Here is a 115,343-nt window from a genome sequence, read left to right as displayed (position 1 = left end):
GTCTCGGCATTGTGCAAATGGCTGGTGGCCAATTGGGTGGAGCGTTGCGAAAAACCGCTGGCCTCGGCCAGGGGTTTCTTGGTCATGGCTTCATTCAGGCACGCCAGGGCGATCAGCAACACCGCGCCCACCGTGGCGAACACCCCGAGCCAGACGTTGAAGGCATAGATCACCAGCAGGTAGATGGGAAACCAGGGGGCATCGAAGAAGGCGAACAACGCCGGCCCGGTGAGGAACTGGCGGATATGGGTCAAATCGCCCAGTGACTGGCCGGCATGGCCTTCGCCACGGGCCAGGTTGCGTTCGAATGCCGCCTGATACACCCGCAGGTTGAAGCGGCGCTCCAACTGGCTGCCGATGCGGATGACGATAAAGCTGCGCACCACTTCCAGCAGCCCGATAAACAGGAAAAAGCCCACCACCATCAGCGACAGCATCACCAGGGTGGTCTCATTCTGCGAAGACAGCACCCGGTCGTAGACTTGCAACATATAGATGGAGGGCACCAGCATCAGCACATTAATCAACGCGGTGAAACAGCCGACACTGATCAGGATGCCCTTGTATTCGCCCAATGCCTTGAACAGTGGTGCAGGATGACTATTATTCAGCATCTTCAACATTTCCCTGAGCCGACCCTGCGCGCCGAACGCGAGCACCTCATATACGGCGCAACTAAAGATGTGTGCCCCTTAGTCTCAAAGTCTGCAGACACACCCAAACCAGACAACTGTAGTTAACAGTCATCCGGTTAAAAACCTGTCGATTAAAAGAGTGGTAAAACTAAAACCATAACCACCCAAAATTAAACGAACAACCTGCTGCCTTAATTAGCCAGCACGCTGTAACACGATCAAACCGTCGCCTTTGAGGCGCGCTTCGTACAGGCCTTCTCTCTGTCGACTGAAAAAGATAATCCTTGAACCTTCCCGCCCGGTGATGGCAATACCGTCGGGCTCCGGAAACCAGCCCACCGCCGCCTCACCGATCCACTTCGACAGGCACTCGGCGCCGTCTCCCAGGGCTGCGTTTTGCAGCAGGTCCAGGGCGCAGGCGCCGCCAGGCTCGCTCTGTTGCTGCAACTGCCAGTGTCCAACCAGTTCCGAGGGGTCCGCCAAACGCAGGCTGCTTGCCATGGTGAGTGCTCCATAAAAGATCGTCAGCGTCGCCAGCAGCCAGGTGGCCGCCTTGCAACTCAAGGTGTGTGGGGTCATAGGGTGCTCCGTCCGCCCGGTAGACTCGCTCAGCCCCGGGGCCAATGCAAGAACGGAAGGCAGCGCATCGGCGCCGCCTTCCGCCTACTTCACTCAGGCCACGATGTCACTGACGGCTGCCTGGCCAACGGTGCTGACCAGGAAGTCCGCCACGCCGTGCCCGGAGAAGTCCACGGACAGGGTGCTGATGCCCCCGGAGGTAGTGAGGATGGCGTCACCCACCGCGCCGGTGAAGGCGTTGACGAAATGCAAGCCTGCACCCTTGGTGATACCGGTCAGATCGATCTTGTCCAGGCCGCTGACAAAATCCATGATCTGGTCGGCCGCGCCCGGCTTGGAGTCGGAACTGGCGCCGAACACGAAGGTGTCCGAACCCGAACCGCCCCAGAGCTTATCGGCGCCACCGCCACCGTAGATGATGTCGTTGCCGGCACCTCCCTTGAGCACGTTGGCCGCATTGTTGCCGATCAACAGATCGTTGCCCGAACCGCCGATGGCGTTCTCCACGGTCACGCCCTGAGCAATGGAAACGTTACCCACCATGCCGCCAACGTCGGAGAACGAAGCCTCATTGAGGTTGATCTTCTGGTTTTGAGTGAACCCGGAGAAGTCCAGGGTATCGTTGCCACCACCGTCCCACACCGAGAACACCAGCTTGTCGGCAGACGAACTGGCGCTGTAGAAGTCGCGCCCGGTGTTGGAGTTGAAGCCATAGGTGGTATCGCCGGCACGGGTGCCGTAGTTGGCCCCGTAGAGTTTCTGGATGGCCGCGATATCGTCCATCAGCGGACCGGACGAATAGGCCACGACCCCGCCCTTGCTGAAGTTCTGGCTGGTGTTGCTTTCACTCCAGTAGCTCATGATGCTGTAGCCACGCGTGTCCTGGCCGTAGCTGGCGTCCTTGTAGCTTGGGTTGCCTTCGCCTGCGTTGTAGTCGCCAGGGTGAGCCAGGCCCAGGGTGTGACCGATCTCATGGGTCAGGGTCTGACGGCCATAGTTGTTCAGGTCGGGATTCTTGTTCTGGGTGTAGCTGCTGTTGATCAGGTACCAGGAGGTACCGTCGTAACCGGCACCGGTGCCCGGCAGGTAGGCGAAGGCCGCCGCGCCGTCCTGGCCACCACTGTAGTTGCCGAAGGTCATGCGAGCGTCGCCACCCGAGGCTTTCTCGGTAAACACGACATTGGCCACATCGGCCCAGGATTGCATGGCCAGCACTGCTTGGGCCTTCTGCTGGGCACTGAACTGGCTGAACCCGGAGATACCGTGCTTGTACATGGTGCTCGAGGAGGCCGAGGTCAGGAAGGTATAGGACAGATCGATTTTGCCGTTACCGTTCAGGTCCTTGAACGCAGCGCCGTCACGCAGCAATTGCGTGGCGGCTTGATCGACTGAGAACGAAGGCTTGCCGTTAACCGTGAGATTGCCGCCACGATCGTATTGGTGGCTAAAGCTATTGATCTGGTTATAAGCCGAACTTGCTGCGGCCAATGGCTCGAGTTGCTGTTCGGCAGATGCAATAGCGCTCTTTTTTATTGTCGACATAAACACACTTCCTTGTAATCAATGGAACAGTTTTTGTCAGATAGCGACAATCCCTGGCGAGATCGTCCTATCACTCGCCCTAAGCAGGCGAAAGAAAGCTGACACAATTTGAAATCAGGCGTCCACTACTTTTTTGACGCCAAATTCCACTGTTCCGACAAACTCCCGCAAACAATGACCGTGCACTTAAAAGATTCTTTTCCAGCCGATTAGCGCCAGGCATTGTCCGACAATCTACAATTTAATTATTAAATATCCATGTAGAAAATTATGTCGATTGCGTCGCACTTCTTAGTCGGTTATTTCATGTTCCAACCAGTTAGTTCCAATGCTTGCCTCAATGCTTGCGGGGTCAGCGCCGGTACTTGCACCCCGTCGGCACTGGTCATCGGCTCGGCTGCCAGCATGGCATTGATGATGGCCTCCTCCACCGCCTCGGCCGCTGCGCTGAACAGCGGCGAGATGTGATCGTTGTTGAGCATCGCCAGAGGTGCAGTGAACGCCAGGTCCTTGCGTCCATAATCCGCAGCGGGCAAGTCCCGGTTTCCCGTGGCAAAGGCCAGGAAGATATCGCCACTGGAATCTTCGGTGCCGCCACCGGTGCGGGCAATGCCGATGGAAGCACGCTGGGCCAGCCGCTGGCACTGATGGGGCAGTAGCGGTGCATCAGTGGCCAGGATCACCACGATCGAGCCCATGCCCGGGGTGCCGCGCTCGGCAAAAGGTGAGGCAATCCCTCCCAGATGACGCCCCACCGGGTAACCGTCCACCCGCAATTCTTCACGCTTGCCGTGGTTGGCCTGGACCAGAGCGCCGACGGTGTAGCCGCCCTGCGCTGCCGCCAGCCGCCGGGACGCGGTACCGATCCCGCCCTTGAACTCATGACAGATCATCCCGGTGCCGCCGCCTACCGCGCCTTCGGCCACCGGCCCGGATTCGGCACTGGCCATGGCCTCGCGCACCTGTTGCGGCCCCACATGCTGACCCCAGATATCGTTCAGCAGGCCGTCGTAGGTTTCCATCACCACCGGCATGCACCAGTACACGGCGGGGTCCGCCAGGGCCTCGCGCTCCAGGGCGATCAGGGTGTCGCGCACCACGCCGACGCTGTGGGTATTGGTAATGGCCAGCGGCGTGGTCAGGGTGCCCGCCTCGCGAATCCACTCCAGCCCCGTGGCATCGCCATTGCCGTTGAGTACATGGCAACCGGCGAAACAGGGCTGTTGCCGCGCATGCCCGGCCCGGGGCTGGACCAGAGTGACCCCGGTGCGCACCTGCTTGCCGCCCACGCTGGCTTTCAGGGTGCTGTGCCCCACCCGTACCCCGGGTACGTCGGTGATCGCATTGAACGGGCCTGGTGTCCCCAGACCCAGGCTGATGCCCAATTGACGTGCTCGCATAACCACTCCTTACAATTTCTGAAACGCCGGGCTGTACCGGCCATTGGTGCCATAGAGAATCACCGACAGTGCCAGCAGCCCGATAATCACCATGATGTCCCGCAGGGACGCCTCGAGGAACAGATTGATCAGCAGATACCCCGCGCCCATCACCGCCAGCAGTGCCGGTACCGGCCACAGGGGCATGCGATAGGGATGCTCGCGGTCGCGCAGCAGCACCCGGCTCATCAGCGCACTGAGGGCAACGATCAGGTACACCAGCATGATCAGCAACACGCTGAAGGACGTGAGGTCCGCCAGATTCGAGCTGAAACTGAGTACTGCCGAAGGAATCGCCAGGAACAACGTAGCCAGCCATGGCGAGTCCCAGCGTGGATGAATCCGCGTGAACAGGCGGTTGATGGTGGGCGTCCACAGGGCGTCGCGGCCGCTGCTGAACACCACCCGGCCGATCTGGATGACGATCGCGACAATGGCGTTGAACACCGACAGGAAGATCCCGCCACTGACCACCCTGGCGAGGGTTTCATTGCCATGGCTGGTGAGTAGGTAGCCGATGGGATCTGGGCTGGCCAGCATCGCGCTCAAGGACGGCGCGCCGATCAGCAGCGCGGTGAGCGGCACCAGTTCGATGATCACCACCAGCACCAGGGACCAGAGCACCGCCTTGTGCACGCCGCGCCCCTTGCACTTCATGTCTTCGGCCAGCAGCACCGCCGGCCCGTAGCCGTTGTAGGAAAACAGACCGATACCCACCGCACCGATCACCAGGGCCCAGGGCGCCATCTGCAATGCACCGTGATCGACGATCTGCGGTTGCAAAAGAATGCTCACCGGTTGCGTGGCGTTACCAAAGCCCAGCCAGACAATCACCAGCAACGCCGCCACCTCCAGCAACAGGCAAGTGCCGGTGATCCAGGCATTGAGCTTGATGTTGAGGATGCCCAGCAGGTAGCTGCAAACCACTATCACCAGGGCTACGGTCTGGGAGTCGAAGTCGGTACCCAGGGCATTGTTCAAATAGGTGGCGGCTCCGGTGGCCAGTACCGGAGGGATGAACAGCAGCATCACCAGCACCGTGAGGAAGGTGGCATAGCCGGCCATGCCGCCAAACACGCGCTTGGCATACACGTACTCACCGCCGGCACTGTTATGGGCCCGGCCCAGCTCGGCGTAACAGAAGGCAAACATCAGTGCCAGCAACCCGGCCATGACGAACGCCAGGAACACCCCGCTGCCGGCCTGGTGGATGGCAAAGGGCGCGATCACGAACACGGAACTGGCGGGGGTCACACCGGAAACAGTGATAGCCACCACATCGAACACACTCAAGGTTGGTTTCAGCGCGCCGTCGGGCACGGAGGGAGAGCTCATATCGTTATCCTCGTGTTTATTGTTGGTCTGAGGCAGAAACGAAATCCATCGGGCGTGTGCGCTCTGGGACGCACTGGCTGGGAGCTACTCTAGGCAGTCACATGACGGCGACCAATTCCCCTATTGGAGTACTCCCCTTGACGGCAACAGGCAAATCGACGAAACCCTTCTACGGCACTTTCGACGCATCAATGGAGCAAGGTCTTTGAGTAATCTGTTCAGGGAGGTCGGCATGCACGCCGGCCTGGGTCGCACCCTTACGCTGATCGGCAACCCGCGATTCTGGAAACAGCTGATCCTGCTGTTGCACCAGGCCACGCCGTTCGACAATGCCCTGGCGATCTTCTACCCGGTGGATGGCCCGCCCCGGGCCCTTGAGGAATATGACGCGGAGCCCAGCAGCAAACCGGCGTCGATGCTCACCTACCTCAATGGCCTGTACCTGCTGGACCCGTTCTTCCAGGCCTGTCGCGAGGGCTACCCCAGCGGCCTGTACCGCCTGGAAGAAGTAGCCCCGGACCACTTCCGCCAGAGCGAGTACTTTCTCAGCTACTTCCACGACAACGTCCTGGAAGATGAAGTGCAATTCATCCTGCAACTGCCCGATACCGGCACCCTGTCCCTGTCACTGGGCAACCAACGGGTCTTCAATCGCGAGGAAATCGGCCAGCTCACGACCTTTGCGGCCTGGGTGCTGCCACTGATGCAACAGCATTGGCAACACAGCCAGATACGTCCCCAGGCCCCGGTTGCAGAGGAAATGGCCAGCCAGATTCGCGATGCCCTGAGCCATTTCGGCAGCGCGGTGCTGTCAGATCGGGAGCTGGAGATCGCCCGACTGATCCTCCGGGGTTTTTCTTCCAAAGCCATGGCCGAGCGTTTGAAAATCTCGCCGGACACCATCAAGGTGCACCGCCGCCACCTTTACGCCAAGCTGGACATCTCCAGCCAGCCCGAGTTGTTTTCGTTGTTCATCCAATCCCTGGGGCATGATCTGGAAAATCCCTGACGCCCCTGTTCAGGCTGCTGTTGACGGTCTTTTCGCGGTCTTGCGGTCTTGCCAGCCTACTTGCCTGCTTGCCTGCTTGCCTACTTGCCTGCTTGCCTGCTTGCCTGCTTGCCGTAGGAGCTGGCTTGCCAGCGAAGGCGTCCTCAAGGACAACGCAAAACTCAAGGGCCTCTTCGCCGGCAAGCCGGCTCCTACACAGCCAGCTAAGGCGTCCTCAAGGGCAACGCAAAACCAAAGGGCCCCTTCGCCGGCAAGCCGGCTCCTACGTAGCCAGCATTGCCGTTTTTGAGGGCGATGCGAAACTCCGGCGCCTAGGCGTTCAGGGAGCGGGCGCGGAAGTCACGGGGCGACTGTTCGAAGTGCTTCTTGAATGTCCGGCTGAAATGCGCCGAATCGGTAAAGCCCCACTTGAAGGCGATATCGGTGATGGATTCGTTGCGCAGCTGCGGGTTGCTCAGGTCCGCCGCGCTGCGCTTGAGCCGGGAGCGCTGGATGAAGCGACACACGCTGTCGCCCTGCTCCTCAAACAGTCGGTACAGCTGGCGCACCGAAATATTCAACTGCCCGGCCAGGGATACCGGGGTCAGGCCCGGCTCATTGAGGGATTGATTGATCAGTTGCCGAGCCTGATCACGCAGGCATTGACCATGCAGGTTCTCGTCAAAGCCATCCAGGGTGCTGGCCGTCTGACGCAGGGTCGGCCCAAGCAAGGCGATCAGGGCCTCTTGCAGGGCCTGCCCCTCCTGCTGCGCCGCACACCCCTGCAGATCGCCGGCGCAGATCTGCTCCACCAGCAAACGCATCAGGCGACCACTGGCGCAGTTTTGCGACAACTTGCCGAACTTGCGCTGCGGGGTCTGCAGATGCCGGTAAACCTCTTCCCGGCTCAGGTGGAACGAGGCGTGCTCGATCAGGCCGTGGGGCACGATTTCACAGGCACCGGCCGAATCCAGCAACGCCATGTCGCCGGGAGCCAGCTCAATGCTCTCACCATCCTGGCTCAGGCGAGCGTGGCCACTGCGCTGGATGATCAGGAAACAATGGCGATCGTCCTCATGGTCGACCTTGGTGCTCTGACGGGAGATCAGCCCGGCATTGGTGCGGATCTGCGCCACCTCCAGCCCGGCATAATCCTGTAGACCCACTTCACCGATAAACAAGGCGGGATTGCGCGCCGGGCGCGCGTCGAATCGACCGCAGACACCCTGCAGGGCACCTACCCAGGAACTGAAACTATGCGAAGCAAGCACTGTGCACCTCCATAAGCCGGTTCAGACCGCCTTTGTTGTTATGGCGATATCATTAACATGTTATCTATTTGCCAGGCAAGGAGCCTGACAGCATGGATAGTCTGTTATGGCTTAAGCAGGGTGTATGCCAGTGCTTGCGGTTATGTCGGTCAGAATTCTCGTAGAAGCTTGTACAACTCAGTGAAGCTGCCCAACAGCGCCGCCCGCTGTTGGACACTCAAGCGGATGTAGCGCCTGAACCCCGGTAAACGATTGACCACCTCGCTGGCGCCAAAGTGTTCAAGGCGCACTTGCCAGCCCTGCTCATCCCGCCACAGCTCAAGGTGCTTGAAGTCCAGCGGCAGCAGCCGCTCCAGCAACGACTGATCGCTGCACAGCTTCTGCAGCAAGGGCGCCCATTGCTCTGCCTCCCCCGCAAGCAATCGCGCGGCGACGCCCTGTCGACGAATCGCCCCGGTGTGGCGCAGGCCGATCCGCGCTTGCCCGGGACGCTCGCAGGGCACCCGCAGACGCCACTCACAAACCACGATATGCATCAGGAACTGCGCCTGGGGACGCTCCCGCACTTCGAACTCCAGAGCGCTTTGCGGGCAGTGGAAAACACCCAGCCCAGCAGAGCGAGGGGTGAAATCCAGGCCCGCCAGATCCCGCCGCACCTGACCCAGGGTGACCCCCGGGCGATAGCCCGAAGGTGCCCGGTGCCAGAATTCAAAGAGGTTTTGTCGCCAGCTTGAAAGATTCATCAGACAGGTTCTCCCGAGGGCTTGGTACTTCATCCGGCGACAGGCTCAGCGCCTGTTCCAGCACCTCCTCCACCGGCACCGGACGAAACGGATTGACCTTCTGTACCAGCAGGGTCCAGACCAGCGCGTAGATTGCGGTCAGGCCCAACATGCTGCCGAAGGGCACATAGATATCCCGTGGATTCATCCCGGGGGGAGTGATGAACCACATGCCCAGGACAATCCCCACCGAAGACAGGATCTGCGGCAACGGAAACCATGGCGATTTATAAGCCCGCGGCAAATCCGGCCGGCGAATGCGCAACATCACCACCGACAAGGTGACCAGCAGGTAGGCGGTGCTCCAGGCACAGACCGCCGCCAGCACCAGGTGCATGATGCTGTCGGTGCTGCCGCCCAGCCACCAGGCATGCAGGCAGGGAATCAGGACCGCCACGGCGATGCACAGCAGCGGTGTCTTGAAGCGCGGGTGCAGGTAGGTGAAAACCTTGGGTAATGCCCCGTCCAGGGCCATGCCATAGAGAATTCGCGGCAGGCCGGCCATCAACGTGTTGATAGTCGCGGCACCGGCAAACAGCAGGCCGATCCCCAGCCAGATACGGCCGAACGGCCCCATGATCTGCTCGGCGAAATGCGGGATGGCCATGGGCGTATCCAGCAAATGCACGCTGCCATCCTCACTCAGGGCAATGTTTTCCACCTGGCGCTTCATGGCCGCGCCGTAGATGAACATGCACACCGCGACGCCTACCAGCCCCAGGGCCATGGCCCGGGGAATGGTCCTCGCGGCCTTGCGTACATCCGGGGTCAGGGGGGTGACGAACTCGCAGCCGACGAACATGAACATGGCCATGCCCACCAGGGACAGGATGGTCGTCAGGTCGGTCCCCACCATTGACGCGCCGAACCAGCCATCGAGCTCCACAGCCGGGGCCTTGATGATCCCAAGCACGCCAAAGATGATCAGGGTGGTCCACATGCCGAAGGTCAGGATCACCTCGGCACGACTGAAGGCGGTGATGCCCACCGCGTTGAGCAGGCCGAAGAACACTACCAACCCGACCCCCACCAACCAGGCGCTGCCGCTCTGTTCCAGCAGGGTATTGAGGGATTCGAAATTCACCAGGGCCATGACGCCGCTGAGAATGGTTTCCGCCGTCCCGGCAAACACATGCACGATCAGGTAGGCGGACAAGGTCCCGGTGATGGCGAAGAAACGACCCAGGCCACAGGCCAGGTAGTCATAGACCGAGCCATTGGTGGGCAACAGGCAGGCCGCTTCGGCGAAGGTGGTGGATTGCGCCAGCATCATCAGCAGGGCGATCACCATCGCCGCGGCGAACGCTTCACCACCGATACCGAATCCGGTGGTGGCCGTCAGGATCACCGGGCTGGCCATGATCAGGCCCACGGCACTGGCCAGCGCGGTGGGAAAGCCGACCACGCCCTGATCCAGGTGGTGCTTGAGTCTGTCGTTGAGCGACATGATGGTAAACCTCGAAAGCATGGGTTGATGATTGTTGTTCTAGGCATTTCAAGGGCACGCCCGGCAAGGGCGCAGAGCTTGGCTGTCTGACGCAGCTGAAATCATGTTCACGCCCTGCAGGCGCTGGCTTGCCAGCGAAGACGTCCATGAGAATGACGCCTGTTCTGGGGGCCTCTTCGCCGGCCAGCCGGCTCTACAGTCAACCGGCTGGCCGGCAAAGGCGTCTGCGTGGGGCGTGCTCAATAAGCGATGCACACCGATTTGTTCTCGGTATAGGCCTCGATGGCCGCATGGCCCATCTCGCGGCCCATGCCCGATTGCTTGTAACCGCCGAAGGGCATCGACGGATCCAGCATGTTGTGGGTGTTGACCCAAACGGTGCCGGCCTTGATCTGGGGAATCAGTTGCATGACCTGACTCAGATCGTTGGACCAGATACTTGCACCCAGCCCGTACTGGTTGTCATTGGCCAGGGCCACCACTTCCTCCAGAGAATCGAAAGGCGTCGCGACCACCACCGGGCCGAAAATCTCCTCGCGCACCAGCTGCAGGTTGGCGTTGACGTTGGCCACCACCGTGGGACGGACATAAAAGCCCTGCTCACCATGGGCAACTCCGCCGCAGAGCACCTTGGCGCCCTCCTCGACCCCACGCTGGACCATCTGCAGCACGCGCTTTTGCTGTTTGGCAGAAATCAGCGGATTGATCTGTGCCTGCTCGTCCAACCCCGGGCCAATGCGCAAGGACTCGGCAATGGCCACCAGGCGCTCCAGCACCTGGGTGTAGATCCCGCGCTGGACATACAGCCGCGAGCCCGCCGTGCAGACCTGTCCCTGATTGAAGAAGATGGCCCCGGCCGCCCCAGCGGCAGCAGTCTGCGGGTCGCAGTCGTCGAGGACGATCACCGGCGACTTGCCACCCAGTTCCAGGGAAAAGCGCGTCATGTTGTCCACCGCCGCGTGGCCGATCAGCTTGCCGACCTGGGTCGAACCGGTGAACGCCAGCTTGTCGATTCCCGGATGGGCGGCCAGCGCGGCACCGGCCTGGGCTCCACTGCCGGTCACCACGTTGACCACGCCGGGGGCGATCCCCGCTTCCAGGCAAAGCTGGCCGAGGCGCAGCGCGGTGAGCGGAGTCTCGTCGGCGGGCTTGAGTACCACGGTACAGCCGCAAGCCAGGGCCGGGACGATTTTCCAGATGGCCATCAGCAATGGGAAATTCCACGGCACAATGGCTCCCACCACGCCCACCGGTTCCGGCACCGTATAAGCCCGGTACTGTGCCCCCGGTACCGCCGCGATGGACACATCCAGGCTCTTGCCTTCGATCTTGGTGGCCCAGCCGGCCATGTAGCGGGTGAACTCCGCCGCCGCCCCCACCTCCAGGGCCCGGGCCAGATGGATCGACTGACCGTTGTTGAGAGTCTCCAACTGCGCCAGTTCCTCGCCATTGGCTTCCAGCAGATCCGCCAGCTTCAACAGCAGGCGCTCGCGATCGGCGGGACGCAACGCCTTCCAGCTGCCTTCGAAGGCCCGGCGCGCGGCCCCCACCGCCAGATCCACATCGGCCTGGGCGGCGGCGGCAACCTGGGTCAACTGCTCGCCACTGGCGGGGTTGTACACCGGCATCCGTGCTCCGCAGAGCGCGGGCTGGCTGAGACCGTCAATCAGCAGGCCGTGCTGACTGTCTATGAATGCAGCGACACGTGGGTCGATGGCAACGCTCATCTTGATTCCTCGCAGGTAGACCTTGTTCGAGGTGGACTTTGAGCCCAAAGTCGGATGCCGTCTTGATCCTGGCTGCCGCAAAACTTGGCCCTGGCTGCCAGCGCCAGCGGCGCCTGGGCTGGCCGTAGGAGCCGGCTTGCCGGCGCACAGGCCCGCAAGCCTTGCGCCGCCTGCACGGACGCCCTCGCTGGCAAGCCAGCCCCTGCCAATGGCCGCCAGCGATACCCGCCAAGTCGCCACTGGCAGCCTGGGTCAAATGTCCTGGCACACAGAGGCAAGCCAGGAGCCCGCAAATGACGCACTAATAGCTCCACGCTGTCCGTGCGTTTTCAGGAGACTCAACGTGAGCCAAGCAAGCCGTTTCTGGCACCCCATGCTGCACCCCAACGAAATGAAGCAACGCGAACCGATCCGCATCGTCCGCGGCGATGGTTGCTATGTCTATGACGACAAGGGCCACCAGCTGGTGGATGGCGTCGCCGGGCTGTGGAACGTCAACGTCGGCCACAACCGCAAGGAAGTGAAAGCGGCCATCACCGCCCAGCTCGATGAGCTGGAGTATTTCCAGCTGTTCGATGGGGTCAGCCACCCTCGTGCCGAAGAGCTGTCCCGGGTGCTGATGAACCTGCTGGAGCCCGAGGACATGTGCCGGGTGTCCTTCAGTTCCGGCGGTTCGGATGCCATCGAAAGTGCCCTGAAGCTGGCCCGCCAGTACTGGAAGCTCGAAGGCCAGGCCGACCGCACCAAGTTCATTTCCCTGCGCCAGGGCTACCACGGCACCCACTTCGGTGGCGCCTCGGTCAACGGCAACACGGTGTTCCGGCGCAACTACGAGCCCCTGCTGCCCGGCTGCTACCACATCGATACGCCCTGGCTGTACCGCAACCCCTACAGCCAGGACCCGCAAGAGCTGGGCAAGATCTGCGCCGACCTGCTGGAACGGGAGATCCAGTTCCAGAGCCCGGACACCGTGGCCGCCTTCATTGCCGAGCCGATCCAGGGCGCCGGCGGCGTGATAGTGCCACCGGCCAACTACTGGCCGCTGATCCGCGAAGTCTGCGACAAGTACGGCGTCCTGCTGATCGCCGACGAGGTGGTCACCGGCTTCGGCCGCAGCGGCTCGATGTTCGGCAGCCGCCTGTGGGGAGTCAAACCCGACATCATGTGCCTGGCCAAGGGCATCACCTCAGGCTACATCCCCCTGGGCGCGACAGTGGTCAACCGGCGGATCGAGGCCGCCTTCGAGAAAAACGCCAACTTCACCGGCGCCATCATGCACGGCTACACCTACTCCGGGCACCCGGTGGCCTGCGCTGCTGCCCTGGCCTGCCTGGACATCGTGGTCAAGGAAGACCTGCCGGCCAACGCGGCGAAGATGGGCGACTACATGCTGGACAAGCTGAGGCCCTTCGTCGAGCGCTTCGACACCGTCGGTGAAGTGCGGGGCCAGGGCTTGATGCTGGCCCTGGATCTGGTGGCGGACAAGAGCACCCGCGAACCCATCGACCCCATGAGCGGCTATGCCAATCAGGTGGCACAGATTGCCCGGGACAATGGCGTCATGGTGCGCCCGGTGGGCACCAAGATCATTCTCTCGCCGCCCTTGGTGATCCAGCAGCCCCAGGTGGATGCCATAGTCGATGCCCTCGCCGAGGGGTTGAGCAAGGCCCAGCGCTGATCGTTGCAACCGGCTGCGGTCAATCAAACAGCGACCGCAGCCTGTGCTGCATCCCTGCTTGCCAGGCGCCTCGCTCCTGGTTTTCACTCGCCCTGACACGGACAGCGCCACCCGTCGCAGCCCCCAACCACCCGAGCCACTGCCCAGCCGGCAGCCAGGAGCTATCCGATGATTGCGCCCACTTCCTTGCCCGGGGCCCATGAACTGGGGCAACGCTGCATCGCCGCCTTTACCCGGGTGGTACCCGCCACCCTCTGCGCTTTCTACCGCATCGATCCGAACCTGCAGGCCCGGGACTTCTCGCTGTACCGCATGCCCGAGCAGATGCACCAGGCCTATTTGCAACGCTACCGCCACTACGACCCGTTGCAGCCACGCAACTGCGCCGCCGCCGGGCGCCCGGTGCTGTCGCTGCACATGGGCATGGCCCAGCAGGGCCGTCATGCAACCGAGGTCTACCAGGGGTTCCTGCAACGTCACGGGGTACTGGATGTAGTGGAAATTCTTGCCTGTGACGGTGAACGCCCCATCGCCGGCCTGTCGTTGCTGCGGGACAATGCCCTGGGGCATTTCAGCGTCGACGAACTGGGCACCCTGCATGCCTTGCAGGGCCTGTTGGAAATCGCTGCCCTGGCGCCCTACTCCCAGGTCGACGAACGTCTGGCCAACCTCACTCCCAGGGAACGGGAGATTGCCTGGCTGCTGCGCGATGGCGCCGACAACAAGAGCATCGCCAGACGCCTGGACCTGGGGCTGCCCACGGTCAAGACCCACCTGATCAACCTGTTTCGCAAGGTCGGGGTCGGCAATCGCACGGAGCTGGTAAGCGCGCTGTTCTTATAAAGGGCCACCGGCTCAACCATTTGGTTGATGGGCGGCATCGGCGCCCAGGCAGAACATGGGGTTCTCCTCTCCTGGACAAGAGCCTTGCCATGAATCAGCAACCTGAGTGGATCACCGTCGGCGCCCTGGCGGACGGTTTTGCAGACGACAATCACATCCTTGCGGGGGTGGATGATCTGTCCGGTCGCACCTTGACCCTGCACTTCGACAACGGCTGGCAGATCGAACACCACTTCGCTGTCGACACCCTGCGCTGGAACAGCCTCGGCCAGCCCGCCAGTGACGACCTGCCCTATCGCGCCACTTCGATACGCCCCGGTATCTACCTGGTGGACTTTCTCAAGCGGGAGCAAGGCCAGTCCCATTCGGTAAGCCTGATCCTCGATCTTGAGCGCCAGTGCTTCACCGCCGTGATCGGCCAGATGCCGAGCCAGGCCGAATGCGGCGTCGACCTGTTCAGCCGGGCGCTGGCCGGCGACGAGCTGACCTCGGTCAAGGCGCAGTTCCTCCACGGCGCAATCGATGCCTTGCCCACGGCCGAGACTGCGCGACATGCACCCACCGCCGAACTGATCGGCCTGCGCAACCAGTATGTCTACAGCGCCAGCGAGGCCTACGAGCACATCTACCTGAATGCCAACTTCTATAGCTGGCAGTGCCTCAGGGGTGTCGAGCAAGGCCTGGCGGACACCGACCGCTGTCACTACTACAAGATCGCCGAGCAGCTGTACCTGTTTGTCTGGCGCGAGAAGATCGTCCCGACCCTGGGCCTGGTGCTGATCGACCTCAAGGCCGGGCGTAGCGAAGGCAAGATATTCGGCTACCAGGGTGCAGACTTCAGCCATGCCGCCAACTTCCCGGTGGGCGCCCTGGCCCAGGTCCTCAACCGAACCCAACACCCCTGATTCCGCACCGCTGCCGGCTTGTCCTAGCGCCAGCCGGCAGCGCTTTTCACAGGATACTTCCATGACTCTGGGCCTTGATCTGCAACGCGTCGCCAGCTGCTATCAGTCCGAACTGCAGCTGTTTGTCGAGCAACACCCGCGCTCCGGCGCCTTCTATCAGGAAAACCTCAAGCACTGGCTGTACGGCGCGCCGTTGCACTGGATGCAGCAATGGCCCGGCGCCTACCCGATCATGGTGGCGGATGCCCGTGGTGCGACCCTCACCGATTGCGACGGCCGCGAGTACGTGGACTTTGCCCTGGGCGACACCGGCGCCATGTTCGGCCATGCCCAGCCGGCGGTAGCCGCAGCCATTGCCGAACAGGCACTGCATGGCTCGACGCTGATGCTGCCCACCGCCGACAGCCTGTGGGTCGGTAAGGAACTGAGCCGGCGCTTTGGTCTGCCCTATTGGCAGGTCACCACTTCAGCCACCGATGCCAACCGCTTTGTCCTGCGCCTGTGCCGGATGATCACCGGACGGCAGAAGGTCCTGGTGTTCAACTGCAACTACCACGGCAGCGTCGACGAATCCCAGGTGGAATTCGACGCCCAGGGGCAGATGATTCCCCGAGACGGCGTGCACGCCAACGGCTTGCAGCACGCCTCCACCACCCGACTGGTGGAGTTCAACGACCTGCCGGCCCTGGAGGCGGCGCTGGCCCATGGCGACGTGGCCGCGGTGCTGACCGAACCCTTCATGACCAACGTCGGCATGGTGCCTCCGGCCCCGGGTTTCCATGACGGCTTGCGGCAGTTGACCCAGCGCTATGACGTACCGCTGATCATTGACGAAACCCATACCCTGTCCTGTGGACCGGGGGGCTATTGCGGCGAACAGGGCTTGCAGCCGGACTTCTTCGTCCTGGGAAAATCCATCGCCGGGGGCATTCCCACGGCTGTCTGGGGCTGCAGCCAGGCCATGGCCGAACGGATCTGGCGGGTACTGCCGCATTTCCAGCCGGGCCAGGCGATCAACCACTTCGGCTTCGGTGGAACCCTGGCCGGCAACGCCCTGCAAATGGCCGCCATGCGCGCCACCTTCAGCGAAGTGATGAACGATGAAAACTACGCACGCATGTTCCTGCTCGCGGAGCGCCTGCGAGCCGGCGTCGACAGCATCATTGGCAAGCACGGCTTGCCCTGGCATGTGACCCGCATCGGTGCCCGGGTCGAATACCTGTTCATGCAGCAGGCCCCGCGTAACGGTGGCGAAGCCCACCATGCCCGCCATGCTCTGATCGAGGCGTACCTGCACCTGTACCTGCTCAATCGCGGGGTGCTGTTGACACCATTCCACAACATGGCCCTGATGTGTCCGGCCACCAGCGAGGCGCAGGTCGACCTGCACAATCGGCTGCTGGACCAGTGCCTGGCCCAGGTCCTGCCAGGAGCCCAGCCATGAGCCAGGATGACCGCGGGCGCATCGCCCTGGTCACCGGCTCGGGCCAGGGCATTGGCCGGGCGATCGCTCAGGTGTTCGCCGCCGGGGGCGCCAAGGTCATGCTGGCCACCCGCAGCGCTGCGTCAGGTGCCGAAACCCAACGCCTGATTCGTCAGGCTGGCGGAACAGCGGAGCTGCTGACCCTGGACCTCGGCACCCGGGCAGCCGCCGAACAGGCGGTAGCGGCGACCTTGGACGCCTTTGGCGGCCTGGACCTGCTGCTGCACAACGCCGGGATCTTTCCGCTGCAGAAGCTGGCCGAGCTTGAGGAGCAGACCCTCGACAGCACCTTGGCGGTGAATCTGAAAAGCTGCTTCTGGCTGACCCAGGCAGCCTTGCCGGCGCTACGCCGGGCCCGAGCACCGCGGATCGTCGTCACCTCATCGGTGACCGGCCCACGCACGGCAATTCCCGGACTGGCCCACTACGCGGCGTCCAAGGCGGGGGTCAATGGCTTCATTCGCGCAGCGGCACTGGAACTGGCGGAGTATGGAATCACCGTCAACGGCGTCGAGCCGGGGCTTATCGCCACCCAAGCCATGGACAACCTCGGCGACGCCGCGACCCTGGCCAGGGGCATTCCCCTTGGGCGCCTGGGAACGCCTGAGGACATTGCTTACGCCATGCTGTTCCTGGCCTCGCCACAGGCCGGCTACATCACCGGCCAGACCCTGATAGTGGACGGCGGTGCCCTGCTCCCGGAAAACAGCCAGTTGTAGGCGCTGGCTTGCCAGCGAAGGCGTCCTCAAGGGCAGTGCTCGCCTCTGAGGCCTATACGCCGGCAAGCCGGCTCCTACAAAAATCGGCGGGGCTGATTCGTTGATACATCCCGTTCTCGTAGGAGCTAGCTTGCCAGCGAAGGCGTCCTCAAGGGCGGTGCTTGTCTCTGAGGCCTCTTCGCCGGCAAGCCGGCTCCTACGCAGCTTGTGGGGATGGGGATCAGTTGCCGCTGCGGATCTTGTTCCACAAGCGGGTGCGGACCCGGTCGATGTCCAGCGGCATGGCTTCCAGGGCAAACAACTTGTCCATCATGGCCGGGCTCGGGTAAACCTTGGTGTCGCTCTTGATCGCCGGGTCGACAAGACCATCGGCTTGCTGGTTGCCATTGGCGTAATGCACGTAGTTGCTGATGTTGGCCATTACGTCCGGGCGCAGCAGGTAGTTCATGAAGGCATACCCGGCCTTCTCATCCGGTGCGTCCACAGGCATGGCCACCATGTCGAACCAGATCGGCGAGCCTTCCTTGGGAATCGAATAGCCGATCTCCACCCCGTTCTTCGCTTCCCTGGCCCGGCTCTCCGCTTGCAGGATGTCCCCGGAAAACCCCACCGCCACGCAGATATTGCCGTTGGCCAGGTCGCTGGTGTACTTCGACGAATGGAAGTAGCTGACATAAGGCCGGACCGTCATCAGCAGCGCCTCGGCTTTCTTGTAGTCCGCCGGGTTCTTGCTGTGGTGTGGCAGCCCCAGGTAATTCAAGGCTGTGGGAATCAGTTCGGGGCCGTTGTCGAGAATCGCTACGCCGCACTTCTGCAGCTTCTGCATGTACTCGGGCTTGAAGATCAGGTCCCAGGAGTCCAGCGGTGCGTCATCCCCCAGCACTTCCTTGATCTTGGCCACGTTGTAGCCAATCCCGGTGCTGCCCCACAGGTACGGAAAACCGTGCTGGTTGCCCGGGTCATTGACCTCCAGCGCTTTGAGCAACGCCGGGTTGAGGTTTTTCCAGTTGGGCAACTGGCTCTTGTCGAGCTTCTTCAACGCCCCGCCCTGGATCTGCCGCGCCATGAAATGGTTGGAGGGGAACACCACGTCGTAACCGGATTTACCGGTCATCAGCTTGCCGTCCAGGGTCTCGTTGCTGTCGTAGACGTCATAGGTGAAACCTGTCCCGGTTTCCTTCTGGAACTGCTTGGTGGTGTCCGGGGCAATGTAGTCCGACCAGTTGTAGATCTTGACCGTGTCGGCGGCCTGGGCCAGAGAAGCGCCCAGGAACAAGGGGCTGAGTAACAGCAAAGTGCAAGTCTTGCGGATCATGAGTCGATACCTGTGGCTGGTTTTGTTATTGGCAGGCAATCAAGGGATCAGAAAATCAAGACGTAGGTCTTGCGCACCGTTTCCTGGATATCCCAGATGCCGGTGCTGTTGGCCGGCAACATCAGTGCATCGCCGGCTTCTATGTGCAGGGGCTCGCCATGGTCGGGCGTGAAGGTGCAGCGGCCCTGGATGAAATGACAGAACTCCTGGGCGACGATCTGCCGCCGCCAGCGCCCCGGAGTACATTCCCAGATCCCGGTTTCGACCCCGTCGTTGCGTTCGACGGCAGTCACCGATGTCACGGCCACGGGCGTCCCCAGGGGTACGGCGACCGGCGCCGACTCGTCCAGGGTGACCGTGGCGGTGTGCTTGAATTGCGTGATGCTCATGGCTCTACCTTTGGTTGAAAAAACGAACGGACATCGTTCGGTGCAAGAAACCCGACTCAGTGCATGAAACCTTCCATGAACCCGGCGACCCGGCTGGCCAGACGCCGCCGCCACGCAGGCGAAGCCGGGTTGGCCAGGGTCTGGTCTTCATGGACAAAGCTGCGAATGATCGCGTTGTAGCCCAGCCAGCGGCAGGGTTCAGGTTCCCAGACCCGCAGGGCGTCGAGGCCGCTTTGCGCCAACACCCAGGGTTGGCGGACCAGCGGGCTGTCCTGCTGCAGAATCAGGTCGGCCAGGGTCCGGCCACCCAGATTGCTGGCGCCGACGCCCTCGCCGCCGTAGCCACCGGACAAGGCGATGCCCTTGCGCCGGTCACACAGCATGTGCGGCATGAAGTGCCGGGACATGCCCAGGTTGCCGCCCCAGGAATGGGTGATGCGCACATTCTTCAATTGCGGGAACAGCTCGCCGAACAGGTAGCGACGCAGCTCCACCTCGTCCCGACTCAGGTCGAAATCGTGGCGCAGCTTGCTGGCGAACTGATATCCACCCCGGGCACCAAACACCAGGCGGTTATCCATGGAGCGCTGACCGTAAGTGACCTGGCGACTGCTTTCGCTGAAGGCCTGGCCCTGGTTCAGACCGATTTCGTCCCAGGTCGATTCCGGCAGGGGCTCGGTGGCTACCAGCAGGCTTTGCACCGGCAACTGATAACGACCCAGGGGCGGCAAGGTCACTGAGTACCCCTCCACCGCCGGCACTATCCAGCGGCTGCGCACCGCAGCGTGGCGGGTCTGCAGGCTGCCGGCCTGCCAATGGGTCACCGGGCTGTTCTCGTAAATGTTCACCCCCAGGCGCTCCACCGCACGCGCCAGCCCGCGCACCAGCTTGGCCGGTTGGATGGTGGCGCAATGGGGGGCATAGATAGCGCCATAGGCGTTGGCCACCCGCAACTGCTGAGCCAGTTGCTCGGGGTTCAGCCAGCGGTAATCGTCCTGGTTCAGGCCCTGGGCGTAGAGCTTGTCCAGGTACTGGCGCAGGCTGGTTTCCTGCTCGGGATAGCGGGCCGCGCAATACAGCACCCCGCCTTTGCGGTAATCGCAGTCGATGCCTTCCCGTTCGATGACGTTGGCCACTTCATCGGGAATGCCATGCAGCAGGTCGAAAGAGGCTCGACGCTGCTCCGGCGACAGCCCTGCCAGCAGGCGGTCTTCTCCCAGCAGATTACCCATCAGCCAGCCGCCATTGCGCCCCGAGGCACCGAAACCTGCGGTCTGGGCCTCGATCACCGCCACCTTGAGCTGCGGCGCTTGGCGCTTGAGGTAATAGGCCGTCCACAGCCCGGTGTAACCGGCGCCAATGATCGCCACGTCCAGATCAAGGTCTTGCTCAAGGGACGGGCGCGGCAACAGCGGCTCGTCCAACTGGTCCATCCACAAACTGATACTGCGCCAAGCTGGCATGCAAGCACTCCGCAATCCGAACTTCGAATGCGGCGATCCTAGTCCCTGTCTTCAGGGGCTGTCTTGCGCGCGTGCACGCAAAGAAATTTGCTTGGCATAAGCCTTGGGCGACTGCCCGGTGTGCTGGCGAAAACAGCTGTAGAACGCCGACAGGGAATTGAACCCGGCCGCAAAGGCCAGTTCGTCGACCCGTAGCGGCGGCGCGGCCTGGTCCAGGGCCGCCAGCACATGCTGCAGGCGCGCCTGGTTCACATAGCGGTAGAAGCTTTGGCCCAGCACCTGATTGAGCAGGTAGGAAATCTGATTGCGGCTGTAGCCGCACTCCCGGGCGACCCGCTGCAGGTCCAGTTGCGGATCGAGGTAAGGCTGCTGGCGCTGGAAGTACTGCTGCAAGTCCTCGGCCATGAAACTCAACTGGCGCGGCGACAGTCCCAGGCGGCTGACCGCCGGGCGCAGGCTGGCCGAGGAGCTGTCCGGCGCCGGTTCACGCACCAGGGACGCATATTCATTGACCCGCCAAATCAGGCCGTCGCGCACGGTAATCGCTTCACTGGAGCGGAACGACACCAGGCCCTGGCCACCCCGCAGGGTCACCTGATACTGGATAAAGGCCGTGTTGCCATCCAGGCGAATGCGATCACAGTGCTCCAGGGCCTCATCGGGCGCGCGGGGCATGCTCACACGCACGTATTCCCGCAGCTCAGCGAGGCCCAGGGTGCGATTCTGGAAAAAGTCGTTGTACTGGATTTGCGGATGGTAAAGCGCCATCACGCCATCGAGGTCGCGGTGCTTCCAGCACAGGTGATAACGCATCACGGTTTCACCAGTGGCCTGGGTTTGCAGAGGCCCGTCGTCAGGGGCAGTCATAAGGATCTCGAACAGCCAAAAAAGCGCAGCTTGCCGAACTTCGGCAGAGGCATCAATGACCGTCCTTCAGCCAAGGACCCGGGTTATCTAGCCCCATTTGGGCGAATACATGACGTGCATCAAAAATCTGCGAGTGAACCGCCGGACGGTGGGCAAAAAAACTGCGAGCGGTCACAAGCCGGTGCTATTTTTAAACCCTTGACTGATCGGGTCATTGACGAGCCGATCGTTCCTACCGCGAGCACAAGGAAGCGCTCAATGAATCAAGGTGGGCCACCGATGAACAGAGTCTGGGCCAGCAAAGTCACCTTTCCCAACGCCTGCCAGCTGATGCGCTGGCATTTTCATCCCCTGGGCTTCGAGGCCAGCATGGATGCGCCAGGCAGCATGATCGCCCGGCTCTTCGACCGTGCCAGCGGCGAAACCATGATCGCCATCGCCGGCATTCCCTGTGCCACGGTGATGAGCGCCGCGGATGTCGAACGAATAATCGAGGCGGTGGAAGATGAACTGGAGGCCTTTGCTCCGTCCCTGACACTCAAGGCCTGACGCCAGGCCCCATCGACCGAAGCCCGCCTGACCGGCGGGCTTTTTTCGTCCTCACTGCCGCAGGTCGCGGAAATATGGCTTGTCTCGGGGCACCCGGTCCGAAGCCTTGGGCGCATTGCCCGCCGCCGCCTCCTGGCGATCGACGTACCAGTAGCAGTGCTTGGCCGCCCGAGTGATCCCCACATAAGCCAGGCGCAGGATCTCGTCCTTCTGCGCGCTGTCGTAGGGTTCGGCGTCGCCATCTTTGCCCAGGCCGGCCATGCGATACACCTGATTCTTGTAGGGCGAGCTGCTCAGGTGCTGGCAATCTCCCAGCAGGAACACCGCGTCCGCCTGCAAGCCCTTGGCACTGTGATAGGTGAGTTGCTTGAGCCGACGAGCCGCTGGAGGCAAGCTAGAATCAACATTAACTATTTGTGAAATATGCTCTTCTATCAATAACTTATCGCTAGTTTTTCGAAACAGCATCAAGATTGAATCACCCTGCCGATAGTGCTCTGCCAGGCGCTGGGCCAGGCCCTGATCGTCACGATCCAGTACCTGCACCGGCCATAGGTCCTTGGCCTCGCCACTGGCCTTGGCCTTCTTCCCGGCAATCGCCGGGGCTGCGCGAACAATATGCTCCGCCGCATCGATCACATGCTGGTGACTGCGGTAGTTCTCGCTGAGCATGACTCGATTGGTGCCCGGGGACGGGAACTCCTTGTTGAACTCGATAAAGTACTTCGGCGAACTGCCGCGCCAGCCGTAGATCGATTGCCAGTCATCGCCCACACAGAGCAAGGAAGAATGCTGGGCTCCACGCCCCACGTGCAGGGCCGCGCCACGGCTGCGAATCTCCCTGAGACTGGCCTTGATCCAAGACACGATCTGCGGCGAAACGTCTTGAAACTCGTCGATCATCAGATGCGACATCGGCCTCAGGCAACTGTCGCTAAGCAGCTTGAAGTTTTCCGGGGAGCGCTCGCTGAACAGGGCGAACATCCGGTTGTAGCTCATGATCGGCGGCGACTGATCCAGCAAGTGGTCTTCAAGGGCTCGCCAGAACAGGCTCAAGGCCTCGAAGAAGAATCGGTCCGGATCATCCTGGGCAAAGCTCATGTTGCCGACCGCGTCGCCCACATCCAGCCCCAGGTTCTCGATAAAACCGGCGGCGGCAACAAAACAATCCAGCAACGGCGCCGAAGCCAGCTCGCCCTTGACCTTGTAGTCGAAGCCCGGGCCGGCACTGACCTCGGCAGAAAAGGCCCCCAAAGCTCGCTTGGATGATTCGTAACTATCCAACCAAATCAATGGCTTACGACAGAAAGCTTGAAATAGGGTGCGCTTTACCGCCCACTCCGCCCGCACCGTCAGCTTGGCTCCGGGCCGACTGATCTGCGGGTTCTCCCGCGGGTCGAAGCCCAGTACCACCCAGGCATCCAGCTCAGCGGCATAGCCATGGCAATGGAAGGTCGATCCGTTGATTTCAAAGCTCTGGCGCTGAGGCTCGATGCCCTTGATCGGCCAGGCCCCGGCACGAAACCACAGGTCTTCCACGGTGTCGCAGAGCTCCTCATCACGCTTGGCCGCCAGCTCGGTGACCGCCACGCGCTTCTGTACATCGGGGTGATCGCGCTCCAGTTCCTTGAGCTGCAAGGCGTGGCGCAGCAAGGGCTTGAGCGCCAGGCGGAAGCGTTCGTCGCTGCGGTACAGCGCCTGGTAGCAGGCATTGAGGTGCTTGCGCTGGGCATCGTTGATTCGCAGGTCGAAGGGGTTGCTGTCCACCTCGTCTTCGGCACCCTGCACCCGCTCACTGAGGTTCTCGAAGGCCTGAAGGCGTTCGAACCCCGGCAGACTGCGCACCATGGGCAAGATCCGCGAATGGAAGGTGCGCACCAGATCCCGGGCTTCCCGGGGGCTGAGCGCCCGGCCCCACAGGGCAAAGACCTGCACCAGCTTATTGATGAAATCCTTGCGTGACTCCCGGGTGAAAGTCACTACGGTCATGGAATCCAGCTCGAATCCCAGGTAGTGATTGAGCAAAAGCAGGCGCAATACTAAAGAAGTCGACTTGCCCGCCCCGGCCCCGGCAATCACTGCAGTGGCAGGCGTGTCGCTGAAAATCATCTTCCATTGGGCGGCGCTTGGCTGGGACTGCGGCGCCAGCAACCGGGAGACATCGGCCTTGAAGCGTTTTTTCAACTCGGCGCTCAGCGGCAGGCGCCAGTCGTCGAACAGCCGGTCATCCACCCCCGGCGGCCGGTGCTCGGTGTTGCGACTGTCGCGAATCAGCAGCACCTGACGCCCTTCCTCCAGCCCTTCGAGCCGTCCCTCCTGGTAGCCGTATTCCACGCCTGCCGTGTGCCCGCTGCGAAAGCCGTCGGCCTGACCGTGCAACCAGGAGGCGCGATGCTGAGCCCGCAGACGATTCAGGCCATGGCCGAAAAACCGCGCCGCCAAGCGCTTCAACAGGGGCATCTGAGCCAGGGGCAAAAGATCGGGGGGCAGATCGGGGCTGTGTTGCGACACGCGGACTCCAGGGGATGAGACTGAGCGGTAATGGTCGCCGGATTTTTTCACGGTATCCAGCGAATTGCTTGCGGGTCATTAACTTAAGCGATGAACCGAAGGTTTAACACCAGCTCTGCGACAAAAAAACCATCTAATTTTACGATTGGATTACGGCATTTTTTGCGCTTTTTATCGATCAATAGCTGATGGAAGATGCACGCCATCAACCAACGGTTATCGTTTTTTGGCCCGGGTCCAACGAGCCATTACGAGCCCTTTTGAGGAGACGATCATGCTTGAACTCAGACCTTTCAGCTCCCTGGGTGGCGCTCACCACGGCTGGCTGGATGCCCATCACCACTTTTCCTTCGCCGAGTACCATGACCCCAAGCGCATGCACTGGGGCAACCTGCGGGTGTGGAACGATGACGTAATCGCTCCCGGCACCGGCTTCCCCCAGCATCCGCACCGGGACATGGAAATCATCACCTACGTTCGCGAAGGCGCCATCAGCCACCAGGACAACCTGGGCAACAAGGGACGCACCGAAGCCGGTGACGTGCAGGTGATGAGCGCGGGGACCGGGATCGCCCACAGCGAATACAACCTGGAAGCCACGCCGACCAAGATCTTCCAGATCTGGATCATTCCCAACCAGGCCGGCTCCGCGCCGTCTTGGGGCGCCAAGCCTTTTCCCAAGGGGTTGCGCGAAGGGTTCGTGACCCTGGCCAGCGGCAAGGATGGCGATGAGGAAAGCTTGCGTATTCGCGCCGATGCACGGCTGGTGGCGGCCAACCTGAAGGCCGGGGAAACCGCCGAGTATCACCTGGACGCAGGGCGTCGAGCCTATCTGGTGCCGGCGACCGGGGTGATCGAGATCAACGGCTTGCGTGCCGAAGCTCGAGACGGTGTTGCAATCGAAGATGAGCGGGTGCTGCGGGTGAGCGCCGTGCAAGACAGCGAAATCGTGCTGGTAGACCTGGCTTGAACCGCAGCGGCAAATAAAAAAGGGGCGACCGTGATGGTCGCCCCTTTTTATTTGCCCGCTAGCCGGCTACACAGATCGTGCAATGAACAACCACCGTAGGAGCTGGCTTGCCAGCGAACGCATCCGCAAGACCTGTGTCCGTCTCAAGGACCTTTTCGCCGGCGAGCCGGCTCCTACGTGAATCAGTTGCCGCTGATGGCGGTGTCCACCAGGGTCTGGGCTTCCTGCACCAGCTGCTTGAGGTGGTCGTCGCCGATGAAGCTTTCAGCGTAGATCTTGTAGATGTCTTCGGTGCCAGACGGGCGTGCGGCGAACCAGCCGTTCTCAGTCATGACTTTCAGGCCGCCAATGGCCTGATCGTTACCCGGTGCCTGGCTGAGGATCTGCTGGATCGGCTCGCCAGCCAACTGAGTCGAGGTCACTTGTTGCGGGGAGAGCTTGCTGAGCAAGGCTTTCTGCTGCGGATTGGCCTTGGCATCGACCCGCACCGAGAAAGGTTCGCCCAGCTCGTCGCACAGCGCGCGGTAAGCCTGGCTTGGATCGCGACCGGTGCGCGCGGTCATTTCAGCGGCCAGCAGCGACGGGATCAGGCCGTCCTTGTCGGTGCACCAGACGCCGCCGTCCTTGCGCAGGAAAGAGGCACCAGCACTTTCTTCGCCACCAAAGCCCAGAGAGCCATCGAACAGGCCATCGGCAAACCACTTGAAGCCCACTGGCACTTCGTACAGGCGACGACCCAGGCGTGCCGTCACCCGATCGATCAAGCCACTGCTGACCACGGTCTTGCCCACGGCGGCATCGGCACGCCATTGCGGACGGTTCTGGAACAGATAGTCGATGGACACCGCCAGGTAGTTGTTGGGCGCCAGCAGGCCGCCGCTTGGGGTCACGATGCCGTGACGGTCATGATCGGGGTCGCAAGCAAAGGCCACATCAAAGCGTTCTTTCAGGCCGATCAGCCCTTGCATGGCATAGCTGGAGGATGGGTCCATGCGGATCTGCCCGTCCCAGTCCACCGACATGAAACGGAAGGTGGCGTCCACTTGCTTGTTCACCACCTCCAGGTCAAGGCGGTAGTGCTCGGCGATTGCCGACCAGTAACGCACCCCTGCTCCACCCAGCGGGTCCACGCCCAGGCGCAGCTTGGCGTTGCGGATCGCGTCCAGGTCGATGACGTTGATCAGGTCGGCGACATAGGTGTTGAGGTAGTCGTGGCGATGGGTGGTGTCGGCCTTCAGCGCCTGCTCGTAGCTGATGCGCTTGACCCCGGCCAGCTTGGCCGCCAGCAGTTCGTTGGCCTTGGCTTCGATCCACTTGGTGATGTGGGTGTCGGCCGGGCCGCCATTGGTGGGGTTGTACTTGTAGCCGCCGCTTTGTGGCGGGTTGTGGGACGGGGTGATAACGATCCCGTCCGCCAGGCCCGAAGTGCGACCGCGGTTGTAGCAGAGAATGGCATGGGACACCGCCGGCGTCGGGGTGTACTCGTCAGCGGCAGCAATCATCACCGTCACACCGTTGGCCGCCAGGACTTCCAGGGCACTGGCCCCGGCCGGGGTCGACAGTGCGTGGGTATCGATGCCGACAAACAGCGGCCCGGTGATGCCCTGGGCTTCGCGGTACAGACAGATGGCCTGGCTGATGGCCAGGACATGCCATTCATTGAAACTCAGATCGAACGAGCTGCCGCGGTGCCCGGAGGTGCCGAAAGCCACGCGCTGGGTGGGCACCGATGCATCGGGCTGACCGGTGTAATACGCCGTAACCAGTCGCGGGATATCGACCAGCAACTCAACGGGTGCCGGCTTGCCCGCAAAAGGACTGAGAGTCATGCAAAACCTCTGAAAAAGGATGGTTCGGGAATGGAGCGCAGTTTACTGGCAGTTTGACCACCGCGCGACGAAATCTATCCCAGAACAACCCCGCCTTTCTCAGCTGACTGAAGCAGGCCTGGCTTAAGGAGCTGGCTTGCCGGGGAAGACAGCCTCAAGGCTTGCACGAGGTTCAGGCCCCATTGGCCGACAAGCCGGGGCCGACAAAGATACAGATACAAAAACGCCAGGCTTGGCCTGGCGTTGGGGGAATCAGGCCGGTTCGACCTGCAGCGCGACCCGTTCGCGACATGGACATTCGTCCATGTAACGGTGCGCCTCGACAAACTCGCTGAAGGGGAAGACTCGGGTCTTCAAAGGCACCAGCACTCGATCCGCAGTCAGCTGGTTGATGTCGCGCAGCGCACGCTGCAACGCCACCTGATCCTGAATGATCCCCAGTTCCGGCTTGCCGGTGAAGTTGCCGATGCAGTGGACAAAGAACTGGATGTTCTTCTGGAACGCCGCGCAGGCCGGGAATGGAGTCTGGTTGCCGCCTTGCAGGCCGTACAACACCAGGCTGCCGCGAGGCGCCAGGACATCACCGAGCATCGACATCTGCGGACCGCCCAGACCGTCGAACACCACATCGACCCCGCGATTGTTGGTGAGCTTGTTGATCTGCATCAGCAGGTCCTGCTCTTCGGTGACAATCACCTTCTCGGCGCCGAGGGACAGCAGGTACTCACGCTCTTCAGCGGTCTTGGTCGCGGCAATCACCCGCACACCCAGGGCCTTGCCCAACTGCACAAAAGACGGGCCGGCACAGTGGCTGGCATCGGTGACCAGGGCGAACTGCCCGGGCTTGACCCGCGCAAGGTCAGCGTAGGCGAAATAGGCAATCAACAGCGGCGTGTAATGCACCGCGGCTTCGATAGGGCTAAGCACATCCGGATAACGGGTCAGGGCCGAGCGTGGCAGGACGATCTGCTCGCCATACACCGGGTAGTCATTGGGGCTTTGCGCGGGAAAGCTGGCGACCTTGTCACCGACCGCGAGGTCGTCGACGCCCTCGCCTACCGCCGTGACCACGCCGGCCATTTCATGCCCGAGGCCGGACGGCAGACGCGCATGGGACGACGCCAGGTTCTGCCGCCAGAGCACGTCGTACCAACTGATACCGATGGCTTCGACTCGTACCTGCACTTCGCCTGGCGCAGGCAACGAGGCCGCATGCTCTTCGCATTTGAGCACCTCGGCCGGTCCAAACTTGTGAAAACGAATCGTGCGGGACATCGCAAACCTCGTCAAATTAACCTCTAATGCCGCGAACTTTATCCGGGCTTTGAAAGCAAGACTATCAGTGCCTATTAATAGTCGACATGTCTGTCATTGATTCCGTGCCCTTGAAAATCGGGGCGAACAGCGTGCCGGGCCGCAGCCTGAGCACAAACAAACAACATTTAGCCGATGCAGAGTACCAGCCTTTACCCGTAAGATTCACGCCGGCCATTGTTCCGATATGGCCGCTCCCGTCAAGTTCGCTGACTCTGCCAGGACTCCAGATGAATCGTAATGACCTGCGTCGTGTCGACCTGAATCTATTGATTGTGTTCGAGACACTGATGCACGAACGCAGTGTGACTCGCGCCGCCGAGAAGCTGTTTCTCGGTCAGCCAGCCATCAGTGCCGCGCTGTCGCGGCTGCGCAACTTGTTCGACGACCCGCTATTTGTACGCACCGGCCGCAGCATGGAGCCGTCGGCCCGGGCCGTGGAAATCTTCGCCCTGCTCTCACCGGCCCTGGACTCGATCTCCACCGCCGTCAGCCGCGCCGCCGAGTTCGACCCGGCCACCAGCACCACAGTGTTCCGCATTGGCCTGTCCGACGACGCGGAGTTTGCCCTCCTGCCGATGCTGCTCAAGCGCCTGCGCGCCGAAGCCCCGGGCATCGTACTGGTGGTGCGCCGGGCCAACTACCTGTTGATGCCGTCGCTGCTGGCCTCCGGTGAAATCTCCATCGGCGTCAGCTACACCGCCGACCTGCCGGCCAACGCCAAGCGCAAAGTCCTGCGCCGCAGCCTGCCCAAACTGCTGCGTGCCGACACCGTTCCGGGCGCCCTGAGCCTGGACGACTTCTGCGCCCGCCCTCACGCCCTGGTGTCGTTCGCCGGGGACCTGAGCGGCTTTATCGATGAAGAACTGGAGAAGCTCGGACGCAAGCGCCATGTGGTACTCGCCGTGCCGCAATTCAACGGTCTGAGCACCCTGCTGGCCGGCACCGACATCCTTGCCACCGTGCCCGACTACACCGCCGAAGCGCTCACCGCCGCCGGCGGCGTACGCGCCGAAGACCCGCCCCTGCCGGTGCGCAGCTTCGAGCTGCACATGGCCTGGCGCGGCTCCCAGGACAACGACCCGGGAGAGCGCTGGTTGCGTTCGCGGATTCAGATGTTTTTTGGGGATCCGGATAGCCTTTGAGATCGACCAGTGTCGCCTTCAACATCCACCGATTATTGGATGAGTGTTGCAATCCAAGGTAGTGGCGCCAGGGTTGTAGGCGCTGATGAAGAATTGACCCATCTGCCGAAAAACCGCTGACCCAAGCAGCCTTCAAGGCTAAGGCCGTCTGTGCGCGGTATCTACCTATCCATGTTGGGGCAGTCTTGCCCTCAGCAGGCGGGGCAATTGCGCATCAATGCCAACACTCGGCCCTCATGCAGAGAAGGCGGCGAGCACATCGCTGGCAATCAGCTCTTTTCTGGCGTTGCACTGATCGTCGCCAGTCATGCGCCAGACATTCCAGCCGTTTCGCAACTGACGCTCACCGAACCGATTCATCACCGACTCCAGTGCGCTTTGCTTTTGCGCTGGCAAGGCATTCAGTTTTTCCTCACTGAACCCATTGAAGTCAAAAACATCCCTGATGTAGTGAGCATCGACTGCATTTCGAGTGGACGCTGCCCATTTGCCGACCTGGTTACGCCCCTCCCACATCAAAGGGTGCAACTCGTCCGGGGTGTAAAAGCCCAAGCCGAACCCGGTTCCGTAACCCTGGCTTTCCTGATAGGCATACAGATATTCAAAGAGCTCGGCAAAGTCCTCCAGACGCCAGAACGATTCGATCAGTTGCTCGAGACTCATGACCTCGTCTGCGACGCTCAAGAGCAAGCCATTGTCGTGCAGGAAAACGGCACTGACATGACAGTTCATCGATTCGTCGCATTCATCCTTTGACCAGATTCGCTCGGAATAAAGCGTTACTCCTGCGGAATCGGGAGCCAGCAAGTTCTTTTGATGATTTTTCTCAGAGAACTTGACGACTTTCCCGGCATTGTTACCGAAGCGTTCAATAGCCACTCCCAACTGCCCAAACCATTCCCTTAAAGAGACGCTGACGGCAGGCAGTTGTGCCAAACCCTCCTTTTTCAGATGGGCGACAAGGAAATTGTACGGTCGACTCATTTCGAGGCTCTCTTGGTTTTGGACTTGCTGTGTATCACCGGCACAAGGTCCCATTGCAAACAGGCACGATTACCATCGTGTCAGCGGAACAAGCTCGACCCGTGCCAGCAAAACACACCCACTACAAGGTGTAGGCGATGCCGACCTGCAGCGTTCGCGGAGCCCCCGGATAAGCATAAACGTTGCCGAACGCGCCCTCTTCATAATCACGGTCAAACAGGTTTTTCAGATCCAGATTCAGCCGCACCTTGTCATTGACCTTGTAGAAACCGAGCAAATCGACAACGGTGTAGCTGCCCATCGAAAACCCGGTATTGGCGGTTTGCCCGGCGCGCTCGTCGACGTACTTGAGTCCGCTCCCCAGGCCCAGGCCCTTGAGCATGCCGTCCTGGAACTCGTACATATTCAGCAGGCTGAAGCTGTTTTTCGGGATGTTCAGCAGCCGCGTGCCAGAGCGCAATACGTTGTCCTTGGTGACTTCGGCATCGACATAGGCGTAGCCGCCGATCACGCGCCATTCGGGTGTCAGGTTGCCGGCAACGTTGACATCGAAACCACGGCTTCGCACTTCACCGGCGGCCACGCTGAAGGTCGAGTCAACAGGGTCGGTGGTCAAGACGTTGCGCTTTTCGATCTGATAGATCGCCGCGTCGACACTCAACTGCTGATCCAGTGCTTCCCACTTGAGACCCATTTCATAAGACTTGCCCTTCTCCGGCGCAAACCCGCCGCCGAGCCGGCTGGCGCCGGTGTTGGGCTTGAACGAGCGAGCGGTATCGGCGTAGAGCGCCAAGGTCTCGGTCAAGTCGTAGCTCACGCCAATGCGCGGTGTGACCGCGTTGTCACTGGCCTGCCAACTCTTGCCGCCGGGTACATAGGTTTCATAGTCATGTTCGAAGCGTTCGAAACGCGCCCCTGCCAGCACTTTCAGTTTGTCGGTCAGGGCCACTTGATCCTGCACGAACGCGGCATAAGTCTTGAGGTTTTCCTTGTCATGAGTCGGCGTGCGGGTCAGGGCCGGACGCGGCTGGCCGTACAGCGGATCGAAGAGGTCGATGGGGTACGCACCGACAGCACCACTGGAGCGTTGAATGATCGACTGGTAGTCGTAGTCTTCGTATTCGATACCGGTGAGCAAAGTGTGCTGCAAACCGGCGGTATCGAAATGGCCGGTCAGGTTGAGCTGGGCATCCCGGTCGGTCCATTCCAGCTTGCGATAGTTGAAGTTGCGCCCCAAGGTGCGGCCGTCAGCGGCAATACCGTTGGCCTCGACCGCGTTGCCCTTGAGCGAACCATCGAGCCACTGCACACCACCCCCCAGGGTCCAGTCGTCATTGAGCAGGTGTTCGAAGCGCAGTTGCGCCATGTTGTTGTCGTTGTGCAGTTTGCCAACGTCTTTTTCACCGAAAAAACTGTCGCGAGAAGCGCTGCCAATCTGCTTCGCGTAACGGGTAACGCCTCGATCCAGAGGCGCGTTGTTACGCATGAAATCGCCTTCGAAAATCAGCCTGGTCGCGTCGCTTACCTGCCAGCTGAGCACCGGCGTGACACCGTAGCGCTCGGTGTCGACATGATCGCGGAAGGTGTCGCCCCCCTCGCCCACGACGTTCAGTCGATAGGCCAGGCGCCCGTCTTCGTCGAGCGGCCCGGAAGCGTCCAACGTGCCGCGCCTCATGCCCTGGTCGTTCAGTTGACTGCCCAGGGTGACCGTGCGCTCGGGCAACGGCTGTTTGGAAACCACGTTGAAAGTACCGCCAGGATCACCCCGGCCATAAAGCATGGTTGCCGGGCCGCGCAGCACTTCAAGGCGTTCAATGGTGTTGGCATCCGGCATGTTCGGATAGCCGCGATTGATGGGAAAACCGTTGCGGTAAAACTCGCCGGTGGTGAAGCCACGGACGGTAAACGTGGTCAGCCCCTGCCCACCAAAATTGTTCGCCCGCCCCACGCCCCCGGCGTAGTCCAGCGCGTCCTGCAAACGCGTGGCTCCAAGATCCTCCACCGCATCCTTGGCGACCACACTGATCGACTGCGGGGTTTCATGGATCGAGGTATCGGTCCGCGTGGCGCTGGCCGAGCGCGTTGCGCGATAACCCTGCACCGGACCATCTGCCCTTTCGTAAGTCTCGGTGCCGATGACATCGGCCGTGCCCAACTCAAGGGTTGAGGGCTTTACCTGCGCTTGTTCAGCCCATGAGGTAGACGACAACGCTTGCAGCACACAAATGGAAAGCAGGGTTCGGCGCATGGAGAGAAAAAACCTTTACGAATAGGCCAATACAAGGGGTGAAACCGCCAAAAAACTCCGGCGCATGCTATACAAAACCATTCGCAATTAATACAAATTCCCATTAGCACCCAAGACCGCTATTCCCCCCCTAGCCATCACCGAAGCGCGTCGCGCGAAATCCCCACCTGCATCCATTGACAAGGCCAGGGCAAAAATTCAACATGCCATCACTTGTTGGACAACCTACAACCAACAACCAACAAGTACCGCTCTGCAACCGCCAAGGCGTGCGAAGAGCTGTCGAGGAGATGAAATCCATGCCTCACCCCAAATCCGCCACAGCGTGGCCGCCCTCCTGTGCCGCCCCGAGAGAAACGATCCAAGCCCCGAGCTTCGTGCTGCCGACAGGTGCATGCGACACCCATGCGCATGTGATCTGTGCTGATTTTGAGCGCTATCCCCTGGTACCCGAGCGCAGTTACACCCCGCCTCCCGCACCTGAGGCGCTGTATCTGGACATGTTGCGGGCCACGGGGATGCAGCGCGGGGTTCTGGTGCAGCCGAGCGTCTACGGCACCGATAACCGCTACATGCTCGAGGTGTTGCAACGTCATCACGATCGACTGAGGGGCGTCGCGGTAGTCGACGAACGAATCGGCGATGACGAACTGGCGCACATGCATGCCTTGGGTGTGCGTGGAGTTCGCATCAACGTGCTGTTTCGCGGCGGCGTGAATCTGGACTTGATGGAGCGTCTTGCCCATCGAGTTGCCGACCTTGGCTGGCATCTGCAGTTTTTGATTGATGTCCGGCTGTTAAGCGAGCTGCAGGCACGGATAGCCAGGCTGCCCTGCCCCGTGGTGATCGATCACTTCGGACACTTCCCGGCCCGCCTGGGCGTCAAGGAGCCGGGGTTCGAGTTGCTGCTGAGAAACGTGGCGGAACACGGTTGGTGGGTCAAGTTGTCGGGCGCTTATCGCCTGAGTGAGCGGCATCCGGACTATGCCGATACGGATGCGCTGGCCCATGCCTTGCTGGGCGTCGCCCCCGAACGAATGGTTTGGGGCAGCGACTGGCCCCACGTAGCGCTCGAAAGCACGCCCGACACCGGTTCATTACTGGATCGCTTGCGCTCATGGGCGCCCGATGAACGCCAACGACAGAGCATCCTGGTCGATAACCCCGCCGTTCTGTACGACTTCAAATAACAAAAACAATAACCCAGCGGCACTAAGGTGCTGCACGGAGAACAATAATGAGCTGGTTTAGCGAACTTAATACCGTTGAAAAACGCACCTTCTATTCCGCATTGGGTGGCTGGGCGCTGGACGCCCTGGACTTCATGGTGTTCACCTTCGTCATCGCCTCCTTGATGACCCTCTGGCACATCGACAAGGGATCAGTGGGACTGCTGAGCACCGTGACCTTGCTGTTTTCGTCCATTGGCGGATGGGGAGCGGGGATCCTGGCTGACCGCTACGGTCGGGTGCGGCTGCTGCAGATCAGCATTCTGTGGTTCTCGATCTGCACCGTACTGATCGGCTTCGCGCAAAACTTCGAACAGCTGTTTGTCCTTCGTGCGCTGCAAGGCCTCGGGTTCGGCGGCGAGTGGGCAGTGGGCTCGGTGCTGATCGGCGAAATGGTCCGAGCGGAACATCGCGGCAAGGCCGTGGGTATCGTGCAGAGCGGATGGGCCATTGGCTGGGGCGCGGCCGCGCTGCTCTACACAGTGGCCTTCAGCTACCTTCCCGAAGACCTTGCCTGGCGCTCGCTGTTCTGGATCGGCATCGCACCTGCACTCCTGGTGCTCTACATTCGTAAATACGTGCCAGAACCCGAGGTGTTCCTGCAGAGCAAAAAGCACCAGAGCGAAACAGGCAACAGGGTGGCCTTCTGGCACATCTTCTCCCCCTCGCTGCTGCGCACCACCCTGTTGTCCGCGCTGCTGTGCATGGGGGTACAAGGTGGCTACTACGCGATCACCACCTGGTTGCCGGCCTATCTGAAGCTGGAGAAGGGCCTGTCAGTCTTCGGCACCGGCAGCTACCTGCTGGTGGTCATCCTGGGTTCATTCTTCGGCTATGTGTGCGGTGCCTACCTGTCTGACCGGCTGGGGCGCCGCGCCAACTTCATCCTCTTCGCCGTCCTGTCGGCCATCAGCGTGATCTGCTACATGCAACTGAACCTGACCAATACCCAGATGCTGATTCTCGGTTTTCCCTTGGGGTTCGCCGCATCCGGTATCTACAGCGGCATGGGGGCCTTTCTGACAGAACTTTATCCTTCGGCAGTGAGGGCCAACGGCCAGGCGTTCTCCTATAACTTCGGGCGCGCGGTGGGCGCACTGTTCCCGGGACTCGTCGGTTTCATCAGTGCCCAATACAGCCTGGGCACCGCGATTGCGATGTTCGCCGGAGGTGCCTACTGCCTGGTCCTGGTGGTGACCTGCTTCCTCCCGGAAACCAGGGGCAAGCAATTGCACTGAACCAGACATCATTTGTTAGAGTAACGCCCGCGTATCGTTCGTTACGCGGGCGTTCTACGTTTCAAGCTTTTGAAACCGACATTCGATGACTGAGAAAAATGACTATAAAAGCAATTGGCCGACGTGATCACTTCTCGGTTGAGATCTTTCGTTATCTGGAAAGTGAAATACGTGAAGGTCGACTCCGTCCCGGTGATCGCATCCCCACCGAAAGCCGCTTAGCCGAAGCCTTCGCCGTTAGCCGAAATGTCGTGCGTGAAGCCGTGGCGCGGCTCAGTTCGGCTGGCCTCGTCATCAGTCGCCAAGGGCTTGGGGTGTTTGTTGCCACCGAAGCCAACCAGAGCAGCTTCCGCATCACTCAAGAGGAACTGACCGACAGCACCAAGCTGCGCCAGCTCTACGAACTGCGCCTGGACCTCGAAGTCGCCGCAGCCGCCATGGCCGCCCGACGTCGCTCACTCAATCAGTTGAACAAGATCGCGGCGGCGCTGGACACCCTGCGCGACGGCCTGCAAAACCCTCAGGACATGCTGGAGCACAGCCTGCAGTTCAAGCGCGCCATTGCCGACGCCACAGGCAATGACTACTTTCGCAACTTCATCATCTTTCTCTGCAGCCACGTCTACGAAGCGGCCTTGCTGGAAAACCGCCTGGTGCGTTCGAGTGACCTCGGCGAAACCCTGCTGGCCGAACATCAGGCGATCTTTGACGCGATCAAGCTCGGCGACCCCGACCTCGCCAGGCGCGCCACCTGGCAACAGATCATCAACTCCGCCGAGCGCAATGGGTTGCGGGGATTGCAAGGCTGGGAAATCACTCGCATGAGTTCGCTGGGCGAAACCTACGCCCCGCAATGCGCAGGCCCGGATCCCGAGCCGCGCAAACTGCAACGCACCTTGCCGGATGGGGCATGCGACTGCCACTTCCACGTCTTTGGTGACGAGCATGGGCAACCGTTCTCCCCTCACCGTTCCTACACGCCGCCCCCCGCTCCCCTGGAGGCCTTTGAGCACGTCCAGAAAACCCTGGGGTTGAGTCGCGCAGTCATCGTCCAACCCAGTGTCTACGGGGCGGACAACAGCACCACCCTGGCGGCGCTGAAGCAAGGGGGCAGCGCATTGCGCGGGGTTGTGGTGATCGATACCGACACCGATAGCCAAACCCTGCAGGCGATGCATCGCCTCGGGGTTCGCGGCGTGCGCGTCAACCTGATCTTCAAAAGTGGCGTCGAGGTATCGGATGTTGCGGCCCTGGCGGAAAAAGTCGCACCCCTTGGCTGGCACCTCCAGTTGCTGATCGATATCACCGAATTCGCCGACTTGTACGAAACCGTGGCCAGCCTGCCGGTGCCAGTCGTCATCGACCACATGGGGCACATGCCCACCAGTTGCGGGCTGAACCACCCGGGATTCACCGACCTGCTGCGCCTGCTGCAAGAAGGCAGGGTGTGGGTCAAGCTTTCCGGCGCCTATCGCTTTACCGCGTCGAAGGACTTTCCTTACGACGACGTAACGCCCTACGCCCGGGCGTTGATCGAAGCCAATCCGAACCGGCTGCTGTGGGCAAGCGATTGGCCACATCCGTGCATACCGGTGCCGATGCCCAACGACGCCAGCCTGCTGGAGATGCTGTTCGACTGGGTTGAAAACGATGACGCGCTGATCAAGCAGATCCTGGTGGACAACCCGGCACAGCTCTACGGCTTCTGAAGACGCCCAGCGAGCTGGCCACGCCAGTGCTCAACGAAAACATGAGCACCAGTCCACGCCGATACCCAGCCGCGGCGTGTCAAACCGCCCCATGCCCGCGCCGCTCAGCCGCCTGAGGCTTGGTCGGCGCCGCGCATCAGCTTCAGCAGGGCCTGGAGCGGGTGCTGGACGGTCTGTCCGTCCTTGCGCTTGACCTGGCTGCGGCACGAGTAGCCATCCGCCAGCAGGCGCCCGGCCCCATTGAGACGGGCCACCAAGGGGCCCCAGGACTGGCGGTAAATGACCTCCGAGGTCCCGGCGTTCTGGGTTTCGTGGCCGTAGGTTCCGGACATCCCACAGCAGCCGCTGGCTTGCACCTGCAACTTCAGGCCGACTCGGGCGAAGATCGTCTGCCACAGCGCCACGCTGCCCGGCTCGTTGGTTTTCTCGGTGCAGTGCGGCACAAAGTGGTAAGTCTCCTGGCCCGCGCCCAGCGCTGACGGCGCCAGTACCTGGGCCAGCCATTCCTGCGGCAGCAGCACGCTCGGGGCCTGATCCTGACCCAGGGTCTTGGCGTACTCCTGCCGATAAACCAGGGTCATCGCCGGATCAAGACCCACCAATGGAATCTGATAGCGGTGCAGCTGGCGCAGCGATCGGCCGTTGCAATGCGCAGCCTTTGCGAAGGCTCTCAAAAAGCCCTGGACCTGCAGGGGCTTGCCATTGGCCGCGAACGGCGCGATGTACACCTCAAACCCCAGCCTGGAAATCAGTTCGATCCAATCGGCCAGCAGCGGTGTTTCGAAGTAACGGGTAAAGGCGTCCTGCACGAGAATCACGCTGCGCGCCCGTTGCGCCTCGTCCATCCCCTCAAGCAGCGCAGGCGACGCCACGCGCACGTTCCACCGCCGGCACACCTCATCAAAATCCAGCAGGCTCAGCAGCGGACTGTCGATCATTCCGGCCACCCGCCGCAGAAACGCCCCCACCATCCGCGAGCCGATGATCCCGTTGTACAAACGCGGCACGCGGGCGAAGTGGGGAATGGTGTACTCAAGGGAACCGATGAGGTAATCCTTCAACGGGCGCAGATAGCGACTGTGGTACAGCTGCAAAAACCGCGAGCGAAAGTCCGGCACATTGACTTTCACCGGGCACTGCCCCGCACAGGACTTGCAGGCGAGGCACCCGGCCATCGCCTCGTAGACCTCGTGGGAAAAGTCTTTCTGGCCCAGCTTCCGTGCAAGCGTATTGAGCGCACGCCTGGGCAGGCCGAGCAGCGCGGACCTGGACGAGAGAGCCACTTCCAGCACATCGACACCTTGCTGGCCCTGCAAGCGCAGCCACTCACGCACCAGCGACGCGCGCCCCTTGGGCGAGTGCAGTCTATTGCGGGTGCCTTTCCAGGACGGACACATGGCGTCATCGGGGTCGAAGTTGTAGCAGGCGCCGTTGCCGTTGCAATGCACCGCGGCGTCGTAGTGCGACCAGACCCGCTCATCGATGGTGCGATCAAGCTCGCCCCGCAACCGGACCTCATCCACCCGGGTCAACCGGGCGTCGGGCAGCGTCTTGGGCGTGGCGATCTTGCCCGGATTGAGTTGGTTGTTCGGATCAAAAGCCGCCTTGAGTTCCTGCAGGGCCGGATAGAGTTCGCCGAAGTAGTCGGGCACGTATTGCGACCGCAAGCCTTTGCCATGCTCGCCCCAGAGCAAGCCGCCGTGCTTGTGCGTGAGCTCGGCGACGGCGTCGGAAATGGGCCGGATCAGGGCCGCCTGAGCGGGGTCTTTCATGTCCAGGATCGGCCGCACATGCAGGACCCCGGCGTCCACGTGACCGAACATGCCATATTCCAGGCCATGGCTATCGAGCAGCTCGCGGAACTGCGCAATGAAATCAGCCAGGTGCTCGGGAGGAACGGCGGTATCTTCGACGAACGGCTGGGGCCGGGCGGAGCCTTTGACATTGCCCAACAGCCCCACGGCCCGCTTGCGCATCGCGTAGACCCGCTGCACTGCCTGGGCGCCGACGGCCAGGGTGTGCCCCAATCGCACGACGCGGGTGTCACGCTGCAGGTGCAGGACAAATTCATCCACGCGCTGCAGCAAGGCCGCCTCGTCGTCGCCGCTGAATTCAACCAGGTTGATGCCCAGGGTCGGCACCTCGGGGTCTTGGGGAAAGTACTCGGCGACGCCGTGCCAGACGATGTCGTTCATCGCCAACCCGAGGACCTTGGAGTCCACCGTCTCGATGGACAGCGGCTTGAGCTGCATCAACGCCTTGGCGTCGCGCAACGCATCCATGAAGCCTGCATACCGCACATTGACCAGGATCGAGTACCGGGGGACAGGCAGCACATTGAGCGTGGCTTCCACAATGAAACCCAGCGAGCCTTCGGAGCCGCACAGGACACTGTTCAGATTGAGTCGCTCGTTGGGCTCCTGCAGATGCGCCAGGTCGTAGCCCGTCAGGCAACGGTTCAGCTTGGGAAAGGTGTGTTCGATCAGCTCGGCGTATTGCTCCACGATCTGCGATGCACAGCGATGGATCGCGCCAACCTTGTCTTCGCGACGGGCCTGTGCCTGCCACTGATCAGGCTCCAGGGGCGCACTGTCGAGCCGCTCGCCACCGATGAGAATGGTCGACAGCGCCAGGACATGATCACGGGTCTTGCCATAGGTGCAGCTGCCCTGGCCGCTTGCGTCGGTGTTGATCATGCCGCCGATGGTGGCCCGATTCGACGTCGACAGCTCCGGCGCAAAAAACAGTCCATGGGGTTTCAACGCCGCGTTGAGCTGGTCTTTGACCACGCCGCTTTGCACCCGCACCCAGCGCTCCTCGACGTTGATTTCAAGGATGCCGTTCATGTGGCGCGACAGGTCGACCACGATCCCGCTGGTCAACGATTGACCATTGGTGCCGGTTCCTCCGCCCCGCGGCGTGAGTACCACCGAGCTGAATGGCGCCAGCGCCACGAGGCGGGCCAACAGCTGAACATCCTGCACATTGCGCGGAAACACCGCGGCTTGCGGCAGGCGCTGATAGATCGAGTTGTCGGTCGCCAGCACGGTCCTGAGCCCATGATCGCGAGCGATTTCTCCCTGGAAACCTTCCTGTTCCAGGCGAGCCAGGAACAACTCGCAGGCTGGGTTTTTGACTTCATGGGGAGACAACCGGGCAATCATGCTGGAATTCCTACTGGCGATACCGCTAATCTGAGCATTCTCGTTATGTATGCTTACCCCCCGACAGCTGCTGCATGGCAAGGGGCGCACCCACGATTTTGTGGGGCCAAGACGTTTCACACAAACGTAAAACCTGCAGCTTTTGCATGAGCTTTATGAATGAACCCACGCCGACTGACCCCTTCAATGTCCCTGCTGGTCGCTTTCGAGGCCGCCGCCCGCCATTGCAGCTTCACCAAAGCCGCGGACGAACTGGCCCTGACCCAAAGCGCGGTCAGCCGGCAAGTGCAGGCCCTGGAATCGCAGCTGGAGATCTCGCTGTTCAAGCGCGAGGGCAGAAAAATCGAACTCACCGCCGCCGGCGCCCTGTACCAGCATGAGCTCAGCGCCGCATTGGGGCGCATTCGCAGCGCCACCCTGCAGACCATTGCCTTCAAGGAAGAAGATGGCCCGTTGAACCTGGCGGTGCTTCCGACGTTCGGCTCAAAATGGCTGCTGCCGAAAATGCATGAGTTCTATGCCCGTCATCCCAGGAACCTGGTGCATATCCATTCAAGGATCATTCACGCCGACAACCCCTCCAGCGTGGGCGACATGCAGGCCATCATCTGCGCGGGGAAAGGGGACTGGCCGGGCTACGTATCGCACCTGCTGCTGCGAGAAAAACTGATCGTCATCGCCAGCCCCAAGGCCCTGGCAGGCAACCCCGAGCTATCGCTGGACGAGCTCCCCCATCATTTGCTGCTCAATGTGGTGTCTCGCCCCAACGGCTGGTCTGATTGGTTCGACTTCAACAACCTGGATCACCAGAAAATGCGCACGGGCCCCAGCTTCGAGCTCACGGCCCACCTGATCCAGGCGGTGGCCGCAGGCATAGGTATCGGGCTGGTTCCCGATATCCTGGTGCAGGAGGAAATCGAGTCTGGAGCCGTGGTCAAGCTGTTCGACCCCATGGAAAGCGGCCGCAACTATTACCTGACCTGTGCCGCGCGCTACCAGCACTTTCCGGCGTTCAAGACCTTCAGCGCCTGGTTGCTGTCCCTCCCCTCCTGAGGCGCCCGCTGCAAGCATCATCCTGCTGCGGGCTCGGCAGCAGAAATGGCCGAGCGCTCCGTTCAACACATCACCAGCGCATGATCATCGGCAGCAGCGGACGCAGATCCCGGCGCTGACCGCTCCCGAACCGATGCCGACATCCATAGCGCTGACAGCTCGGCCATTGACGGGGAAAGCTGTTCAGCGCTCAGCGGCAGGCCGCCGGCTCAGGACTCGGGACAGCGATAGACACTGCCCGAAAGCGTCACGTTGGTTTGCTCCAGGCGATTGTCCGAACCGGTCTGCCCTGCGCGCTGAGTGAGCAGGTAAACCCGGTTGCCCCCCAGCGCCGCGGCCTTGTTTTTCAGGTCGTTGCGGGCGCCGGTTTCGAGATTGGCGTTACCCGTGATACTGCCCAATAAAAAGTCGCCCTGACTGCCGGTGACATCACCAAGAAACTGGCATTCACGTCCCGGTTCGTTGTGGGTGATGCGCACATTGTTGGCCCCGGGTCCGGCTATTGAAGTGGGCGCGCAACCTGCCAGGACAAACAATGCGGCACACAGACCGATCCCCGTGAGCCTATGAGAGAGATACATCCGGATGATTCCTTTCGTGCATTTGGAGCGATACCCCGAGCGGAGAATCCTTCGGGGCGGTAGAGCACGCAGTATCAAACTTTGCTGAAGCCGGAGTTGTATTAATCAGTGAATCTGCAGTCAAAAAATGTAAAGGCTGGCCGACGATTCGCCAGCACCAGGATCATGAGCACCCGCCGGGTGCGCGTATTGCCCTGTCAGCCATGCCGTTCAGCAGGATTCGCGTTCTACCAGCGGGCACGCAACCCTGTGAATCGTCGGCTGTTCCCAGCGCTCGATGAGGTATTGAGCAGAACGCCGCCCCATTTCGTAATACGGCAACTGCACGGTACTGAGCGGCGGATAGAACAGCTCGGCAACACCGATCATGTTGTCGTACCCCAGAACCGCCACGTCCTGCGGAATACGCAGACCGCGACTTAGCAAGTACTGGTAAGCCAGCAAAGCGATACGGTCGTTACCACAGATAAGAAGATCGAACGCTGGCGCTCCTTGCGACGCTTGCAATTGCGTCTCCAGCGCGGCGATCGTTTCCTGATAGGCGTCATCCTGGGACAGGCTGTATTGAGGAACATCGGCCACGGATATTCCAGCCTCAGTGAGGGCTCGACACAATCCAAGCTGGCGCTGCTCCCAGGCCAGGCTGGCTTGTGGCAGGTTGATGCACAACGGACGGCGGTAGCCACGCTTGAGCGCATGCTGTATAGCCTGATACTGGCCGTCGGCATCGTCAGGCACATAACAGGCCACCCCGGACTCCAGGCTCATGCAGTTGCTCAGCACCAGTGGCAGGCTGCGCAACGCCGGGGGGATCTCGATGGTCCGCAGCTGCATGGCGCTGAAGATGATTCCGTCAGGCTGATGGGACAGCATCAGGTCGATGGTCTGCTGGCTCGGCGGCACTTCGAACACGTTGAGGATGAAGACATTCCAGCCGTGTTCCCGGGCGGTGCGCTCCATGGACAGGAGCATTTCCACGGCGAAGGGCGTGGTGGCGGTATCCAGCGCGAAGACGCCAATGGTTTTGCTACGGGAAGCGCCGCCGCGGATCTGTCGGGCAGAAAGACTGGGGACATAACCCAGGGTCTCAACCGCTTGCAGGACTTTCGCCAGGGTTTCCTGATTGACTTTTTCCGGGGTATTGAGCGCCCTGGACACCGTCATCAAGGAAACCCCTGCGAGGTGCGCGACATCTTTAACTGAGGCCATTCGCAGGTGCCAATGCTTGTATGGCCGGGCATCATGTCATGCTTGGCAAAAGCATGACAACACATCGCCAGACGTCGCGCGCCCATGGCCGATCACCAGGATCAGAGGCGCAGATCGGCCAGGTGCCAGACCGACGCATCGCCAAACCCAGCGCTGCCATTGACCGCAAACGCCATGACCGCCTGGCTGTCCGGACGAGGATAGATCCGGCTGCTCAAGCTATAAGCGCCGTCATCGACAAACACCTCGATAGACGAACGATCAAGGAAAATCCGCAGGTCTATCCGCGTTTGTCCCTTGGCTATCGGCACGCTGCGCGCACCGCTCACCCCCACTCCCGAGTGTTGCCTGTCCAGCACCAGGCGGCGCGCCATCGCATCGAAATACACCAGGGTCCGCTCTTGCTGATCCTCACTGCAGCGCAGCGCCAGCCCAAAGCGCTCAGCAGTGCTGCCAGCCAGGTCCAGGGACAGTTCGAACTCCAGTAACGTCCCTCGCTCATCGAGCAGGCAATTGCCGGATTCGACCACGCCGATCGCCAGTGTCCGTTGCGACTGGCGTAGCGCCTTCAGCTCGCGGGCCGGCCGCATGCGCAGGCGCTCGCCATTACGGCTCAGCTCACGAGGCAGCGACAGCGCACCACACCAGTGCTGCGCCTGACTCGGCATCGGGCTCTCCCACATGTCCATCCAGGCCCACAGCAGGCGGCGCCCGTCCGGCGCCAGCAGGGTCTGCGCCGCATAAAAATCGTGACCATGATCCAGTTCACGCGGCTCACCGCACTCGCTGAAGTATCCACGGTCGTCCAGCAGGCCCATCCGATAGCTGTTCTGGAACTTGTTCCAGTTGTCATAACCGCTGGGCTTCAGGCCTTGAGGCGAATAGAGAAACACATCGTTGCCATCGAGTTCGAACAGGTCCGGACACTCCCACATGTAGCCGTCCGACTCGCGTCGTCCCTGCAGCGCGCACCTGAGGTACTTCCAGTGATGCAGATCGTCGGAGCGATAGAGCAGGAGCAGCGGGTCGTCGCCTTGGCGAGCGCCCAGGGCCATCCACCACTGCTCTCCTCGCCGCCACACCTTGGGATCGCGAAAATGCATGATGCTCGGCTCAGGCGCCGTATCGATCACCGCCCCGTGCTTTTTGAACGAAACGCCATCGATGCTGCTGGCCAGGCACTGGACCTGACGAATGTGCCGCTCGTCACCCGGCGCACCCAGCCAGGTATGCCCGGTGTAGATCAGGTACAGCCTGTCGTCCGCGACCACCGCAGATCCTGAAAAGCAGCCATCGCGGTCATCGGCGTCGCCAGGCGCCAGCGCGATGGGCAGATGCTCCCAGTGCACCAGGTCGCGGCTCTTGGCATGCCCCCAGTGCATCGGCCCCCACTTAGCCGAATAGGGATGATGTTGGTAGAACACATGGTACTCACCGCGAAAAAACACCAGGCCGTTCGGGTCATTCATCCATCCTGCCGGCGGCGCAAGGTGATAGGCCAGGCGATAGTCATCCTCCCGCTCGGGCAGCTTTTTTTCGATAGCGCGATGCGCTTGCTCTAACAGTGCAGCGTGCATGGCCGGTTCCTGTCTAGGGTTCATAACGAAGGGCAGATTGAGCGATGGCAGGCAGCTCCGGCGAATCGCCAGGCCGGTCTTGAGCGGCGCCGCGCACGGGGTCCTTGCGCAACAAGGTCCATGACAGCAACAGGCAAACGCCGACCAGGCCTGCCATCAGCACGTAGACGCTGGAGAAACCGAAATGGTCGTAGCCGTAGCCCACCAGCGGCGATAGCAACATGGCGGTCAATTGCTGGGCGAACTGGAATCCCACCAGGTAGATCGAGGCGGACAGCCGAGAGTCGAAGTTCAGCGAAATGTATTTGAATATCGAGACCAGCAATATGGGCACTTCCAAGGCGTGCAACATCTTGCAGGCGGCGATAGCCCAGGCCTGCGTTGCCATTCCGGAGCCGAGGATGCGCACAAACATGATGCTGCCGGCCAGGATCAGCCCGTATTTGGCGCCTGTACGGCTGACCACCCAGGGTGCAAACAGCATCAAGACCGCCTCGACCAGCACCTGAGACGAGTTCAGGTAGCCATAGGCGCGGGTGCCCTCCTCCGGGGTCGGGAAAAACGAGGAGAAATACACCGGAAACTGTTGCTCGTAGATCATGTAGATCCCGCACACCCCCGTCAGGTAGAGGCTGAAAGCCCAGAATCGCGGGAGTGTCAGCAACTTCCAGAGATCGTTCAGGCGCACGGGGTGGGCAATGGTGCCCGCCTGGGCAGCCGGCTGGTTCAAACGGTCAAGGTCCAGGCGGGACAGGATCAGCAGGAACACGACGCCGGCGGCGCTGCTCATGTAAAAAGCAATGTCAGGATCAATGTTGAACACCACGCCGACCACACCGGTCGCGCTGGCCCAGCCCAACGATCCCCACATTCGGGTGGTTCCAAACTCGAACCCCGCATGACGTGACAAACGCTCGGTGTAGGACTCGATTACCCCCACGCCTGCCAGCATCGCCAGCGCCAGAAACGCCGCACCGACCAAGGCGCCGAGCACCACGTTCTGCGCCAACAGGCCGGCGTAGACATAAATGGCAAACGGGGCCGCAGCGCAGAGCAAGATGCCAATCCATACCAACAGCTTTTTGGACAGCCCGAGGCGGTCTTGAAGAGCGCCGTAGAAGGGCTGAACCAGCAACGCCGCAATGGCGTTGGCGGCGAAAATGAACCCGGTTTCCGTGCCATTCAAGCCAATGACTCGATGCAGCCAGATAGAGAACAGCGAATAGCTGGATGACCACGAAAAGAAGAAGAAAAACAATAAACCACTGATAAGCCAGTACTCGCGTTTGGCGGCAAGCTGCATGTGACGACCCTCTTGTTCTTATCTAGGTTAACGTTAACATTACGACATATTACGCGTCTTCAAACCCTTCGCTGTCAAGTGGAGTCATCTGCAAAAAGCGCTCAACACGCCCCGCATGAGCCGCAGAAGGTCCCTGCGCGACAGGCGCCTGCGAGCCGTTCGAACAATCTCTGCAATGCCCGAATACAAAGACAGGAGGGCCTGTTCGCCGACAGCTGCCCCCTGCCCCGACGGGCAATGTTGCGTATGCGGCAACAATCAATTGCACACCAGGGGATTGATAGCCCCCTAACGAAAGGTGCAGGCTAGAGGGCTCGCTTGGGGCTTATATCATTCCGAATGATAGTTACCTTCGCTTCATTCGATTCGTGAGATACCACCCTGCCGAGCATCATCCGCCCATCTCAAATTACCTTGGCGGATGAACCATGGACCAGTCAGTCAAACTCTTGCGTTACCCCTTAGCCGCCCTCGCCGTTCTGGTCATGAGTGCCTGCGGCAAAGCCCCGGAAACCGCCTCCGCCCCGCCCGCTGCCAAGGTCAGTGTGGCCAAGGTGCTGGAGCAGCCGGTCAACGAATGGGATGAGTTCACCGGACGCCTGGAAGCCCCGGAAACCGTGGAAATCCGGCCACGGGTCTCGGGCCAGATCGATCAGGTGGCGTTCACCGAAGGCGCCCTGGTGAAGAAAGGCGACCTGCTGTTCCAGATCGACCCGCGCCCCTTCCAGGCTGAAGTCCGCCGCCTCGAAGCCCAGCTGCAACAAGCCCGGGCCACCGCCACCCGCAGTGCCAACGAAGCCCAGCGCGGCCAGCGCCTGCTGACCAGCAACGCGATTTCCGCCGAGCTGGCCGACACCCGCAGCAGCGCCGCCCAGGAAGCCCGGGCCGGAGTCGATGCGATCCAGGCTCAACTGGACCTGGCCAAGCTCAACCTGAGCTTTACCCGGGTGGTGGCCCCCATCAGCGGTCGCGTCAGCCGCGCACAGATCACCGCCGGCAACCTGGTGACCGCCGATGTCACCCCGCTCACCAGCCTGGTGTCCACCGACAAGGTCTACGCCTACTTCGACGCCGACGAACGTGTGTACCTCAAGTACACCCAACTCGCCCGCCAGGGTCAGCGCGGCCAGACCACCCCGGTGTACCTGGGCCTGTCCAATGAAGAAGGCCACCCGCACCTGGGCCAGATGAACTTCGTCGACAACCAGGTCAACCCCAAGACCGGCACCATCCGCGGCCGCGCCGTGTTCGACAACCGTGACGGCAGCTACACCCCGGGCCTGTATGCGCGCCTGAAACTGGTGGGCAGCGGCACCTACTCGGCGATGCTGATCAACGACGAAGCCGTGGGCACCGACCTGGGCAAGAAGTTCGTGCTGGTGATGGACGCCGACAACAAGCCGGCCTACCGCGCCGTGGAGCTGGGGCCGAAGATCGAAGGCCTGCGCATCGTGCGCAACGGGCTGAGCAAGGACGACACCATCATCGTCAAGGGCTTGCAGCGGGCACGTCCCGGTGCCCCGGTCACACCTGAAGTGATCCCCATGGCCAGCCAGGAAACCCTCGCCGCCCTGGCCCAACAACGCCAAGCACTGGAAGCCAGCAACCTGCCGCAGGTCACCCCTGCCAAGGCGGCTCCGGCTGTGAAACTCGCCGCTGCGACACCGCGCGGTTAAGGGACGACTCTCAAGATGAATTTTTCCCAGTTCTTCATTTCAAGGCCGATCTTCGCCGCGGTGCTGTCGCTGCTGATCCTGATCGCCGGCGCCATCTCGCTGTTCCAGCTGCCCATCAGCGAATACCCGGAAGTGGTGCCGCCCACCGTGGTGGTGCGCGCCAACTTCCCCGGGGCCAACCCGAAAGTCATCGGTGAAACCGTGGCCGCGCCACTGGAACAAGCCATCACCGGGGTCGAGAACATGCTCTACATGTCCTCGCAATCCACCGCCGACGGCAAGATCACCCTGACCATCACCTTCGCCCTGGGCACCGACCTGGACAACGCTCAGGTGCAGGTGCAGAACCGCGTAACCCGCACCCAGCCCAAGCTGCCGGAAGAAGTGACGCGCATCGGTATCACCGTGGACAAGGCCTCTCCGGACCTGACCATGGTGGTCCACCTGACCTCGCCGGACAAACGCTACGACATGCTCTACCTGTCCAACTACGCCCTGCTCAACATCAAGGATGAGCTGGCGCGCCTGGGCGGCGTGGGGGATGTACAGCTGTTCGGCATGGGCGACTACTCGCTGCGGGTCTGGCTGGATCCGAACAAGACCGCTTCGCGCAACCTGACCGCCACCGACGTGGTCACTGCGATCCGTGAACAGAACCGTCAGGTCGCCGCCGGTGCCCTGGGCGCACCGCCTGCGCCCAGCGCCACCAGCTTCCAGCTGTCGGTCAACACCCAGGGCCGACTGGTCACCGAGGAAGAGTTCGAGAACATCATCATTCGCTCAGGCGAAGACGGTGAGATCACTCGCCTGAAAGACATCGCCCGCATCGAACTGGGGTCGAGCCAGTACGCCCTGCGCTCCCTGCTCAACAACCAGCCGGCAGTGGCGATCCCGATCTTCCAGCGTCCGGGCTCCAACGCCATCGAGATCTCCAACGAAGTGCGGGCCAAGATGGCCGAACTCAAGCAGAGCTTCCCGCAGGGCATGGACTTCAGCATCGTCTACGACCCGACCATCTTCGTCCGCGGCTCCATCGAAGCGGTGGTGCACACCCTGTTCGAAGCGCTGATCCTGGTGGTACTGGTGGTGATCCTGTTCCTGCAGACCTGGCGCGCCTCGATCATCCCGCTGGTGGCCGTGCCGGTGTCGCTGATCGGCACCTTCGCGGTGATGCACCTGTTCGGCTTCTCCCTCAATGCCCTGTCGCTGTTCGGCCTGGTGCTGGCCATCGGTATCGTGGTGGACGACGCCATCGTGGTGGTGGAGAACGTCGAACGGAACATCGGCCTGGGGCTGAACCCGGTGGAGGCCACCCAGCGCGCCATGCGCGAAGTGACCGGCCCGATCATCGCCACCGCCCTGGTGCTGTGCGCAGTGTTCGTACCGGCGGCCTTCATCAGTGGCCTGACCGGGCAGTTCTACAAGCAATTCGCCCTGACCATCGCGATTTCCACGGTGATCTCGGCCTTCAACTCCCTGACCCTGTCGCCGGCCCTGGCCGCGGTATTGCTCAAGGAACACCATGCACCCAAGGACCGCTTCTCGAAGATCCTCGACAAGCTGCTGGGGGGCTGGCTGTTCAAGCCGTTCAACCGCTTCTTCGATCGTGCCAGCCATGGTTACGTCGGCACCGTGCGCCGGGTCATCCGCGGCAGCGGCATCGCCCTGTTCCTCTATGCCGGCCTGATGGTGCTGACCTGGTTCGGCTTCGCCCACACCCCGACCGGTTTCGTGCCGGCCCAGGACAAGCAGTACCTGGTGGCCTTCGCCCAACTGCCGGACGCGGCGAGCCTGGACCGCACCGAAGACGTGATCAAGCGCATGTCCGACATCGCCCTCAAGCAACCCGGCGTGGAAAGCGCGGTGGCCTTCCCCGGCCTGTCGATCAACGGCTTCACCAACAGCCCGAACAACGGCATCGTCTTCGTCACCTTGAAGCCCTTCGATGAGCGCAAGGACCCGAGCATGTCCGCCGGTGCCATCGCCGGTGCCCTGAACGGCAAGTACGCCGATATCCAGGACGCCTACATGGCGATCTTCCCACCGCCGCCGGTACAGGGCCTGGGGACCATTGGTGGCTTCCGCCTGCAAGTGGAAGACCGCAGCGGGCTGGGTTACGACGAGCTGTATAAAGAAGTGCAGAACGTCATCACCAAGAGCCGCAGCGTGCCGGAACTGGCCGGGCTGTTCACCAGCTACCAGGTCAACGTGCCTCAGGTGGACGCGGCCATCGACCGGGAAAAGGCCAAGACCCACGGCGTGGCGATTTCCGACATCTTCGACACCCTGCAGATCTACCTGGGTTCGCTGTATGCCAACGACTTCAACCGCTTTGGCCGCACCTATCAGGTCAACGTCCAGGCCGAGCAGCAGTTCCGTCTCGAACCCGAGCAGATCGGCCAGCTGAAAGTGCGCAACAACAAGGGCGAGATGATTCCCCTGGCGACCTTCATCAAGGTCAGCGACACCGCCGGTCCCGACCGCGTGATGCACTACAACGGCTTCGTTACCGCGGAAATCAACGGCGCGGCCGCCCCGGGCTACAGTTCCGGGCAAGCGGAAGCGGCGATCGAGAAACTGCTCAAGGAAGAACTGCCCAATGGCATGACCTACGAATGGACCGAGCTGACCTACCAGCAGATCCTGGCCGGTAACACCGCCCTGTTCGTCTTCCCGCTCTGCGTGCTGCTGGCCTTCCTGGTACTGGCCGCGCAATACGAGAGCTGGAGCCTGCCGCTGGCGGTGATCCTGATCGTGCCGATGACCCTGCTGTCGGCGATTACCGGGGTGATCATCTCCGGTGGCGACAACAACATCTTCACCCAGATCGGCCTGATCGTACTGGTGGGCCTGGCCTGCAAGAACGCGATCCTGATCGTCGAGTTCGCCAAGGACAAGCAAGAGGAAGGCCTCGATCCGCTGGCGGCGGTACTGGAAGCCTGCCGCCTGCGTCTGCGGCCGATCCTGATGACCTCCTTCGCCTTCATCATGGGCGTGGTGCCCCTGGTGATCTCCAGCGGCGCCGGTGCGGAAATGCGTCACGCCATGGGCGTCGCAGTGTTCTCCGGGATGCTCGGGGTGACCTTCTTCGGCCTGCTGCTGACCCCAGTGTTCTATGTCCTGATCCGCAATTATGTGGAGCGCAGCGAGGCCCGCAAAGCCGCCCGCGCCCTGCAACTGGAGACGCAACAATGAGTGCCAAAGTCTTCCTGCCGAGCCTGCTGGTGCTGGCCCTCGGTGCCTGCGCCGTCGGTCCGGACTACCAAAGCCCAACCACCGAGGCGGCGCACATCAGCGCCGTCACCGATGGCGCTGCGGGCCAGAAGAACTTCGACCGCGCACGCTTCGAAGGCATCTGGTGGCAACAGTTCGATGACCCGACCCTCAACCAGCTGGTGAGCAAATCGTTGCAGGGCAACCGTGAACTGCGGGTGGCCTTCGCCCGCCTGCGGGCCGCCCGGGCAATTCGCGATGACGCCAGCAATGACGCCATGCCCACCATCACCAGCCGCGCCAGCAGCGACCAGGCCAAGGGGCAGATTCCGGGGCAGACCACCAAGCGGGTCAAGAGCGAGCGCTACGACCTGGGCCTGGACATGGCCTGGGAGCTGGACCTGTTCGGCCGCATCCAGCGCAACCTGGAAGCCACCGACGCTGACCAGCAAGCCGCCGAGGCCGACCTGTATCAGCTGCAAGTGACCATGATCGCCGAGCTGGTTGACGCCTACGGCCAGTTGCGCGGCGCACAACTGCGGGAAAAGATCGCCCTGGCCAACCTGGACAACCAGCAGGCCTCGCGCAAGATCACCGAAAGCCTGCGCGACGCCGGGGTCGGCGACCAGCTCGACGTGGTCCGCGCCGATGCCCGCCTGGCTTCGGTGGAAGCCAGCGTGCCGCAGCTGCAGGCCGAGCAGACCCGCCAGCGCAACCGCATCGCCACCCTGCTGGGTGAGCGTCCGGACCAGCTCAGCGTCGACCTGTCGCCGGCGCAGCTGCCGGCGATTGCCAAGGCCCTGCCGATTGGCGATCCGGGCGAGCTGCTGCAACGCCGGCCGGACATTCTCAGCGCCGAACGCCAGCTGGCGGCGGCCACCGCACGGATTGGCGTAGCCAAGGCCGACCTGTTTCCACGGGTCAGCCTCAGCGGCTTCCTCGGCTTCACCGCCGGACGCGGTTCACAGATCGGCTCCTCGGCGGCCAGTGCCTGGGCCCTGGGCCCGAGCATCACCTGGGCCGCCTTTGACCTGGGCAGCGTACGGGCCCGCCTGCGGGGTGCCGACGCCAATGCCGACGGCGCCCTGGCCAGCTACGAGCAGCAAGTGCTGCTGGCCCTGGAAGAATCGGAAAACGCCTTCAGCGATTACGGCAAGCGCCAGCAACGGCTGATCTCGCTGATCCGCCAGAGCGAATCCAGCCGTGCCGCCGCGGACCTGGCCGAGATCCGCTACCGCGAAGGCACCGTGGACTTCCTGGTGCTGCTGGACGCCCAGCGTGAACGGCTGGCGGCCGAAGATGCCCAGGCCCAGGCCGAAGTCGACCTGTACCGCGGCATTGTCGCCATCTACAAGGCCCTGGGCGGTGGCTGGCAGCCGGAGACGATGGCCAGCCAGTAAGGATTTGCAACGAGCTCCTTTGGTTGGCCGCAACCAACCAATGTTTTGCCCCGTGGATCATTCGGTCGCGGGGCTTTTTTTTGCCACGACATCGCCAAGCAAGGTCCTGCGGACCTTTTCGCAGCCTCGCCGCAGGCTCGACAGCGGCTACACAACTCCCTGTAGCCGCTGCCGCAGGCTGCGAACGGCCCGAAGGGACGCCAGGATCGCAAGGCCGCTCAAGGCTCCGCGGGCAATCGTCAGGCAAGGGCCGGCGGCCGATAGAGGCAATCGATCATTCGGTCGATCATTGCGATTGGACAGCCCTACAGCGCGCTCCTACTCTTCACTCGCCGCGTAATCGCCCTGGCCTCAGCCCTCATGATCGTCCGCCCCAAGCCCAACCTGATCAGCATCCTCTTTGCCCTCAAGGGCTCGATCGCCAAGCGCATTGCCTTGCGCTGCGTGCTGATCACCCTGCTGGCGTCGGTCATCGTCCTGGTGGAAACCCTGCAGCCCACCTATTTCTCCAAGGTCAATGCCACGCCCTTCACCCTGCTGGGCCTGTCGCTGTCGATCTTCATGAGTTTTCGCAACAACGCTTGCTACGACCGCTGGTGGGAAGGCCGCAAGCAGTTGGGGCAGTTGATCATCGAGGTTCGTTCGCTGATCCGCGAAAGCCTGATCATCGACGCTCATCCCCAGCGCGAGCGCCTGCTGCGCGACCTCTGCGGCTTCGCCCACAGCCTGATCGCCCGTCTGCGCCATGAAGACGAAGCCCGCGCCCTGCAACCCTGGGCCCAGGCCGACATCGACCCGCAGCACCCCAACCTCACCGATGCCCAGTTGCAACGCATCGGCCAGCGCTGCTCGCAGTGGGCGCAACAGGGGCTGATCAGTGAATGGCGCTACACCCAGATGGAAACCCGCCTGGTCAGCCTGAGCCAGGTCCAGGCCGCCTGCGAACGCATCCAGAACACCCCGCTGCCCTTCCCCTACACCTTGCTGCTGCACCGCACCATCTACCTGTTCTGCATCCTCCTGCCCTTTGCCATGGCCGAGCCCCTGGGCTGGCTGACGCCGATCTTCACCGCCATCGTCAGCTACACCTTCCTGGGCCTCGACGAAATCGGCAATGACCTCGAAGACCCCTTTGGCTACGACGACAATGATCTGCCGTGCAACGCTCTATTGCGCGGCCTGGAGCGTGAAGTCCTGGCCGCACTGGGGCACCGGGACCTGCCGCCGCCACTGCAACCCCAGGATTACGTACTGACCTGATCCCGGGTTTGACTCAGGCCCATTCCTGACCGAAGCTTGCGCCTTCCAAAAGTCGCCAGCTTCCGGATTCCTGCATGCCCCTGCCCCGTCGCTACCTGCTGATCAGCCTGTTGCTCGTTATCGCCCTGGCCCTGGCCTGGACCTTTCTGCGCAGCAGCCCGCCAGCGGTTCCCGAAGCGATCAAGCATGGCTATGGCCCGGCCCTGGAGAAAGCCCGCAACGGCCAGCCGGGCGCAGCACGGGTGCTGTACCAGCAACTGGCGCGCCCCGACCTCAATGACCAGCAGCGCACCCGCCTGCTGGCGGTATTGCCCAACTACCCCAGCCCCCAGGCCCTGAAGCTGGCGGACGCCGACCTCTATCACCCCTCGCCCGAGGTGCGCAAAGCCGCGATCAAGAGCGTGCTGGGCCTGGTTCCCAGTGGCCAGCGCAGCCTGCTGCTCGGCCCCTTGCTCGACGATCACGAGCAAAGCGTGCGCTTTGCCGCGGTAGACGCCCTGCTCGGCCTGAGCCCGGATGACCAGGGCCTGTACTTCGGCCCGCTGCAGCAGGTGATCGACGAATACACCCAGGTGCTCAAGACCCGGGGTGACGACGTCGAGGCCCAATACCAACTGGCCCGCCTGTACCTGCACAACGCCAACCTGAGCAAGGCCCAGCAGACCCTGGAACAGGCCCTGCGCCTGGCCCCGGACAACCTGCAAGCGGTGGTGCTGCAGATAGAAGTGCTGGACAAGCAAGGCCAGAGCGACGCCGCCCGCCAGTTGCTGGCCAAGCAACTGCAGGCCCAGCAAGACTCCGCCTACCTGCAACATGCCCTGGGGCTCTGGCTGCTGCACCACGGCCAGGGCGAGTTTGCCCTGCTGGGCCTGTCACGGGCGGTGGAACTGGAACCCAACAACGCCGCCTACCGCTACGACCTGGCCACCACCCTGCACAGCCAGCAGGAGCTGGAGGCGGCGCAGAAGCAACTGGAGGAAATCGTCCAGCGCCAGCCTTACAACCGCAAGGCGCGGGTGCTGCTGATCAACTATTGGAAAGAGAGCGGCCAGTTGCAGAACGTCCAGGTGTTGCTGGCCCAGCTGGAACAGCAGAACCCCGACGACCCGGCCCTGCAGCAGGGCCTGTAGCCGCTGCCGAGCCCGCGAGGCTGCGAAAAGGCCCGCAGGGCCTTGCCTGACGATCCCCAGCCGAACCTTTGCCGCCCTCAAGATCCCCGCGCCTGCTACGTCGGCATGCCGCACAAGCCGTTCGCAGCCTGCGGCAGCGGCTACAAGAGCCAGCACAAAACCTGTAGCCGCTGCCGAGCCTGCGAGGCTGCGAAAAGGCCCGCAGGGCCTTGCCTGGCGATCCCCAGCCGAACCTTTGCCGCCCTCAAGATCCCCGCGCCTGCTACGTCGGAATACCGCCCAAGCCGTTCGCAGCCTGCGGCAGCGGCTACACAACAAAAGGTTGAACCGTGGCAACGGCAGACGGTCAAGTGATTTATCAGCGATATCAAGGCGTTCGTCGCCATCGCCGATCACCTGGACCCATATGTGCGAGGGCATTGTTTGTCGACCTCATCTGCGTTGCTCAGCGAAAAAGCCGCCACTGGCGTCGAAGGCCTGGACGATATTCTCTCTGGAGGATTATCACGCAGCCATGTCTTCCTGCTGGAAGGCGAACCCGGCACCGGCAAGACCACCGTGGCCTTGCATTTTCTGCGTGCCGGCGCCCTGGCCGGTGAGCGCTGCCTGTACATCACCCTCTCGGAAACCGAGCGCGAACTGCGCCAGGGCGCCCAGTCCCACGGCTGGCAGCTGGACCACAACATCCACATCTTCGAGCTGACCCCACCGGAGAGCCTGCTCAATGCCGAGCACCAGCAAAGCCTGCTGTATTCCTCGGACCTGGAGCTGGGGGAAGCCACCCGGCAGATCTTCGACGTGGTGGAACGGGTCAAGCCAACGCGGGTGGTGCTCGACAGCCTCTCGGAAATCCGCCTGCTGGCCCAGAGTTCCCTGCGCTACCGGCGACAGATCCTGGCGATCAAGCACTACTTCGTGCGCTATGACGCCACCGTACTGCTACTGGACGACCTGACCACCGAATCCCTGGACAAGACCGTGCACAGCGTGGCCCACGGGGTGATCCGCCTGGAAGAGCTGACCCCCAGCTACGGCGCCGAGCGCCGGCGCGTCCGGGTGGTGAAATACCGTGGCCAGAAGTACCGCGGCGGCTTCCATGATTTCACCATCATGGGCGACGGGGTCCATGTCTTCCCAAGGCTGGTGGCTGCCGAACACCGAGGCCGCAACGAGCGCCTGACCCTGACAAGCGGCATTGCGGAAATGGACGCGCTCCTGGGAGGCGGCATCGAAAGCGGTTCCAGCACCCTGATCCTCGGCCCCGCCGGTACCGGCAAATCGCTTATTTCGATGATCTTCGCCGCGGCCGCCGTGGCCCGGGGCGAGAAAGCCGCGCTGTTCATCTTCGACGAAGAGCTGGGGTTGCTGTTGGAACGCATGCGCAACATGGGCATCGACCTGGAGGCCCTGCAAGCCACCGGCAATCTGGTGATCGAGCAAGTGGACGCCGCAGAACTGTCCCCGGGGGAACTGTCCTACCGGGTCCGGCGCTGTGTCGACCAGCAACGGATCAAGACCGTGGTGATCGACAGCATCAACGGCTACCAGGCGGCCATGCCCGAGGAAAACGCCCTGGTGCTGCACATGCACGAACTGCTGCTGTACCTCAATCGCCAGGGCGCCGCGACCTTCATGACCGTGGCCCAGCATGGCCTGGTGGGCGACATGCAGGCCCCGGTGGACATCACCTACCTGGCGGACACCGTGGTTCTGCTGCGCTACTTCGAGGCCCTGGGCAAGGTGCGTCGGGCCATCTCCATCATCAAGAAACGCACCGGCAGCCACGAGTCCACCATCCGTGAATACCGCATCGGCGCTCGCGGGCTGACCATCGGCGAACCCCTGGAAGCCTTCCAGGGCGTACTGCGCGGCGTGCCCACCTACCTGGGCGAAAGCAAACCGCTGCTTCGGGACGAGGGGCGATGACCCAGGACCTGGCATTTTCCGAACGCGCCCTGGTGCTCACGCCCCACGGCCGTGACAGCCAGCTGGCGCAGATGATGCTCAACGAGGCGGGATTTCGCAGCCTGATCTGCCCGGACCTGCCGGCCCTGTGCGCAGAGCTGGAGCACGGCGCCGGGCTGGTGATCATCGCCGCCGAGGCTTTGCGCGGGGTCGACCTGGCCCCCCTGCTGCGCCATCTGCAACAACAACCGGCCTGGTCCGACCTGCCCATCGTGCTGCTGACCCAGCACGGCGGTCCGGAGCAGAACCCGGCCTCAGGCTTCAGCGTGCCCCTGGGCAACGTCAGCTTCCTCGAACGGCCCTTCCATCCAGCCACCCTGATCAGCCTGGTCAGCGCCGCCCTGCGCGGACGCCGTCGCCAATACGAAGCCCGGGACCGGCTGATCGACCTGAGCCAGAGCGAACTGCGCCTGCAATGCACCCTGGAAACCCTGGAACAGCAGGTGCAGGAGCGCACGGCGCAACTGCGGCACAACGAGGAAGCCTTGCGCCAGTCGCAAAAGATGGAAGCCGTGGGCCAGCTCACTGGCGGCATCGCCCATGACTTCAACAACATGCTCACCGGCATCATCGGCAGCCTGGAGCTGCTGCGCCGGCGCCTGGCCCGGGGCCGCACCGAAGACCTGGACCGACTGATCGACCTGGGGGTCACCTCGGCCAATCGCGCCGCCGGCCTGACCCATCGCCTGCTGGCCTTCTCCCGGCGCCAGTCGCTGGACTCCAAGCCCGTGGAAATGAATGCCCTGGTGACGTCCATGGGCGAACTGCTGCAACGCAGCCTCAGCGAAAGCATCCAGCTGGACATGCAGCTGTGCGCGCAACTGTGGGTCGCCGAGGCCGACCCCAACCAGCTGGAAAGCGCCCTGCTCAATCTGGTCCTCAACGCCCGGGATGCCATGCCCAATGGCGGCCGGCTGCTGGTGGAAACCCTCAATCAGCACCTGGGCCCGGACTTCACCCAGGCCCACGACAACCTCGAACCCGGCGACTACGTGCTGCTGCGAGTCAGCGACAACGGCTGCGGCATGCCCGACGCCATCATCCATCGGGTATTCGACCCCTTCTTCACCACCAAGCCCATCGGCCAGGGCACCGGGCTCGGGCTGTCGATGATCTATGGCTTCAGCAAGCAGTCCCACGGCCACGTGTCCCTCAACAGCACCCTGGGCCGGGGCACCGAGGTCAGCCTGTACCTGCCGCGCTATCGGGGCAGTGCGGAGCTGGATGAACAGCCGCTGGAGCAACAGTCGGGCACCGCACAGAACGGCGAGACAGTGCTGATCGTCGAGGATGATCCGGCGGTCCGGTTGCTGGTCAGCGCGGTACTCGGCGAGCTGGGCTACGCCTTTGTCGAAGCCGGCGACGCCCGCAGCGCCATGCCGATCCTCGATTCGGGGCAACGCATCGACCTATTGATCAGCGATGTGGGCTTGCCGGGCATGAACGGCCGGCAACTGGCGGAGATCGGGCGGCAGATCCGCCCGCAACTGAAAGTCCTGTTCATCACCGGCTACGCCGAGCACGCCGCCGCCCGGGGCGGCTTCCTCGACCCCGGCATGCAGCTGATCACCAAGCCCTTCACCTTCGACCTGCTGACCGCCAAGGTGCAGGAGATGATCCGCGACTGAGGACCGGCTCAAGCCAGCAGTTGCTGGATCTGCTCCTGCAGGCTGTTGAGGTCGAAGGGCTTGGCCAGGATCGGTGCCTTGCGGGTGATAGGGCTGCCGCACTCGAGGATTTCGTTGGGATAGCCGCTGATGAAAATCACCTTGAGGTCCGGGCGCAGCTTCACTGCCGGCTCAGCGATCATCACCCCGGTAATGCCGCCGGGCAGCCGGTAGTCGGTGATCATCACATCCAGGTGCGGCTTGCTGGCCAGGATCTCGAACGCCTGCTCGCCATTTTCCGCCTGGAGTACCCGGTAGCCCAGGCCCGACAGATAGTCGGCCAGCAGCATCAGGATGACGGGTTCATCTTCGACGATCAGTACGACGTCTTGTGCATCTTCACTCATGGAAAACCTTTGCTCGATCAATTGCTGCTGTTACGACCATTGGGTCACGCAGAGGTTGCGTGAGCATTACGCTTTTAGTCATTCGTCGGTCGTCGACAAGGGCAGGCTCACGCGAAACAGCGCGCCCTCGCCAATCCGGCTTTCAACACTGATGGTGCCGCCATGGGCAGTGACGATCTGCTCGGAAATAAACAGCCCAAGCCCAAGGCCCGCCGCCACGTGGCTGGCGCTGACCCGCTCGAACTGCTGGAAAATTCGCTTCTGGTTCTCTTCGCTGATGCCAATCCCATGATCGCGCACCTCGACCCGGGCCTCGCCGTCCTGGGCATAGACCCGGACTTGGATGGGGCTCTTGGCCCCGTAGCGCAAGGCATTGGTCAGCAGATTGGAAATCACCTGTTCGATGCGGAATTCGTCCCAGTGGCCTTGCAACGGCTGCTCGGCTTCCAGGCTCAGGGACGATTGCGCAGCTTCCACCTGGGGCGCGAAGTTCTCCACCAACCCGCGTACCAGCTGCGCCAGGTCAAACCGGGACGGGCGGATCGACAGCTTGCCAGTGCGAATCCGCGAGATGTCCAGCATGTCTTCGATCAGGCGGATCAGGCTTTTGATCTGGCGCTCGTCGCGATCCACCATGGCGTGCATCTTGTCCAGGCTGAAGGCGGCAGCGTTCTCCCGGGCCAGGTGCATCTTGCGCAGCTGGGTTTCCAGGATCAGGCCATTGAGGGGCGTGCGCACTTCATGGGCGACGATGGACATGAAGTCATCGCGCATGCGCACCGCCTGCTCCAGCTCGTTCTGGGTGGCCTGAAGCTTGTTGAGCAACGCCTCCTGCTCACGCCGGCTCTGCTCCAGGGCCTCGACCTGCTGCTTCATGGCCTTGCTCTGGCGGTACAGGTCGACGAACACATTGACCTTGCTCTTCACCGCGTGGATGTCCAGGGGCTTGTGCAGGAAGTCCACCGCCCCGCTCTCGTAGCCCTTGAAGGCGTAGTTGAGCTCGCGTCCGGCAGCACTGACGAAAACGATGGGGATGTGCTTGGTCTTCTCGGTGCCGCGCATCAACTCGGCCAGCTCGAAGCCATTCATGCCCGGCATCTGCACATCGAGGATGGCCATGGCGAACTCATGCTGGAGCAGCAGCGACAAGGCCTCGTCGGCCGACAGCGCCTTGTACACCAGGCGGTCCTCGCGCTTGATCAGCGCTTCCAGGGCCAGCAGGTTCTCCGGCAGATCGTCGACGATCAGCAGCTTGGCTTGAATAGTACTTAACATGAGGTTCGTTCCAGCTCGGCAAGCAGACGGCTGATGCCGCGCAAAGGGAGAATGTAATCCGGTTGCTGCAGGGCCAGGGCCGCTTCCGGCATGGTCGCGACCTGGGCTTCGCGGGGGTCCTGGACAATGGTCAGGCCGCCCTGGCGCTTGATCTGCGCCAACCCCCAGGCGCCGTCCTGGTTGGCCCCGGTCAGCAGCACGGCGGCCAGGCTATTGCCGTAGGCATCAGCCGCGGATTCGAACAGGTAGTCGATGGCAGGACGGGAATGGTGCAGCCGCTCCTCCTGGCTCAGGGACAGGCTGCGATCCTGCTCCACCGACAAGTGATAACCGGGGGCAGCGAAGTACAAGGTGCCGGGGACGATCTGCTCCTTGTCCTCAGCCTCCTTCACCGACAGCGCCAGGCGCCGGTCGAAGATGTCCGCCAACTGGCTGCGACGCTCGTCCGGCAGATGCAGGACCACGATCACCGGCAGGCGAAAGTCCTGGGGGAAGTCACTGAACAGATTCAACAACGCCTCCACGCCACCGGCGGATGCGCCCACCACAATGGCCTCGACCCGTGGCCAGAGGTTGTGTCCGGCAGTCTGCTGGTTCATGTCTTGCGGTAGATCCGTTCTTGTTTGACCAAGGGTTCGAAGTGCTTGCCGTAGGCAGAAAAGTCCAGGGTCTCCTTGCTGCCCAGCACCAGGAAACCCCGATGGCAGAGCGACTCATGGAACAGTCCGAAGGCCCGATCCTGCAATTTTTTATTGAAGTAAATCAATACGTTACGACATGAAATCAATTGAGTTTCAGAAAATACGCTGTCGGTCGCCAGGCTGTGGTCGGCGAAGGTCACGTTTTCCCGCAGGCTCTTGTCGAAGATCGCGTAGTCGTAGGCTGCGGTGTAGTAGTCGGCAAAGGAACGCTGGCCGCCGGCCTGCTGGTAGTTGTGGGTGTAGGCCCGCACGTTCTCCAGGGAAAAGATGCCTTGCTTGGCCTTCTCCAGGGAGCTGGGATTGATGTCCGTGGCATAGATGATGGTGCGTTCCAGCAGCCCTTCTTCGCGCAGCAGGATGGCCATGGAATAGACCTCTTCCCCGGTGCTGCAGCCGGCGATCCAGATCTTGATCGACGGGTAGGTCTTGAGCAGCGGCACCACCTCCTGGCGGATCGCCAGGAAGTGCGACGGGTCGCGAAACATCTCGCTCACCGGAATGGTCAGGAACTGCAGCAATTGCATGAACGCCGTCGGGTCGTGCAGCACCCGCTCCTGCAGCGCGGAAATGGTCTTGCACTCGAACTGACGCAAAGCGTGGTTGACCCGGCGCTTGATCGAAGCACCGGAGTAGTCGCGGAAGTCGTAGCTGTATTTGAGATAAATAGCTTCGATCAGCAAACGCAGTTCGATCTCGGTATTACGCTCCACTAAATTCTTTCCATCTTCGGCAGCCATACGCGGATAAGGGAAAACAGCCGGTCAAGGTCAATGGGCTTGGCCAGGTAGTCGTTGGAGCCGGCCTGCAGGCAGCGCTCCTGGTCATCCTTCATGGCCTTGGCGGTCACGGCGATGATGGGCAGCTTGCGCCAGCGCGGGTCCTTGCGGATCTGCGCCGTGGCTTCGAAACCGTCCATCTCCGGCATCATCACGTCCATCAGCACCAGGTCGATATCCTCGACTTCATTGAGCCTGGCGATGGCCTCATGGCCGTTACGGCCGATCACCACCACCGCGCCCTTGTGTTCCAGGGCGCTGGTCAAGGCAAAGATGTTGCGCACGTCATCATCCACCAGGAGGATCTTGCGCCCCTCGAAGACCTTGTCGCGGCTGCGGGCGGTCTTGAGCATCTTCTGCCGCTCATGGGACAACTGGGATTCGACTTTGTGCAGAAACAACGTCACTTCATCCAGCAGGCGCTCCGGCGAGCGGGCGCCCTTGATGATGATCGAACGGGAATACTTGCGCAGCTCGGTCTCTTCATCCCGGGTCAGGTTGCGCCCGGTATAGACGATCACCGGCGGGAAGGAGCAGATGTCCTCGGTGGACATGCGCTTGAGCAGATCGTTGCCGAGCATGTCCGGCAGCTTGAGGTCGATGACCATGCAGTCGTAGACATTCTCGCGCAGCAGGTCCAGGGCATCCTGGGCCAGGCCCACGGCGGTGATCTCGATATCGTCGTCGCCGATCAGCCGGGCAATGCTGTCGCGTTGCAGGTCGTCGTCCTCCACCAGCAGCACGCGCTTGACCTTCTGCGTCAGCTTGGCTTCCAGACGGGCGAAGACGTCCTTGAGCTCCTCGCGGGTGGTGGGTTTCACCGCGTAGCCCACGGCGCCCATGTGCATGGCCGCTTCCACCCGGTCTTCCACCGAGATCACGTGCACCGGGATGTGCCGGGTCTGGGCATGTTCCTTGAGGCGTTGGAGCACGGTCAGGCCGGAATGGTCGGGCAGGCGCATGTCCAGCAGGATGGCGTCCGGGATGTACTGCTCGGCCAGGCTGTAGCCCTCGTCGGCGCCATGGGCCACCAGGCAGTGGTAACCCAGTTCGTGGGCCAGATCGAAGAGGATATGCGCAAAATTCGGCTCATCTTCCACCACCAGGATGCAGCGGCTGCTGAATGGGGCCTTGTCCCGGTCATCGGCAAAGCGCGGGATCTCACTGCCAGGCACTTCAGCCACCGGCAACGGCGCACTGGGTGCAACAGGCGCCGCCACCGGCATCATTGCAGGTGCTGGCGCCAGCACCGGCTCGGCCGCCTCGCTGTACTGCTCTGGCAGCACCAGCGTGAAAATGCTGCCCTGCCCCGGCTCACTGCTGACGCTGATGGAGCCACCCAGCAAGGTCGCCAGATCCCGGGAGATCGACAGCCCCAGGCCAGTGCCGCCATAACGCCGGTTGGTGGTGCCGTCGGCCTGGCGGAAGGCTTCGAAAATGCTTTCCTGCTGGTCCTGGGCGATGCCGATCCCCGAATCCTGCACGACAAAGGCGATACCGCCCCCCGGCTGAGCACCAACGCTCAGGCTGACCTGGCCCCTTTCGGTGAACTTGACCGCGTTGGACAGCAGGTTCTTGAGTATCTGTTCGACCCGCTGGCGATCCGTGAACAGCCTCTGTGGCGCCCCCGGTTGCAGCTCCACCTTGAAGGCCAGGCCCTTGTCCGCGGTCAACGGCTGGAACAGGCTGCGCAGGCCGTCCACCAGGCGCGGCACGCTGGCATTTTCCGGACGCACTTCGAGCTTGCCCGCCTCGACCTTGGAGATATCCAGGATGTCATTGATCAGGTTCAGCAGGTCGTTGCCGGCGGAATAGATCGACTCGGCGAACTTGACCTGCTCGGCAGTGAGGTTCTCCTGGGGGTTTTCCGCCAGCAACTTGGCCAGGATCAACGAACTGTTGAGCGGTGTGCGCAGTTCGTGGGACATGTTGGCGAGGAATTCGGACTTGTACTTGCTGGAGCGCTGCAGTTCTTCGGCGCGCTCTTCAAGCTGGGTCTGCGCCTCGTTCAGCTCGCTGTTCTTGCGGTCCATGGCGTCGCGCTGCTCGGCCAGGATCTGCGCCTGCTCGGCCAGCTGTTCGTTGGTCTGTTCCAGTTCCACCTGCTGCGTTTCCAGGTGCACCTGGGACTCCTTGAGAATCCGCGACTGCTCCTCCAACTCCTCGTTGGCGGTCTTCAATTCTTCCTGCTGCACCTGCAACTCTTCGTTGAGCTGCTGGGTTTCGGCCAGCACTTCCTGAAGGCGCTGGCGGTAGCGCGCAGCTTCGATGGAGGTGCCGATATTGCCGGCAATCAGCTCCAGCAACTCCACATCGCGATCGCTCAGCGCCCGCAGGAAGCCCAGCTCGATCACGCCATTGACCCGGTCGTCATCACGGGTCGGCACCACCAGCACGCTGCGCGGCGCGCCCTCGCCCAGGCCGGAGCTGACCTTGAAGTAATCCACCGGCACATCGTCCAGGCGGATCAGGCGCTTGTGCTGCGCGGCCTGGCCCACCAGGCCCTCATCGCCATACAGCGACTGCTCTTGCTGCTCCAGCTCACGGGAAAATCCATAAGAAGCCACACGCTTGAGGCCGCCGTGATCTTCACGGACATACAGCGCCGCCACCGGTGTCCCCAGGTATTGGGCGCAGAACTGGAGGATATTGCGCCCCAGCAGGTTCAGGCTCAGTTGGCCGAGCATCTGTTCGGCCAGTTCGGTCTGGCCGTTGCGCAGCCAGGCCTGCTGTTCCAGGCGCCGGGCGCTGTTTTCCTGGGCCTCGAGGTTGTCGCTGTAGCTTTTGGACAGCGCCAGCAGATCCCGACGCCCGACATAGGCCAGCAAGCCGCTGATGCCCACCACGAACAACAGGTACAGGATCACGCTGAAAATGGTGGTGCGGCTGACGCTCTCATTACGCTCCAGGCGCAACTGCTGCTCCATGCCCACCGCATCCTCGTATTCCTTGCGGATCTCGTCGGTCAGGCGCTTGCCCCGCCCGGCCTGCACCGCGCCACGGTAGTCGCCGTTCTGCCGACGCAGCTCGATCATGCTCAGGGAGAAGTTGTTCCACTCCAGCTGCAGGGCTTCCAGGCGCTTGAGGCGGTCGACCTGCTGCGGGTTGTCGGCGACCAGATCACGCAGCCCATTGAGCTCGCTGAGGATGCGTGGCTTGGCCACTTCATAAGGGTCGAGGAAATGCTCATCGCCGGTGATCAGGAAACCGCGCATGCCGGTTTCCAGGTCGATGGTCAGGCGCGCCGCCTCATTGAGATTGTTGATCACCCGGTCAGTGTGCTGCACCCACTGGATGACCGAGAGCAGGTAGGTGATCAGGGACACGAAAAAAACCGCGCTGAGCACGCCTACACCGAGGGGCAGGCTGATGTTGCGGGTCAGCAGCTTGCGAAAACTCTGTTCATCAACCGATGACGGACGGATCATTTGATGGACCTTGGCGCAGGAAAAAAAACGAAGTTTGCCCCACATTCGGCCATCGCAGCTATTTTTTATAACCCATGGGTTCACAACTGCGATTGGACCTGCCCTGGGACAAGGGAAGCGGTTATTCTTGCCGGCGCTTGTACAACAGCCTTTTTCTGTACAGCTTCGGGAACTTGTGGCCAGTCGCCACTTACTGATGCACAGGGCCGCCTGTCGCAGCGACCCGTACCACCCATTTCTTGAGAGAGTCCCTATGCCCGCCAGCGTCTCCACCATCCTAGTCGTCGAAGACGATGCCATCGTGCGCATGCTGATTGTCGATGTTCTCGAAGAGCTCGAATTCAGCGTCCTGGAGGCTGATGGCAGTGACGCCGCGCTGAGCCTGCTGGAAAACCCGCAACAGACCATCGACCTGCTGATGACCGACGTCGGCCTGCCCGGCATGAACGGCCGTGAACTGGCCGAACGCGCCCGGCAACTGCGTCCGCACCTGCCGGTGCTGTTTGCCAGCGGCTATGCCGAGTCCATCGACGTGCCTGCCGGCATGTCGGTGATCGGCAAGCCCTTCTCCATCGATCAGTTGCGGGACAAGGTGCGCAGCATCCTCGGTTGAGCCCGGCGGCGGCCTGATCCGCCGCTGGCGCGCTGTGGTTTAATGGCGGCCTTTTTTTGCCCTTGCCTGCCAGGAATCGCCCCTCATGAGTCCCACCGCCGCAACCAAAGTCCTGATCATTGGTTACGTCTGGCCCGAACCCCGCTCCTCCGCCGCCGGCGGGCACATGATGCAGATCCTCCAGAGTTTCCTCGACCAGGGCTGGGAGCTGACCTTCAGCAGCCCGGCCAAAGAGGGCGAACACAAGGAGGACCTGGCGGCCCTGGGTATCCGCGAATGCCCGATCGAGCTCAACAACAGCAGTTTTGACCGCTTTGTCGCCGAACTGGCCCCGGACATCGTGCTGTTCGACCAGTTCATGATGGAGGAACAGTTCGGCTGGCGGGTCGAGCAACACTGCCCGAATGCCCTGCGGGTCCTGGAAACCTCGGATTTGCAATGCCTGCGCCATGCCCGGCATCAGCGCCTCAAGGATCAGCTCAAGGCCTGCGCCGACGACGATGACTTCAGCGCCCTGTTCACCCAGGCCGCGGCGCAAGAGTTCCAGCACATGGCCGACACCGACCTGGCCAAGCGCGAGATCGCCGCCATCTACCGCTGCGACCTGAGCCTGATGATCTCCGAGGTGGAGATCGAGCTGCTGGTGCAGCAGTTCCGCCTGCCTCCGGCGCTGCTGCACTGGTGCCCCTTGATGCTGGAACAACTGCCGCAGGACTTCCCGCCCTTCGAACAGCGGGCGCACTTCCTCAGCATCGGCAATTTCCGCCACGCGCCGAACTGGGACGCCGTGCTCTGGATGAAAAACCGCGTGTGGCCACTGATCCGCCAGCAACTGCCTGGCGCGCAACTGCACCTGTACGGCGCCTACACCCCGCCCAAGGCGGCAGCCCTGCACAACCCGGCCCAGGGCTTTCACATCATGAACTGGGCGCAAGACGCGCTGCAGGTGATGAGCGCCGCGCGGATCTGCCTGGCGCCCCTGCGTTTTGGCGCCGGGATCAAGGGCAAGCTGCTGGACGCCATGCTCTGCGGCACGCCCAGCGTCACCACGCCGGTGGGCAGCGAATCCATGTCCCAGGATGGCCTGCCCTGGCCGGGCGCGGTGGCCGAATCGGCCAGCGCCCTGGCGACCGCGGCCGTGCGCCTGTACCAGGACCAACAGTTGTGGGAACAGGCCCAGACCGATGGCCGGCGGTTGCTTGAGGCGCGCTACCGCCAGCAAGTCCACGGCCCGGCGCTGATCCAGCGCCTGCAAGACTGCCGCCAGCACCTGGAGCAGTTGCGCCGGGACAACTTCACCGGCGCCATGCTGCGACACCACCATCACAAGAGCACCCAATACATGGCGCAATGGATCGAAGCCAAGAACCGCCCTGCCCCATGACCCCCTGCTCCTACGGGCGAGACACGCAAACTCCCTGTAGGAGTCGGCTTGCCGGCGAAGAGGCCCGCAAGCCCTGCATCGCCCTCAAGGACCTCTTCGCTGGCAAGCCAGCTCCTACTGGTGCGCGGGCGGGGCACAAGGCATTATCAGCGCGGCCAACAACAAGAACAGTCCCGCGCCATGAGTCGAACCGGCAAGATCAGCGACCCCTCCTACGAGTTGATGGACGACCATAACGGCCTGTCGATCATCTATCGCCAGCACGGTTTCCCCTGCCCCCTGGTGCGCTGGCACTTCCACAAGGAATACGAACTGCACCTGATCGTCGCCAGCTCCGGCAAGGTGTTCATCGGCGACTACATTGGCAACTTCTATCCGCAGACGCTGTTCCTGACCGGCCCCAACCTGCCCCACAACTGGATCAGCCAGGTGGCCGAGGACGAGGTCGTGGCCAAGCGCGACATGCTGGTGAACTTCACCGACGAACTGTTCGACAGCGGCAGCCAGGTGTTCACCGAACTGAAGAACCTCAGCCCACTGCTGGAGCGGGCGCAATACGGTATCGAGTTCCGCTGCAAGCACACCATCGCCCAGGCCCTGCCCCTGATGCAGCGCATTGCCGATTCCAGCGGCATCACCCGCCTCGGCCACTTTTTCATCCTCATGGAACTGCTGGCGGCCTGCGACGACTATCAACTGCTGTCCGGCGCCACCCGCGTGCAACTGGCGGATGAACACAGTGTCGACCGCACCAACCGTGCCGTGGACTACATCTTTGCCCACTACGCCCGAGAACTGCCCCTGGAGGAAGTGGCCCAGTACCTGGGGATGAAGCCCACCTACTTCTCCCGGGTGTTCAAACAGGCCACGGGGCGCTGCTTCATCGAGTTCGTCAATCGCCTGCGGATCAGCAAATCCTGCGAACTGCTGGCCGATGGCGACAAACCGGTGACCGACGTGTGCTTCGAGTCGGGATTCAACAACATCTCCAACTTCAATCGCCGCTTCCAGCAACTCAAGGGCATGACCCCTTCCCATTACCGCCGCCTGGCGGTGCAACGCCTGACCGAGCAGAACCTGGGCTGATCGCCCCGCCCCGTAGCAGTTGGCTTGCCAGCGAAGGCGCTCCAACGTCCTGCACAAGGCTCAGGGGCCCCTTCGCCGGCAAGCCGGCTCCTGCAGAGCGCGAACACTGGTAAATAAATCTCGTTCAGCCTAGGTTCAGCAGATGTCAATGATCTTCATTTGGCAATGAGTATCATTATGTTACAAGTTAGCTCCCTACCCATTGCCCCGCCGGTGCTGAATGCTTGTTCCATTTCTGATCATGCTGCGCGAAGGGATTGAAGCCGCGCTTATCGTTGGCATCATCGCCAGTTACCTGAAGCAGACCGGCCGTGGCCAGTGGATGCCCGCGGTGTGGATCGGAGTGTTTCTCGCCGCGGCCCTGGCCCTGCTGGTGGGCGGCGGCCTGGAGCTGATGAGCGCCGAATTCCCGCAAAAGCAGCAGGAACTCTTCGAGGGCATCGTAGGCCTGGTGGCCGTAGGCATTCTCAGTTCCATGGTGTTCTGGATGCGCAAGGTGGCGCGCTCCATCAAGCACTCCCTGCAAGCCTCCCTGGACCAGGCCCTGGCCGGCTCCCGGCATCAGGTCACGGCGCTGATCGCCATGGTGTTCTTCGCCGTCGCCCGGGAAGGCCTGGAAACCGTGTTCTTCCTGCTGGCGGTGTTCCAGCAGAGCGAAGGCCCGGGCGCGCCGCTCGGCGCCCTGCTGGGGCTGATCGTGGCGATCATCGTCGGTTTCCTGATCTATACCGGCAGCATGCGCTTGAACCTCGCCGCCTTCTTCCGCTGGACTGGGCTGTTCATCCTGGTGGTGGCCGCCGGCATCCTCGCCAACTCGGTGCAGGCCCTGCATGAAGCCGGGGTCTGGAACCACCTGCAGAGCGTGCTCTTCGATGTCAGCGCCAGCCTGCCCATGGATGGCCCTTTGGGCTCGGTGCTGGCCGGCATGTTCGGCTACCAGGACGCCCCCACCCTCAGCACCTTAGGCGCCTATGTGCTGTACCTGGGCGTGACCCTGGTGCTGTTCTTCCTGCCCGGTGGCGCCCCGGCCAAGGCGCCCGGCTCAGCATCTTCCGTTTCCAGTCAGTAAGGCTCCCTCAATGACCCAGCAAGCCTCTCCCCAGGCCTCGCCGCCCCGCGCCTTGCGCTGGGCGGTTGCCGGCTCGGTGATCGTCATGATCGCCGCCGGCGGGCTGTTCTATTACGCCTCACAACGGGCCGCCAGCAAGCGCCAGGCCCACCAGGGCGAAATCACCGTGACCCTCCATCCCCACAGCTGTGAGCCCAACGCGCTGACGGTGCCGGCAGGCCACGCCAGCTTTCGCATCGTCAACCGCTCGGACCGCGCCGTGGAATGGGAAATCCTCGATGGCGTGCTGGTGGTCGAGGAGCGGGAGAACATCGCTCCGGGCCTGAGCCAGGTGATCAACGCCACCCTGCAACCGGGTGATTACGCCATCACGTGCGGGTTGCTGAGTAATCCGCGCGGCACCCTGCACGTGACCCCGACCGCGCAGTCCGAGGCCCAGGCCAAGGCCCGGCCTTCGATGGTGGCCTTTATCGGCCCACTGGCGGAATTCCGGGTTTACCTGAGCACCCAAGGCGGTGCCCTGATCAAGGCGGTGAACGCTCTGCAACAGGCCATCGATGCCGGTGACCTGAAGCAGGCACAAGCCCTGTACCTACCGGCCCGCGCCGCCTACCAGCAACTGGCCCCGGCCGCCCAGCGCCTGGCCGAGCTGGACAACGCCATCAACGCCCGCGCCGACTATTTCGAACAGCGGGAACAGGACCCGGGCTTCAGTGGCTTCCACCGCCTGGAATACGGCCTGTTCCAGAAACGCGACCTGGCCGGCCTGGCTCCGGTCGCGAAGCAGCTGTCCAGCGACGTCTCGCGCCTCAAGGAGCAACTGCTGGCCCAAACCCTGGCGCCCGAACAACTGGTGAGCATCGTCGCACGCAACCTGCGCAGTCTTGCCGACCTGCGGGCCAGCAGCGGCGAGGAAGAACGCTACAGCCACAGCGACCTCAACGGCTTTGCCGCCAACCTGGCAACCACCCGCAAGGTCATCGACCTGCTGCGCCCCTTGCTGGCCAAGTCCGCTACCCGGTTGTTGCCCCAGATCGACAACGCCACCAATGCACTGGACACCCGGCTCGCCAGCCTGCGCGACGGCGCCGGCTACCTGGACTACGACAAGGTCAGCGCCGCACAACGCAAAGAGATCGCCGACAAGGCCAAGGCCCTGGCCGACGCTCTCGACGCCATCGATCCCGCACTCGGCCTCTCCGGCCTGTAACCAGACGAGTTTTCAATGAACGATTCCGATCCATCCAACCCGTGCTTTTCCGCCCAGCGCCGGCGCGTGCTGCTGGGCATGGGCGCCGCCGGAGTGGCCCTGGCCGGCAGCAGCCTGAGTGGCCCGGCCATGGCCGCCGGTGCCGCAGCCCAGGTCACCCAGGCCCCCAGAAGCGACAAGACCCAGGACCGCCACGACTACCACGGCCAGCACCAGAGCGGCATCGTCACCCCGCGCCCGACCTCGGGCATGCTGGTGTCCTTCGATGTGCTGGCCAGCGACCGCGATGACCTGGAGCGACTGTTCCGTACCCTCGACGAACGCATCGCCTTTCTCATGAGCGGGGGGCCGGTGGCCCAGGTCGACCCGAAACTGCCGCCCCTGGATTCCGGCATCCTCGGCCCGGTAGTGACCCCGGACAACCTGACCATCACCGTGTCGGTGGGCGAATCGTTGTTCGACGAACGTTTTGGCCTGGCCGCCGCCAAACCCAAGCGCCTGATCCGCATGGTGGGTTTTCCCAACGATGCCCTGGAGCCGACCTGCTGCCATGGCGACCTGAGCCTGCAGTTCTGCTCCAACACCGCCGACACCAATATCCACGCCCTGCGCGACATCGTGAAAAACCTCCCCGACCTCTTGCTGGTGCGCTGGAAGCAGGAAGGCAGCGTGCCGCCCCAGGCGCCGGCCAAGCCCGGGGAGCCAGCGCAGAGCGCGCGCAACTTCCTGGGCTTTCGCGACGGCTCGGCCAACCCTGACTCCAACGACCAGCAAGCCATGCAGCAGATCGTCTGGGTCCAGCCCGGCAGCGACGAACCGGCCTGGGCGGCTCACGGCAGCTACCAGGCGGTACGGATCATCCGCAATTTTGTCGAGCGCTGGGACCGTACCCCGCTGCAGGAGCAGGAAAGCATCATCGGCCGGGTCAAGACCACGGGCGCGCCCATGGATGGCCAGAAAGAAAGCCAGGTCCCCGACTACGCCCGGGACCCCCACGGCAAGCTGACCAAGCTCGATGCCCACATCCGCCTGGCCAACCCGCGCACCCCACAGACCCGGCAGAACCTGATCCTGCGCCGGCCGTTCAACTACTCCAATGGGGTCAACAAGAACGGTCAACTGGACATGGGCCTGCTGTTCATCTGCTACCAGGCGGACCTGGAAAAAGGCTTTATCGCGGTCCAGACCCGCCTCAACGGCGAGCCTCTGGAGGAGTACCTCAAGCCTACCGGTGGCGGCTACTTCTTCAGCTTGCCGGGGGTCACCGGCGCCGGCGATTTCATCGGTCGCTCGTTGCTCGAAGCCACCCGACCGAACACCACCGCCTGAACCCCATGACACTTCAACCCCCACGGAAAAGTCCCATGAAAAAGTCGCCCCTCGCTGTGTTGCTGACCCTTGGCTTGCTCCACGCTCCGCTGTCGGCGTTCGCCGCCGCTGCGCCCCTGGAGCTGGTGGGGCCGATCTCCGACTACAAGATCTACGTCACCGAGCAGCTCGATGAACTGGCCAGCCACACTCAAGAGTTCACCGACGCGGTGAAACAGGGCGACCTGGCCAGCGCCAGGAAGCTCTACGCACCGACCCGGGTCTACTACGAGTCGATCGAACCCATCGCCGAACTCTTCAGCGACCTGGACGCCGCCATCGACTCCCGGGTCGACGACCACGAGCAAGGCGTCAAGGCCGAAGACTTCACCGGCTTCCACCGCCTGGAATATTCGCTGTTCTCGGAAAACAGCACCGAAGGCCTGGGCGAGCTGGCCGACGGCCTGAACAAGGACGTCAAGGACCTGCAGACCCGCGTCGCCGGCCTGACCTTCCCACCGGAAAAGGTCGTGGGGGGTGCCGCCGCGCTGCTGGAGGAAGTGGCCGCGACCAAGGTCTCCGGAGAAGAAGACCGCTACAGCCACACCGACCTCTACGACTTCCAGGGCAACATCGACGGCGCTAAGAAAATCGTCGACCTGTTCCGTGGGCAGATCGCGAAACAGGACCCGGCCTTTGTCGCCAAGGTGGACAAGAACTTCGCCACGGTGAACAAGATCCTCGCCAAGTACAAAACCCCGGACGGCGGTTTCATGACCTACGACAAGGTCAAGGAAAACGACCGCAAGGCCCTGATCGGTCCGGTCAACACCCTGGCCGAAGACCTCTCCACCCTGCGCGGCAAACTGGGCCTGAACTGAGCCCGCCCTCACCAGAGCCAGCTCATGCAGGAGTTGGCTGGTGCAGGAATTGGCTGGCCAGCCAAAGCGACGCCCAGAACAACACAGGCCCCAATTGCCTCTTCGTCCTGGTCGCCCGCTTCGCCGACAAGCCGGCGCCTGAAGGGTGCTGCCATCACCGACGCAGATAAGGCTGGGCGGTTGCCCGTTATCCCGATAACGTTCACGGCCCAACGGCTTTCATGGAAGACCCACTATGTCTCGCTCCACAGCAGCGGCCACGCCGCTGGCTGCCAAACCCTTCTCGCTGCTGCCGCTGATGGCCGCCTACATGGCCTGCACCATGTCGATGATGGCCTTCGTCTCGCTGATCGGCCCGATCTCCCGGGCCCTGCATCTGGAAACCTGGCATGCGGGCGCCGCCGTGACCGTTTCCGGGGTGATCTGGATGCTCCTGGCACGCCCCTGGGGCCAGGCCAGTGACCGCTTCGGCCGGCGTCGGGTACTGTTGCTGGGCACCGCAGGCTTCACCCTCGCTTACTGGGCCCTGTGCCTGTTCATCGACCTGTCGCTGCAGTCGCTGCCCAGCGTCGCCATGGCCTTTCTCGGCCTGATGCTTGGCCGCGGGCTGATCGGCGCCTTTTATGCGGCGATCCCGGTGGGCGGCTTCGCCCTGATCGCCGATAACGTCGAACCCCAGCACCGCGCCCGCGCCATGGCCACCCTGGGCGCCGCCAACGCCGTGGGCTTGGTGGTGGGGCCTGCGGTGGCCGCCTTGCTGGCCCGCTACAGCCTCAGCCTGCCGTTCTACGCCATGGCGGTGCTGCCGCTGCTGGCATTTGTGGTGCTGCGCTACCAGTTGCCGCGCCAGGAACTGCACCTGGCCCATGCCCCGACGCGGGTGCGCCTGGGCGACCCACGGCTGCGCCGGCCCATGGTGGTGGCCTTTGTCGCCATGCTCTGTGTGTCGATTGCCCAGATCACCGTCAGCTTCTATGCCCTGGACCGGCTGCGCATGAGCCCCGCCGATGCCGCCCAGACGGCCGGGGTGGCCCTGGCCATGGTCGGCGTGGCACTGATCTGCGCGCAATTGGTGGTGCGCAAGCTGGAATGGCCGCCGCTGCGGATGATCCGCTACGGCGCCCTGCTGTCGGCGCTGGGCTATGCCGGCAGCATGCTGGTGGACAGCGCCTGGGGCCTGTGGCTGGCGTTCTTTGTCTCGGCGGCAGGCATGGGTGGAGTGTTTCCATCGTTCTCGGCCCTGGCAGCCAATGCCGTAGAAGCCTCGGAACAGGGCGCGACAGCTGGCAGCATCGGCGCGGCCCAGGGCCTGGGCGTGGTCATCGGCCCCATGGCCGGCAGCCTGATCTACGCCATCGAACCGCGCCTGCCCTACCTGCTGGCGGCGGTGTTGCTGGTACTGATCGCCATCTGGCCAACCCCCCGATCCCTGTAGCCGCTGCCGCAGGCTGCGAACGGCTCCGCAGGAGGCGTCGTTCTTCGGAGCGCTGAAGGTCCTGCGGACCTTTGCGCAGCCTCGCAGGCTCGGCAGCGGCTACAGGTGTTATCGCAGAGCTTTTGTAGCCGCTGCCGCAGGCTGCGAAAGGCTCTGCAGGAGGCGTCGTTCTTCGGGGCGCTGAAGGTCCTGCGGACCTTTGCGCAGCCTCGCAGGCTCGGCAGCGGCTACAGGCTACAGCATGCGGTAGAGCAGGCGTTCGATGCGCACCCGGCTGACCCGACGCAGGAACTTGCCCACCGCCTCGGGGTAGTCCACCAGGCTGTCCAGGTACTGGAAGTGCTCGATGCGCCGGGTATGGCGGTAGATCTCGGCCTGTTCGGCACGACGCGCCTCCAGCAACTCGCCCTTGGGATCGTCCAGCAACAGGGCGTTCTCCAGGTCCAGGCGGAAGGCCCGGGGATTGAGGTTGTTGCCGGTGAGCAAGGTGTAGCGCTCATCCACCCACAGGCCCTTGAGGTGGTAGGTGTTGTCGCCGTCACGCCACAGGTGCAGGTTGAGCAGGCCGCTGTCGATGACTTTCTGGTGGCGCTTGGCAAAGCGTCGCAGGCTGATCTCGTACAGGTAAGGCAGGGCCGCGATGACCTTGAACGGCTCGCTGGGCGGGATATAGAAGTCGTTGGCGGTCTTGTCGCCGACAATGATGTCGATCTTTACCCCGCGCTCCAGGGCCCGATTGATTTCCCGGGTCACCACCAAGGGCAGGTTGAAATACGGGGTGCAGATGGTCAGTTGCTGGCGGGCCCCGGCGATCAGTTCGCAGATGATCCGGTTCAGCGGGTTGCCCTTGCCGACGCCGAGCAACGGACTGACCGACAGCCCGCTCTTGTCCAGGCCACCAGCGGTGGTGTCGTAGGTGGCGTGCTTGAGGCGACTGCGCAGGTCACCGATGTCGTTACGCAGACTGCGGGTGGTCGGCAGGTTCGGCAGGTCCAGGCGATGTACCGCCCGCGACGCCACCAGGCCGTGCTGCACCAGATGGTGCATGGAGTCGGCCAGGGCGCGGTTGTGCAGCAGGTGGTAACGGTCGAAGCGGTACTTGTCGAACTTGTGCAGGTACACGTTGTTCAGGCTGGCGCCGCTGTAGAGCACGCAATCGTCGATCACGAAGCCCTTGAGGTGCAGGACCCCGAACAGCTCCCGGGTCTGCACCGGCACGCCGTAGATCGGCACTTCGGTGGCATGGGTACGGGTCATTTCCTGATACCAGGCCGAGTTGCCCGGCTGCTTGCCGGCGCCGATCAGGCCGCGCTGGGCCCGCAGCCAGTCCACCACCACAAGCACCTCGAGTTCCGGGCGCGCGGCCTTGGCGGCATGCAGGGCATCGAGGATTTCCTGACCGGCCTCATCCTGCTGCAGGTACAGCGCGACGATATAGATGCGCCGCCGGGCCTGGGCAATTTGCTCCAGCAGAGTGCGACGAAATTGCGCAGCGCCAGTCAGAGTGGTGAAGGCTTCGGCAGCCAGGGGGAAGCTACGCAGTTTGGGCAGCAAGGAACGTTTGAAAAGCGACGGCATAGGGCTCGCAGTGGCTCAAATCCAAAGAGCGCAAGAGCTTACACCATGGAACAGGCTGAGTCCCCTGTCAGCCCGTTCTGAAGTAACCGGCTTGCTGGCGCAAAGCATCTTGAGTCTTGCACTGCCCTGGAAATTACCTTGGCCGGCAAGCCAGCACCTGGGAGAAAGACCGCTGAATATAAAAGTTTGAATAACAGGATTGACCAAGGAGAACGATCGTTCTACTCTTTGCGCCATGAACGAAATCACTCCCTCTGAAACACGCGACATCATCCTCGACGTCACCGAGAAGCTGATCTACAAGAGCGGCATTGCCGCCACTGGCATGGATCTGTTGGTGAAGACCGCCGGGGTCTCGAGAAAGAGCGTCTATCGCTATTTCAGCAACAAGGACGAACTGGTGGTGGCCGCCCTGGAACGTCGCGACCAGCGCTGGATGCACTGGTACAGGACTGAAGTGGGCAAGGCCGAAGGCTCTGCACAGCGGCTGCTGGCGCTGTTCAGCGTACTCAGGGACTGGTTCGGGTCCGAAGGTTTCCGCGGCTGCGCCTTTATCAACACCAGCGGCGAGACCGGCGATCCCCAGGACCCGGTGCGCCAGGTGGCCAAACAACATAAACAGAAACTGCTCGATTACGTGACCGAGCTTTGCCAGGAACATGGCGTGCAACATCCAAAGGAACTGGCAGCGCAACTGCTGATCCTGATCGATGGCGCCATTACCGTTGCCCTTGTCATGGGCGATCACAGTGCTGCTGATAATGCGCAATGCATGGCGCGAAAGTTATTGGACCTCTGATTGTTTTAAACAAGAGCAACTGCTTTGTTTGAACAGCAACTTTTATTGGAGACAAGTCATGTCGTCTAACGCTCAAGTGCGCCCGCGCCCGCCCCTTCCACCTTTCACTCGCGAGTCGGCGATTGAAAAGATCCGTCTGGCCGAAGATGGCTGGAACTCCCGGGACCCGGAACGGGTATCCCTGGCGTATACCCTGGACACCCAATGGCGCAACCGCGCTGAGTTTGCCCACAACCGCGAAGAGGCCAAGGCCTTCCTCGCCCGCAAATGGGCCAAGGAACTGGATTACCGCCTGATCAAGGAACTCTGGGCCTTTACCGACAACCGCATCGCCGTGCGCTACGCCTATGAATGGCATGACGACTCGGGCAACTGGTTCCGTTCCTACGGCAACGAGAACTGGGAGTTCGACGAACAAGGGCTGATGGCCCGGCGTTTTGCCTGCGTCAACGACATGCCGATCAAGGCAACCGAGCGCAAATTCCACTGGCCCCTGGGCCGGCGCCCGGATGACCATCCAGGCCTCAGCGACCTGGGCCTGTAACCCACCCGCCCCCGTAGGAGGCGGCTTGCCAGCGAAAGCGTCCTCAAGCCTTGCACAAGACCCAGGGGCCCTTTCGCCGGCAAGCCGGCTCCTACAAGCAACCTCGCACAACACCTTCCCGTAGGAGCTGGCTTGCCAGCGAAGGCGTCTTCGAGGGCGATGCAAGGCTTGCGGGCCTCTTCGCCGGCAAGCAACACGCCATTCAAGCTGCGGCTTCTTGCTCCTTGAGCAGGGCCTGGGCTTCCAGCTCCCGCACCAACGGCAGTACGCGCTGGCCGAAATACTCAACCTCCTCCTGAAAATGCAGGAAGCCCGCCAGGACCAGATCCACCCCCACCGCCTTCAAGGCGACAATCCGTTGGGCAATCTGCTGCGGGGTGCCGATCAGGTTGGTCTTGAAGCCGTCGTTGTATTGCACCAGGTCCTCGAAGCTGGACTTGGCCCAGTTGCCCTCCCCCTCCGGTGAGGCCTTGCCGGCTTGCTTGGCTGCATCGCCAAAGGCATTCACCGCCTCCGGATCGGCCTTGTCGATAATCTCCGCCAGCACCGCCCGGGCTTCTTCCTCGGTGTCCCGGGCGATCACAAAGGCATTCACCCCGACTTTCACCGAATGCTGGTTGGCGGCGGCCTTGGCACGAATATCGTCAACCTGGGCCTTGATGCCCTCCACGCTGTTGCCATTGGTGAAGTACCAGTCCGACACCCTCGCGGCCATGTCCCGGGCCGCCCGCGAACTGCCGCCCTGGAAGATTTCCGGTTGCCCCAGGGGCTTGGGTTTGAGGCTGTAATTGTCGAAGCGATAGAAGTCCCCCTTGAAGGTGAAGTGGTCCTGGCTCCAGATCCCGCGCAGGGAACGGATGAACTCCTCGGAACGGCGATAACGCTCATCGTGTTCGAGCCAATGCTCGCCGATGGCCTGGAACTCGCCCTTGAACCAGCCGCTGACAATGTTTACCGCGATGCGGCCGTTGGTCAGTTGATCGATGGTCGCCAGTTGCTTGGCCGCCAGGGCCGGTTGCCAGGGCCCGGGCAGGATCGCCGCGATCACTTTGAGCTTGTCGGTTGCCGCCAACAGCGCATGGCTGAAGGCCACCGACTCATGCTGGTATTCGGCGCCGTAACCGGCGGTGAAGCGGATCTGCGTCAGGGCATATTCAAAGCCCGCCGCTTCGGCGATCTGCGCCAGCTTGCGGTTGTAGTCGATGCCCCAGTGGGTGCGCTGTTCGATCTTGCTCACCACCAGCCCGCCACTGACGTTAGGCACCCAATACGCAAATTTGACGGCTTGCTGACTCATGGTTCGGTCCTCGGGACTGATTAAGGTGCAAGGACCAGAGCAGCAAGCGTGCCAGCGCCCGACAGCGCCAGCGCAAGCCTTGTTCCGGAGCCCGGGCAAGGCACAGGCCCGCGGCGCAGGACCAGGCCCGCAGCGGCTTGCCAGGGTTGCAGGGGCGACTTCGTTGCCCCCGCAAGCGCCACTTGCAACAGCTGCGACAGGCCATCCAAAAAAACCTGCAATCAACCGATTTGTTGATCAACTGTTGCCCGGACAACAGTTGCCGGAGGCTCGTCCCCGCCCGCGCCCAGGCAAACCGGCACTGGGGATTCCGGCATGCTGTGTGCAATCAGCTTCGACACCTACTGTTTTTTACTGCCTGCCCCAGGAGCCACACCATGACCGAACATCAGGTAATCAATCCGCTGTCCTTAGGCGTCGACTACGAAGCCCTGGCCGAGCGCTTCCGGCCAATCTTCCAGAAGATCGCCGCCGGTGCCGTGGAGCGCGAGCACAGCCGCACTTTGCCTTATGAACCTATCCAATGGCTCAAGGAGGCCGGCTTCGGCGCGCTGCGGGTGCCGGTGGAATACGGTGGTGGCGGCGCCTCCCTGCCCCAGCTGTTTCAACTGCTGATCGAGCTGGCCGAGGCCGATGCCAATGTGCCCCAGGCCCTGCGCGGGCACTTCGCCTTTGCCGAGGATCGCCTCAATGCGCCCCCTGGCCCGGCCCGGGACCTGTGGTTCAAGCGTTTTGTCGAGGGCGATATCGTCGGCTGCGCCTGGACTGAAATCGGCGCGGTGGAGATTGGCCAAGTGATCACCAAGGTGACGCCGGACGGCGAAAAATGGCGCCTCAATGGCGAGAAGTTCTACAGCACCGGCAGCATTTTCTCCGACTGGATCGATGTCTACGCCCAGCGCAGCGATACCGGCGGCGATGTGATTGCCGCCGTAAGGACTCGCCAGAGCGGCATCCAGCAGAGCGATGACTGGGACGGTTTCGGCCAGCGCACCACCGGCAGTGGCACCTCGCGCTTTACCGACGCCGAAGTGGAGGCCGAGAACCTCATCGACTTCGCCACCCGCTTCAAATACCAGACCGCCTTCTATCAACTGGTGCTGCTGGCGACCCTGTCCGGGATCGGCCGCGCTGCACTGCGCGATGTGGCTCACGAAGTGCGGTTGCGCAAACGCATCTACAGCCATGGCAACGCACCGCAGGTCAGCGCAGACGCCCAGGTGCAGCAGGTGGTGGGCGAGATTGCAGCCCTGGTGTATGCCGCCGAGGCGGCGACAGTCCGGGCAGCAGCGCCGGCGCAACGAGCGTACCTGGCGCGCTTTGCCGGGGATCAGGTGAAGGAACGTGAAGCCAATGTGGCCGCGGAAATCGAATCGGCCACGGCCCAGGTGGTGGTGAGCGAACTGATCCAGCGCGCCACCAGCGAACTGTTCAATGCCCTGGGAGCTTCGGACATTCGCCAGGGCAAGGCCCTGGATCGGCATTGGCGCAATGCGCGGACCGTGTCGTCCCATAACCCGGTGATCTACAAGGCACGGATTGTCGGTGACTGGCGTATCAACGGCAGCGAACCGCCCTTTGTCTGGCAGATCGGCAACGGCCCGCAACGCTGACCCTTCCCTGCACCGTCCGTAGGAGCTGGCTTGCCAGCGAAGGCACCCTCTGATCGTGCGCAAGACTCAGGGGCTCACTCGCCGGTAAGCCGGCGCCTGGGATAGGGGAATCAGACCAAGGTCGAGGCGGTCGCGCAGCGGGCGGGGTTGCAGGTAAGATGGCGATCTTTCGCGCAGCCCCCTTTGCGCTTCCCGCCGAACAATAAGCCGAATCCATGCCCTTCGAACTCAGCGTAGACCTGACCACCCTCGCCATTCTCGCCCTCGTAGCATTCATCGCCGGTTTCATCGACGCCATCGCTGGCGGCGGCGGGCTGCTCACCACGCCGGCCCTGCTGACGGCCGGGCTGCCGCCGCACTTGGTCCTGGGTACCAACAAGCTCAGTTCGACCTTCGGTTCCGCCACCGCCAGCTTCACCTTCTATCGCCGCAAGCTGTTCCACCCCCGCCAATGGACCCACGCCATTGTCGGCACCCTGGTGGGGGCGCTGACCGGGGCCATCGTCGCCCATTACCTGCCGGCCGAGTGGCTGAACAAGATGCTGCCGGTGATCGTCTTCGCCTGTGGCCTGTACCTGCTGTTCGGCGGCACCCCCAAGGCGCCGCTGGACAGCGACGCACCGATCAAGAAGAAGTGGCAATCGAGCCAGGGCTTCAGCCTGGGCTTCTATGACGGCGTGGCCGGGCCCGGCACCGGGGCGTTCTGGACCGTGAGCAGCCTGCTGCTCTACCCCATCGACCTGGTCAAGGCCAGCGGCGTGGCCCGCAGCATGAACTTCGTCAGCAACATCGCGGCGCTGTCGGTGTTCGTGTTCTCCGGGCAGGTGGACTGGATCATCGGCCTGTGCATGGGCCTGTCGGTGATGGTCGGGGCGTTCTTCGGCGCACGCACCGCCATCAGCGGTGGTGCCAAGTTCATTCGCCCGGTGTTCATCACCGTGGTCCTGGGGTTGACCGTACGCCTAGCCTGGCAGCACTGGTTCAGCGTGGCCTAGACGGCGCGCCACATAGAGGTCGATCAGGTAGCGGGCAATCGAGCGCGAGGCCGGCAACGGCGGCAGCGCGTGCACGTTGAACCACTGGGCATCCTCGATCTCGTCTTCCTGGGGGATGATCTCGCCAGCGGCGTATTCGGCATGGAAGCCCAGCATCATCGAATGCGGGAACGGCCAGCACTGACTGCCCACGTACTGGATGTTCCTGACCTCGATGCTCACCTCCTCCCGCACCTCGCGGATCAGGCAATCCTCAGCTGACTCACCGGGCTCGGCAAAGCCGGCCAGGGTGCTGTAGACACCCGTAACGAAACGCGGAGAACGGGCCAGAAGAATCTCGTCGCCCCGGGTGATCAGCACGATCATGCTCGGTGAAATGCGCGGATAGGCCCGCAGATCGCAGGGCTCGCAATACATTGCCCGCTCCCCCGGCACTTGCCGCGTGGCTCGGCCGCAACTGCCGCAAAAGCGATGCTCCCGGGCCCAGGTGCCGATCTGTGCGGCGTAGCCCAGGACCTTGTACAGGGTGTGATCGCCCTCCAGCATGAAGGCTCGCAGGCTTTTCCAGCGACAGCCCGGCACCTCGGCGCGGCCACTGAGTTCCAGCAGGTACACCGGCTCGCCATCGAGGTGGCCGATGCCGTGTTCCGCCAGCAGCGGCAGGTCCTGGCCCTTGAGCCAGTGCCGCGGGAACAGCGCGCCGTTGTCGTCATGGAGAAAACCTTCCGGGCCGCGGGCCACGGCCCAGCCGCCAGGAAGGTCGGTGTCGAGTACTGCGGTGGTCCAGCGTGCAATCATCGTCAATCAATCCAGAAATTCGGGTTTCTGTTTGCTCATGTGGGCGGCAATGGCCACACGCAAGTCGTTGGACTGCAACATGGCGGCGTTCCAGGTGGCGACATATTCCAGGCCGTCATCGATCCGGTGGTCACGCATGTAGCTGAGCATTTCCTTGGTGCCGCTGACCGCGATCGGCGATTTGGCGGCAATCTCCCGGGCAATCTCCATGACCCCGTCCAGCAGGCTGGCGGCATCGCTGTAGGTGCGGTTGACCAGGCCGATGCTGCGCGCTTCCTCGGCACCGAAGGTGCGCCCAGTGTAGGCCAGCTCGCGCAGCATGCCGTCGCCGATGATACGTGGCAAACGTTGCAATGTGCCGACATCCGCGGCCATGCCGATATCGATTTCCTTGATGGAGAACTGGGCATCGTCAGCGGCATAGCGCATGTCGCAGGCGCTGATCAGGTCGATGGCGCCCCCCAGGCAATAGCCCTGGATCGCCGCCAGCACCGGCTTGCGGCAGTTGTCCACGGCGGTGAAGGAGGATTGCAACTGGAGAATCTTGCGCCTTAGCAGACGGGCGTTGCGGCCCACGTCCTTGCCCAGTTCGTTGGCCACGCCGGCCAGCAGCATCAGGTCTATACCTGAGGAAAAATGCTTGCCGGCGCCACTGAGCACCACCACCCGCACCGCATCGGTGTCATCGATCCAGCGGAAGATCTCGACGATCTCGCTCCAGAACGCGGCGTTCATGGCATTGATCTTTTCCGGCCGATTGATCTGCACATGGGCGATGTTGTCAGCGAGTTCGACGCGAAAGGCTTGGTATTCGGACATGGCAGTGATCCTTTACTGGGCGGAAAATGAGGGCCGAACTATAGCAAGTGGTGGCGCCGCCCCGTAAGGCAGCGCATTGGCCAAAAACGGGACTGGCCGCAGGCTGGCGCGCGCCCTTGAAGGCACGCCGGTTTGTGTAGCCGCTGCCGCAGGCTGCGAACGGGCCCGAAGGGCACGCTGGAGCCGACGCCGCGTTGTTCCAGCTTTGCGCCGACTGCGTCGACGATCGCAGCCTCGCAGGCTCGGCAGCGGCGACAAGGCCGTGGGCGCCGTTCAGCGGGTGGTCGGGGGCGGCAGGCTCAGGCGAAAACGCGCGCCACCCAGGGGCGAGGCTTCCACGGTCAGGGTGCCGTCCTGGGCTTCCAGGGCGCGGCGGCTGATGGCCAGGCCCAGGCCGAATCCGCCGGTGGCGCGGTCGCGGCTGCGGTCCAGGCGGTAGAAGGGTTCGAATACCCGCTCGCGCTCGTCGTCAGGAATGCCGATGCCGTCGTCGTCGACCCAGATTTCACACCCCTCGTCGCTGACCAGCACGCCCACCTGAATGCGTTTCTCACAGTAACGGGTGGCATTGCGCAGCAGGTTCTGCAGGGCCCGGGCAGTCAGCCGCGGGTCCAGGGTGAAACGCTCCAGGGTGCCGTGCAGCAGGACATCGATGACGATGTCCGATTCCAGTTCATCGTCAACGCTGCCGAGGATGCTGTCGATGAACTCGTCCAGCGACACCTCGACCTGCTCCGGCAGGCAGGCCGGATTCTGCAGGCGGCTGTAGGACAGCAGCTCCAGCACCAGTTCATCCAGCTCACGAATATGCGCCACCAGCCCTTGCAGACGCTCGCGGCTGGCGGCAGGCAGATCGTCGGAGAGCACCAGGGCCAGGCCGAAATCCAGTCGGGTCAAAGGCGTGCGCAACTCGTGGGACACCGCATTGAGCAAGTCCCGCTGCTGGTTCAGGAGTTGCTCGATGTCCCCGGCCATGGTGTCGAAGACATGGGCCAGGCTGCCGATGTTGGAGCTGCCGGGCAGTTGCGTGCGTTCACTCAAGTGGCCCTTGCCGAAGCGCTCGGCAGTGCGCTTCAAGCGCTCCAAATCGCGCCAGTGGGGCCTGACCCAAAGCAGCAGGCAGGCCAGCAGCACCGCGACGATCAGCACGTTGATGCTCCAGTACAGCAGGTTGACGTCCAGAGGGTCCGGCGGCACCACCAGCTTCACCGCCAGCTGGTCATCCAGCGGCGACACTGCCAGTGTGCGCCAGCCCCAGTCTCCCAGGCGCACGACCTTCTCGCCGCGTTCCAGGCGCTCACGCTCGTAAAGGCTGAAGTCCGCATCGTCGATGCGCACAAGAGCCACCTGCAGCGGGTGGAACTCCTCGTCCATTTCCTCGGCCAGGGTCGGCCACTGGGACGCAGGCATGGCGCGAAACTGCTTGACGATCAAGCTCTGCAGCCCGCGGGACTGATCCAGGTTGTAGTCCAGGAAACGCTCGTGGAAGACCTTGATCACCAGGTCGGGGATCAGGTAGATCGCTGCGCTGAAGGCGACGATGGTGATCAGGTACAGCCGGATCAGGATGCGCAGCATGGACTCAGCATTCCCACTCGGAACGGCTGAACAGATAGCCCTTGCCCCAGACGGTCTTGATCTTGCGCGCCTCGCCGGCATGGTCGTCGAACTTGCGTCGCAACTTGGAGATGGCAACGTCCACCGAGCGATCGGTGCCGTTGAACTCGATGCCCCGCAGGCGCTGGAGGATCTGGTCGCGACTGAGCACTTCACCGGCGTGCCGGGCCAGCACCACCAGCAGGTTGTACTCACCGCTGGACAGTTCCACCAACTGCTCGCGCCAGGTCACGGTGCGCTCGGAGAGGTCGATGCACAGGTTGCCCATGAGGATCTGATCGCTGGCGGTCTGCGGCTCACTCAGGCTGCTGCGGCGCAACAAGGTACGCACCCGTGCCAACAGCACTCGCGGTTCGCAAGGTTTTGTCACATAGTCGTCGGCGCCCATTTCCAGCCCCAGGACCTGATCATGGCTATCATCGCGCGCGGTCAGCATCAGGATCGGCAAAGTCGCCGAGTCGGCGCGCAACAAACGGCAGACCTGCAAACCGTCCAGCCCCGGCAACATCAGGTCGAGGATCACCAGGTCCGGCGGATTGCTCTTGGCCCGCTCCCGCACCTGATCGCCACGACTGATCACACTGACCTGATAGCCGTTGCGCTCCAGATAACTGGCAATCAGTTCCGAGAGGGCGGAGTCGTCTTCGACGAGAAGAATATTGGGCATGAGCTGAGGTCTTTATTGAAGAAATACAGAGTACCGGCGTTTCTTATAGAGCACCGGCTACAACCAGCGAGGCGCCAAGGATATACAACAGCGGCAGCCCGGGCGCGCCTGCTTCACACTTTTTCACACAGCACCTACACAGCTTCACAGCGGGCCTTGACTCATGCCCTTAGCATGCCGAGGTCATTATTGGGGTATCAGCATGTCGAATAAACTCTTCGCGCCACTCTGCCTGTTGGTTCTGGCAGGGGCGCTGAGCGCCTGCGGCCAAACCGAGGGCGAACAGACACCACCGACCGCCACGGTGCGGATCGAGACGATCCAGAGCCAGGCCCTGTCCATCACCAGCGAACTGAGCGGGCGCATCGCCGCACCGCGAATCGCCGAAGTCCGTGCCCGGGTGGCCGGGGTGGTGCTGCAACGGACCTTCCGCGAGGGTTCCGACGTCAAGCAGGGTGACGTGCTGTTCCGCATTGACCCGGCGCCCTTCCAGGCCGACCTGGACAGCGCCCGGGCCAACCTGCGCAAGGCCGAGGCCAGTGCCTTCCAGGCGCGCCTGCAGGAACAACGCTTTGCCAAGCTGATCGCCGACCAGGCCATCAGCGGCCAGGAATACGACAACGCCCGGGCGACCCGGCGCCAGGCCGATGCCGAAGTCGCGGCCAATCAGGCCGCAGTCAAACGTGCCAGGCTCAATCTGGACTTCGCCACTGTTACCGCGCCGATTTCCGGTCGCGTCGGCCGCGCCCTGGTGACCGAAGGCGCCCTGGTGGGCCAGAACGAAACCACGCCTCTGGCGCTGATCCAGCAACTGGACCCGATCCACGCCGACCTGACCCAATCCACCCGTGAACTCAATGAACTGCGCCGGGCCTTGCGGGCCGGGCAGTTGCAACAGGTGGGCAAGGACCAGGCCAAGGCCACCCTGATCCAGGACGACGGCAGCCTCTATCCGTTGCCGGGCAAACTGCTGTTCGCCGACATCAGCGTCGACCCGAGCACCGGGCAGATCATCCTGCGTAGCGAGTTCCCCAACCCGGACCTCGATCTCTTGCCCGGCAGCTTCGTGCGCGTGCGCCTGGAGCAGGCCGTCAACCAGCAGGGCATCAGCGTGCCGCAACGGGCCATCCAGCGTGACAGCGCCGGCGTCGCCCAGGTGTTGCTGGTGAATGCCGAAAACCGTGTGGTGCAACACCCGGTGCAACTGGGCGGGGTACAGAAAGACCGCTGGATCGTCACCGAAGGGCTCAAGCCCGGTGACCGCATCATCGTCGAAGGCTTGCAGCACGCCCGTCCCGGCGAGCTGGTGCAGATCGACGACACGCCCCTTCCGCTCGCTCAGAATCCTGGCCAGTAGGTAGTACGACATGCCGCAATTCTTTATTGACCGCCCGGTATTCGCCTGGGTGGTCGCCTTCTTCATCCTGTTGGGTGGCGCCCTGGCGATTCCCCAACTGCCGGTGGCGCAGTACCCCACCGTGGCACCACCGCAGATCGAGATCTACGCGGCCTATCCGGGTGCCTCGGCGCAGACCCTGGACGAGTCGGTGGTCAGCCTGATCGAGCAGGAGCTCAACGGTGCCGACCACCTGCTGTACTTCTCTTCCCAGAGCAGCCTGGGCAGCGCCACCATCACTGCCACCTTCCAGCCCGGCACCAACCCGGAGCTGGCCCAGGTGGACGTGCAGAACCGCCTCAAGGCGGTGGAGCCGCGCCTGCCCCAGGCCGTGACCCAGCAAGGCCTGCAGGTGGAGAAAGTCTCCGCCGGCTTCCTGTTGCTGATCACCCTGACCTCCAATGACGGGCGCCTCAACGATGTGGCCCTCAGCGACTACCTGGCGCGCAACGTGATGAACGAGATCCGCCGCGTGGACGGGGTTGGCAAGGCCCAGCTGTACGGCGCCGAGCGAGCCATGCGCATCTGGCTCGACCCGCAGAAGCTGATCGGTTTCAACCTGACCCCGGCGGACGTCAATGCCGCCATCAGCGCGCAAAACGCCCAGGTGCCGGCAGGCAGCATCGGCGATCTGCCCAACCCGTCGAGCCAGGAAATCACCGCCACCATCCTGGTCAAGGGCCAGCTGAGCACGCCGGAAGAGTTCGCCGACATTGTCCTGCGGGCCAATCCCGACGGCTCCACGGTGCGCATCGGCGACGTGGCGCGGGTGGAAGTCGGCAGCCAGGAATACCAGTTCGGCACACGCCTGAACGGCAAGCCCTCCACCGCTGTTGGCGTGCAGCTGTCCCCCGGGGCCAACGCGCTGAATACCGCGACCCTGATCCGCGCCAAGATGGACGAACTGTCGCGCTACTTCCCCACCGGCGTGGAATACAAGATCCCCTATGACACCTCGCCCTTCGTCAAGGTCTCGATCACCAAAGTGATCTACACCCTGATGGAAGCCATGGCCCTGGTGTTCCTGGTGATGTTCCTGTTCCTGCAGAACATCCGCTACACCCTGATCCCGACCCTGGTGGTGCCGGTGGCGCTGATGGGCACCTTCGCCACCATGCTGGCCCTGGGGTTCTCCATCAACGTGCTGACCATGTTCGGCATGGTGCTGGCCATCGGCATCCTGGTGGACGATGCCATCGTGGTGGTGGAGAACGTCGAGCGGATCATGGCCACCGAGGGCCTGTCGCCCAAGGAGGCCACGCGCAAGGCCATGAAGCAGATCACCGGGGCCATCATCGGCATCACCCTGGTGCTGGTCGCCGTGTTCATTCCCATGGCCTTCATGCCGGGTTCGGTGGGGGTGATCTACCAGCAGTTCTCCCTGTCCATGGCCACCTCGATCCTGTTCTCGGCCTTCCTCGCCCTGACCCTGACCCCGGCCCTGTGCGCCACCCTGCTCAAGCCCATTGCCAAGGGCGAACACCATGAACGCAGCGGTTTCTTCGGCTGGTTCAACCGGCGTTTCGAAAGCCTGAGCAACCGCTACGAGGGCGGCGTGAGCTATGCCCTCAAGCGCACCGGTCGCTACTTGCTGATCTACGTCGCGCTGCTGGCGATCATGGCGCTGCTGTTCAGCCGCCTGCCCTCCTCGTTCCTCCCGGTGGAAGACCAGGGCTACACCATCACCGACATCCAGCTGCCGCCCGGGGCCAGCCAGAACCGCACGATCAAGGTGGTGGAACAGATCGAGGCGCATAACGCCGGCGAACCGGGGGTGGGCGACAGCACCATCATCCTCGGCTTCAGCTTCTCCGGTAGCGGACAGAACGCGGCCCTGGCCTTCACCACCCTCAAGGACTGGTCGCAACGGGGCAGCGACGACTCGGCGATGGCCATTGCCGACCGCGCCAACGGCGCCCTGAGTGCGATCAAGGACGCCGTGGTGTACGCCGTACTGCCGCCGCCGATCGACGGCCTGGGCACCTCCAGTGGCTTCGAATTCCGTCTGCAGGACCGTGGCGGCGTCGGCCACGCCGCGCTGATGCAGGCCCGGACCGAGCTGCTGGCTGCCACGGAAAAGAGCCCGATCCTGGCCAACGTCCGCGAGAGCGCCCTGGCCGAAGCGCCCCAGGTGCAACTGGAAGTCGACCGCAAGCAGGCCAACGCCCTGGGCGTGTCCTTCGCCGATATCGGCAACCTGCTGTCCACGGCCCTGGGCTCGGCCTATATCAACGACTTCCCCAACCAGGGACGCATGCAGCGGGTGGTGGTCCAGGCCGAAGGCGATCAACGCAGCCAGGTCGAGGACCTGCTGCGGATGAACGTGCGCAACAGCGCCGGCAAGATGGTGCCGCTGTCTGCTTTCGTCCGCGCCACCTGGACCCTGGGGCCGGCCCAGCTGACCCGCTACAACGGCTACCCGGCGATTGCCATTTCCGGCGAACCGGCTCCGGGCCACAGCACCGGTGAAGCCATGCAGGAAGTCGAGCGACTGGTGAGCCAGTTGCCCGCCGGCCTGGGCCTGGAGTGGACAGGTCTGTCGCTGCAGGAACGCCTCTCGGGCAGTCAGGCGCCGCTGTTGCTGGGCCTGTCGCTGCTGATCGTGTTCCTGTGCCTGGCGGCGCTCTACGAGAGCTGGTCGATTCCGACCTCGGTGCTGCTGGTGGTGCCCCTGGGGGTGCTGGGTGCGGTGCTGGCGGTGAGCTTGCGCGGGATGCCCAACGACGTGTTCTTCAAGGTCGGCCTGATCACCATCATCGGCCTGTCGGCGAAGAACGCGATCCTGATCATCGAGTTCGCCAAGAGCCTGTACGACGAAGGCCACGACCTGATCGACGCCACGGTGCAGGCAGCACGCCTGCGTCTGCGGCCGATCGTCATGACGTCCCTGGCCTTCATCCTCGGCGTGGTGCCCCTGGCCATTGCCACCGGCGCCAGTTCCGCCAGCCAGCAGGCCATCGGCACCGGGGTGATCGGCGGCATGATCACCGCGACCCTGGCGGTGATCTTCGTCCCGGTGTTCTTCGTGGTGGTCATGAAACTGGTAAAACGCGGTTCGTCCAAGGACTGAACCCAGACAAACGGGTCCCGATTCCGGGACCCGTTCCTTCCTTGATTGCCACGCTCAATCCAACCTCGAACGTCAGTCCTGCAACAGGCTGGTCAAACGCTCGCGAGAGGTCTCTGGCTCGCCTTCCACAGGCTGGGCAGAAGACAGGATGGGGGTGGAATAGAGCAACAGCAGAACCACAGCCAGACGCGTCAGCATGCTTTCGATCCTTGCTCGGGAAAGAGTCAATAATTCAGCGTCAAATTTAAATACATGGCTATGTGCCACTGCCAAGCATAATTTGTGCTGAGCCGCGTTTACATTCGAGGCTTTCACCTAAGTCGCGGATCATCTCCAGCAATGCCTTCACCCGCAGCGGCAAATTTCCGGCCGGGTACACCGCGTGCATCTGTGGGCTCTCACCGCTGCTGGAGGTGAGCTTGTACTCAGGACAAACCCGGAGCAGGCGCCCTGCTGCCACTTCGGGCTCCGCCATCCAATCCGCCAAGCGGGCGATCCCGACGCCCGCCAGGGCTGCCTGGAATACCGCCAGACCGGAGCTGAAACGAAATTTGGGGTGAACCCGAAAGCTGATGGCCTGCTCCTCACTGCGAAAATTCCACTCCTTGAGAATCCGTGGTGCCGTATGCAGGATCAGCGAATGCGACTCCAGTGCCTCGATGGACTCGGGCATGCCGTTGCGCTCCAGATAGCCGGGGCTGGCATACAGATAACGTGAGTAACTCCAGAGCGCAAAGCCGATCAAGTCGCTGGATTGTGGAAACGCGCCGCGAATCGAGAAGTCCAGCTTGCTCTTGGCCGGGTCGATGATCTCATCGGTGAAAATCACATCGACATTAACGTCTGGATAACGCTCGCAGTATTGCGCGATCAACCGGGGCAATACCCCTTGTCCGAGAAACTCGGGGGCGGAAAAACGGATCCAGCCGGAGGCCAGGCCGCTGAGACCGGACAGGTCTTCATCGACCTCACGTTGCAGGTCGAGCATTTTGTACGCGTGGGGCAATAAGCATTCACCCGCTTCGGTCAAGCTCACGGCATTGGAGGAGCGATTGAACAACTTGAGCCCCACACTTTCCTCCAGGGCTTGAACGGCACGGGTCAGTGCGCTGGGGGAGCGCCCCAGCGTCCGTGCCGCGGCGACGAAGCTGCGCTTGCGAGCCACGGTCGCGAAGGCTTCAAGTTCCCCCAACATATTCAATGCCACTGTCCACCTCATTGCATTTTTCACAACGCGGCATTGCAACACAAAAAAAGGCCCTTCCGTTAACCTTCCCGCTCAACCCACAAGGATGGGGCAAACAGGAGCGCAAGGACGTGTCAAAGCTGGATGAAGTAATCGGGAAAGCCGCAGCTTGTGTTGATGAAGTCACTCATGAATGGCTGGAAAAAAAATCAGTGACTTCGACCCGACGGGAGATACCGCAAATTCATCTGTCGCTCGAAGAACAACGCACACTTCAGGCCGGTCTGGCAGCACTGGACGTGACCGATAGCGCCTCGGGTATCCGCCACATGCCGGCCCTGGGGCGGCTGCTGGAAAGTGCCCTGTGCCCGGAGAAAATCCAGCAGCTACGCAATTTTCCACAGGCCCGTGACGTGGCGATGATCGTCAGGGGGCTGCCGCTGGACCCGCTACTGCCGGCCACGCCCTATGACCTGGAGCCGGGTATCGAGAACGTGTCGACGCTGGCCGGGGCTATCTTGTCCGTGCTGCAAACTCTGCAAACCCGTCCACTGGCCTACGAGGGTGAAAGCAACGACACCGTGTTCCGTCACGTATCGCCCAAGCACAAGCGAGAGACCGAAAAGAGCTCCTATGGCTCGCGCGCGGACCTGGGCATGCACGTCGACAACCCTCACCTGCCTTTGACCTGCGAACCCGTCTCGCAGTTGTCGGCCTGTCCGGAGTACCTGTCCCTGACCGGCCTGCGCTGCGAGCTCGATGTGCCGACGCGCATCGTCGCCATTGACGAGGTGCTGGCCATTCTGCCGGCCTGTGTCGAAGAGGAATTGTTACGACCGAACTTCACCGTTCGCCGACCGGCCTCCTTCGGCAAACAGGGGAATGTGCTGGAAAACGTCCCCTTGCTGTACAGAAGCGCAACCGGTGACCTGTATTGCCGCTACAACAAAGCGAGTGTCGAAGCGACCTGCGCCAATGCGCAGTTTGCCCTCCAACTGTTCGCCGCCGCCGCCGATCATCCCGATGTCGTGCACCACATACTGCTGCAACCAGGGGACATGCTGATCTTCAAGAACCAGCAAACCCTGCATGCCCGGGATGGTTTTACACCCCGCTACGACGGCCGTGATCGCTGGATGTTGCGGGTCTTCGGGGTCAATGATCCGGCACGCGTGGTGCCGCTGGCCCCTCATCAACCCTACATAGGCAGAGCCTGATTTCATGGTCGATATTGTCATCCTTTGCGTGTTCGCCTTCGCCGCCGGCCTGATCGATGCGGCGGTGGGTGGCGGCGGACTGATCCAGATTCCCGCGCTATTCAACGTGCTCCCCACCGCTCAACCGGCGGCGCTGCTGGGTACCAACAAAGTCGCGGCCGCCTGCGGCACCGCATTCGCGGCCCGATCCTTCGTACGCAAGGTGGTGATCAACTGGGGGCTTGTGATCCCCGCCGCCTGCGCGGCCTTTGTCATGGCCTTCTTCGGCGCCGCCACGGTGTCGTTCGTACCTCAGTCGATGATCCGGCCGGCGGTGCTGGTGTTGATTGTACTGATGGCGATCTACACCTTCTGGAAGAAAGATTTCGGCGCCCTGCACAAACCCATGCGCATCGGTACCAAGGAAAAACTGCTGGCGATCGTCATCGGCGGCGCCATCGGTTTCTACGATGGCCTGTTCGGTCCCGGCACTGGCAGCTTCCTGATCTTCCTGTTCATCCGCTGCTTCGCCTTCGACTTTCTGCATGCCTCGGCATCGGCCAAGCTGGTGAACATCGCGACCAACGTAGCGGCACTCATGTTCTTTATCCCAACGGGTAACGTGCTCTACCTGATCGCAATCCCCATGGCGGCATTCAACATCCTGGGCGCGCTCACTGGCACCTGGCTGGCCGTTCATAAGGGCGTGCCCTTTGTCCGGGCTCTATTCCTGGTGTTGCTGGTGATTCTGATCAGCAAACTGTCCTACGACATGCTCCTGTAAACCAGAGGAAAACTACATGCATCCGATGTTTGATCGCCTCGTGGCACTACTCGATGCCCGCTCAGCCTCCTACCGGGTGTTGATGCACGATGCCGAGGGCCAGTCGGCGCGCGTCGCCGAAATCCGTGGCACCGAGCCCGGCCAAGGCGCGAAGGCCATGCTTTGCTCCCTCAAGGGGCAGCCCGGACCCTATGCCCTGGTGATACTGCCGGGCGACCAGAAGCTGGACATGAAGAAAGTCGGAGCGGCCCTGGGCGGGAAAAAAGCCGAGCTGGTGAAGGCCGAAACCGCCATGGAACTGACCGGGTGCCGGATCGGCGCCATCCCTCCTTTTGTTTTCGATGAGCGCATTCAATTGATCGTCGATCCGGCCTTGACCACAGGCTACGCAGAAATAGCCTTCAACGCGGGGCGGCTGGATGCGTCGATGGTGCTCGATACGCAGGATTATCTGGCGATTGCCATGCCTCGATTGCTGGACATCAGCCAGGCCTGAGCAAACCTTCCCCTTGCGCCCTCCCCTATGACATGAAGCAGAGCTTGTCGATCGCAAGGTCGGCAAGCCATGCCGGCTTGGGCGCAAATCGTGTGAGGAACTCAGTGGCTACGGGGCAACGTGGATATCGCGCTGGACATGCCAGGCGGCTAGCCAGCACAGGCGTAACGCTAGCCGATCAGCCGTGGCTCTTGTGATCCAGGGCGGCGTAGAAGTTGGCGCTTTGTTGCAGGTACTTCTGGGTGTAGGTGTTGGTGGAGGATGTCTTGCGGCTGATTTCCACGTTGGCGCTGGCTGGCAGGGCCACGCTGGCGGAAATGGCGGAGGCTGCGATCACGGAGAAGAGATTGAAGTTCATCGGTATAACCCTCGGATTCAGTTGGCTTGCTTGCCCGTGTGGGCTGTTGAGCAAACTTACTCCCGAGGGTTGGCGGGAAAAAATGCTTTGCGGCAGTAGCTATTATCAGCGTGATTGATAGAAGCAGTCAGGCCCCGGATACCGGGGCCTGCGGTCTATTGACGCACCAGGAACTTGATGTCGCTGGGGGCTTCGAAGGGCAGTTTCTGCACCGTCTTGCCGAGGAAACCGGTCTTGGCGTCACGTTCGATCACCACGATTTCATTGCTTTTCTGGTTGCCGATCAGCACGTAGCGGTTGCTCGGATCGAGGCTGAACTCCCGCGGGTGATCGCCTTCCACGGAACGGCGCTGGATCTCCTTGAGCTGGCCGTTGCTCGGGTCGATGGCGAACACCAGCAACTGGTTGGCCGTGCCACGGTTACTGACATACAGGTACTGGCCGTCCTTGGAGGCATGCAGGGCCGCCGCGGCCTTTTTCTCCTTGGAGCCATTGGCCGCCAGATCCAGCAACTGACGCTGGGTCAGCTTGCCGTCCTGATAGTCAAAGACCGCCACCTGGGCGCTCATCTCCAGGGTCAGGTAGGCACGCTTGCCATCGGCACTGAACAGCAAGTGGCGCGGACCACTGCCTGGGGGCAGCTGGACAAAGGCCGGTTCGGCAGGCGTCAGCGGGTGTTCCGGATTGGCCTTGGGGTCGTAGCGGTAGACAAAGATCTTGTCTGCCCCCAGGTCGTTGGCGAACACGAACTGGCCGTCCGGGGACGACACCGACGAATGCACGTGGGCCGACTGCTGGCGCTCGGGATCGACCCGGCTGCCCGGATGGCTGGTGAGCTGCACCACCGGCGACAGATGGCCGTCGGCGCTGACCGGCACCACCGCCAGGCTGCCACCCGGGTCCACGTCTACCGAATAGTTGCTGACGAACAGGTAGTTGCCGTCGGCGCTCAGGCTGGAGTGAGTAGGCTCGTTGCCCTGGCTCTGCACCTGGTTGATCAGGTTCAGTTGATGGGTCTTGGGCGCCAGGCTGTAGCTGCTGACACGACCGATGGGGTCAACCTGCCCCGGGCTGTTTTCATTCACCACAAAGACGAATTTCTGGTCCTTGGAGAGGGTCAGCCAGGACGGGTTGGAGCTCTTCACCACTTGCAACGGCTTGGCATCGATCCGCCCGGTCCCCTCGTTGAAACGCAGGCGATACAGGCCCTGGCTCTGCCCTTGGGTGTAGGAACCCACCAGCAGTTCCTGGGTCTCTGCCGGCGCGGCCTGGACCGCCATGGCACCAACACTGCCGGCCATCAACAGCGGCCAGAAATTACGCATCTTCATGCTCACTCTCCTCTTCGTCGCGGGCACTGAACGCGCTCATGCACACCAGGCGGTGCTCGCCGGAATCAGCGACCAGGGTCCAGCTCTGCAGCGCCTGATCAAAAGTCGCGGCCTGCACCTGGGCCAGGGTAAAGCTCCAGCGCTTGGCGGCACGGCCATCCATGCACTCGATCAGCAGGCGCTGCTCGTCGAGGGTGAAATCGAAGGCGTGCAGGCCGTCGATTTCCAGCATGTCGCAGGCTTCAAGGGCGGTGAGCAAGGTGTCGGTAGCAGCGGTCATAGCAATCAATCATCAATTGGAAAGGCGCAATCATAGCTGATCGGCGCCGAAGGATCGGGCCCGTATTGCGTCCAGTCATCACTCGCCGCCGGTGCGGCCTGCGGGCACTGTCGAAGGGGTCTGGCATTGCCCTGCGGCGCCAGCCTGTTCATGCCCTGGGAGCAGGCATGAAAAAGCCGCGCCCGAGGGCGCGGCTGAGTGTTCAAAACGCCTGGATCAGTGAGCGAACAGCGAGTTGCCCTTCTGCCCCGCCAGCTTCTCCGGCTTGATCAGGAACCGCGCCAGGGCCGGCAGTAGCCACAGGGCACCGAACATGTTCCACAGCAGCATGAAGGTCAGCATCAGGCCCATGTCGGCCTGGAACTTGATCGCCGAGAAGATCCAGGTGCACACGCCGATGGCCAGGCACAGGCCGGTGAACAGCACCGCCTTGCCGGTGGAACGCAGGGTCTGGTAGTAAGCCTCCTGCAACGGCAGTCCGGCACGCAGGAAGCTTTCCAGACGGCTGTAGATATAGATGCCGTAGTCGACACCGATGCCCACCCCCAGCGCCACCACCGGCAAGGTCGCGACCTTGACGCCGATGCCCATGAAGGCCATCAACGCGTTGCCCAGCACCGAGGTCAGCACCAGCGGCAGGACGATGCACAGGGTCGCCGCCCAGGAGCGGAAGGTGATCATGCACATGCCGGCCACACAGATGTACACCAGGATCAGGATGGTCAGCTCGGACTCCTTGATCACTTCGTTGGTAGCCGCCTCGATCCCGGCGTTGCCGGCGGCGAGGATGAACTCCAGGCCATCCTTGTTGTGCTGCGCGGCGAATTCCTGCACCGCATGCACCGCGCGGTCCAAGGTCGCGGCCTTGTGGTCATTGAGGAACACCAGCACCGGCGCCAGGGAGCAGTTGTTGTTGTACAGGCCGTCGGCCCGGGCAATGGAGTTGTTGAGCACATCGGGGTTGCGCGACAGGGTTTCCCATTTCAGGTTGCCCTCGTTCATGCCCTTGATCATCTGCTTGGACACAGTCACCAGGGAGATCGCCGACTGCACGCCCTCGGTGTTCTGCATCTTCCACATCAGCTCGTCGATGGGGGCCATGGCCTCATAGCGCGAGCAACCTTCGGATGCGGTCTTGACCATCACCACCAAAACGTCGGAGCTGGTGGAGTAGTTGCTGATGATGAAGTTGTTGTCCTTGTTGTAGCGCGAGTCGGGACGCAGCTCCGGCGCGCCCTGGTCGAGGTCGCCGATCTTCAGGTTCTGGCTGTACCAGAGGCCGCCGCCAAAGGCCACCAGGGCCAGGGCGATGGAGATCGGTGCCACTTTGGGGCTGGCAAAATTCGACAGCAGGCGCCAGAACGGATGCTCGCGGGAGGCATCCTTCTTGCTGCGTTCGATGGCGCGCTTGCTGATGCCGACGTAGGAAATCGCCACTGGCAGCAGGATCAGGTTGGTGAACACAATCACCGCCACACCGATGGAGGCACCGATGGCCAGCTCGCGGATCACCCCGATGTCGATGATCAGCAAAGTGATGAAGCCCACGGCGTCGGCGAGAATGGCGATCATCCCCGGCAGGAACAGTTGGCGGAAGGTCCGCCGCGCCGCGGTCAGGGCGTTGTCGGCGTCACTGGACTGCAGGGCGATGCCGTTGATCTTCTGCACCCCGTGGGAGATGCCGATGGCGAAGATCAGGAACGGCACCAGCATCGAGTACGGGTCCAGGCCAAAGCCGAAGGCATGCATCAGCCCCAGCTGCCAGACCACCGCCACCAGGGTGGTGATCAGCACCGCGATGGTGCTGCGGATGCACCAGGTGAACCAGTACAGCAGCACCAGGGTGATGATGAAGGCCACGCCGAAGAACATCACCACCATGATCAGGCCATCGATCAGGTCGCCGACCTTCTTGGCGAAGCCGACAATGTGGATCTTCACATTGGGGTTCTGCGCTTCGAACTTGTCGCGGATCTTTTCTTCCAGCTGGTGGGAGAACTTCTGGTAGTCCAGGGCCAGCAGCTTGCCCTGGTCCTGAGGGTCCGGGTAGGACTCCAGCAACGGGATGTCGACGATGCTGGATTTGAAATCGTTGGCCACCAGGCGCCCGACCTGGCCGGACTTGAGGACGTTGTTGCGCAACTGGTCGAGGCTTTCGGGCGAGCCGTTATAGCTCTGGGGAATCACCTCGCCACCGGCGAAACCTTCTTCGGTCACCTCGGTCCAGCGCACGCTGGGGCTCCACAGCGACTTGAGCCCGGAGCGATCGACGCCAGAGATGTAGAACACCTCGTCGTTGATCTGCCGCAGGGTCTCCATGTACTCCTGGGTGAAGATGTCGCCGTCGCGGGCCGCCACCGAGATACGCACGGTGTTGCCCAGGTTGGCCAGGTCATTGCGGTGCTCCATCATCCGCTCGATGAACGGGTGCTTGAGCGGGATCATCTTTTCGAAACTGGTGGAAGGCCGAATCAGGGTCGCCTGCCAGAACAGAAAAGCGCTGACCAAGAGGCAAATGAAGATCACTGCCGGGCGGTTGTTGAAAATCAGGCGTTCGAGAAAGTTCGCCTTGTCCTGGTGATGACTGCTCATGGAATTCCCCACCTTCTTATTATGTGCCCGGCTTATTTGCCGACGTCAGCGCCGGTTGCCGCAGAGATCCGCACCCCGCCCTGCCCGGCCAGGATCAGCTTGCCATTGCCGGCAGCGGTCACCGCCGACAGCGAGAGGCGGTCCGCACGGTTGAATACGCTGAAGGTCTGGCCGTGGTCGGTACTGCGGATCACGCTGCCGCCGTTGCCGACGATCACCAGCGAGCCGTCGTCCAGCAAGGTAGCACCCGACAGGCCGAACTCCAGGGCGCCACGGGCAGCGTTCAACTCCACCTGCTCCCAAGTGTTGCCGAAATCCGTGGAACGATAGAGATTGCCCCGCAGGCCGAACACCAGCAGGGTCGCCGGCTGGCCGGTAGCGATCACGCCGAACAGCGAGCCTTCATAGGGGCCTTCGAGGCGCTCCCAGGTCTGCCCATCATCGGCGGAGCGGAACAGGCTGCCCTGCTCGCCGACGATGAACAGTCCGGAATCCTTGACCTGGGCAATGGCGTTGAGGTGGAACTGGTCTTCGTTGTCCAGGCGATCGCTGACGTCTTCCCAGTGCTGGCCACCGTCGGTGGTTTCCAGCAACGCGCCATAGGCACCGACGGCGTAGCCGTTGCGGGTGTCCTTGAACCAGACATCGAGCAAGGGCGCTTCACGCTTGAGGTCCTGGAACTGCCGACTCCAGGTGACACCGCCATCGGTGCTGGCCAGGACCTGGGCATCGTGGCCCACCGCCCAGCCGTGCTGGTCATCGACAAAATACACCGCGGTCAGCAGTTGCCGGGTCGGCACCTTGGCCTGCACCCAGGACGCTCCCTGATCGTCGGAGTAGAGAATGTGCCCGCGGTCGCCCACTGCCACCAGGCGCTTGCCGGCGTGGACCACATCGAGCATCAGGCTTTTCGCCGCCTTGGGCGATTCGATGGAATAGACAGTATCCGCTGCGGTGGCAGCGGCCAGGACCGGTGTCGACAGCGTCACGACACCCAACAGCGAGAGCGCTGTAGCCAGCAATGCGAACGTGCGCAGCGCCGGCGGGCGGCCAACAACTACACCCATGACAGGCTCACTCATAGACCATTCCCCCATTATTATTGTCAGGTCATTTGACCTCTCAGGGCGCCTTCAGGGGTTTTCGATGCCTGGACCGACCGTGAAGATCGTCCTGAAACCTGCACTCTAGAGCCCCTTCGGCTGCGGGCTATCCTATCGGGCTTTGGAAAGGTCTGACAATCAACGCCACGTTATCTTTTGTTAATCACCGCCTCTGGCCAGGCCCCTGAATGCTCGGGCATTCGCTGGGCTGATCGATGCTCCTCTGCAGCAGGCGAGGAAGCGTTGATGGCGGTACGAAAAGCTTGTCAATTTAGCTGAGGTTTGCGCGGCCTGTCGGCGTGTAGCACCGGTACACGACCAAAGGCTGATCCAGGGCATCAGCCGCCGCTACCCAGCGTTGACTATGATGAGCTGCGTGGGTGGCGAGCCCGATGACCTTCAGGAGTGACGCATGATTGCCATACGCGAGGCGTGGAAGGCTGGCTTGCTCGGCCCCCGGCACTGGGCTCGCAACCTGGTGGCTGGGGTGATTGTCGGCGTGGTGGCGCTGCCCCTGGCCATGGCGTTTGCCATCGCCTCCGGGGTCAAGCCGGAACAGGGCATCTACACCGCCATCGTCGGTGGCCTGCTGGTGTCGCTGTTCGGCGGCAGTCGCTTGCAGATCGCCGGCCCCACCGGGGCCTTTATCGTGATTCTCGCCGGGGTCACTGCCAAATACGGGGTCGACGGCCTGCAACTGGCGACCATGATGGCCGGCATCATCCTGTTCCTGCTGGGCATCAGCCGCCTGGGCGCCCTGATCAAATTCATCCCCGACCCGGTAATTCTCGGCTTCACCGCCGGGATCGGGGTGATCATTTGGGTCAGCCAGTGGAAAGACTTCTTCGGCCTGCCCGCCGTCCAGGGCGAACACTTCCACCAGAAGCTCTGGCACCTGCTGCAAGCCCTGCCCGAACTGCACCTGGCCACCACCCTGCTGGCCTTGCTCAGCCTGGCGCTGCTGTTGTGGGTACCCAAGATCCCCGCGCTCAAGCGCCTGCCGGCGCCGCTGGTTGCCATGGTCCTGGCCACCGCCTTGCAGTCACTGTTCCAGTTCCAGGGCGTGGCCACCATCGGCAGTGCCTTTGGCGGCATTCCCCAGGGCTTGCCGACCCTGCAACTGCCCGAGATCAGCCTGCCACGGATACTCGACCTGATAGGACCGGCCTTCGCCATCGCCATGCTCGGAGCCATCGAATCGCTGTTGTCGGCGGTGGTGGCCGACGGCATGGCCGGCACCCGCCACGACTCCAACCAGGAACTGATCGGCCAGGGCATCGCCAACCTGGCCACACCGCTGTTTGGCGGGTTCGCCGCCACGGGCGCCATTGCCCGCACCGCCACCAACATCCGCAACGGCGGCAGCAGCCCGCTGGCCGGCATCACCCACGCCGTGGTGCTGGTGCTGATCATCCTGTTTCTCGCGCCGCTGGCGGCCAATATCCCGTTGTGCGCCCTGGCGGCGATCCTGTTCGTGGTGGCCTACAACATGAGTGAGCTGCACCACTTCAAGCGCATGGTGCAACGCGCGCCCCGGGCGGATGTGGCGATCCTGCTGTGTACCTTTGTGCTGACGGTGTTCAGTGATCTGGTGATTGCGGTGAACATCGGAGTGATCCTGGCGATGCTGCATTTTCTGCGGCGCATGGCCTCCTCGGTGGAGGTGCAGCAAGTGGTGGGAGAGGATCTGGAAAACGAATTGCGCGGCAAAGGCCGCGGGCACCTGCCTCCGGGGGTGCTGATCTATACCATCGAAGGCCCCCTGTTCTTTGGCGCTGCCGAAACCTTTGAACGGGCCCTGGCCCAGACCCATAGCGATCCCAGGCTGCTGATCATCCGCCTCAAGCATGTGCCGTTCATGGATATCACTGGGCTGCAGACCCTGGAGGAAGTGATAGGTCAGCTGCACAAGCGCGGGATCGTGGTGAAACTGTGCGAAGCCAACCTGAAGGTTCATGCCAAGCTTGAGCGAGTGGGCATCCTGCACGCCATTGGCGCGCAGAACTATCACCGCGACTTGAGCAGCGCACTGCCCCCCCTGTAGCCGCTGCCGCAGACTGCGAACGGTCTGGGCGGCACTGCGTCGCAGGGACGCATCGATCTCAAGACCGACAGAGGTATGACAGCGATCGCCAAGCAAGGTCCTGCGGACCTTGGCGCAGCTTCGCAGGCTCAGCAGCGGCTACAGGCGTAGCCGCTGCCGCCGTCAGGCGAGGCTTTTGCTCACCACTTCGAACACGTCGCTGGAGAGATCGCCGGAAGCACGGATGCGCTCCAGTTCGCCCTTCATCAGCGCCTGACGGGCGCTGTCGTATTTGCGCCAGCGAGTCAGTGGCGCCAGTTGCCGCGAGGCAATCTGCGGGTTGAAGCCGTTGAGCTGGATCACCAGATCCGCCAGGAAGCGATAACCCGAACCATCCGCCGCATGGAAGTTGATCAGGTTCTGCCCGGCAAAAGCCCCCACCAACGCCCGCACCTTGTTCGGGTTCTTGAGGTTGAACGCAGGGTGCTGCATCAGCGCCTTGACCCGCTCCAGGCCGCCCGGCAACGGGCTGCCGGCCTGGACGCTGAACCACTGGTCCATGACCAGGGCGTTGTCCTTGAAGTTCTCGGCGAACACCGCCAGAGCCTGGGCCTTCTCGGCCTCGAACGGCGAGTTGACCAGCACCGCCAGGGCGGTGAGACGCTCGGTCATGTTGTCGGCGCTGTCGAACTGCTCGATGGCCGCCGCCAGCACTTCAGGCTTGCGGGTCAACATCAGGTAGGACAACGCAATGTTCTGCAGCGCGCGACGGGCAAAGTGCTCGGACTCGGCGACATAGGCCGTGGCCTTGGACACTGCCCGGTTGGCCTGATAACGCTTCCACAGCGCATCGAACAGGCTGTCAGCCAGTTGCTGGCGGGCAAACTCGCGAGCCGCATGGATCGCCTCGACATCCGCCACTTCGCTGATCTCGGTCAGATAGGCCTCGCCCGGCAGCGACAGCATTTCCGCGACCATGGCCTGGTCCAGGCTGTCATCCGCCAGCACGGTGCCCAGGGCAGTCACCAGACGTTCGTCCATCACCAGCGCCTGACCCTGCTGATGCTGGGCAATCAGTTCTTGCAGCACTTGCACGGCCAACTGCTGGCCGGCGTCCCAACGGTTGAAACCGTCGCTGTCGTGCTGCATGAGGAACATCAGCTGGTCGCGATTGTAGGGGAAGCTCAGCTTCACCGGCGCCGAGAAGCCCCGCAGCAGCGATGGCAACGGATGTTCGGCGATATCGACGAAGGTGAAGGTCTGCTCGGCCTCGGTCACCGAGATCACCCGGGAAGTCCCCTGGGCGGCGTTTTCGCCGGACAGGCGCAGGGCCATACCCGCCCCTTTCGAGTCCAGCAGGCCCAGCTCCACCGGGATCACGAACGGCAGTTTCTCCACTTTGTCCGGGGTCTGCGGGCAGCTCTGGCGGAAGGTCAGGCTGTAGGTCTTGGCCGCCGCGTCGTAGGACTCGCTGACCGCCAGCCGTGGCGTACCGGCCTGGCTGTACCAGCGCTTGAACTGGCTCAGATCGACGCCGTTGGCATCTTCCATGGCCTTGACGAAATCGTCACAGGTCACGGCCTGACCGTCATGGCGTTCGAAGTACAGGTCACTGCCCTTACGGAAACCTTCAGCTCCGAGCAAGGTGTGGATCATGCCCACCACTTCCGAACCCTTTTCGTACACGGTCAGGGTGTAGAAGTTGGAAATCTCGATAAAGCTTTCCGGGCGCACGGCATGGGCCATGGGGCCGGCGTCTTCGGCGAACTGGTGGGTGCGCAGGTAGGCCACGTCCTGAATGCGCTTGACGGTGCGCGAGTTCATGTCCGCGGAGAAACCGGCATCGCGGAACACCGTGAAGCCTTCCTTGAGCGACAGCTGGAACCAGTCGCGGCAGGTCACGCGGTTGCCCGACCAGTTGTGGAAGTATTCGTGGGCGACGATGGCCTCGACCCGCTGGTGGGCGGCGTCGGTGGCAGTTTCGGCACGGGCCAGCACGGCGCTGGAGTTGAAGATGTTCAGGCCCTTGTTTTCCATGGCGCCCATGTTGAAGTCGTTCACCGCGACAATCATGAAGATGTCCAGGTCGTATTCACGGCCGTAGGTCTCTTCGTCCCAGCGCATGGACTTTTTCAGGCTGTTCATGGCGTGCTGGCACTTGTCGATGTTTTCCGGCTCGACATAGATGCGCAGCGCCACATCGCGGCCGCTCTGGGTGCGGAAGCTGTCTTCCACGCACCACAGGTCACCGGCCACCAGGGCAAACAGGTAGGCGGGCTTCATGAACGGGTCTTCCCAGGTCGCCCAGTGCCGGCCGTCTTCACCGGGGCCGCTGGCAATCGGGTTACCGTTGGAGAGCAGCACCGGGTAGCTGTGCTGCTCGGCCACCACGGTGGTGGTGAACTTGCTCATCACATCCGGGCGGTCGAGGTAATAGGTGATCTTGCGAAAGCCCTCGGCTTCGCACTGGGTGCAGAACATGCCACTGGACTTGTACAGGCCTTCCAGGGCGGTGTTGCTTTCCGGGTGGATCTTCACGCTGGTGTCCAGGGTGAAGCTGGCGCTGGTGGGGTGCAGGGTCAGGTGGTTGTCATCCAGCTGGTAGTCGTCAGCACTCAGCGGCTGATCGGCGAGGCTCACCGATAGCAGCTCCAGCTGCTGGCCATCCAGCACCAGCGGCGGCAGCCCGGCGCCACGGGCCGGATTGCGACGCATCACCAGCTGCGCATGGACCAGGCTGTGGTCCTCGAACAACTCGAAGGTCAGGTGGGTCTCGTCGATCAGGTACTCGGGGGCCTGATAGTCCTTCAGGTAGATCATCTTCGGTTGGTCGGTGCGCATGGCGAATTCCTTCTACTGATGCACGGCGAGCTGGTAGGCCGTGTACTTACGAATGTTGATCACGCCGGTGTCGAAGATCAGGTACTGGCCCTTGATCCCCAGCAGCGTGCCTTCGGCAATCGGGTTCTTGTCCAGGTTGAAGCTGACGATCTTGGCCGGGTACTGCTCGACCGGATAACGAATCTCCAGGGGCTCGATATCGGTCACCGGCTGAATCGCCTGCAGGCCGAAACGCTCCTGCAGGGCCAACAGGCCCTCGGCGCAGGATTCAAACAGTTGCTCGCGCACCGCCACCAGGTCCACCGCCTGGGCATCGCCCTTGAGCAAGGCACGCCAGTTGGTCTTGTCCGCCACCTGGGAGCGGAACAGATCCTCGACGAAGCCCGATTGCTGGCGGGTCGCCACGCGCATGATCGGCAGCGCCTGGCTGGCGCCCTGGTCGAGCCAGCGGGTCGGCAACTGGGTGGCGCGGGTGATGCCGACCTTGATCCCCGAGGAGTTGGCCAAATAGACCACGTGATCGGTCATGCAGAACTGCTCGCCCCAGGACGGCTCGCGGCAGGTGCCGGCGTCGTAGTGGCAACGTTCCGGACTCATGATGCAGATATCGCACTGGGCCAGCTTGGTCATGCATGGATAGCAGTAACCCTGGCTGAAACTGGTCTTGGTCTTGCGCCCGCAGTGAGTGCAGTGGATCGCCCCCAGGTATTCCAGGCGCACCTGGGTACCGATCAGGGGGTTGACCGGCACCTCGCTGTCACCCAGGCGAAAAGCGTACTGAACATTCGGCCCGTCCAGGCGTGCCGACATTTTGCTGATGGAACCGCGGCCAATCTCGATCAATGGATGGCATCCGACTTGAACAGGATGTTCGGCACCGGCGCCGACTTCGAGGCGCATTCCTGCGGGCCCATGTAGCCGGTGCGCTGGTCCTCGGGCAGGTTCTGCATTTCCCAGGCGATCATCGCCTGCAGCGACAGTTCGCGCTGCTCGGCGGTGAGCTTGCGGCCATCGGACCATTTGCCGATTTCTACCGCCAGCTTCAGGCTCTGGTAGATCTCGGGGGTGATGTTTTCGATCATTTCGACAAAGGACGACATACAAGACTCCAGCATTCAAAGGGCCAGTTTACGGCGACTGTACAAGCCGCCCAACAAACCAGTAAGGCAACCGACGAGCAGCCCGCCGACGTGGGCGGCGTTGGCGATTTCGCCGAAACCGATCATCGACACCAGCCCGGACAGGCACAGCAGCAGCCACACCAGCATCATCACCAGCACGCCCCGGGGCAGGCGGTAGATGGGGTTGGGGGACAGTAATTGGTAGATCCAGCAATGCCCGAGCAGACCGTAGAGCACCCCGGACAGGCCGCCGAACAGGGTCGGGCCACTGAAATAGTATTGGGCGTAGTTGGACACCAGGCTGAACAGCAGGGTCAAGCCCAGCAGGTTGATGCTGCCCTGGCGCAACTCGATGCGCCGCCCCAGTTCCCAGTACCACATGCCGTTCATGGCGATATGCAGGATGCCGAAGTGGATCAGCATCGGCGTCACCAGGCGCCACCACTGCCCCGCCGCCAGGCTGTCGGCCAGGGAACTGAACTGGATGTAGTCGCCGACCACACGGAACTCGAGGAAGGTAAACCAGCCGAGGGTTTGCAGGTTGTCCCCCAGCAAGGTGATGCCGCAAACCGCCAGGCTCAGCAGCAGGATCAGCGCGGTAATCGGGCTGCGGCGCAACTGCTCCCCCAGGCCGACGCGGGCCGGGGTGGCCGCCTGCGGGATATCCAGTTGCTGCTCGGGATCGCCCTGGGGAAAGCGCTGGTACAGGCCCCGCACATCCTCACTGATGGATTCCGGCACCCAGAGCACCTGCTCGCCGGCCTCCTCACTGACCCGGTGCGGCACCTGCATGCGCTGCAGCAGTTTGACGAAACCACTCAGATCCGTGGCCAGGGGCAGACGCAAAACCGCTACCGCGCTCATCGCAACACCTCGGGCCGCTCGACGTCGACCCAGACAAATTTATTCGGGTCCAGGCGGGTTTCCTGGTCCAGCCGATACGCGGCGAGCTTGCCGTAGAGCACCGCGCTGTAATCCAGGCACGCCAGGTTGGGCCGGATCGGCGCCGGCTTGCCGCTGCGCCAGTAGTGGCCGACGAACAGCATCGGTTCGTCGGCGCCGTAGCGCAGCAGGCTGTTTTTCTCGGCCGGGGACAACGGCGTGCGCGCCACTGGATCGGGCAAGGCATCGGGCTGGAAGACGATGTCGCCGTAGGTCTGTGGGTCGTCTTCCCAGAATTTGGTGCGAAAGAACGCCCGGGTCAGGCCGTCGCCACTGGTCATGGTCAGGCCGTGGGGCAGGCGCATGTCGGTGCCGCGCAGCAGGCGATCGAAGGCGGTGCTGGCAAAACTGTCGGGCAGCGCCGAGGCCTGGAGGAAGGCTCGATCGATGCAACCGTCCGGATACTGCTGGCGCAGGGGCGCGATCAGGCCGGCATCCCAGCAAGCGTGCACCACGCGGAAACGGCCGGCGTCGACGAACAGCGGCAGCTCATAGAACCACTCCAGGAAGTCGTGCCAGTCGCCAGGGTGGTGTTCGAACTGGGTCAGGGTTTCGTGGATCAGTCGGGCATGGCGCGGGGTGTGTTCGCGCACGAACTGCTTGCCGCTGCCGGCCGCCGCCGGGGTGCTCCAGCCCAGGGCGTTGAACTCATGGTTGCCCATGATGCACAGCGCCTGGCCGGCCACCACCATGTCGTGGACGATATGCAGCGATTCACGGATTCGCGGGCCGCGGTCGATGATGTCACCGAGGAACACCGCCATGCGCGACGGGTGCCGCCAGACGCCGCCCTGCTTGTGATACCCGAGCCGATCCAGCAAGTGCTCCAGGGTCAGGGCGCAACCGTGCACGTCACCGATCAGGTCGTAGCTACGCGCGGGATCGAGCATCAGTCGCCTCCACCGCCCAGTCGGCTGCCCCAGCCGAGTTTGGTCCGACAGACCTCGTAGTAGTTGTGGTCCAGCGGATGGATCAGGCGCAGCTTCTGCGCCTTCTTGCTGACCGTGATGGTGTCGCCCGGGGCACAGGTGAAGTGGTTCTGCCCGTCACAGGAGACTTGCGGATAGATCTGCATATCTTTGGACACGACGATTTTCAGCTCACTGTTGCCATCGACCACGATCGGCCTTCCAGACAAGGTATGGGGGTACATCGGCACAATCACAATGGCATCCAGCTTGGGATGCATGATCGGGCCGCCGGCGGACAGCGCATAGGCCGTGGAACCGGTAGGCGTGGCGACGATCAGGCCGTCGGCCTTCTGGCTGCAGACGAACTGGCCGTCGATGTAGATCTCGAACTCGATCATCCGCGTCGACTTGCCCGGGTGCAGCACCACGTCGTTGAGCGCATCGCCCTGGCCGATGGCCTCGGCATGGCGACGGACTTCGGCCTGCAGCAGGAAGCGGTTTTCCACCAGATAGTGGCCGTCGAGCACTTCGGCAACCTTGACTTCCAGCTCATCGGGGCGGATGTCGGTGAGAAAGCCCAGGCTGCCGCGGTTGATCCCCAGCACCGGAATATTGTGCCGGGCCAGGGCCCGAGCGGCGCCCAGCAGGCTGCCGTCGCCGCCGACCACGATGACCATGTCGCAGACCTCGCCCAACAGCTTGCGCGAGGAGGTCTGCAGACCGTGGCCCGGCAGCACTTCGGCGATGGTGTCTTCAAGGATCACGTGCAGGTGGCGCGCCAGCAGAAACTTCTTCAGTCGGCGAACTGTGTCCAGCACCTGGGAACTGCCCAGGCGACCGATAATGCCGATATTGCGAAACTGCTCCATGGGGCTCCTGCGGAATTCGGGTACGGGCGAAACGGAGGATTATGGGCGAAACCCGGCGTTAGACAAAATCCTTTCAGCCACGGGCGCTTGGGAGCAGCCGACGCAACTGCGAGTGGCACGCATTTATCGCGAACGGCACAGGTTTGCGTCTATGCTCGCAAGATGCTCCTGTTCCCGGATTTGCTCAGCCTCCCCCGCCAGTTGCGTCAACCTGAAGTCCGCGACCTCGCCTGGGTCATCCTCGCGCCGCCGATGCTCAGCCATACGCCCTGGCCACAGCGCCACCCCCTGGCCGGCAGCGACTGGGTGCTGGCGCCACAACTGCTGGCCCACTGGCTGCGATGCCAGGATCTGGACAGCCGCGCCTTGCGCCATTGGCTGAATCAGGGGCGGACCCGGCGCCTGGGCCTGTACTACGAACGCCTCTGGCAATTTGCCGTGCAGCATGCGCCGGGGGTGGAACTGCTGGCGGCCAACCTGCCGATCCGCCGTGAGGGGCACACCCTCGGTGAACTGGACATGCTGCTGCGCGACCGCGAAGGCGTGCATCACCTGGAGCTGGCGATCAAGCTCTACCTGGGCCCGCAGCACGGCAACGGCTGCGACAGCGCGCAATGGCTTGGCCCGGGCTGTCACGACCGCCTGGACCGCAAGCTGGCGCACCTGGACGAGCACCAACTGCCGATTTCCGCCCGCGCCGAAAGCCGCGAAGCCTTGGCGGCGCTGGACATCCAGCAGTTCAGCGCCCACCTGTGGCTGGGGGGCTACCTGCTCTATCCCTGGCCGGGCCACGCCGAACCGCCTCAAGGCGCTCACCCGCAGCACCTGCGAGGGCGCTGGCTGCACCAGCGGGACTGGCCCGCCTTCATCGCCCAGAGCGCACCCGGGCGTTGGCAGCCCCTGCCCCGCCACGCCTGGCTGGCTCCGGCTCACTATCCGGCCGAACAGGCCTGGACGGCCGGGCAACTGCAGCAATGGCTTGCAGAACTGGACGCCCAGGCCCCGGCGCAACTGCTGGTACGACTGGTGGAAACAGCCGAAGGGGGCTGGGAAGAAGCCGAGCGCCTGTTCCTGGTGGCCGACCTCTGGCCCAACGTCCCCGCGACCCAGCCCCTAGCGCCCAGAGACCAACTTGCGTAGGCGCTGGCGTGCCAGCGAAAGTCCTCCCCCGCCGGGCACACATCTCGCCGCCCCCTTCGCCGGCAAGCCGGCTCGGTGGGGTTTCGCTATGCCAGGGAAAGCCGTAACGCCAGAGCCGCCAGGGTCACCAGCAGCACCGGCAGTGTCAGCACGATGCCGACCCGGAAGTAATAACCCCAGCCAATATGGATGCCCTTGCGTTCAAGCACATGCAGCCAAAGCAATGTGGCCAGGCTGCCGATGGGGGTGATTTTCGGCCCCAGGTCGCTGCCAATGACATTGGCGTAGATCATCGCTTCCTTGACCACCCCGGTGGCCTGACTGGCATCGATGGACAAGGCAGCGATCAGCACCGTGGGCAAATTGTTCATCACCGATGACAGCCCCGCCGTCAGCAATCCGGTGCCCAGCGCCGCCCCCCAGACGCCACCAGCGGCAAAGCCGTCGAGCCAGCCCGCCAGATACCCGGTCAGCCCGGCATTGCGCAAGCCATAAACCACCAGATACATGCCCAAGGAGAAAATCACGATCTGCCATGGCGCTTCCTTGAGCACTTTGCGGGTGGAGATCTTGTGCCCACGTGCCGCGATCACCAGCAGCAAAGTGGCGCAGACCGCGGAAATGGCGCTGATGGGAATCCCCAGCGGCTCCAGGGCAAAACAGCCCAGCAGCAGGATCAGCAGCACCCACCAGCCGGCGATGAAGGTTGCCCGGTCATGGATGGCACTGGCCGGCTCGGCCAGTTGCCGCGGATCGTACTGCTCAGGGATGTCCCGGCGGAAAAACCACAGCAGCACCGCCAGGGTCGCCGCGACGCTCACCAGGTTGACCGGCAGCATCACCGCCGCATAACGGTTGAAACCGATCTGGAAGAAGTCCGCGGAGACGATGTTCACCAGGTTCGACACCACCAGCGGCAAGCTTGCGGTGTCGGCGATGAAGCCGGCCCCCATGACGAAAGCCAGGGTCGTGGCGGCAGAAAAGCGCAAGGCCAGCAGCATGGAAATGACGATGGGCGTGAGGATCAGCGCCGCGCCGTCGTTGGCGAACAGTGCCGACACCAGGGCTCCCAACAGCACCATGAAGGCGAACAGCCGTCGCCCCCTGCCCCGCCCCCAGCGCGCCACATGCAGGGCCGCCCAGGCGAAGAACCCGGCCTCGTCCAGCAGCAGGCTGATGATGATCAGCGCAACGAAGGTGCCGGTGGCGTTCCAGATGATCTGCCACACCACCGGGATGTCGGCCAGTTGCACCACGCCGCAGAACAGGGCCAGGAGCGCGCCGAACACCGCGCTCCAACCGACGCCCAGGCCTTTGGGCTGCCAGATCACCAGGGTAATGGTCAGCAAGAAAATCGATACTGCAATCAACATGACGAAGAAATCTTGAATAAAGAGGGGGCTAGCGCAGGAGCTGGCTTGCCAGCGACCGTGCACCTGAGGCTGATACAAGCCCCAGGAGCCCGTTCGCCGGCAAGCCGGTGCCTACCACAGCAGGAGAATGTGGGTGACAGACAGCACTCAAGCCTTCTTGTGCTGCTCGACCCATTGGCCGTAGGCGGTGATGAAGTTCTGCAGGAACGGCCGGGTCGCTTCCGACAGCTTGCCCGCTTCGTCGAACGCCGAGCCGGCGCCGCCCAGGTAGGCTTCGGGCTGCTGCATGCACGGCACATTGAGGAACACCAGGGATTGGCGCAGGTGGTGGTTGGCACCGAAGCCGCCGATGGCCCCGGGGGAAACGCTGATCACCGCTCCGGGCTTGCCGCTCCAGGCACTTTTGCCATAGGGACGCGAACCGACGTCGATGGCGTTCTTCAGGGCTGCCGGTACCGAGCGGTTGTACTCCGGGGTGACGAACAGTACCGCATCGGCAGCGCCGATCTGTTCGCGAAAGCGGGTGTAGGCCGCGGGAGGCGTCACGTCGATGTCTTCGTTGTACAGCGCCAGATCGCCAATCTCGACGATGCTCAACTGCAGGTTCGCCGGTGCCAGCTCGGCCAGCGCCAGGGCCACCTTGCGATTCAGGGATTGTTTTCTCAGACTGCCGACCAACACTGCGACTTTGTAGACATTGCTCATTGCATTCCAACCCTTGGCTTGAAGAAGGTGTTAGTTATAGATGAGCCTGGGGGTCGCCTGCTACCCCACACAAACCATTTCCCTGCATAAGTTCCAAGACCTGGGAGGCCGTCTGCTGCGACGGCGGATTATTTTTTCCGGCCGGCAAAACTTACCTTGCACACGTCGGGTCTACAGCACCGAATTTGCGTGTTTTATCTCCAGAGGCTCTAAAGATGGCAGCAGTACTTGTCGGACAATTCCATGCAAGAGATGCCGAGGGACGGGTGTATTCAGTGCACGAGTTCCAGGAATCCATGCCCGCAGAGGGCGACCAGGCCAGCTCGGAGCCCGTTACCACCTACCGCCTGGCCATTGGCGACCGGGTCAAGAAGCTCGATGACAATCAATTCCTGCTGGTGCAATCGGACGTCACCATCGTGCGGGAGCCGGAAACCTATGTCAGTGAGTGATCATGCCCGCCGGCCCGGACTTGGGGTAGGATTCAACGCCTGACTCCCTAACCGGCTGGACATGGACTTCAAGCATGCGTTTACGTCATATCGAAGTGATTCAGGCGCTCCTGCAAACCGCCCACCTGGGCACCGCCGCCGAGCTGCTGCAACTCTCGGTGGCTGAAGTCGAAGCCCTGCTACGCGATGCCGAAAGCCAATTGGGGTTCATGCTGTTCGCCAGCGTGCGCGGGCGCTTGCAGGCCACTCGCGAAGCCCGGGAATTGCAACCGGCAATCAACCGGGTGTACGACGCTTTCGAGCCGGTACAACGCCTGGCTGACAGCCTGAGGTTTCATCAGGCGCCGCCTTTGCGCATCGTCGGCACGCCCCCTCTGGTCCAGCAACTGCTGCCTCAGTGCATCGCGGCCCTGCGCCGGCGCTTCGCCGATACGCCCTGCAGCCTCCTCAGCCAGAGCACCCGCGACATGGTCCACAGCCTGCTGCTGCACGACTGTGACCTGGGCCTGAGCCTGCATGACCCCGAACACCCGGACATCCACAGCCAGGCCCTGGCTCAGGGCAAGCTGTTTTTGCTGGCACCCCATGGCTGGCTGCAACCCAAACAGAAATACGTAGCCCTGCAGGAGCTGGCGGGCCAGGCCATGGTGGGCCTGGAGGGCCAGGACCCGCTGAGCGTGATACTCACCAGCAAGCTGCAGAATCTGCGCCCAAGCCCGGTAATCCAGACCCGGGTACAGACCTACCAGATGATGCGCAGCCTGGTGGAGGCCGGCGAGGGCCTGGCCATCGTCGACCCGTTCACAGCCGTGGGGGCCCGTGGCGCCGGGCTCGATGCCTGCCCCTTGTCACCCCCCATCAGTGTCACGCTGTACGCCTTGCGCCGCAGTTCTGGCGAGGACTCGCCCCTGCTCGGCGCCCTGCTGGAACTGCTGACCGAGCAGGCCGAAACGCTACTGGCCGGCTAGGACCGTTACGCCTGAGGCTCATCGGCAAACAGCCGGTACCAGAAAATCGCCACCTCGCTGGTATTCGGATCGATGCCGCGATAACGCAGGTGATCCACCCCGCCCACCACGTAGCCGCAGCGCTCATACAGGCGACAGGCGCCGAGGTTGTTGTTCTGGGTTTCCAGCATCACCCCCGGCAACTGCTTCTTGCGACTCCAGAACTGCGCCACCTCCAGCAGCCCCTTGGCGACGCCGTGCCGCCGGGCCGGCGCATGCACCGCCAACTCGTCGATATGCCCGTAACCGTTCCAATTGGTGCTGACCACCACGTGCCCCACAGGCTGGTCGTCCAGGTAGGCCATGAAAATCTCGCTGTCCGCGGCGTTGCGGTAACTGCTGAATTCCTCGGGATCGATGCCATAGCACTTGCGGTAAGGCACGATCCTGCGCAGCGGCCAGTCCGCCACCGGCATGCCCCGCTCGGCCTCGGCGTAGGCACTGACTTCGAAGCTGAAGTCGCTGCCCCAGACGTAGGCGGCGAAGCCCTCGTCGGCCACACGGATCGCCAGTCCCGGATACTTGGGATTCACCACAGGTTGCATAGCAGGAAAACTCCTCATGCTTTGACGCAATCGACGGTGTACTGCCGGCCATGGCCCTGGTCGTCATGCTGCAGGCCATGCACATCGGCGACGAACCCCGGGAAACTGCTGTCGAACGCTCGGGCAAAGGCCAGGTAGTCGATGATCGAGCGGGTCGCTTCGGTAAATCGCTCACCGGGCATGATCAGCGGAATACCCGGCGGGTATGGCACCAGCATCACCGCCGCGATACGCCCCTGCAGTTGATCGATGGACACCGCCTCCACTTCGCCGCGCACCAGATGGTCATAGGCATCGGCGGGCTTCATCGCCACCTCCGGCAGCACCGTGTACATGCGCTTGAGGTGCTTGGCCGTGGCGTTGCTGCGGTAGCAGGCGTGCAACTGGTCGCACAGATCCTGCAAGCCCATGCCCTGATAGCGCTGCGGGTCCTGCCCGGCGACGCTGGGCAGGCAACTGGCCAGGCTGACATTGGCGTCGTAGTTGCGCTTGAACTCCAGCAGCTCGGTGAGCAGCGTGCTCCACTTGCCCTTGGTGATGCCCATGGAGAACAGCACCAGGAACGAATAGAGCCCGGTCTTTTCCACCACCAGCCCGCGTTCCCAGAGGAACTTGCTGACCACGGCCGCGGGAATTCCGTGTTCACTCAAGGCCCCGCCAGCGGTAAGGCCGGGCATCACCAGGGTCACCTTGATCGGATCGAGCAGCACATAGTCGTCGGTGACGCCGGCAAAACCGTGCCACTCGCCTTCGGGCTCCAGCAACCAGTCGCCGGTGCGCACCTGATCGATGCCTTCGACCCGCTCCGGCTGCCAGATCGAGAACCACCAGTCATCGGCGGCGATGTTCTGCCGCAGATTGGCCAAGGCCCGGCGGAAGCTCAGGGCTTCATCGAACATTTCCTGTAGCAGCGAGCGCCCCGCCGGCCCTTCCATCATCGCCGAGGCCACATCCAGCGAGGCAATGATGCTGTACTGCGGCGACGTCGAGATGTGCATCATGAAGGCTTCATTGAAGCGGTCCCGATCCAGTTGTCGGGCGCCGCCATCCTGCACATGGATCATCGACGCCTGACTGAAAGCCGCCAGCAGCTTGTGGGTGGAATGGGTGGTGAACACCAGGGGGCTATCAGCGGAGCGCGAGGTGCCCATGCCGTAACGCCCGGCGAAGAATTCGTGGAAGGCCGCGTAGGCATACCAGGCCTCGTCGAAATGCAGCACCTCGACACTGTTGCCCAGGCTTTGCTTGATCAGCTCGGCGTTGTAGCACAGGCCGTCATAGGTGGAGTTGGTGACCACCGCCAGCTTGACCTTGGGCGGTCGACCACGGGTCAGCGGGCTGGCATCGATCTTGGCCTGGATCGACTCGGGGCTGAACTCGCTCAAGGGAATCGGCCCGATGATCCCCAGTTCATTACGTTCAGGACACAGGTACAGGGGGATGGCCCCGGTCATGATGATCGAGTGCAACACCGACTTGTGGCAGTTGCGATCCACCAGCACCAGGTCATCGCGCCCCACCATGGAATGCCAGACGATCTTGTTGGCGGTGGAGGTGCCATTGATCACGAAGAAGGTATGGTCGGCACCGAAATTGCGCGCTGCCCGCGCCTCGGCTTCCGCCAGGGGCCCGGTGTGGTCCAGCAGCGAACCCAGCTCCGGCACTGACACCGACAGGTCCGAACGCAGGGTGTTCTCCCCGAAGAACTGGTGAAACGCCTGGCCCACCGGGCTCTTGCGATAGGCCACGCCACCGCCGTGCCCCGGGGTGTGCCAGGAATAGTTGGAATCGGCGGTGTGCTGCACCAGGGCCTTGAAGAACGGCGGCAGCAGGCCGTCGAGATAATTGCGCGCGGCCCGGGCCACTTGCCGGGCCAGGAACGGCACCGTGTCCTCGAACAGGTAGAGAATGCCCCGCAGCTGGTTGAGCTCGCTCATGGCATCGGCGGGGGCGTTTTCCAGGGTCATCTGCTCCCCGAGGGCGAAGATCGGCAACAAGGGTGCGCGTACCCGGGCCAGGCGGATCAGCTCCACCATGTTTTGCAGAAGATGGGTGTTTTCCCCGGCGCCCTCGGCAGCGATCAACATGCAGGCCAGGCCGTGATGGGTAGAAGCCACTAGTCGCCCTTCGGCGTAGTTGACCGCGGAAAAGATGCTGAACCCGTCCTTCTCCAGCTCCCGGGCGATGCCCCGCACCCGGTCTCCCGCCACCGTGTCGGACTTGATATCGCGGTGCACGATCAGGATCGGAAACTGCAGGTCTTTATACATGGGGCAGGCTGTCCTGAGGCTGCGGGTAGGTCCCGCCAATGGACTCAGGGTAGAAGCTCCTGGCGTCGCCTGTCACCCCGAGCACAGACTCGATGTAACAAAAGGTCGCACAGGCACAATTGCCGGCCCACGCCCCACACACCTGTAGCCGCTGCTGAGCCATGGCGAAGCTGCGTGAAGGCCCACAGGGCCTTGCTTGGCGATCTCCCGACAAACCTCTGTCGCCTAAGGAGCCGTTCGCAGCCTGCGGCAGCGGCTACAACACTCTCGGCTCGGCATTACCCTGTAGCCGCTGCCGAGCCACGGCGAGGCTGCGAAAAGGTCCGCAGGACCTTGCTTGACGATCTCCCGCCAAATCTCCAGCGCCCTCAAGAGCGCCGCATCTCCTACGGAGCCGTTCGCAGCCTGCGGCAGCAGCTACAGGGCCACGGACGATAAAGGCTTAGTGTTGGTTTTCGAGCAACTGGGTCCACAGGGCCGGGGCGCCGGCAGACTTGGCGATGATCTCCAGGCGCGTCTGGTGCTCGGCCAACTCGGCTTCGCTGGCGCGGATGATCCGCCCCCGCGGCCGCTCGGCCGGCAACCGGCGGATCTCCGAGGCCCGGCCCGCACCTTCACCAGAGCCGTTGCCATCCGAGGCATTGCCCGCCAGGGACAGGCTGGTCTGGCCACCGGTCATGGTCAGGTAGACGTCGGCCAGGATCTCCGAGTCGAGCAAGGCGCCATGCAATTCACGGCCGGAGTTGTCGACACCGTAGCGCTTGCACAGGGCGTCGAGGCT

The 115,343-nt window shown here is 62.6% G+C and carries 93 protein-coding genes (2 of these 93 only partly in view); 41 read left to right on the top strand and 52 right to left on the bottom strand.

All coding sequences use genetic code 11. The features are described from left to right. The 5 genes from WIN67_RS14855 to WIN67_RS14835 all read right to left on the bottom strand — a co-directional run. A protein-coding gene (locus WIN67_RS14855; RefSeq protein WP_339071583.1) for a type I secretion system permease/ATPase crosses the window boundary here: on the bottom strand, positions 1-614 show its 5' portion. It extends 1,180 nt beyond the left edge of the window; only the first 614 of its 1,794 coding nucleotides appear in the window; the start codon lies at positions 612-614; the stop codon falls past the left edge of the window. Between the two features lie 216 nt (positions 615-830). After that, positions 831-1,214 (bottom strand): AprI/Inh family metalloprotease inhibitor, encoded by a 384-nt coding sequence (locus WIN67_RS14850; RefSeq protein ID WP_102879447.1) that lies wholly within the window; start codon positions 1,212-1,214, stop codon positions 831-833. Between the two features lie 93 nt (positions 1,215-1,307). Further along, a complete protein-coding gene (locus WIN67_RS14845; RefSeq protein ID WP_102879448.1) occupies positions 1,308-2,756 on the bottom strand; it encodes a serralysin family metalloprotease in 1,449 nt (482 codons plus the stop codon). A gap of 299 nt (positions 2,757-3,055) precedes the next feature. Next, the gene (locus tag WIN67_RS14840) at positions 3,056-4,156 is read right to left on the bottom strand and encodes a P1 family peptidase (RefSeq protein ID WP_102879449.1); all 1,101 of its coding nucleotides are present in this window, start codon (positions 4,154-4,156) and stop codon (positions 3,056-3,058) included. Between the two features lie 9 nt (positions 4,157-4,165). Continuing rightward, positions 4,166-5,530 carry an APC family permease gene (locus WIN67_RS14835; RefSeq protein ID WP_102879450.1) on the bottom strand — a complete coding sequence of 455 codons (1,365 nt, stop codon included), beginning with the start codon at positions 5,528-5,530 and terminating at the stop codon, positions 4,166-4,168. Positions 5,531-5,735: 205 nt separating this feature from the next. Here WIN67_RS14835 and WIN67_RS14830 point away from each other — a divergent pair, with 205 nt between their 5' ends. Beyond that, positions 5,736-6,539 (top strand): helix-turn-helix transcriptional regulator, encoded by an 804-nt coding sequence (locus tag WIN67_RS14830; RefSeq protein ID WP_102865139.1) that lies wholly within the window; start codon positions 5,736-5,738, stop codon positions 6,537-6,539. 311 nt (positions 6,540-6,850) lie between these two features. Here the strand turns inward: WIN67_RS14830 and feaR are convergent, their stop codons facing one another. From feaR to WIN67_RS14810, 4 genes are all read right to left on the bottom strand, one after another. Beyond that, a complete protein-coding gene (gene feaR, locus WIN67_RS14825) occupies positions 6,851-7,789 on the bottom strand; it encodes a transcriptional regulator FeaR (RefSeq protein WP_339071580.1) in 939 nt (312 codons plus the stop codon). Between the two features lie 149 nt (positions 7,790-7,938). Beyond that, positions 7,939-8,532, bottom strand: coding sequence for a DUF3156 family protein (locus tag WIN67_RS14820; protein ID WP_267270005.1), 594 nt, complete (start codon positions 8,530-8,532; stop codon positions 7,939-7,941). Next, positions 8,498-10,018 carry an APC family permease gene (locus tag WIN67_RS14815; RefSeq protein WP_339071577.1) on the bottom strand — a complete coding sequence of 507 codons (1,521 nt, stop codon included), beginning with the start codon at positions 10,016-10,018 and terminating at the stop codon, positions 8,498-8,500. The genes WIN67_RS14820 and WIN67_RS14815 overlap by 35 nt, the downstream gene beginning before the upstream one ends. Positions 10,019-10,257: 239 nt before the next feature. Beyond that, positions 10,258-11,745 (bottom strand): aldehyde dehydrogenase family protein, encoded by a 1,488-nt coding sequence (locus WIN67_RS14810; RefSeq protein ID WP_123390987.1) that lies wholly within the window; start codon positions 11,743-11,745, stop codon positions 10,258-10,260. A gap of 343 nt (positions 11,746-12,088) precedes the next feature. Here WIN67_RS14810 and WIN67_RS14805 point away from each other — a divergent pair, with 343 nt between their 5' ends. From WIN67_RS14805 to WIN67_RS14785, 5 genes are all read left to right on the top strand, one after another. Continuing rightward, positions 12,089-13,423 carry an aspartate aminotransferase family protein gene (locus WIN67_RS14805; RefSeq protein WP_102879456.1) on the top strand — a complete coding sequence of 445 codons (1,335 nt, stop codon included), beginning with the start codon at positions 12,089-12,091 and terminating at the stop codon, positions 13,421-13,423. Positions 13,424-13,591: 168 nt separating this feature from the next. Then, positions 13,592-14,266, top strand: coding sequence for a helix-turn-helix transcriptional regulator (locus tag WIN67_RS14800; RefSeq protein ID WP_123390991.1), 675 nt, complete (start codon positions 13,592-13,594; stop codon positions 14,264-14,266). Positions 14,267-14,355: 89 nt separating this feature from the next. Continuing rightward, positions 14,356-15,171, top strand: coding sequence for a molybdenum cofactor biosynthesis F family protein (locus tag WIN67_RS14795; protein ID WP_339071573.1), 816 nt, complete (start codon positions 14,356-14,358; stop codon positions 15,169-15,171). Positions 15,172-15,232: 61 nt separating this feature from the next. Continuing rightward, complete coding sequence (locus tag WIN67_RS14790) at positions 15,233-16,615, top strand: aspartate aminotransferase family protein (RefSeq protein WP_296410904.1); 1,383 nt, start codon at positions 15,233-15,235, stop codon at positions 16,613-16,615. Then, positions 16,612-17,373 carry an SDR family oxidoreductase gene (locus tag WIN67_RS14785; RefSeq protein ID WP_339071572.1) on the top strand — a complete coding sequence of 254 codons (762 nt, stop codon included), beginning with the start codon at positions 16,612-16,614 and terminating at the stop codon, positions 17,371-17,373. Before WIN67_RS14790 ends, WIN67_RS14785 begins: the two co-directional genes overlap by 4 nt. A 220-nt stretch (positions 17,374-17,593) precedes the next feature. On the opposite strand, the gene WIN67_RS14780 is transcribed toward WIN67_RS14785, so the two are convergent. From WIN67_RS14780 to WIN67_RS14765, 4 genes are read right to left on the bottom strand one after another with little or no spacing between them, the layout of a single operon-like run. Further along, positions 17,594-18,688 carry a polyamine ABC transporter substrate-binding protein gene (locus tag WIN67_RS14780; RefSeq protein ID WP_339071571.1) on the bottom strand — a complete coding sequence of 365 codons (1,095 nt, stop codon included), beginning with the start codon at positions 18,686-18,688 and terminating at the stop codon, positions 17,594-17,596. Between the two features lie 47 nt (positions 18,689-18,735). Then, complete coding sequence (locus tag WIN67_RS14775) at positions 18,736-19,077, bottom strand: cupin domain-containing protein (protein WP_102865158.1); 342 nt, start codon at positions 19,075-19,077, stop codon at positions 18,736-18,738. Between the two features lie 56 nt (positions 19,078-19,133). Beyond that, positions 19,134-20,540 carry an NAD(P)/FAD-dependent oxidoreductase gene (locus WIN67_RS14770; RefSeq protein WP_267269998.1) on the bottom strand — a complete coding sequence of 469 codons (1,407 nt, stop codon included), beginning with the start codon at positions 20,538-20,540 and terminating at the stop codon, positions 19,134-19,136. Positions 20,541-20,591: 51 nt separating this feature from the next. Next, complete coding sequence (locus tag WIN67_RS14765; protein ID WP_102879463.1) at positions 20,592-21,407, bottom strand: helix-turn-helix domain-containing protein; 816 nt, start codon at positions 21,405-21,407, stop codon at positions 20,592-20,594. A 279-nt stretch (positions 21,408-21,686) separates the two neighbouring features. Between WIN67_RS14765 and WIN67_RS14760 the strand changes: the two genes are divergently transcribed. After that, complete coding sequence (locus WIN67_RS14760; RefSeq protein WP_102865161.1) at positions 21,687-21,956, top strand: DUF1652 domain-containing protein; 270 nt, start codon at positions 21,687-21,689, stop codon at positions 21,954-21,956. A gap of 51 nt (positions 21,957-22,007) precedes the next feature. Here WIN67_RS14760 and WIN67_RS14755 read toward each other — a convergent pair whose 3' ends face one another. Then, a complete protein-coding gene (locus WIN67_RS14755) occupies positions 22,008-24,467 on the bottom strand; it encodes a UvrD-helicase domain-containing protein (protein ID WP_339071569.1) in 2,460 nt (819 codons plus the stop codon). Positions 24,468-24,741: 274 nt separating this feature from the next. Here WIN67_RS14755 and WIN67_RS14750 point away from each other — a divergent pair, with 274 nt between their 5' ends. Then, positions 24,742-25,437, top strand: coding sequence for a pirin family protein (locus WIN67_RS14750; protein WP_102879465.1), 696 nt, complete (start codon positions 24,742-24,744; stop codon positions 25,435-25,437). Positions 25,438-25,619: 182 nt separating this feature from the next. Here the strand turns inward: WIN67_RS14750 and pgm are convergent, their stop codons facing one another. Together pgm and WIN67_RS14740 are read right to left on the bottom strand one after the other, a co-directional pair. After that, positions 25,620-27,266, bottom strand: coding sequence for a phosphoglucomutase (alpha-D-glucose-1,6-bisphosphate-dependent) (gene pgm / locus WIN67_RS14745; RefSeq protein ID WP_306399459.1), 1,647 nt, complete (start codon positions 27,264-27,266; stop codon positions 25,620-25,622). 252 nt (positions 27,267-27,518) lie between these two features. Beyond that, entirely contained in the window at positions 27,519-28,541 is a 1,023-nt protein-coding gene (locus WIN67_RS14740; RefSeq protein ID WP_102879467.1) for a zinc-dependent alcohol dehydrogenase family protein, read from the bottom strand. Between the two features lie 269 nt (positions 28,542-28,810). Between WIN67_RS14740 and WIN67_RS14735 the strand changes: the two genes are divergently transcribed. Further along, complete coding sequence (locus WIN67_RS14735; protein WP_102865166.1) at positions 28,811-29,725, top strand: LysR family transcriptional regulator; 915 nt, start codon at positions 28,811-28,813, stop codon at positions 29,723-29,725. A 234-nt stretch (positions 29,726-29,959) separates the two neighbouring features. Here WIN67_RS14735 and WIN67_RS14730 read toward each other — a convergent pair whose 3' ends face one another. Next, the gene (locus tag WIN67_RS14730) at positions 29,960-30,709 is read right to left on the bottom strand and encodes a hypothetical protein (protein ID WP_339071567.1); all 750 of its coding nucleotides are present in this window, start codon (positions 30,707-30,709) and stop codon (positions 29,960-29,962) included. A gap of 121 nt (positions 30,710-30,830) precedes the next feature. Next, complete coding sequence (locus WIN67_RS14725; RefSeq protein WP_339071566.1) at positions 30,831-32,957, bottom strand: TonB-dependent siderophore receptor; 2,127 nt, start codon at positions 32,955-32,957, stop codon at positions 30,831-30,833. 299 nt (positions 32,958-33,256) lie between these two features. Here WIN67_RS14725 and WIN67_RS14720 point away from each other — a divergent pair, with 299 nt between their 5' ends. The 3 genes from WIN67_RS14720 to WIN67_RS14710 all read left to right on the top strand — a co-directional run bounded on the left by WIN67_RS14720 (position 33,257) and on the right by WIN67_RS14710 (position 37,133). Then, positions 33,257-34,147, top strand: a complete 891-nt coding sequence (locus WIN67_RS14720; protein WP_102879582.1) for an amidohydrolase family protein — start codon at positions 33,257-33,259, stop codon at positions 34,145-34,147. Between the two features lie 47 nt (positions 34,148-34,194). Beyond that, entirely contained in the window at positions 34,195-35,424 is a 1,230-nt protein-coding gene (locus WIN67_RS14715; RefSeq protein ID WP_047304692.1) for an MFS transporter, read from the top strand. Between the two features lie 98 nt (positions 35,425-35,522). Further along, positions 35,523-37,133 (top strand): amidohydrolase family protein, encoded by a 1,611-nt coding sequence (locus tag WIN67_RS14710; RefSeq protein WP_102879584.1) that lies wholly within the window; start codon positions 35,523-35,525, stop codon positions 37,131-37,133. A 104-nt stretch (positions 37,134-37,237) separates the two neighbouring features. Here WIN67_RS14710 and WIN67_RS14705 read toward each other — a convergent pair whose 3' ends face one another. Continuing rightward, a complete protein-coding gene (locus WIN67_RS14705) occupies positions 37,238-40,297 on the bottom strand; it encodes a D-2-hydroxyglutarate dehydrogenase YdiJ (protein WP_339071563.1) in 3,060 nt (1,019 codons plus the stop codon). Positions 40,298-40,456: 159 nt separating this feature from the next. On the opposite strand from WIN67_RS14705, the gene WIN67_RS14700 reads away from it, so the two are divergent. After that, the gene (locus tag WIN67_RS14700) at positions 40,457-41,350 is read left to right on the top strand and encodes a LysR substrate-binding domain-containing protein (RefSeq protein WP_110651576.1); all 894 of its coding nucleotides are present in this window, start codon (positions 40,457-40,459) and stop codon (positions 41,348-41,350) included. A gap of 209 nt (positions 41,351-41,559) precedes the next feature. On the opposite strand, the gene WIN67_RS14695 is transcribed toward WIN67_RS14700, so the two are convergent. From WIN67_RS14695 to WIN67_RS14680, 4 genes are all read right to left on the bottom strand, one after another. Further along, positions 41,560-41,931, bottom strand: a complete 372-nt coding sequence (locus WIN67_RS14695) for a DUF4156 domain-containing protein (protein ID WP_339071562.1) — start codon at positions 41,929-41,931, stop codon at positions 41,560-41,562. A 210-nt stretch (positions 41,932-42,141) separates the two neighbouring features. Further along, positions 42,142-43,140, bottom strand: a complete 999-nt coding sequence (locus WIN67_RS14690) for a LacI family DNA-binding transcriptional regulator (protein ID WP_339071561.1) — start codon at positions 43,138-43,140, stop codon at positions 42,142-42,144. A gap of 101 nt (positions 43,141-43,241) precedes the next feature. Further along, positions 43,242-44,717 (bottom strand): glycoside hydrolase family 32 protein, encoded by a 1,476-nt coding sequence (locus WIN67_RS14685; RefSeq protein WP_110651574.1) that lies wholly within the window; start codon positions 44,715-44,717, stop codon positions 43,242-43,244. Positions 44,718-44,730: 13 nt separating this feature from the next. Continuing rightward, positions 44,731-46,020: an MFS transporter gene (locus tag WIN67_RS14680; RefSeq protein WP_273905796.1), complete on the bottom strand. Its 1,290-nt coding sequence runs from the start codon at positions 46,018-46,020 to the stop codon at positions 44,731-44,733. Between the two features lie 428 nt (positions 46,021-46,448). Between WIN67_RS14680 and mexE the strand changes: the two genes are divergently transcribed. The 7 genes from mexE to WIN67_RS14645 all read left to right on the top strand — a co-directional run bounded on the left by mexE (position 46,449) and on the right by WIN67_RS14645 (position 58,292). Next, a complete protein-coding gene (mexE, locus tag WIN67_RS14675) occupies positions 46,449-47,696 on the top strand; it encodes a multidrug efflux RND transporter periplasmic adaptor subunit MexE (protein WP_110595588.1) in 1,248 nt (415 codons plus the stop codon). 15 nt (positions 47,697-47,711) lie between these two features. Continuing rightward, complete coding sequence (locus tag WIN67_RS14670; RefSeq protein ID WP_102879591.1) at positions 47,712-50,891, top strand: efflux RND transporter permease subunit; 3,180 nt, start codon at positions 47,712-47,714, stop codon at positions 50,889-50,891. Further along, complete coding sequence (locus WIN67_RS14665) at positions 50,888-52,309, top strand: TolC family protein (protein ID WP_339071560.1); 1,422 nt, start codon at positions 50,888-50,890, stop codon at positions 52,307-52,309. The genes WIN67_RS14670 and WIN67_RS14665 overlap by 4 nt, the downstream gene beginning before the upstream one ends. 360 nt (positions 52,310-52,669) lie before the next feature. Beyond that, a complete protein-coding gene (locus WIN67_RS14660) occupies positions 52,670-53,569 on the top strand; it encodes a bestrophin family protein (RefSeq protein WP_339071558.1) in 900 nt (299 codons plus the stop codon). A 74-nt stretch (positions 53,570-53,643) separates the two neighbouring features. Then, entirely contained in the window at positions 53,644-54,699 is a 1,056-nt protein-coding gene (locus WIN67_RS14655) for a HEAT repeat domain-containing protein (protein ID WP_102879593.1), read from the top strand. Positions 54,700-55,122: 423 nt separating this feature from the next. Beyond that, positions 55,123-56,625 (top strand): ATPase domain-containing protein, encoded by a 1,503-nt coding sequence (locus WIN67_RS14650; RefSeq protein WP_102879594.1) that lies wholly within the window; start codon positions 55,123-55,125, stop codon positions 56,623-56,625. Further along, on the top strand, positions 56,622-58,292 hold the full coding sequence (locus WIN67_RS14645) for a response regulator (protein ID WP_339071556.1): 1,671 nt from the start codon (positions 56,622-56,624) through the stop codon (positions 58,290-58,292). The genes WIN67_RS14650 and WIN67_RS14645 overlap by 4 nt, the downstream gene beginning before the upstream one ends. Before the next feature lie 8 nt (positions 58,293-58,300). Here the strand turns inward: WIN67_RS14645 and WIN67_RS14640 are convergent, their stop codons facing one another. From WIN67_RS14640 to WIN67_RS14620, 5 genes are all read right to left on the bottom strand, one after another. Then, positions 58,301-58,678 carry a response regulator gene (locus WIN67_RS14640; RefSeq protein ID WP_011061530.1) on the bottom strand — a complete coding sequence of 126 codons (378 nt, stop codon included), beginning with the start codon at positions 58,676-58,678 and terminating at the stop codon, positions 58,301-58,303. 78 nt (positions 58,679-58,756) lie between these two features. Next, positions 58,757-59,953: a hybrid sensor histidine kinase/response regulator gene (locus WIN67_RS14635; RefSeq protein WP_102879596.1), complete on the bottom strand. Its 1,197-nt coding sequence runs from the start codon at positions 59,951-59,953 to the stop codon at positions 58,757-58,759. Next, complete coding sequence (locus tag WIN67_RS14630; protein ID WP_339071555.1) at positions 59,947-60,552, bottom strand: chemotaxis protein CheB; 606 nt, start codon at positions 60,550-60,552, stop codon at positions 59,947-59,949. The genes WIN67_RS14635 and WIN67_RS14630 overlap by 7 nt, the downstream gene beginning before the upstream one ends. Then, positions 60,549-61,391: a CheR family methyltransferase gene (locus WIN67_RS14625; protein ID WP_222933699.1), complete on the bottom strand. Its 843-nt coding sequence runs from the start codon at positions 61,389-61,391 to the stop codon at positions 60,549-60,551. The genes WIN67_RS14630 and WIN67_RS14625 overlap by 4 nt, the downstream gene beginning before the upstream one ends. Then, on the bottom strand, positions 61,364-64,858 hold the full coding sequence (locus WIN67_RS14620) for a response regulator (protein WP_339071554.1): 3,495 nt from the start codon (positions 64,856-64,858) through the stop codon (positions 61,364-61,366). Before WIN67_RS14620 ends, WIN67_RS14625 begins: the two co-directional genes overlap by 28 nt. 253 nt (positions 64,859-65,111) lie before the next feature. Here WIN67_RS14620 and WIN67_RS14615 point away from each other — a divergent pair, with 253 nt between their 5' ends. The 8 genes from WIN67_RS14615 (at position 65,112) to WIN67_RS14580 (ending at position 73,844) form a co-directional block, all read left to right on the top strand. Next, the gene (locus tag WIN67_RS14615) at positions 65,112-65,471 is read left to right on the top strand and encodes a response regulator (RefSeq protein WP_102865187.1); all 360 of its coding nucleotides are present in this window, start codon (positions 65,112-65,114) and stop codon (positions 65,469-65,471) included. Between the two features lie 85 nt (positions 65,472-65,556). Beyond that, a complete protein-coding gene (locus WIN67_RS14610; protein WP_339071553.1) occupies positions 65,557-66,855 on the top strand; it encodes a glycosyltransferase in 1,299 nt (432 codons plus the stop codon). 180 nt (positions 66,856-67,035) lie between these two features. Then, on the top strand, positions 67,036-67,941 hold the full coding sequence (locus WIN67_RS14605) for an AraC family transcriptional regulator (protein ID WP_102865190.1): 906 nt from the start codon (positions 67,036-67,038) through the stop codon (positions 67,939-67,941). Positions 67,942-68,161: 220 nt separating this feature from the next. Next, positions 68,162-69,010, top strand: coding sequence for an iron uptake transporter permease EfeU (efeU, locus tag WIN67_RS14600; protein WP_110651566.1), 849 nt, complete (start codon positions 68,162-68,164; stop codon positions 69,008-69,010). A 10-nt stretch (positions 69,011-69,020) separates the two neighbouring features. Continuing rightward, a complete protein-coding gene (efeO, locus tag WIN67_RS14595; protein WP_296410834.1) occupies positions 69,021-70,220 on the top strand; it encodes an iron uptake system protein EfeO in 1,200 nt (399 codons plus the stop codon). Positions 70,221-70,235: 15 nt separating this feature from the next. Then, complete coding sequence (gene efeB, locus WIN67_RS14590; RefSeq protein WP_339071552.1) at positions 70,236-71,549, top strand: iron uptake transporter deferrochelatase/peroxidase subunit; 1,314 nt, start codon at positions 70,236-70,238, stop codon at positions 71,547-71,549. A 35-nt stretch (positions 71,550-71,584) separates the two neighbouring features. Next, on the top strand, positions 71,585-72,409 hold the full coding sequence (efeO, locus tag WIN67_RS14585; protein WP_339071551.1) for an iron uptake system protein EfeO: 825 nt from the start codon (positions 71,585-71,587) through the stop codon (positions 72,407-72,409). A 235-nt stretch (positions 72,410-72,644) separates the two neighbouring features. Beyond that, the gene (locus WIN67_RS14580) at positions 72,645-73,844 is read left to right on the top strand and encodes an MFS transporter (protein WP_102879606.1); all 1,200 of its coding nucleotides are present in this window, start codon (positions 72,645-72,647) and stop codon (positions 73,842-73,844) included. A gap of 234 nt (positions 73,845-74,078) precedes the next feature. Here WIN67_RS14580 and pssA read toward each other — a convergent pair whose 3' ends face one another. Next, the gene (gene pssA / locus WIN67_RS14575) at positions 74,079-75,422 is read right to left on the bottom strand and encodes a CDP-diacylglycerol--serine O-phosphatidyltransferase (protein WP_102865196.1); all 1,344 of its coding nucleotides are present in this window, start codon (positions 75,420-75,422) and stop codon (positions 74,079-74,081) included. Between the two features lie 235 nt (positions 75,423-75,657). Between pssA and WIN67_RS14570 the strand changes: the two genes are divergently transcribed. Beyond that, positions 75,658-76,221 carry a TetR/AcrR family transcriptional regulator gene (locus tag WIN67_RS14570; protein WP_102865197.1) on the top strand — a complete coding sequence of 188 codons (564 nt, stop codon included), beginning with the start codon at positions 75,658-75,660 and terminating at the stop codon, positions 76,219-76,221. 58 nt (positions 76,222-76,279) lie between these two features. Beyond that, positions 76,280-76,765 (top strand): nuclear transport factor 2 family protein, encoded by a 486-nt coding sequence (locus WIN67_RS14565; protein WP_339071549.1) that lies wholly within the window; start codon positions 76,280-76,282, stop codon positions 76,763-76,765. 202 nt (positions 76,766-76,967) lie between these two features. Here the strand turns inward: WIN67_RS14565 and sfnG are convergent, their stop codons facing one another. Continuing rightward, on the bottom strand, positions 76,968-78,062 hold the full coding sequence (gene sfnG / locus WIN67_RS14560) for a dimethylsulfone monooxygenase SfnG (protein ID WP_102865199.1): 1,095 nt from the start codon (positions 78,060-78,062) through the stop codon (positions 76,968-76,970). A 377-nt stretch (positions 78,063-78,439) separates the two neighbouring features. Between sfnG and WIN67_RS14555 the strand changes: the two genes are divergently transcribed. Both WIN67_RS14555 and WIN67_RS14550 read left to right on the top strand, forming a co-directional pair. Continuing rightward, a complete protein-coding gene (locus WIN67_RS14555) occupies positions 78,440-79,675 on the top strand; it encodes an acyl-CoA dehydrogenase family protein (RefSeq protein WP_339071548.1) in 1,236 nt (411 codons plus the stop codon). 215 nt (positions 79,676-79,890) lie between these two features. Continuing rightward, on the top strand, positions 79,891-80,670 hold the full coding sequence (locus WIN67_RS14550) for a TSUP family transporter (RefSeq protein ID WP_011061548.1): 780 nt from the start codon (positions 79,891-79,893) through the stop codon (positions 80,668-80,670). On the opposite strand, the gene nudC is transcribed toward WIN67_RS14550, so the two are convergent. The 4 genes from nudC to WIN67_RS14530 form a co-directional block, all read right to left on the bottom strand. Continuing rightward, the gene (gene nudC / locus WIN67_RS14545; RefSeq protein ID WP_102865201.1) at positions 80,638-81,468 is read right to left on the bottom strand and encodes an NAD(+) diphosphatase; all 831 of its coding nucleotides are present in this window, start codon (positions 81,466-81,468) and stop codon (positions 80,638-80,640) included. The genes WIN67_RS14550 and nudC overlap by 33 nt on opposite strands. A gap of 6 nt (positions 81,469-81,474) precedes the next feature. Beyond that, entirely contained in the window at positions 81,475-82,287 is an 813-nt protein-coding gene (locus WIN67_RS14540; protein WP_102865202.1) for a crotonase/enoyl-CoA hydratase family protein, read from the bottom strand. A gap of 273 nt (positions 82,288-82,560) precedes the next feature. Then, the gene (locus WIN67_RS14535) at positions 82,561-83,865 is read right to left on the bottom strand and encodes an ATP-binding protein (protein ID WP_102879609.1); all 1,305 of its coding nucleotides are present in this window, start codon (positions 83,863-83,865) and stop codon (positions 82,561-82,563) included. 4 nt (positions 83,866-83,869) lie between these two features. Next, positions 83,870-84,571 (bottom strand): response regulator transcription factor, encoded by a 702-nt coding sequence (locus tag WIN67_RS14530; protein WP_102879610.1) that lies wholly within the window; start codon positions 84,569-84,571, stop codon positions 83,870-83,872. A 202-nt stretch (positions 84,572-84,773) separates the two neighbouring features. Here WIN67_RS14530 and WIN67_RS14525 point away from each other — a divergent pair, with 202 nt between their 5' ends. Together WIN67_RS14525 and WIN67_RS14520 are read left to right on the top strand one after the other, a co-directional pair. Continuing rightward, positions 84,774-85,928 (top strand): efflux RND transporter periplasmic adaptor subunit, encoded by a 1,155-nt coding sequence (locus tag WIN67_RS14525; protein WP_102879611.1) that lies wholly within the window; start codon positions 84,774-84,776, stop codon positions 85,926-85,928. Positions 85,929-85,938: 10 nt separating this feature from the next. After that, complete coding sequence (locus WIN67_RS14520) at positions 85,939-89,037, top strand: efflux RND transporter permease subunit (protein WP_102879612.1); 3,099 nt, start codon at positions 85,939-85,941, stop codon at positions 89,035-89,037. A 72-nt stretch (positions 89,038-89,109) separates the two neighbouring features. Here the strand turns inward: WIN67_RS14520 and WIN67_RS14515 are convergent, their stop codons facing one another. Continuing rightward, positions 89,110-89,235 carry a hypothetical protein gene (locus WIN67_RS14515; protein ID WP_016965043.1) on the bottom strand — a complete coding sequence of 42 codons (126 nt, stop codon included), beginning with the start codon at positions 89,233-89,235 and terminating at the stop codon, positions 89,110-89,112. A gap of 58 nt (positions 89,236-89,293) precedes the next feature. Next, a complete protein-coding gene (locus WIN67_RS14510) occupies positions 89,294-90,244 on the bottom strand; it encodes a LysR family transcriptional regulator (protein ID WP_170002445.1) in 951 nt (316 codons plus the stop codon). Between WIN67_RS14510 and WIN67_RS14505 the strand changes: the two genes are divergently transcribed. Genes WIN67_RS14505 through WIN67_RS14495 form a run of 3 tightly spaced genes read left to right on the top strand, consistent with a single transcriptional unit; the run spans position 90,238 to position 92,699 of the window. Then, complete coding sequence (locus WIN67_RS14505; protein WP_339071547.1) at positions 90,238-91,440, top strand: TauD/TfdA family dioxygenase; 1,203 nt, start codon at positions 90,238-90,240, stop codon at positions 91,438-91,440. The genes WIN67_RS14510 and WIN67_RS14505 overlap by 7 nt on opposite strands. A 4-nt stretch (positions 91,441-91,444) precedes the next feature. Then, a complete protein-coding gene (locus WIN67_RS14500) occupies positions 91,445-92,203 on the top strand; it encodes a sulfite exporter TauE/SafE family protein (protein WP_102865209.1) in 759 nt (252 codons plus the stop codon). 16 nt (positions 92,204-92,219) lie between these two features. Further along, on the top strand, positions 92,220-92,699 hold the full coding sequence (locus WIN67_RS14495; protein ID WP_080963096.1) for a YbaK/prolyl-tRNA synthetase associated domain-containing protein: 480 nt from the start codon (positions 92,220-92,222) through the stop codon (positions 92,697-92,699). A gap of 178 nt (positions 92,700-92,877) precedes the next feature. Here the strand turns inward: WIN67_RS14495 and WIN67_RS14490 are convergent, their stop codons facing one another. The 5 genes from WIN67_RS14490 to WIN67_RS14470 all read right to left on the bottom strand — a co-directional run bounded on the left by WIN67_RS14490 (position 92,878) and on the right by WIN67_RS14470 (position 98,342). Continuing rightward, positions 92,878-93,057, bottom strand: a complete 180-nt coding sequence (locus WIN67_RS14490; protein WP_102865210.1) for a hypothetical protein — start codon at positions 93,055-93,057, stop codon at positions 92,878-92,880. Between the two features lie 155 nt (positions 93,058-93,212). Further along, entirely contained in the window at positions 93,213-94,388 is a 1,176-nt protein-coding gene (locus WIN67_RS14485) for a lactonase family protein (protein WP_102879615.1), read from the bottom strand. Continuing rightward, complete coding sequence (locus WIN67_RS14480; RefSeq protein WP_102865212.1) at positions 94,375-94,668, bottom strand: DUF5629 family protein; 294 nt, start codon at positions 94,666-94,668, stop codon at positions 94,375-94,377. Before WIN67_RS14480 ends, WIN67_RS14485 begins: the two co-directional genes overlap by 14 nt. A 216-nt stretch (positions 94,669-94,884) precedes the next feature. Next, positions 94,885-97,260, bottom strand: a complete 2,376-nt coding sequence (locus tag WIN67_RS14475; protein ID WP_110595573.1) for an efflux RND transporter permease subunit — start codon at positions 97,258-97,260, stop codon at positions 94,885-94,887. Positions 97,261-97,292: 32 nt separating this feature from the next. Further along, positions 97,293-98,342 carry a WD40/YVTN/BNR-like repeat-containing protein gene (locus WIN67_RS14470; RefSeq protein ID WP_102865214.1) on the bottom strand — a complete coding sequence of 350 codons (1,050 nt, stop codon included), beginning with the start codon at positions 98,340-98,342 and terminating at the stop codon, positions 97,293-97,295. Between the two features lie 433 nt (positions 98,343-98,775). Here WIN67_RS14470 and WIN67_RS14465 point away from each other — a divergent pair, with 433 nt between their 5' ends. Further along, entirely contained in the window at positions 98,776-100,407 is a 1,632-nt protein-coding gene (locus WIN67_RS14465) for a SulP family inorganic anion transporter (protein WP_339071545.1), read from the top strand. 162 nt (positions 100,408-100,569) lie between these two features. Here WIN67_RS14465 and pepN read toward each other — a convergent pair whose 3' ends face one another. Genes pepN through WIN67_RS14435 form a run of 6 tightly spaced genes read right to left on the bottom strand, consistent with a single transcriptional unit; the run spans position 100,570 to position 107,070 of the window. Then, positions 100,570-103,227 (bottom strand): aminopeptidase N, encoded by a 2,658-nt coding sequence (gene pepN, locus WIN67_RS14460; protein ID WP_339071543.1) that lies wholly within the window; start codon positions 103,225-103,227, stop codon positions 100,570-100,572. Positions 103,228-103,239: 12 nt separating this feature from the next. Next, positions 103,240-104,070 (bottom strand): DUF2797 domain-containing protein, encoded by an 831-nt coding sequence (locus tag WIN67_RS14455; RefSeq protein ID WP_102879619.1) that lies wholly within the window; start codon positions 104,068-104,070, stop codon positions 103,240-103,242. After that, entirely contained in the window at positions 104,067-104,327 is a 261-nt protein-coding gene (locus tag WIN67_RS14450; RefSeq protein ID WP_011061566.1) for a YeaC family protein, read from the bottom strand. Before WIN67_RS14450 ends, WIN67_RS14455 begins: the two co-directional genes overlap by 4 nt. A gap of 15 nt (positions 104,328-104,342) precedes the next feature. Continuing rightward, positions 104,343-105,212, bottom strand: a complete 870-nt coding sequence (locus tag WIN67_RS14445; protein WP_102879620.1) for a rhomboid family intramembrane serine protease — start codon at positions 105,210-105,212, stop codon at positions 104,343-104,345. Continuing rightward, a complete protein-coding gene (locus WIN67_RS14440) occupies positions 105,209-106,183 on the bottom strand; it encodes a metallophosphoesterase (protein ID WP_181430804.1) in 975 nt (324 codons plus the stop codon). The genes WIN67_RS14445 and WIN67_RS14440 overlap by 4 nt, the downstream gene beginning before the upstream one ends. Then, positions 106,180-107,070 (bottom strand): NAD(+) kinase, encoded by an 891-nt coding sequence (locus WIN67_RS14435; protein WP_007920913.1) that lies wholly within the window; start codon positions 107,068-107,070, stop codon positions 106,180-106,182. The genes WIN67_RS14440 and WIN67_RS14435 overlap by 4 nt, the downstream gene beginning before the upstream one ends. 162 nt (positions 107,071-107,232) lie before the next feature. Between WIN67_RS14435 and WIN67_RS14430 the strand changes: the two genes are divergently transcribed. Continuing rightward, the gene (locus WIN67_RS14430) at positions 107,233-108,210 is read left to right on the top strand and encodes a DUF1853 family protein (protein WP_339071542.1); all 978 of its coding nucleotides are present in this window, start codon (positions 107,233-107,235) and stop codon (positions 108,208-108,210) included. 86 nt (positions 108,211-108,296) lie between these two features. On the opposite strand, the gene WIN67_RS14425 is transcribed toward WIN67_RS14430, so the two are convergent. Further along, positions 108,297-109,583 (bottom strand): arsenic transporter, encoded by a 1,287-nt coding sequence (locus WIN67_RS14425; protein ID WP_102879622.1) that lies wholly within the window; start codon positions 109,581-109,583, stop codon positions 108,297-108,299. A gap of 147 nt (positions 109,584-109,730) precedes the next feature. Continuing rightward, positions 109,731-110,288, bottom strand: coding sequence for an NADPH-dependent FMN reductase (locus WIN67_RS14420; RefSeq protein WP_102865221.1), 558 nt, complete (start codon positions 110,286-110,288; stop codon positions 109,731-109,733). A 215-nt stretch (positions 110,289-110,503) separates the two neighbouring features. On the opposite strand from WIN67_RS14420, the gene WIN67_RS14415 reads away from it, so the two are divergent. Both WIN67_RS14415 and WIN67_RS14410 read left to right on the top strand, forming a co-directional pair. Then, on the top strand, positions 110,504-110,740 hold the full coding sequence (locus WIN67_RS14415; protein ID WP_102865222.1) for a hypothetical protein: 237 nt from the start codon (positions 110,504-110,506) through the stop codon (positions 110,738-110,740). Positions 110,741-110,814: 74 nt separating this feature from the next. Further along, positions 110,815-111,708 (top strand): LysR family transcriptional regulator, encoded by an 894-nt coding sequence (locus WIN67_RS14410; protein WP_102865223.1) that lies wholly within the window; start codon positions 110,815-110,817, stop codon positions 111,706-111,708. 5 nt (positions 111,709-111,713) lie between these two features. On the opposite strand, the gene WIN67_RS14405 is transcribed toward WIN67_RS14410, so the two are convergent. The 3 genes from WIN67_RS14405 to dnaQ all read right to left on the bottom strand — a co-directional run. Further along, complete coding sequence (locus WIN67_RS14405; protein WP_102865224.1) at positions 111,714-112,292, bottom strand: GNAT family N-acetyltransferase; 579 nt, start codon at positions 112,290-112,292, stop codon at positions 111,714-111,716. A gap of 14 nt (positions 112,293-112,306) precedes the next feature. Continuing rightward, on the bottom strand, positions 112,307-114,562 hold the full coding sequence (locus WIN67_RS14400) for an Orn/Lys/Arg decarboxylase N-terminal domain-containing protein (protein ID WP_102879623.1): 2,256 nt from the start codon (positions 114,560-114,562) through the stop codon (positions 112,307-112,309). A 442-nt stretch (positions 114,563-115,004) separates the two neighbouring features. Continuing rightward, positions 115,005-115,343 carry the end of a DNA polymerase III subunit epsilon gene (gene dnaQ / locus WIN67_RS14395; RefSeq protein WP_102865226.1) on the bottom strand. The gene runs 411 nt beyond the window's last position, so 339 of the gene's 750 nt are visible here — the last part of the coding sequence; the start codon falls outside the window, past its right edge; its stop codon occupies positions 115,005-115,007.

Origin of the sequence: Pseudomonas idahonensis (assembly GCF_037903935.1) — a bacterium.
GTDB lineage: Bacteria > Pseudomonadota > Gammaproteobacteria > Pseudomonadales > Pseudomonadaceae > Aquipseudomonas > Aquipseudomonas danubii.
This window is presented reverse-complemented; position numbering and strand designations above follow the sequence as displayed.

Coding starts and splice junctions, on each gene's coding strand:
- WIN67_RS14850 (WP_102879447.1), bottom strand. CDS start 1,214: ATGACCCCACACACCTTGAGTTGCAAGGCGGCCACCTGGCTGCTGGCG.
- WIN67_RS14845 (WP_102879448.1), bottom strand. CDS start 2,756: ATGTCGACAATAAAAAAGAGCGCTATTGCATCTGCCGAACAGCAACTC.
- WIN67_RS14840 (WP_102879449.1), bottom strand. CDS start 4,156: ATGCGAGCACGTCAATTGGGCATCAGCCTGGGTCTGGGGACACCAGGC.
- WIN67_RS14835 (WP_102879450.1), bottom strand. CDS start 5,530: ATGAGCTCTCCCTCCGTGCCCGACGGCGCGCTGAAACCAACCTTGAGT.
- WIN67_RS14820 (WP_267270005.1), bottom strand. CDS start 8,532: ATGAATCTTTCAAGCTGGCGACAAAACCTCTTTGAATTCTGGCACCGG.
- WIN67_RS14815 (WP_339071577.1), bottom strand. CDS start 10,018: ATGTCGCTCAACGACAGACTCAAGCACCACCTGGATCAGGGCGTGGTC.
- WIN67_RS14810 (WP_123390987.1), bottom strand. CDS start 11,745: ATGAGCGTTGCCATCGACCCACGTGTCGCTGCATTCATAGACAGTCAG.
- WIN67_RS14800 (WP_123390991.1), top strand. CDS start 13,592: ATGATTGCGCCCACTTCCTTGCCCGGGGCCCATGAACTGGGGCAACGC.
- WIN67_RS14795 (WP_339071573.1), top strand. CDS start 14,356: ATGAATCAGCAACCTGAGTGGATCACCGTCGGCGCCCTGGCGGACGGT.
- WIN67_RS14790 (WP_296410904.1), top strand. CDS start 15,233: ATGACTCTGGGCCTTGATCTGCAACGCGTCGCCAGCTGCTATCAGTCC.
- WIN67_RS14785 (WP_339071572.1), top strand. CDS start 16,612: ATGAGCCAGGATGACCGCGGGCGCATCGCCCTGGTCACCGGCTCGGGC.
- WIN67_RS14780 (WP_339071571.1), bottom strand. CDS start 18,688: ATGATCCGCAAGACTTGCACTTTGCTGTTACTCAGCCCCTTGTTCCTG.
- WIN67_RS14775 (WP_102865158.1), bottom strand. CDS start 19,077: ATGAGCATCACGCAATTCAAGCACACCGCCACGGTCACCCTGGACGAG.
- WIN67_RS14770 (WP_267269998.1), bottom strand. CDS start 20,540: ATGCCAGCTTGGCGCAGTATCAGTTTGTGGATGGACCAGTTGGACGAG.
- WIN67_RS14765 (WP_102879463.1), bottom strand. CDS start 21,407: ATGACTGCCCCTGACGACGGGCCTCTGCAAACCCAGGCCACTGGTGAA.
- WIN67_RS14760 (WP_102865161.1), top strand. CDS start 21,687: ATGAACAGAGTCTGGGCCAGCAAAGTCACCTTTCCCAACGCCTGCCAG.
- WIN67_RS14750 (WP_102879465.1), top strand. CDS start 24,742: ATGCTTGAACTCAGACCTTTCAGCTCCCTGGGTGGCGCTCACCACGGC.
- pgm (WP_306399459.1), bottom strand. CDS start 27,266: ATGACTCTCAGTCCTTTTGCGGGCAAGCCGGCACCCGTTGAGTTGCTG.
- WIN67_RS14740 (WP_102879467.1), bottom strand. CDS start 28,541: ATGTCCCGCACGATTCGTTTTCACAAGTTTGGACCGGCCGAGGTGCTC.
- WIN67_RS14735 (WP_102865166.1), top strand. CDS start 28,811: ATGAATCGTAATGACCTGCGTCGTGTCGACCTGAATCTATTGATTGTG.
- WIN67_RS14730 (WP_339071567.1), bottom strand. CDS start 30,709: ATGAGTCGACCGTACAATTTCCTTGTCGCCCATCTGAAAAAGGAGGGT.
- WIN67_RS14725 (WP_339071566.1), bottom strand. CDS start 32,957: ATGCGCCGAACCCTGCTTTCCATTTGTGTGCTGCAAGCGTTGTCGTCT.
- WIN67_RS14720 (WP_102879582.1), top strand. CDS start 33,257: ATGCCTCACCCCAAATCCGCCACAGCGTGGCCGCCCTCCTGTGCCGCC.
- WIN67_RS14715 (WP_047304692.1), top strand. CDS start 34,195: ATGAGCTGGTTTAGCGAACTTAATACCGTTGAAAAACGCACCTTCTAT.
- WIN67_RS14710 (WP_102879584.1), top strand. CDS start 35,523: ATGACTATAAAAGCAATTGGCCGACGTGATCACTTCTCGGTTGAGATC.
- WIN67_RS14705 (WP_339071563.1), bottom strand. CDS start 40,297: ATGATTGCCCGGTTGTCTCCCCATGAAGTCAAAAACCCAGCCTGCGAG.
- WIN67_RS14700 (WP_110651576.1), top strand. CDS start 40,457: ATGAACCCACGCCGACTGACCCCTTCAATGTCCCTGCTGGTCGCTTTC.
- WIN67_RS14695 (WP_339071562.1), bottom strand. CDS start 41,931: ATGTATCTCTCTCATAGGCTCACGGGGATCGGTCTGTGTGCCGCATTG.
- WIN67_RS14690 (WP_339071561.1), bottom strand. CDS start 43,140: ATGGCCTCAGTTAAAGATGTCGCGCACCTCGCAGGGGTTTCCTTGATG.
- WIN67_RS14685 (WP_110651574.1), bottom strand. CDS start 44,717: ATGCACGCTGCACTGTTAGAGCAAGCGCATCGCGCTATCGAAAAAAAG.
- WIN67_RS14680 (WP_273905796.1), bottom strand. CDS start 46,020: ATGCAGCTTGCCGCCAAACGCGAGTACTGGCTTATCAGTGGTTTATTG.
- mexE (WP_110595588.1), top strand. CDS start 46,449: ATGGACCAGTCAGTCAAACTCTTGCGTTACCCCTTAGCCGCCCTCGCC.
- WIN67_RS14670 (WP_102879591.1), top strand. CDS start 47,712: ATGAATTTTTCCCAGTTCTTCATTTCAAGGCCGATCTTCGCCGCGGTG.
- WIN67_RS14665 (WP_339071560.1), top strand. CDS start 50,888: ATGAGTGCCAAAGTCTTCCTGCCGAGCCTGCTGGTGCTGGCCCTCGGT.
- WIN67_RS14660 (WP_339071558.1), top strand. CDS start 52,670: ATGATCGTCCGCCCCAAGCCCAACCTGATCAGCATCCTCTTTGCCCTC.
- WIN67_RS14655 (WP_102879593.1), top strand. CDS start 53,644: ATGCCCCTGCCCCGTCGCTACCTGCTGATCAGCCTGTTGCTCGTTATC.
- WIN67_RS14645 (WP_339071556.1), top strand. CDS start 56,622: ATGACCCAGGACCTGGCATTTTCCGAACGCGCCCTGGTGCTCACGCCC.
- WIN67_RS14640 (WP_011061530.1), bottom strand. CDS start 58,678: ATGAGTGAAGATGCACAAGACGTCGTACTGATCGTCGAAGATGAACCC.
- WIN67_RS14635 (WP_102879596.1), bottom strand. CDS start 59,953: ATGTTAAGTACTATTCAAGCCAAGCTGCTGATCGTCGACGATCTGCCG.
- WIN67_RS14630 (WP_339071555.1), bottom strand. CDS start 60,552: ATGAACCAGCAGACTGCCGGACACAACCTCTGGCCACGGGTCGAGGCC.
- WIN67_RS14625 (WP_222933699.1), bottom strand. CDS start 61,391: ATGGCTGCCGAAGATGGAAAGAATTTAGTGGAGCGTAATACCGAGATC.
- WIN67_RS14620 (WP_339071554.1), bottom strand. CDS start 64,858: ATGATCCGTCCGTCATCGGTTGATGAACAGAGTTTTCGCAAGCTGCTG.
- WIN67_RS14615 (WP_102865187.1), top strand. CDS start 65,112: ATGCCCGCCAGCGTCTCCACCATCCTAGTCGTCGAAGACGATGCCATC.
- WIN67_RS14610 (WP_339071553.1), top strand. CDS start 65,557: ATGAGTCCCACCGCCGCAACCAAAGTCCTGATCATTGGTTACGTCTGG.
- WIN67_RS14605 (WP_102865190.1), top strand. CDS start 67,036: ATGAGTCGAACCGGCAAGATCAGCGACCCCTCCTACGAGTTGATGGAC.
- efeU (WP_110651566.1), top strand. CDS start 68,162: ATGCTTGTTCCATTTCTGATCATGCTGCGCGAAGGGATTGAAGCCGCG.
- efeO (WP_296410834.1), top strand. CDS start 69,021: ATGACCCAGCAAGCCTCTCCCCAGGCCTCGCCGCCCCGCGCCTTGCGC.
- efeB (WP_339071552.1), top strand. CDS start 70,236: ATGAACGATTCCGATCCATCCAACCCGTGCTTTTCCGCCCAGCGCCGG.
- efeO (WP_339071551.1), top strand. CDS start 71,585: ATGAAAAAGTCGCCCCTCGCTGTGTTGCTGACCCTTGGCTTGCTCCAC.
- WIN67_RS14580 (WP_102879606.1), top strand. CDS start 72,645: ATGTCTCGCTCCACAGCAGCGGCCACGCCGCTGGCTGCCAAACCCTTC.
- pssA (WP_102865196.1), bottom strand. CDS start 75,422: ATGCCGTCGCTTTTCAAACGTTCCTTGCTGCCCAAACTGCGTAGCTTC.
- WIN67_RS14570 (WP_102865197.1), top strand. CDS start 75,658: ATGAACGAAATCACTCCCTCTGAAACACGCGACATCATCCTCGACGTC.
- WIN67_RS14565 (WP_339071549.1), top strand. CDS start 76,280: ATGTCGTCTAACGCTCAAGTGCGCCCGCGCCCGCCCCTTCCACCTTTC.
- sfnG (WP_102865199.1), bottom strand. CDS start 78,062: ATGAGTCAGCAAGCCGTCAAATTTGCGTATTGGGTGCCTAACGTCAGT.
- WIN67_RS14555 (WP_339071548.1), top strand. CDS start 78,440: ATGACCGAACATCAGGTAATCAATCCGCTGTCCTTAGGCGTCGACTAC.
- WIN67_RS14550 (WP_011061548.1), top strand. CDS start 79,891: ATGCCCTTCGAACTCAGCGTAGACCTGACCACCCTCGCCATTCTCGCC.
- nudC (WP_102865201.1), bottom strand. CDS start 81,468: ATGATTGCACGCTGGACCACCGCAGTACTCGACACCGACCTTCCTGGC.
- WIN67_RS14540 (WP_102865202.1), bottom strand. CDS start 82,287: ATGTCCGAATACCAAGCCTTTCGCGTCGAACTCGCTGACAACATCGCC.
- WIN67_RS14535 (WP_102879609.1), bottom strand. CDS start 83,865: ATGCTGCGCATCCTGATCCGGCTGTACCTGATCACCATCGTCGCCTTC.
- WIN67_RS14530 (WP_102879610.1), bottom strand. CDS start 84,571: ATGCCCAATATTCTTCTCGTCGAAGACGACTCCGCCCTCTCGGAACTG.
- WIN67_RS14525 (WP_102879611.1), top strand. CDS start 84,774: ATGTCGAATAAACTCTTCGCGCCACTCTGCCTGTTGGTTCTGGCAGGG.
- WIN67_RS14520 (WP_102879612.1), top strand. CDS start 85,939: ATGCCGCAATTCTTTATTGACCGCCCGGTATTCGCCTGGGTGGTCGCC.
- WIN67_RS14515 (WP_016965043.1), bottom strand. CDS start 89,235: ATGCTGACGCGTCTGGCTGTGGTTCTGCTGTTGCTCTATTCCACCCCC.
- WIN67_RS14505 (WP_339071547.1), top strand. CDS start 90,238: ATGCCACTGTCCACCTCATTGCATTTTTCACAACGCGGCATTGCAACA.
- WIN67_RS14500 (WP_102865209.1), top strand. CDS start 91,445: ATGGTCGATATTGTCATCCTTTGCGTGTTCGCCTTCGCCGCCGGCCTG.
- WIN67_RS14495 (WP_080963096.1), top strand. CDS start 92,220: ATGCATCCGATGTTTGATCGCCTCGTGGCACTACTCGATGCCCGCTCA.
- WIN67_RS14490 (WP_102865210.1), bottom strand. CDS start 93,057: ATGAACTTCAATCTCTTCTCCGTGATCGCAGCCTCCGCCATTTCCGCC.
- WIN67_RS14485 (WP_102879615.1), bottom strand. CDS start 94,388: ATGAAGATGCGTAATTTCTGGCCGCTGTTGATGGCCGGCAGTGTTGGT.
- WIN67_RS14480 (WP_102865212.1), bottom strand. CDS start 94,668: ATGACCGCTGCTACCGACACCTTGCTCACCGCCCTTGAAGCCTGCGAC.
- WIN67_RS14475 (WP_110595573.1), bottom strand. CDS start 97,260: ATGAGCAGTCATCACCAGGACAAGGCGAACTTTCTCGAACGCCTGATT.
- WIN67_RS14470 (WP_102865214.1), bottom strand. CDS start 98,342: ATGAGTGAGCCTGTCATGGGTGTAGTTGTTGGCCGCCCGCCGGCGCTG.
- WIN67_RS14465 (WP_339071545.1), top strand. CDS start 98,776: ATGATTGCCATACGCGAGGCGTGGAAGGCTGGCTTGCTCGGCCCCCGG.
- pepN (WP_339071543.1), bottom strand. CDS start 103,227: ATGCGCACCGACCAACCGAAGATGATCTACCTGAAGGACTATCAGGCC.
- WIN67_RS14450 (WP_011061566.1), bottom strand. CDS start 104,327: ATGTCGTCCTTTGTCGAAATGATCGAAAACATCACCCCCGAGATCTAC.
- WIN67_RS14445 (WP_102879620.1), bottom strand. CDS start 105,212: ATGAGCGCGGTAGCGGTTTTGCGTCTGCCCCTGGCCACGGATCTGAGT.
- WIN67_RS14435 (WP_007920913.1), bottom strand. CDS start 107,070: ATGGAGCAGTTTCGCAATATCGGCATTATCGGTCGCCTGGGCAGTTCC.
- WIN67_RS14430 (WP_339071542.1), top strand. CDS start 107,233: ATGCTCCTGTTCCCGGATTTGCTCAGCCTCCCCCGCCAGTTGCGTCAA.
- WIN67_RS14425 (WP_102879622.1), bottom strand. CDS start 109,583: ATGTTGATTGCAGTATCGATTTTCTTGCTGACCATTACCCTGGTGATC.
- WIN67_RS14420 (WP_102865221.1), bottom strand. CDS start 110,288: ATGAGCAATGTCTACAAAGTCGCAGTGTTGGTCGGCAGTCTGAGAAAA.
- WIN67_RS14415 (WP_102865222.1), top strand. CDS start 110,504: ATGGCAGCAGTACTTGTCGGACAATTCCATGCAAGAGATGCCGAGGGA.
- WIN67_RS14410 (WP_102865223.1), top strand. CDS start 110,815: ATGCGTTTACGTCATATCGAAGTGATTCAGGCGCTCCTGCAAACCGCC.
- WIN67_RS14405 (WP_102865224.1), bottom strand. CDS start 112,292: ATGCAACCTGTGGTGAATCCCAAGTATCCGGGACTGGCGATCCGTGTG.
- WIN67_RS14400 (WP_102879623.1), bottom strand. CDS start 114,562: ATGTATAAAGACCTGCAGTTTCCGATCCTGATCGTGCACCGCGATATC.